Consider the following 115,343-nt stretch of genomic DNA (forward strand, 5'->3'; position numbering starts at 1 on the left):
CTTGTTGTCGCGCGCGTTCAGGTCGGCCTGGAAGTCGGGCTTGGAGTCGCCCGTGCACTTCACACCGGTGGCGTTGGTGATGGAGTTGCAGACCGCCTCCACCCACTCCTTGTGGCCGCCGTCCGCGTTGTACTGGATGGAGATGGCGTTGCCCGGAACGCCACCGCCCTCCTTGATGAGCGCCTTGGCCTTGGCCGGGTCGTACTTGGTGACGTCGCCGGCGGCGTTCGGCTGGTAGCCGAGGACACCCTTGGCGACCCAGCCGGTGGCGGGCTCACGCGTGCCCTGGAGCACGGTCTTAGTGATGGTGTCGCGGTCGATCGCCATCGACAGGCCCTGGATGACCTTGGGGTCGATGTTCTTCCACTGCTTGGTGTAGTAGGCGACACCGAGGGTCTGGATCGCCGAGTACGCCTGGTCCACCGCGCGGTCGCCAAGGTCCTGCTTGTAGACCGGCAGGTCCTTCGGCGCGATCTGACGGAGCACGTCGACGTTGCCGGACTTCAGGTCCTCGTAGGCCGTCTCGAGGTTGCTGTAGTTCTTGAAGACCACACCGCCGTTCTTGGCGGCGTTCGGGCCCTTGTAGTCGTCGTACTTGGCAACCTCGATCTGCTTCTTGTGCTGCCAGCTGACGAACTTGTACGGGCCGTTGCCGATCGGGTGCTCGCCCGCGGCCTGCGGGTCCTTGTAGAAGGACTCCGGCAGCGGGTCGAAGACCTCGTAGCCGAGCTTGTACACGTAGTACGGGATCGGCTTGCTCAGCGTGATCGTGAAGGTGCTGTCGTCCACGATCTTCAGACCGGACATCTTGTCGGCCTTGGGCTTGCCCTTGGCCGGGGCGACGTCGTCGTAGCCCTTGATGTCGGAGAACCAGAAGCTGTTGGTCTGCTTGTTCGCCGGGTTCGCCGCCCAGTTCCAGGCGTTCACGTAGGACGCCGCGGTCACCGGGGTGCCGTCGTGGAACTTCCAGTCGGGCTTCAGCTTGACCGTGAAGGTCTTGTTGTCCTTGGAGTCGATCGACTCGGCATTGACGTAGACGGTCTTGCCGCTCTGGTCGTAGTCGACGAGCCCGGAGAAGAGCGACTTGATGACAATGCTGCCGTTGGACTCCATGGTGTTCGCCGGCTGCAGCGGGTTCTGCGGCTCACCCACCTCGACCGAGAACTTGCCGCTCGGGTCGACCGCGGCCTTGCTGTCGCTGCCCTTGTCGCTGCCACCGCCGCTGCCGCCACAGGCCGTCGCGCCCAGCGCCACAACCGCGGCTATCGCAACCCACTTGGCGCTCTTGGCACCACGCATGGGGCTCCTCCTCATGAGTCCATTGGTTCACCGCATGGAGGGACACCTGACGCATCACCGTCACCGGTGCCTGAAATCGTCGGGTGGCCCTCCGCGCTCGTGAGTCGTCGCCGGCTGCAGCGCATGACATCCGAGCTCTACGCGCCTAACTATCTGCCATCCGAACGGGAACGAACCACACCTTCAAGGTTTCGGTTCGATCACACCTGCCGCGTACTTCTCCCAAAATCCGGACAAAGGGTTTCGTGAAAGATCGCAGCGAAACGGACTTGTTACACAACTATCGGGCCCCGTTGTCCGCATAGCGGACAACGGGAGAGGGAAAACCGGTTGCGCCGACCGGCGGGTGAGCCCATGGCGAAGCCGCCGGTGCCGTCTCACGGGCCGCGCGAGAGCGGCCCGGGCCGGGCGTTCCGGCCACCACGGCAACGGCGAAGCTCCCACAGGGGCGACCCCGAGGCCAGAACTGACGCCCCGTTATAGGGAAAACCCTGTACGGGCCCGTCGGTCGCCGACCGGCGGGAAACCGGGCGCCCACCCGCGTACTGCCGGGTGGGCGCACTGGAGCCGAGGGCAGGCCGGCGAGTCCCCGGCCGTCACTCAGCCGTGCTTGGCGCGGCTGGCGGCGCGGGCACGCTCACGCTGGTCGAGGGCGACCTTGCGGATGCGGACCGCCTCCGGGGTCACCTCGACGCACTCGTCGTCGCGGCAGAACTCCAGGGACTGCTCCAGGGAGAGCTTGCGCGGCGGGACGATCGCCTCGAACGAGTCGGCCGACGACGACCGCATGTTGGTGAGCTTCTTCTCCTTGGTGATGTTGACGTCCATGTCGTCGGAGCGGGAGTTCTCACCGACGATCATGCCCTCGTACACCTCGGTGCCCGGATCCACGAAGAGCACGCCGCGCTCCTGGAGGTTGGTCATCGCGAAGGCGGTGACGGCGCCGGAGCGGTCGGCGACCAGGGAGCCGTTGTTGCGGGTCTGGAGCGTGCCGAACCAGGGCTCGAAGCCCTCGTGGATGGAGTGGCCGATGCCCGTGCCGCGGGTCTGGGTCAGGAACTCGGTGCGGAAACCGATCAGGCCCCGGGAGGGCACCACGAACTCCATGCGGACCCAGCCGGAGCCGTGGTTGGACATGTTGTCCATCCGGCCCTTGCGCACGCCCATGAGCTGGGTGACGGCGCCCATGTGCTCCTCGGGCACGTCGACCGTCATGCGCTCGACCGGCTCGTACGTCTTGCCGTCGATCTCCTTGGTGACCACCTGCGGCTTGCCGATGGTCAGCTCGAAGCCCTCGCGGCGCATCTGCTCGACCAGGATGGCCAGCGCCAGCTCGCCGCGGCCCTGCACCTCCCAGGCGTCCGGGCGCTCGGTGTCCAGCACGCGCAGCGACACGTTGCCGATCAGCTCGCGGTCCAGGCGGTCCTTGACCTGGCGGGCGGTCACCTTGCGGTCCTTGACGGCCGCCTTCGCGTCGGCGCCCTTGCCGGTGCCGCCGCGGCCTACCAGCGGGGAGGTGTTGGTGCCGATGGTCATGGAGATCGCGGGCTCGTCGACCGTGATCAGCGGCAGCGCGACGGGGTTCTCGGTGTCGGCCAGCGTCTCGCCGATCATGATGTCCGGGATGCCCGCGACGGCGCAGATGTCACCGGGACCGGCCTTCTCGGCGGGCTTGCGGGTGAGCGCCTCGGTCATCATCAGCTCGGAGATCCGCACGTTCTGCACGGAGCCGTCGCGCTTGATCCACGCGACCGTCTGCCCCTTGCGCAGCTCGCCCTGCTCCACGCGCAGCAGCGCGATACGGCCGAGGAAGTTGTCCGCGTCGAGGTTGGTGACGTGCGCCTGGAGCGGGGCGTCCTCCTCGTACGTGGGGGCCGGGATGTGCTGGAGGATCGTGGAGAAGAACGGCTCCAGGCTGGTGGAGTCGGCGGGAACCGTCCCGTCCTCGGGCTTGGTGAGCGAGGCGATGCCGTCCCGGCCGCAGGCGTAGACGATCGGGAACTCGATCTGGTCCTCGTCGGCGTCCAGGTCCAGGAACAGGTCGTAGGCCTCGTTGACGACCTCGTCGATCCGGGAGTCGGGCCGGTCCGTCTTGTTGATGCAGAGGATCACGGGCAGACGGGCCTGGAGCGCCTTGCGCAGCACGAAGCGGGTCTGCGGCAGCGGGCCCTCGGAGGAGTCGACGAGCAGGACGACACCGTCGACCATCGACAGTCCCCGCTCGACCTCGCCGCCGAAGTCGGCGTGGCCGGGGGTGTCGATGATGTTGATCGTGATGGGGTCCCCACCCTCCTTGGGGTGGTACTTCACCGCCGTGTTCTTGGCGAGGATCGTGATGCCCTTCTCACGCTCCAGGTCGTTCGAGTCCATCATGCGGTCGTCGACCTGGTCGAGCTGGTGCGCGGCGAAGGCGCCGGCCTGCTTCAGCATGCCGTCGACGATGGTGGTCTTGCCGTGGTCGACGTGGGCGACGATGGCGACGTTGCGGATGTCGTGACGCGTAATAGACGCGGCCATATGAGGCGTACTCCCGAAGTGTGCGGACGACCTGCGCATACGTCGGTGTTACGCGGGCCCTGCCGGGCGGGACACGCCACGGCCTCAGTCCATGGTACGGGCCCTTCGGGGGCGGTCGATAAAAAGGGGCGGCCGAGCGAGCGCGAGAACGCGGAGCGTGTCCGCGTGATCACAAGTCGGTCTTGTCGCACAAAGGGCGGCGACCCCCTGGGCGAGGGGCCCTGGGGGTCGCCCGGCCGTGGTCCGCGGCCGTGGATTCCCGTTCTCAGCCCTTCGGCGACGCGCCGCCCGCCGCCCCTGCTCCCTTCTTCAGGAAGCCCATGTCCTGGTAGACGGGGGTCTCGAAGCCGAAGGCCCCGACGTTCGCGAGGTTCTTGCGGACAACCGTCAGCTGAGGGCGCTGGTAGAGGGGGATCGAGCCGGCCGCCGCCCAGATGCGGGCGTCGGCCTTGCGCAGCAGGCCGGTCTGCTCGTCCTCGTCCAGGGTGGCGACGGCCTGGTCGAAGAGCTGGTCGACCTGGTCGGTGCCGATGCGGGTGTAGTTCTGCTGGACGTTCAGGGAGCCGTCGGCGGCCGGCAGGGGCTTGGCGTAGATGGGGCGGGCGTCGGTGGCCGGCCAGGCGGAGGCGGGCCAGGAGTACAGCGCGAGGTCGAACTGCCCGGAGGCGATGTGGTCCCGGAAGTAGCTCTCGTCGGACACCTTGGTGATCTCCGTGCCGATGCCGACCTTCTTGAGCATGGCGGTCACCCGGTCGGCCACCTTGCGCAGCGTGTCCGAGCCGGGGCCCGAGGGAACCACGAAGCGCAGTGTGAGCGGCTTGCCGTTCTTGGCCAGCGGCCCCGCGGCGGCGCCGGGTGCCGGCGCGGCGGTGCCCTTGGGGGCGTAGGCGCCGGGCGGACCGCCCCGCGTGAAGTGGTCGTCGGCGTACTGCCGGCCGTCCGAGGCGAGCTGCCTGCCGCCGGGGCCGCCCTCCGCCAGGCCCGGCCCGCGCTGCTCCTGGTGGTCCCCATCGTGCTCTCCGGGTCCGGGTGCCTTGTCGTCGGCCCCGTGGTCGTCCTGGCCGCCGGTGTCCGTGCCGTCGCCGCCCCCGGCGGAGTTCTGCGAACCCTGGCCCTGACCGCCGGCCGCCTTGTCCCCCGTCTTGGGCTGCTCGGACTTCGCGGGCTTCTCGGCCGTCTTCTGCTCCTTGACCGGACCGGCCACCCAGCCGGCGTCCGCCAGCAGGTCGCGCGCCTGGGCGGCGTCCTGGTCGCCGAGGGCGTCGCTGTTGTCGGCGTAGGCCTCCTGCCCGGACAGGGCGAGGTGGCTGCCGACCGGGACCGCGGGCAGGCCGAGCGGCTTCAGGACGATCTCGGCGAGTTCCTTGCGGTTCAGCGCGTGCGCCACCGCCCGCCGGACGCGCTCGTCGGCCAGGGGGCCCTCGGAGCCGTTCAGGGCGAGCTGGGTGTACGCGGGCTCCAGCGACTTGCGCACCTGGAAGTCACGCAGCGACGCCTGCTGCCGCAGGTAGGTGCTGAGCGAGTCGCGCTGCTGCTGCAGCGCGAGGCGCTCGCGCTCGGCCGCCTGCTGGTCGGAGCCGTGCAGCACCGCCCAGGAGAGCAGCGCCCTGGCGGCGGTGCCGCTGCCGGACGAACCCGGGAAGGGGCTGCCGCCCCGGGCGCCGGAGGCCGTGATCCGCGGGACGTCGGCGGGGTCCACGTCGGCCACGTCCACGGACCCCTCGGTGAGGGCGGCGGCCCGCTTGTCGGGCGCCACCTCGTGCAGCACGAGCTCGGACAGCTTGGCCGGTCGGCCCCACCAGCGCGAGTTGCGGCCGAGGACGACGTCCTTGGCCTGGATGTCGATCTTCTGCACGGCGAACGGTCCGGCGCTGACCGCCAGCTTTCTGCGGGCGCCGTCGTTGAAGGCGTTCGCGGTGCCCATGACGTCCTTGGGGTACAGCGGCGAGAACAGCGAACGCCAGTCTGCGTAGGGGCGGGCGAAGGTGACCTTGACCTCGCGGTCGTCGGCGCCGCGCTCGACCTTCTGGATCCGGTCGTACCCGGCGTTGCGGGCGGTCCAGTACGCCGAGTCCTTGCCGGACAGAGCGCGCCACTGGGCGTCGAAGTCGGCGGCGCCGATCGCGCGGCCGTTGCTCCAGACGGCCTTCTTGTTGAGCCGGTAGAGGACGACCTGCTTGGGCTCGGTCTCGGCCACCCGGGCGGACTCCAGGTAGTCGGGATCGGCCTGCGGGTGGCCGTTCGCGTCGAGCCGGAACATGGCGGGCAGCACCGCCTGGGCGATGCGGGTGGTCCCCGCGTCGGCGTCCGCCTGGAAGGTGTTGAGCGTCTGCGGCATCGCGTCCACGGCCCAGCGCAGCCTGCCTCCGTCGGCGATCTGGTTGCGGGCGGCGGGCGCGATGTCCTGGGCGGCCAGCGGTTTGCTGCCCTCGTCGTCCGAGCCGCAGCCGGCGAGCAGGGGGACCGCGAGTGCGCCCGCGGTCAGAAAGGCGGCCGAGCGCATGACCGCGCGCGGGCCGACACCGTCGTAGGACATCTGTGCTACCTCCGTGGAGCCGCTCCCGCCGGTGGCACGGGTGGGGGTTGATCCCATTTGGCGGTATTTTGGTGTTCATCAGATCTACGGCCCACTGAAAAGGAAAGGGGTCGTCAGCCGGAGGCGACACGGCGGCGCGGGCCCGCAAGGCCACTCGTTCGGCGCAGACAGCCTCCGGCGCACTCGGAGCGCGTGCGGGCGTGCGCGTGGGGTGTGCGTTCCGCCAATCGCGGCACATCCCTTCCCACCGGCAGGTGTGACGCGCAACACTCGCAGGCGCATGAACGTTGCCGCCCAGGGCTGTACGCCCGTGGAAGCGAGGTCATGGCATGTCCGTGCACGACGACCTGACGTCGGTCCAACGCGCCCTCGACGATCTGCTGCGGTCGGTGAGCCGGCTCGAGCAGCAACTCGGCGACGGTCTTGAGATACGCCGCGTGCGCATCGACGCCGACCACCTGCGCGAGAGCGTCGCCCTGATGCGCGAGGTCTCCCGGGACCAGGCCGCCCCACAGCAGCCTCCGCTCGTCACCATCTCCGACGCGCCCTACGACATCTCCCTGTGGACGGACTCGGACGACGAGGGACTCGGCGCCCGCGACCGCCACGCCCCCTGAACCGGCTCAGGGTCTTCCGTTTGGATCAGGCCGGATCAGGGAGCGGGGTCTGGTGCCGTACATCGCAAGGCGGACGAGGACGGCAGGGCGGAGCCCTGCCAACCGACGACAACGCGGCTGGGGGTACCCCCTGCTCGAAGAGCTTGGGGGAGCGGTGCCAGACCCCGCGAGCCCGGCATGATCCAAACGGAAGGCCCTAGCCCGCGAGTGACCCGAAGGGGCTCGTCACCGGCTCCAGCAGCCCGGAGACGAGCCTGACAGGAAGGTGCGTCCCGCATTGGCCACAAGTACGGAACCCCCCGGCACACCACCCCATCCGCTCGGCGGCGGTGTCCGCTCCCCCGAGCGGGCCAGGATCGCCGCCCGGCATCTGCGGACCGACCGCTGGTGGCTGGCGCCCGCCGCCACCGCGGCCGGGCTGCTCGCGTTCGTCGTGTACTCGACCTGGCGGGCCTTCGCGAACGCGCACTACTACGCGGCGCCGTACGTCTCGCCGTTCTACTCGCCGTGCCTGGCGCAGAACTGCCGGACCATGCACGCAGGACCCAACGCCGACCTGTTCGGCAGCTGGTGGGCGATCTCCCCGGCGATCATCATCCTGATCTTCCCGCTGGGCTTCCGGCTGACCTGCTACTACTACCGCAAGGCCTACTACCGGGGCTTCTGGGCGTCCCCGCCGGCCTGCGCGGTCGCCGAGCCGCACCGCAAGTACACCGGCGAGACCCGCTTCCCGCTGATCCTGCAGAACATCCACCGGTACTTCTTCTACGCGGCGATCCTGGTCGCCGGCGTCCTGACCTACGACACCGTGCTGGCCTTCCGCGACCAGCACTACCGCTGGGGCCACATGGGCCTCGGCACCGTCGTCTTCCTCGCCAACATCGCGCTGATCTGGGCGTACACGGTCTCCTGCCACTCCTGCCGGCACATCGTGGGCGGAAAGCTCAAGCACTTCTCGAAGCATCCGGTGCGCTACCGCCTCTGGCAGTTCGTGAGCCGGCTGAACGCCCGCCACATGCAGCTGGCCTGGGCCTCCCTGTTCAGCGTGGCGCTCGCCGACTTCTACGTGTTCCTGGTCGCCTCCGGCGCCTTCGACGATCCGCGGTTCTTCTGATGAGTCCGACGAGTGAGGCCTTGTGATGTCCGTGGTGGACCGGCAGGAATGGGACGTCGTCGTGGTCGGCGCGGGCGGCGCCGGGCTGCGCGCCGCGATCGAGGCGCGCGAGCGCGGGGCGCGTACCGCGGTGATCTGCAAGTCGCTGTTCGGCAAGGCGCACACGGTGATGGCCGAGGGCGGCATCGCGGCGGCCATGGCCAACGCCAACGAGCACGACACCTGGCAGGTCCACTTCCGCGACACCCTGCGCGGTGGCAAGTTCCTCAACCAGTGGCGGATGGCCGAGCTGCACGCGCAGGAGGCGCCGCAGCGGGTGTGGGAGCTGGAGACCTGGGGCGCGCTGTTCGACCGTACGAAGGACGGCCGGATCTCACAGCGCAACTTCGGCGGGCACGAGTACCCGCGCCTCGCGCACGTCGGCGACCGTACGGGCCTGGAGCTGATCCGCACGCTCCAGCAGAAGATCGTCTCGTTGCAGCAGGAGGACCACCGGGAGACCGGGGACTACGAGTCCCGGCTGAAGGTGTTCCAGGAGTGCACCGTCACCCGGGTCCTGAAGGACGAGGAGGCCGGGAAGGACGGGGAGAGGGTCTCCGGGGTCTTCGCCTACGAGCGGGAGAGCGGCCGCTTCTTCGTGCTTCAGGCGCCCGCGGTCGTCATCGCGACCGGCGGCATCGGCAAGTCGTTCAAGGTGACGTCGAACTCGTGGGAGTACACCGGCGACGGGCACGCGCTCGCGCTGCTCGCCGGGGCGCCGCTGCTGAACATGGAGTTCGTGCAGTTCCATCCGACGGGCATGGTCTGGCCGCCGTCGGTGAAGGGCATCCTCGTCACCGAGTCGGTCCGCGGCGACGGCGGGGTGCTGCGCAACTCCGAGGACAAGCGGTTCATGTTCGACTACGTCCCCGACGTCTTCAAGGAGAAGTACGCCGAGTCGGAGGAGGAGGCGGACCGCTGGTACGAGGACCCGGACAACAACCGGCGCCCGCCGGAGCTGCTGCCCCGTGACGAGGTCGCCCGCGCGATCAACGCCGAGGTCAAGGCCGGCCGCGGCTCGCCGCACGGCGGGGTGTTCCTCGACGTCTCGACGCGGATGCCGGCCGAGGTCGTCCGGCGCCGGCTGCCCTCGATGTACCACCAGTTCAAGGAGCTGGCCGACGTCGACATCACGGCGGAGCCGATGGAGGTCGGGCCGACCTGCCACTACGTCATGGGCGGCGTCGCGGTCGACTCCGACACGGCGGCGGCCCGCGGGGTGCCGGGGCTGTTCGCGGCCGGGGAGGTCGCGGGCGGTATGCACGGCTCCAACCGGCTCGGCGGCAACTCGCTGTCCGACCTGCTGGTGTTCGGGCGCCGGGCCGGGTGGCACGCCGCCGAGTACGCACAGCGGGCGGCGCCCGGACGCCCGGCCGTGGACGACACCCAGGTGGACGCGGCGGCCGCGGAGGCGCTGCGGCCGTTCTCGGCGGAGGGCGAGCGGGGCGGGGAACCGGCGGACGGGCCGCCGGAGAACCCGTACACCCTGCACCAGGAGCTCCAGCAGACCATGAACGACCTGGTCGGCATCATCCGCCGCGAGGGCGAGATGGAGCAGGCGCTGAGGAAGCTCGCCGAGCTGCGGGTGCGGGCGCGGCGGGCCGGCGTCGAAGGGCACCGGCAGTTCAACCCCGGCTGGCACCTCGCACTCGACCTGCGGAACATGCTGCTGGTCAGCGAGTGCGTGGCACGGGCCGCGCTGGAGCGCACGGAGTCGCGCGGCGGGCACACCCGCGAGGACTGCCCGGCGATGGAGCGCGACTGGCGCCGGATCAACCTGCTGTGCCGGCTCACCGACCCGACGGGCGGGCTGGCGGCGACGGACCCCGTGCGCGGCCAGATCACCCTCTCCCGGGAGACCACCGAACCCATTCGCCCCGACCTGCTCGCCCTCTTCGAGAAGGAGGAGCTGGTCAAGTACCTCGCCGAAGAGGAGCTGTACGAGTGAGCAGCTATGAGGCCCGCTTCAAGGTGTGGCGGGGTGACGCCCGGGGCGGCGGCCTGGAGGACTTCGCGGTCGAGGTCAACGACGGCGAGGTGGTCCTCGACATCGTCCACCGGATCCAGGCCACCCAGGCACCGGATCTCGCCGTGCGCTGGAACTGCAAGGCGGGCAAGTGCGGTTCGTGCTCCGCGGAGATCAACGGGCGGCCCCGGCTGATGTGCATGACCCGCATGTCGGTCTTCGACCGCGAGGAGACGGTCACCGTCACCCCGCTGCGGACCTTCCCGGTCGTCCGTGACCTGGTGACGGACGTCGGCTACAACTACGCCAAGGCGCGCGAGGTTCCGGCGTTCGTCCCACCGGCCGGTCTCGGTCCCGGCGAGTACCGCATGTTCCAGGAGGACGTGGACCGGCCGCAGGAGTTCCGCAAGTGCATCGAGTGCTTCCTGTGCCAGGACGTGTGCCATGTCGTGCGCGACCACGAGGACAACAAGCGGGCGTACGCGGGCCCGCGCTTCCTGATGCGCGTCGCCGAACTCGACATGCACCCGCTGGACGCCGCCGCGGACACCGGCCTGGACCGCAGGCGCGCGGCCCAGGACGACCACGGGCTCGGCTACTGCAACATCACCAAGTGCTGCACGGAGGTCTGCCCCGAGGGCATCAAAATCACCGACAACGCGCTGATCCCCCTGAAGGAACGGGCGGTGGACCGCAAGTACGACCCGCTGGTGTGGCTGGGGTCGAAGATCGGGCGGCGGTCGTCGTAGGCCCTGCTCCCGGGGCGGTTCACGACCGGTGCGCCCAGCCTTCCCGGTACGCGGTCCAGTCGTCCTCCGTGGCGGCGAAGTCGACGTACAGGGCGACACCGAAGCGCTCGCGGCCCGCGTCCGTACGGGTCAGGCCGAGGCGGACGCCGCGGACGGCGGCGGGGACCGTCTCGGCGGCGGCGCGGTGGCCGAAGCGGTTGTCGTGGAAGAACGGCAGGCCCATCAGCAGGTCGGTCGTGGGCGGGGTGACCTCCAGGGCGAGGGAGGTCTGCTGGGCGACGTAGCCGCCGTACAGGCTCGGCAGCGGCTGCATGGTGTCGTACGACATCACGGCGATCTGGTCGACGCGGCGGGCGACCTGGGCGAAGTACGCCTGCGACCACCACTTGGGGTGGTTGGTGAGCGTCCCCCACAGGGAGTGGAAGGCGGGCAGCGGGTCGATCTGGTGGGCGGCGACGGACAGGGGGACGCCGTGGGCGCGGGTGACGGCGCGCAGGTCGTCGAGGAGGCCGAGGTAGTGGCGGTCGCCGGAGTGCAGCGGCTCCAGGTCGAAGTGGGCGCCGTCGAAACCGGCCGCCAGGATCTCGCGGGTGGAGGTGACCACGGCCGCACGCGTCCGGGCCCGTTCCAGTCGCATCCCGTCCGGGCTCTCGGTGGCCAGCTCGTCGCCGAGCCAGGCCTGCACGCGGACGCCGGGCAGCGCGCGGTGCACGGCGGGTATCAGCCAACCGGCCCGGGGATACGACGACTTGGGCAGGGTGCCGTCGTGTTCGAGTGGACCCGCGTGCACATACAGGTCGCGGATGCCGGTTCCGCGCAGCCGGCGGGCGAGGGCGGTGACGTCGGCGTCCTTCTTCCGGCCGTCCACCCAGGCATGGCCCAGCCAGATCGCGTCCTGGCCCCTGGTGTACGTCCCGTCGGCGGGGTCGCCCGAGTAGTTCACCCTCAGGGCGGTCTCGGCGGCGAGCAGCGGCAGAACCAGGAGCAGAACGAGGCCGAGGGCGATCCGGCGGACCCAGCGCAGAGCCCGCCGGGTCCGCCGGGCCGGACTCACGGCAGTGGACGCCACGTCCGCCGCGCGTCGCGCTCCGACGCCCTCGTGCCCGACGTCGGCCCCGCCCGCCGCGCCACCGACACCACGCACACCAGCCACACCCTCCGCACCCTCCGCACCCTCCACACCGGGGGCCTCCGGCCCGCCGGCGGAGTCGTCAGCGTCGGCGGTCTCCAGCCCACCAACGGAGCCCGCGCCGGACGCGCCCTCCCCACCGGCAGCCTCCCGCCCACCAGCGGAGTCGTCCGCACCTGACGTGCTCCTCGTGCCGGTGGCAGCGGCCCGGCCGGGTGTGCTCTGCGCGGCGGGCGTGCTCTGCGGTCCGTCGGGGTCTTGTCCGGCGGGTCTGTTCTTCATGCTGGTGTTCCCTCCCGTGGTGCCGTGTCCCGTGCGCACCACCAGTGCCGCAGCCCCGGTCGCGTGCCCGCTCGGGCGGTCATACGCTCCCGATGTGACGGCATCGGCGTTCCGGGCGGCCCGGCCGCGGTGCGCGGCCCGCCGCTGGTCGGGGCGGGTGGCGCGCACCGTGCTGGGCGGCGTGGCGGGCCTCGTGTGGCTGGTGCTTCCGGGGATGACGATCAACAGCGCTACCGCGGTTGCGCTGCCCGGGACAGCCCCGGTGACCGCCACCGCCGCACCGCGGCAGGACCAGACGTCGCCGGGCTATCTCGCCCTGCCGCTCGTGGTGCTGGGCACGGCGGGGGTGCTCGCCGGGTACGCGTACGTCCGGCGGACCCGGCGAGCCAGGACCCGTACGACCCCCGGTGGCGGTCCCGCCCCGCCGTCCGCGCCACGGCGTTCGCCGCCACCGCCACCGTCCGATGAACTCGACGCGCGGTCCGCAGAGTTGATCGTCCTCGCGGACGACTGGGTGCGTACCAGCCGGGAGGAACTCGGCTTCGCCGAGGCGCGATTCGACGCGTCGGCCGTCGAGCCGTTCGCGCGGGCGGTGCGGGAGGCGGAGGCGGAGCTCGCCGCCGCCTGCCGGATGCGGGAACGCTACGACCACGGTGTCCCCGAGGACGCGGCCGCCCGGCGGCAGGCGCTGGCCGGCGTGGTCGGGCGCTGCGAGGAGGCGGGACGGCTGCTGGACGCGGAGGCCGCCGCGTTCGACGAACTGCGCGGCCTGGAGCGGGGGGTGGCCGAGGCGCTGGAGGTCGCGGAGGCGCGGTTCCGGGAGCTGGCGGGGCGTGCGGGGGTCGCCGCGTCGACCGTCGCCGGGCTGCGCGAACGGTACGGGCCGGCGGCTGTCGCCTCCGTCACGGGCCAGGTGGAGCAGGCCAAGGACCGGCTGGTGCTGGCCACCTCCCGGCTGAACCGGGCCCATCAGTCGGCCGACGCGGGGAACCCCCGGGCGGCCGCCTGTCACCTGCGCGTGGCCGAGGGCGCGATCGCCCAGACCGCGGTGTTCGTGCACGGCGTCGAGCGGCTGGCCGAGGAGCTGTCGGTCGCCGAGCGCCTCGTACCGGCGGCACTCAGCGGCGCGGAGGCGGATCTGGAGGCGATCCGGCGAGCGTCCGAGTCCGCCGCGGCGCAGCTGGCCGGCGGGCCGGACCGCACGGCCGCGCCGAGCCAGGACGCCGCCGGCCCCGCGAGGCCTGCCGAGCCCCCGGAGCCGCCGCGGCCGGCACCCCGCGCGCAACCGGAGGCGGCCGCCGCCTCCGACACGGCACCCGTCCTCGTGCCGGGCGCGTCCTCGGCGGTCGTCCCGGTCGACGTCGCCGTCGGTGAGCTGCGCGCCCGTGTCACGCACGCCGATCTGGAGCTGGCCCGGGTACGCGCCGAGCCGGGCACGGGACCGTACGACCCGCTGGACGCGCTGCGGCGGATCGTCCGGGCGACCGCGCCGGTCGGTACCCGGCGGGCCGGCGTCCTGTCGGCCGCCGAGGAACTCGTCGCCCGCAGCGCCGTCGCCGCCGCCGACGACTTCGCCGGCACGCACCGGGGCGCGGTCGGCGCCACGGCCCGCATCCGGCTGGCGGAAGCGCTGCGCCTCCTCCCGACCGACCCGCAGACCGCCGACACCCTGGCCCGCCGGGCCCGCGCCCTCGCCGAACAGGACGTACGCCTGCACGGCAACCCGTGCGCCGCCACCACCGACCCGTCCGCCGGCGCCACCGCTGCGGTGCTCGGCGGCATCCTCCTGGCCGAGGACCCCGACGGGGGCCCGCCCGCCTGCTACGGCGGCCCGCGGACGCGGAGGCGCCGCCGCCCGGGACCGGCGTAGGCGGTGGCCGGGCCGGGCGGTCAGAACAGGCTCAACAGCGCCTCCGCCGGGTCGGTCAGGACGTTCTCCCCGTCGGGCAGGGGAAGTTCGAACCAGACCGTCTTGCCGCGAGGCGTGCGGCGGGATCCCCACGCGGCGCTGAGCAGGCCCACGAGCTGGAGGCCGCGGCCGCCCTCGTCGGTGTCGCGGGCGCGGCGGCGGCGCGGCTGGACGAGGCCGGAGTCCCACACCTCGCAGACCAGGGTGCGGTCGAGCAGGAGGCGGAGCCTGATCTCGCCCTCGCCGTAGCGCAGGGCGTTGGTGACCAGTTCGCTGACGAGGAGTTCGGTGGTGTCGACCAGCGGTTCGAGGCCCCAGGCGGTCAGCTGGGCGCGGGCGTACTCGCGGGCGCGGCCGACGCTGCGGGGTTCGCGCGGCAGGGCCCAGTCGCCGACGGACTCGGCGGGCAGGCCCTGCACACGCGCCATCAGCAGCGCGATGTCGTCCTCGCCGTGGTGGGAGCCGAGCGTGTTGAGGATGTGGTCGCAGACGTCCTCCAGGGGGCGCGAGGGGTCCGTGAGGGCTCCGACGAAGGCCTGGAGGCCCTCGTCCAGGGGGTGGTCGCGCGACTCGACCAGGCCGTCCGTGTAGAGCGCCAGCAGGGCGCCCTCGGGGAGTTCGACCTCCACCTCCTCGAAGGGCTCGCCGCCGACGCCGAGCGGCATGCCGGGCGGCACGTCCAGCATCAGCGCGGACTCCCCCGGTTCGACGAGCACCGGGGGCAGATGGCCCGCGTTGGCGAAGGTGCACCGTCGGGTGACCGCGTCGTAGACGGCGTAGATGCAGGTCGCCAGGTACACCTCGGAGAGGTCGGCCTCGCGGGGACGGCGAGCGGCCCGGGTGGCCTGCTGGACTCCGCCGGGCGCGCCGAGGCCGCGGGCGATCTCGTCCAACTGGGAGAGCACCTCGGCCGGTTCCAGGTCGAGCAGGGCCAGCGTGCGGACGGCCGTGCGCAGTTCGCCCATGGCGACGGCGGCGCGCAGCCCGCGGCCCATGACGTCGCCGACGACCAGCGCGGTGCGGTGGCCGGGGAGTTCGATGACGTCGAACCAGTCGCCGCCGACCTCGCTGGGCCGGCCGGTGGCGGCGCTGCCGGGCAGGTAGCGGCAGGCGATGTCGAGGCCGGAGGCCTCCGGGTCGCCGGGCGGCAGCAGCGACCGCTGCAGGATCAGCGCGCGTTCGTGCTCGCGCCGGTACAGGCGGGCGTTGTCGATGCAGACCGCGGCGCGCGCGGCGAGGTCGACGGCGAGGTCGCGGTCGCGTTGGCCGAACGGCTCGCTGCCCTTGGTGCGGGCGAACTGCGCGAGCCCCACCACCGTGTCGTGGGCGACCATCGGCACCGCCAGCGTGGTCTGCACGAGACCGCCGTCCTCGCCGGGCACGGTCGTGGGGCGGGCGGTGCGCAGGGCGTCCGCGCGGGGCGAGTTGAACGGGTAGTGGTGGACGGCGCCGAGTTCGACGTGGGCGCCGGTGCCGCCGAACGGCGCGCCGGAGACCGCGCTGGCGAAGGCGACGCGGCGCAGTTCGGCGCTGCCGTCGGCGAGCCCGGGCGGGGTCTCGTCACCGGCCAGCAGGCCCTGGTAGAGGTCGACGGTCGCCAGGTCGCAGAAGCCGGGGACCACGACGTCGAGGAGTTCGCGCGCGGTGGTCTCCAGGTCGAGGGAGTTGCCGATGCGGGCGGCGGCCTCGTTGAGGAGGGCGAGGTTGCGCCGCGCGGCGGCGGCCTCGCGGGCCGCGTCGCGGCGGGCGGTGACGTCGGTCCCGAGCCAGGCGACGCCGATGGGCCGGCCGCTGCCGCTGTGCACGCGGTAGAGGTTGACGGACCAGTGGCGGCGCTCGTCGGTTCCCGGTACGAAGCCGGAGACGTGCATGTCCGTGATGGACCGGCCGTCCTCCAGCACCCGGCGCAGGGTGGCGGTGACCCGCTCGGCCTCGCCGCGCGGCAGGTAGTCGCGCACCCCCTTGCCGCGATGGTCGTCGGGCGTGCCGCCGAAGACGGAGGCGAACCGCTCGTTGGCGCGGCGGACCTTGAGGTCGGTGTCGATCAGCAGGAAACCGAACGGGGATTGACCGAAAATCGCCTGCGAGGCGGCGAGGTCGGTCTCGATGCGCCGCAGGGTGCGGACGTCGACGACGGTGCACACGGCGGCCCTGTCGCCCTCCGCCGTGGTGGTCGGCATCACGTAGACCTCGGCGAGCCCTTCCTCACCGCGCCGGCCGTCCTCGTCGTCCGGGATCCGGAAGGGGACCACGCCGGTCCACTCCCGCCCGTCGAGGATCTCGGCCATCTTGCGCTGGCCGTGCTCGCGCAGGTCGGGATCGACGAACGCCTCGATGGGGTCCGTCCCCACGGCGCGTTCGGCGGAGATGCCGAAGAGCCGCTCGGCGCGCAGGCTCCACTGGTCGACGTGTCCGTCGGGGCCGATCGAGAAGGAGGCCACCTTGATGTAGTCGTACATCGAGCCGGGCGGGCTGCTCTGCCACATCGCGTCAGCGGACGGCGCCCCGTCGGCGGCACCGCCGCCCGCAAAGCCCGTCCTCGCGCCGTCCGACGGGTCCTCGGACTCCGTGGCCTTCGCTGGTATCTCGCTCACGCGAACCGTCCCCTCCAGCTCACCGCGCCCGGCACCGGTCACCGGGGGCGGCTGCCCGCAGTATCCAGCACTACGGCGCCGCACAACACGGTGTTCACGATCACAGGACCATCCCGATGCTTTCCGGTCCGGCCTGCGACAACACCATCAGTCTTCTAACCAGGCGGGACCCGGTCGAACCCCGCTCGCGGACAACCGACGCCCGCTCGCCCGGTCACCCGCTCACCCGGGAACAGCAAGTTCGAACCAGACCGTCTTGCCGGCGTCGTGCGGCCGGGTGCCCCAGCGACGGGAGGAGGAGGCGACCAGTTGCAGACCGCGGCCGGACTCGTCGTCCGGGCGGGCCGGGCGTTTACGGGGCGGTTCGGGCAGCGGGTCGGAGACCTCGACGAGGAGCACCTTGGGCAGGTCCGGGGGGCGCAGCAGCCGAACGCCGACGGGACCGGCGGCGTGCCGCAGGGAGTTGGTGAACAGTTCGCTCACCAGCAGGGCGGCGGTGTCACCCAGGGCGTCCAGGTCCCAGTCGCGCAGCGTGCCCCGGACGGCGGCGCGGGCCGAGCGCACCGCGCCGGGATCCGCGGGAAAGGTCCACTCGGCGATGTCACCATCGGTGTCGATCACACCGTTCACTTCCCTGGCACGCCGATCACTTCGCAGGCCGGTAAGACCATCCATGCCCGGTTTCACGGGACTAAAGGGCACATACCCGGTATCCAGGGGGCGGTACCGCGTACGACGGCGCGGTGTGACACGAACGGCGTACCCGGAGTGCGTCCCGCGTCTGCCCTGCCCCCCGGGTCCTGGCGGAGCGCACGGTGACGCTCACGCCCCCGGGGCGCCGTCGGCCGGGCCGGTGCCGAGGTGGGTGAGGGTCTGCCGCACCGCGGGCACGTCCTGGTCCAGCCAGGGGACGCTCCAGATCGCGGCCGGGGTGAGCCAGCGCAGGTCGTCGTGGTCCTGGAGGGGCTTGGGGTCGGCGGAACCGGGGCGCAGGCGCGCGGTCCACACCCGAAGTTCGTACGGCGGTCGCAGGGGCCAGCTGCCCGGCACCCGCTCGACCACCTCGGCCTCGACGCCGAGTTCCTCGCGCAGCTCGCGCACGAGGGCGGCCTCGGGACGCTCACCGGGCTCGACCTTGCCGCCGGGCAGTTCCCAGCGGCCGGCCAGCTCGGCGGGCGCGCTGCGGCGCGCGGCGAGCAGGCGGCCGCCGTCGAGCAGGGCGGCACCGACCACCACGATCCGTTCGCTCATGCGCCGGAGCCTACGGGAGCGGGCGGGCGCAGGGCGACGGGGTCAGCCGTCGCCGCCCGCGCCCTGCCCGATCCGCTCGACCCAGTACAGCCGGGTGTCCGGGCCGTCGAGGCTTTCCGCGATCTTCTGGGCCTCGGCGCGGGTGGCGTACCTGCCCACGCTGTACCGATTGCCGTTGTCGTCCTTGCGGACGACGAGCCAGGGGAGGGTGATCGTGCCGTCGTTCATCGCGCCCCACTGCTCCTTCCCACCCCGGTGTGTCCGGCTCCCGGCCCCCGCCGCGTCCCGCCCGTTGAGGAAACCGCACTCCGCATATGCCTGAGCCTACGCCCTACCTTCACGGAGCGAACACGGCTTTTCACAAAGAGGTGGGCAACCGGCCAGCGGGGGAATCGGCCGCCCGGGGCGCACGGAGACGAACGCGCCGTGCGAGGACCCCTGGACATCCGCTCGGGGGCGTGCGGCAGCCGCGGTGGCGACCTGCGAGAACGGCCGGAATACGGCACCCGGGCGGTGCGGCCCGGCGAACGGCGGGCGGGGCGGGGGCCCAGGGGGCGCGCACCACCCCCTGCGACATCACCACTCGCGGGCCGACGTCCGCCCCGCCGCGACCCCTACCGCTCCGTCACGCCGCCCGCGTCTCCCACTTCACCGGTCTCCCACTTCACGGTCTCCTACTTCACCGGCAGGTGGTACGCCACCCGGTAGCGGTCGGCGGGGATCACGACGTCCGCCGTCTCCACGGGGCGGCCGGAGGCGTAGAAGGTGCGCTGGACGACGACCACGACATGGCCGGGGACGCCGCCGAGGGCGTGCAGTTCCTCGGCGAGGCCCGGGCGGGCGCCGACCTCCTCGGTGACGTTGTCGACGATGACGTCGATGGCGCGCATCCGCTCCACCACGCCCATGCCGCCGAGCGGGCCCTCCTCGGGGAGCATGACCGGGGTGCGCCCGGTGAGCGCGAGCGGCTCCCAGGAGGTGGAGAGCATCATCGCCTCACCGGCGTCCCGGAACACGTACTTGGTGCGCATCACGCGGTCGCCCGGCTTGATGCCGAGCCGCTCGGCGATGGCGCCGCTCGCCTCGGCCTGGGTGCTGTTCGACTCCCAGGTGCCGCGCACCTCGGCGTCGGCCTGCTCCTGCCGGAACGGCGTGGCGCCGACGGCCAGGCGGAAGCCGGAACGAGCGACCCGGCGCGGCACGGGCCGCTCGCGCACATACGTCCCCGAACCGGAGCGACCCTCGACCAGCCCCTCGGCCATCAGCACCTTGCGGGCCTCGAGCGCGACCGTGTCCGAGACGCCGTACTCCTCGCGGATTCTGGCCTGTGAGGGCAGCCGGGTGTGCGGGGGCAGCAGACCGTCGACGATCTTCTTGCGGAGATCATCCGCGACGCGCAGATACGCCGGCTGCTCACCGAAAGTCACTGGCCGCTCCCATCAAGCTGTACAGACAGCAACAGCGTGGCAACCGCGGGTTGTACTTGCAAGCAAGGGCCAGAGAATCACTCGAAGTGATGACTTGCCGTGCGCGACGGCATGCCCAGCCGCTTTCTCCCCCCTACGGACACCGTCACACCTCCACGGGACGAAAAGCGGAGGCGACCCGGGCGGGACGGCCAGGCGGAACGCAACAGACAGGCCGGGCCGGAGTCATGACGGCGCGTCGGCGGACCGCGCCCTTAACCTGCGTACATGACACCTCTGCCGGACCGCTACTGCCCCACCGACGGCGTCCGCGTGCCCGGCGACTCCCTCGCCTGGCGCTGCCCGACCTGCCACGGCCCGCTCGATCTCGACTTCTCCCCCACCCCCGCGTCCCTGAAGTCCCTCACCGGACGGGTGAACTCGCTGTGGCGGTACGCGCAGACGCTGCCGATGGCGACGTCCGCGCTGTCCCTCGGCGAGGGCCGCACCCCTGTGGTGCCGCTGACGGACGAGGTCTCGGCGAAGCTGGACTTCCTGATGCCGACACTGTCGTTCAAGGACCGGGGCGCGGTGCTGCTGGCCGAACTGGCGCTGCGCGTGGGCCCGCGCCAGGTGGTCGCCGACAGCAGCGGCAACGCGGGCACGGCGATCGCCGCGTACTGCGCCCGGGCGCGGCTGCCGTGCACGGTGTACGTCCCGCTCGGCACGTCGGCGAAGAAGCTGGAGCAGATCGAGGCCCACGGGGCCCGGGTGGAGCTGGTCGACGGCGGCCGCGACGCGGCCGGCCGGGCGGCGCAGCGGGCGGCGGACGAGCCGGACACCTTCTACGCCTCGCACGTCTTCAACCCGTACTTCCTGCACGGCACCAAGACCTACGTCCACGAGCTGTGGGAGGACCTCGGCGGGCGCCTGCCGGACGTCCTGGTCCTGCCGGTGGGCAACGGCACCCTGCTGCTGGGCGCCGCGCTGGCGATCGCCGAGCTGTTCGGGGCCGGTCTGCTGGACCGGCGCCCCGCGCTGTGGGCGGTGCAGGCCCAGGCGGTGGCCCCGCTCGCCCGCGCCTGGGCGGAGGGAGCGGAGGAACTCACCGGCACGACCCCGCAGGCCCCCACCCACGCCGAGGGCATCGCCATCCCCCGCCCGCCCCGGGCCCGCCAGATCCTGCGCGCGGTACGGGACTCGGGCGGCACCTTCCTGACCGTGACGGAGGACCGCATCCGCCACGCCCAGCTGGACCTGGCCTCCCGCGGCCTGTACGTCGAGTCGACGAGCGCGGTCTGCTGGGCGGCGGTCCGCGACGGCGCCCTCGGCGGGAAGTCGGCGGTGGTCCCCCTGTGCGGCGCGGGCCTGAAGTCGGGCCTGGCCCGGCCGTAGCACGCGGCCGCGACCCGCCCCGCTCGGTCAGGCCGCGCGGTCGGCCCGCTCAGTCAGCCCGTTCCGGCCTCCGCGTGCTCGGCGAGGCGCTGCTGTTCCTCCTCGACGATGCGGCGGGCGAGGCCGACGTCGGAGATGTCGACGGCGTCCGGGGTGGCGTCGGCCAGGTCGCTGCGCCGGGCGAAGGCGTCGAACAGGCGCTCCTTGCGCGCCAGGATGCGCAGCAGCCGGTCGTCGACGCTGTCGGCGGCCAGGAGCCGGTGGACCCGGACGGCCCGTATCTGGCCCATGCGGTGGACGCGGGCCACGGCCTGGTGCTCCACGGTCGGCTTGACCTGCGGTTCGCAGAGGATCACCACGGAGGCGGCCTGGAGGTTGAGGCCGACGCCGCCCGCCTCGATCTGGGAGAGCAGCACGGCGTGTCCGGGCATCGCGGCGAAGTCGTCGGCCAGTCGCTGCCGGCGGGCCGCCGGGACGCTTCCGGAGATGGGCCCGAGCGTGCCCTCCCCCAGGGCCGCGCGGACGCTGTCGAGCACGTCCCTGAAGTAGGAGAACACCACCACCTTCAGTCCGTTCACGGCGGCCTCGGCGACCAGTTCCCGCAGCCGCTGGAGTTTCGCGGACGTCTCCGGGCCCGTGTACGCGGCCCGGCGCATCGCCATGAAGTTCCCCTCGGCGACCGCCTCCTGGTAGGCGGCCCGGTCGGCGGGGCGGAGCTCCACCCACTCGTCGGTGTGCACCAGCGCGGGCAGTTCGGTGAGCACGTCCTCCTGGTTGCGGCGCAGGTAGGCCGGGGCCACCGAGCGGCGGAAGGCGTGCGGTCCCGCGGCGGCGTCGGTGTCGCTGACCACGGGCACGAGGTCGGGGCGGAGGTGGCGCAGCAGGGCGCGGAACTCCTCGACCCGGTTCTCCATCGGCGTACCGGTCAGGAACAGCACCCGCTCGCAGCGTTCGGTCCACGCGGCGACCGAGCGGGACCTGCGGGTGTCCGGGTTCTTGACGTAGTGGGCCTCGTCGACGACGAGCATGCCCGGCGGCGTGCCGTCCGGGACGGGCAGGGTGTGCAGGACGTCGAAGGTGGTGACGGCGACGCCGCCGCGCTCGTGCCACTCCGCCTGGGCGTCGTGCCGCTCCGGGCCGTGCACGGTGAAGGCGCGCAGGGTGCTGCGGGCGCGTATCTCCCGGGTCCAGTTGATGAGGACGCTGGCCGGGCAGACCACCAGGAAGTGGGTGTGGCCCTCGGCCGCGAGGTGGGCCAGCGCCGCGATGGCCTGGACGGTCTTGCCCAGGCCCATCTCGTCGCCGAGCACCACCCGTTGCTGGACGAGCGCGAAGCGGGCGCCGAACTCCTGGTAGCCGCGCAGGGAGACCCTGCGGTGGGTGTCGTCGAGCCGCTGGGCGTGGACCCGTTCGGCCACCTCCGACGGGACGAACCCCTCGCTCGCCGCGGCGTCCGGACGCTGCTCGGAGACCTCGGTGAGCCGGCCGTAGTACTCCGCGGGGCGCAGCTCGAAGTCGACCCAGGCCTCCAGGTCGGGGACGGCCGGGCGGAGCAGGTCGGTGGAGGCCTGGGCGAGCAGCAGGCGTACGTCGGTGGCGGCCGCGTCGGCGAGCAGTTCACCGAGTTCCGCGGCCGCGGCGAGGGCACGCTCGCGGCGCTCGCGGCCGCCCAGCGCGAGCCGCAGCCGTCCGCCGGCGGGGCGGGCCGCGGGCAGCAACTCGCCCAGCCGGGTGTCCAGCCGCTCGGCGGCGTCCAGGGCGCGGGACAGCTCGGGGCCGGCCTCGACGAGCCGGTGCAGGGCGACCACCAGGGCCGTGGTGCGGGGCTCGGGGTGGTCGACGTCGACGCGCACGGTGACGGTGCCGGCCACGGCCCGCGCGATCTGCCGGGCGGCGGCCAGCGCCCGGTCGGCGGTCTGCTCGCCCACACCGGGCACCTGCCGCAGCGCGTACCGGCTCGCCTCGTGCACCGCGCGCACGGAACCGAAGCCGGCCTCCTCCATGGCGCCCAGGCGCAGACGTCCGTCGGTGGCGTCCTTGAGCCGCGCCACGGGGATGGACTCCAGCTCGCGGCCGACGAGTTCGGCCTGCAGGGTCTCGTAGGCCGCGCGGACGGCGGCCACGGCGCCGGCGTGGTCCGTGCGCAGGCTCCGCGCCGCCTCGTGCAGCCCCGCACCCTGCTCGCACCACTCACGAATCCCGCGCCCGGCCCGCGGCGGAACCTCCCCCTGCATGCCACCCCCGTCTCCTCCTGCCGCACAGGCCTCCCCGTCGTGCGGTGCGGGTCCATCGTGGCACGCGGCACGGTCACCGGCCCCGGGCGGCCCGGCCCGGCCCGCCCGGCAGGGCGCGTCGGCGGCGGCGGAGGCGGCTCCCCTGTCAGCGGTCTCCTGACGACCCACGGCGGGGAGGGCGGGCACCTCTTCGGGCCCGCCCTCCCCGCCGTGCGCCGGTTCAGTCGCCGGATCGCTGCTCGCGCCGTGGGCCCACGAGCCGTTCCGGGTCGCCGAGCAGGGCGAGCAGGGTCCCGTCGTCGAGCAGGTTCCGGGCGCGGATCTCCTCGACCACACCGGTTCCGTTGCGCAGCGCCGCCTGCGCCACCTCGGTCGCCCGGTGGTACCCCAGGTGCGGCACGAGCGCGGTCACCAGCCCGATCGAGCGCTCGACCTCCGCCCGCAGCCGGTCCCGGTCGGCGGTGATGCCGTGCACGCACCTGGTCGCCAGCAGGCGGCAGGCCGCGGTCAGTTCGGTCAGGCCCTGGAACAGGCAGCGGGCGACGACCGGTTCGAAGGCGTTCAGCTGGAGCTGCCCCGCCTCGGCGGCCATCGACACCGTGACGTCGTTGCCCACCACGCAGAACGCGACCTGGTTCACCATCTCCGCGATCACCGGGTTCACCTTGCCCGGCATGATGCTCGACCCCGCCTGCACCGCGGGCAGCCGGATCTCGGCCAGGCCGGCCCGCGGCCCCGAGGACAGCAGCCGCAGGTCGCTGGCCACCTTGGACAGGGTGACCGCCGTGCGTTTGAGCATCCCCGAGAACTGCACGAGCGCGCCCACGTCCTGCGTGGCCGCCACCAGATCCGCGGCGGAGACGAACGGCCGGCCGGTGAGCACCGCCAGGTGCCGGGTGGCCAGCCGGGCGTAGCCGTCAGGGGCGTTCAGCCCGGTGCCGATCGCCGTGCCGCCCAGGTTGACCTCGAGGAGCAGGTCCCGGGCCTCGCGCAGCCGCTGCTGGTCCTCGGCCACCATGACGGCGAACGCGCCGAACTCCTGTCCCAGGGTCATCGGCACCGCGTCCTGCAACTGGGTCCGGCCCATCTTGAGGAAGTCCGCGAACTCCGCCGCCTTGGCCCGGAACGCGTCCTCGAGCAACGCCAGCGCGGCGAGCAGGTCGTCGGCCGCCTCGCAGAGCCCCACCCGCAGTGCCGTGGGGTAGGCGTCGTTGGTGCTCTGGCCGAGGTTGACGTGAGCGTGCGGGTCGAGATGCCCGTAGTCGCCCCGGGGGCGGCCCAGGATCTCCAGGGCCCGGTTGGCGATCACCTCGTTGGCGTTCATGTTGGTCGAGGTGCCGGCCCCGCCCTGCACGACGTCGACCACGAACTCCTCGTGCAGGTCCCCCTTCCGGATCTGCTCGCAGGCCTCGACGACGGCGCCCGCCCGGGACGCGTCGAGGAGACCGAGGTCCCGGTTGGCGAGCGCGGCCGCCTGCTTGACCGTGGCGAGCGCGCTCACCAGGTGGGGGTACGACGAGATCGGCGTGCCCGACACCGGAAAGTTCTCCAGGGCGCGGGCGGTGTGGACGCCCCAGCGCACGCCGTCCGGCACGTCGAGACGGCCGATCAGGTCCCGCTCGGTGCGCAACGAGGTCGTCATGCCGCCCCGCCTTTCTGTTCGGTCATAGGGCGGCCTTCCTGCCGTCGAGCAGCCGTCCGCGCAGGTCGTCGAGGGTGGCCAGGTCGAGACAGGTCCAGGCCATGGCGAGGGCGCCGTCGAGGACCGCCCGGTCGGCGGCCGGGCCGGCGCAGTGCGCGGCGAACTCCTTCTGGTGGTTGACCGCCGGGAGCGAGTCGATGCCCAGGTACGGGTGGATGGCCGGCACCCGGTGCGAGACGTTGCCCATGTCCGTGGACGCCCGGTTCATCCGGGAGTCCGCGCTCGGTTCGGGGAACGCGCGGCCCAGCGCGCTGGCGTTGCCGACGTAGAGCGCGAGCAGGTCCTCGTCGTTGACGAAGTCGGCGTAGGGCGGGCTCTCCGGCTCGATCTCCAGCCGGCAGTCCGTCGCGAGGGCCCCGGCCTCGAAGCACCGGTGCACCCGGGTCTCAAGTTCCGCGAGGTCGGCCAGGTTCTCCGCGCGGACGTACCAGCGGCCCTCGGTCAGCTCGGGAATCGCGTTCGGGGCCTCCCCGCCGCGGGTGACGATGCCGTGCACCCGGGTCCCCGCGCCGAGCTGCTGGCGCAGCAGCCCGATCGCCGTCTGGGCGACGGTGAACGCGTCCGCGGCGTTACGCCCGTACTCGGGGTAGGCCGCCGCGTGGGAGGCCCGCCCGTGGTAGCGGATCCTGTGGTGCGCGACGGCGAACGGCTCGGCCCGGGCGACGTCGAGCGGGCCGGGGTGGATCATCATGGCGGCGTGCACGCCGTCGAACCCGCCCCGGTCCAGCATCAGGATCTTCCCGCCGCCGCCCTCCTCGGCCGGGGTGCCGAGCACGGTGACGGTCAGCCCGGCCTCGTCCGCGAGGTCGGCCAGCAGCCCGGCGGCACCCACCGCCGAGGCGGCGATGACGTTGTGCCCGCAGGCGTGTCCGAGGCCGGGCAGCGCGTCGTACTCGGCGCAGACCGCGACGTTGAGCGGGCCGCTGCCGATCCGGGCCCGGAACGCGGTCGGCAGCCCGCAGAACTCCGGCTCGACGGTGTAGCCGAGGCCCTCGAGCTCCTCGGCGACCCACCGCGCCGCACGGTGCTCCTCCCAGGCGACCTCGGGATGGGCGTGCAGGCGGTGGGACAGGCGCAGCAGCCGGTCGGACAGACCGGGCAGCCGCGCCGCCGCCCGGTCCTTGAGCGTGCTCACAGGTCACCCGGTACGCCGTAGCTCGGCGCCTCGGTGGGGTTCAGTGCCCGGGACAGGTAGTCCCGCTTCTCCTTCGCCCACCGCCGCCACAGCTGTTCGAGCTCGCCCATCGGGTCGTCGTCCGCCCAGTCCACCCGCAGGTCGGTGACCGGCCAGCTCACCTCGTGCACGACGACGAGGCCCGCCGAGTGCTCCGGGCCCTCCTCGCCTCCGGCGTCCCGGCCGGCGAGCAGTCCGGCCAGCAGCCGCTCCTCGAACTCGGCGCCGGCGGCCCGCTCGTAGGCGGCCAGCATGGCGTCCACCACGCCGGGGTCCGAGAGCAGGTTGCCGGCCGCGACCACGCCGTCGCCCTCGACGGCGCGGTGGGTGCCCAGCGTGCCCTCGCCGGAGAACGCGGCGGTCCGCCCCCGCGCGTCCACCACCGCCAGTTGCCGGTAGCCGCTGTGCTCGTCCGAGGCGACGGCGGACGCGACCGCGTGCCCGGGGTCCACGCCCTCCGCCAGCAGCCCCAGCAGCCGCGGCCCGAGCGCCGGGTTGGTGACGTTCTGCGAGGCGGCGGCTCCGACACCGCTGCGGAGGTGAGCGCACCGCGCGGCGACCGCGGGGCTCGAAGAGGTGACGACGACACCGAACGCGCCGGTGGTCGCGTCACGGGCGATGAGGGAAAACGTCATGGGTGATCCTCCCTGTGCGGGCGCGCGGCGCGGTCAGCGCGACGCGTCGACCTTGTCGGACAGCTCGGCCGCCGCCTTGACCAGGTCCAGCGGGCCGTTGAAGTCGAAGTTGCGGTACACCGCGCCGAGTTGGGCGAACGGCGGCGACTGCGCGAACAGCTGGAACGTCAGCCGGTGCCCGGCGTAGTCGCTGTTGAGCAGGTCGCGGGCGAAGGCCAGCAGCCGGCGCCGGTCCTCGGCCACCCAGTTCTCGTTGACCGTGTAGTACTTCTCCAGCCACGGGGCGACCTCGGGGTCCGCGAACGTCGCCGCGTCCGGGGTGATGCAGATCTGGCCGCCGCACAGCTCGCGGGCGGTGTGCATCATGACCGGGAGCTGGGACAGCGCGACCACACGCCCGGTGTAGAGGAGGGACTGGTTCGGCATCAGCAGGCCGCCCGGGCTCGGCTCGGCCATCGCGATCGCGGCCGTCAGGTGCGCGTTGACGCTCTCCCGGTAGCAGGCCAGCTGGGCCAGCTTCTCCTGCACGGCGGGCTGCTTCTCCAGGCCCGTCTGCTTCACGTTCCACAGGGCGGCGCCGATCATCAGGTCCGCCAGGTGCAGGGTGCGCTGCACGAACGGGAAGGCGCTGTAGCGGTGCAGCGTGGCGCGGATGAAGGAGGCGGCGCGGGTGTGCTGGTAGAACAGCACGTCCTCCCAGGGGATCTCGACGTCGTCGAAGATCACCAGCGACTCGACCTCGTCGACCCGGTTCGCCAGCGGGTAGTCGCTCGCCGGGGCGCGGCCCGCGAACCCGTTGCGGCAGACGAACTTCAGGCCCGGCGCGCCCATGTCCAGCACGAATCCGACGGCGTAGTCGGACATCGCGTCGTTGCCCCAGTTGGCGATCGTCGGCTTGGTGAAGGCCTGGTTGGCGTAGGCCGCGGCGGTCTCGTACTTGGCGCCGCGGACCACGATCCCGTTGTCGGTCTCCCGCACCACGTGCAGCAGCATGTCCGGGTCCTGGTCCTTGGGTGCCTTGGACCGGTCGCCCTTGGGGTCGGTGTTGGCCGAGACGTGGAACGGGTCGGCGGTGACGGCCCGGGCGATGTGCCGCCGGATGTTCTCGGAGAAGCGCGGGTCGACCTCGTTGAGCACGTCCTGGCCGTCGTAGAGGGACCACATCTCGCCGACGGTCTCGTCGCCGACGCGGGTGGCGACCCCGCCCGCGGCACGCTGCACCAGTTCGACCGCGGTCCGCTTGTCGTGCCAGTCCTGCCGGGTGCGGGGCAGCTTGTTCGCGACCGCGTTGAGCTCACCGGTCTCGGCGTCCTGGTAGGTCATCCGGGCCTGGGTCGCCTCTTCGTGCGCCAGGTCGTGGATCCGGGCCCGGACGTCGACGATCGGCTTGAACATCGGGTGCCGGGTGACGTCGTCGACCTTCTCCCCGTCCACCCAGACCTGCCGGCCGTCCCTGATGGACTCGCGGTACTCGTCGCCTGTACGGATCATCGTGTCGTCCTTCGCTGCTGGTGGTGGACCGGACCGGACCCGGGGAAGTCCGGGAACGTCGACGGCGGGAAGGTCTCGGGCCGCGCGTACCGCCGGCCGCTGTAGACGAGCGGGGTGCCGCCGGCGGCGGTGACGTCGCGGATCACCCCGACGTAGACGTGGTGGGTGCCGACGGTGAGCACGGTGTGCAGCTCGCAGTCGAAGGACGCGACGGCGTCCGCGAGCCGCGGCGCGCCCGACGCCGTCCGCTCCCATTCGCCGCAGGTGAAGTCCCACTTCTCCTTGCCCGGCCAGGGGCGGCCGGCGAACGTGTCCGCGACGTGGTCGTGCTGCCGACCCAGGACGCTGACCGCGAACGATCCGTGGGCCTGGATCGCCTCGTTCATCGGGCTCCGCCGGTTGACGCACACCAGGAGACTCGGGGGGTCCTCGGACACCGAACACATCGCGCTCACCGTCTGCGCGAACCGGCCCGACGGGCCGTCCGTGGCGACCACGGTGACGCCGGTGGCCGCGGCGCCCATGGCGGCCCGGAACCGGTCGGCCGGGACCGACGTGATCGTGGCCGTCTGCACATCTGCCTCAGGACTTGGCACGACTTCGCCTCCTTCGGGGAAAGTGCCGTGCTGACTTGCCGAGAAGTATGTGAGCGCGCTCTGCCATAGGACCAACAGAAGTTTTTGTGGACAGCCTTCGATTCCACTTATACGTTCGGGGCGGCAGAAAGGACCGCGTGGCCATGCACGAGATCAGTTTTCGACAGCTCGAATACTTCGTCGCCGCCGCCGAGACGGGCAGCGTCACCGCCGCCGCCGCGAAGGTGCACCTGACCCAGTCGGCGGTCTCCACCTCGCTGGCCGAGCTGGAGGAGAACCTCGGCGTGCAGCTGTTCCTGCGGCACGCCCGCGGACTGAAGCTGACCACCCCGGGGCGGCAGGCGCTGGCGGACGCGCGGCGGCTGCTGTCCGGCGTGGACGAGCTGCGGGACTCGGCGCGCTCGGTGACGTCGTCCCTGTCGGGCAGCCTGGTCGTGGGCTGCTACAGCACGCTGGCGGCCGTGCTGCTGCCCCGCGTCATCGCCGACTTCGTGGCGAAGTACCCGGACGTGGACCTCAGCTTCATCGAGGGCTCCGACCAGTACCTCGTGGGCCAGCTGCGCGGGGTGAGCTGCGACATCGCCCTGATGTACGAGGCGGACGAGTTCAGGCTGGCCAAGGACCTGCGGATGACGGCGCTGTACACCGCCGAGCCCTACGTCCTGCTGCCGGCCCACCACCCCCTGGCGGCCCGGGACGAGGTCGGTGTGGCGGACCTGGCCACCGAACCGATGATCCTGTTCGACCTCCCGCCGGGCGCCACCTACTTCCTGTCCCTGTTCAAGGACGAGGGCCTGATGCCGAACGTGCGCTACCGGGCGACCAACTTCGAGATGGTCCGCTCGCTGGTCGCCCACGGCCTCGGCTACTCGGTGCTGACCCAGCGCCCGGGCATCCCGATCAGCTACGACGGCCTGGAGATCGTCAGCAGGCCGCTGACCCCGCGACCGCCCGGACTGAACGTCGGCATCGTGCGCCTCTCCGATCTCGCGCCCAGCCGCCGTGCCGTGGCGTTCGCCGCGCAATGCGCCGAGACGCTGAGCGGAACCATCGATTCCTTCGATGACTGACTTCAAATAATTCTGTTTGTTCTAACTCCGCGTTTGCTGGCTGAATGACCTGCACTCCAGCTCAACCACTCAGCCGGACGGAGACGCAAGTCCATGTCGAACCGCGATCTCGACCTTCTCCTTCAGACATTGGCGATCGATTCCACCTGGGGCCGGGAGAAGGAACTCGCAGAGTTCATCGCCGACCAGCTCCGGCAGTGGGGCGCGGACGAGGTGGGCCTGGTCGAGTCGATGCCGGGCCGGCCCAGCGTGGGGGCCCGGATCAGGGGAACGGGCGGCGGCAGGTCGCTGATCCTCAACGGCCACCTGGACACCTACGAGGTCTCCGGGGACTGGGACACCGACCCGTTCGCCCCCCACGTCGCCGACGGAAAGATCTACGGTTCGGGGATCGCCGACATGAAGGCCGCGACCACGGCGTCGCTCGCGGTGATGCGCCGGGTCCTGGAATCGGGCACCCGCCCGCGCGGCGACCTGGTCTTCCAGGGGGTGTCCTGCCACTTCGAGGGCGGGGTCGGCACCCGTTCCCTGATCGACGCCGGCTTCACCGCCGACGCGGCCGTCTGCGGCGAACCGACGGACAACACCATCGGCGCGGTGCACCGCGGCGCGGCCTATCTGGAGGTCACGACCTACGGCAAGCAGGCGCACACCGCGGGCAAGCACCTGGGGCTCAACGCGATCGAGACGATGGAGCCGATCCTGGCCGCCCTGCGCGAGCTGGAGGGCACCCTGCCCTACGAGCCCCACCCGGAGCTGCCCGGCGGCCCGATCCTCAACATCGGCACCATCCGGGGCGGCACCAAGCACAACCAGGTCCCCGACCGGTGCACGATCTCGCTGGACCTGCGGCTGCTGCCCTCCCAGGACCCCTACGCGGTCCGGCAGCAGGTCATCGCCATGATCGACAAGATGAGCGCCGACGACCCCCGGATCAGGGCGACGGTCGAGTTCAGCCCCCACTGGCTCAGCGGTCCGCGCCTGCCGTACGAGATCGGCACCGAGGAGCCCATCGCCCGCACCGTGGCCGACGCGGTCCGCACCGCCGGCGGCGACCCGGTCTTCCGCGGCATCCAGTTCTGGACCGACATGGTCCCCCTCAAGCAGGCCGGTATCGACGCGGTCAACATCGGCCCGGGCACGCCCCCTTACAACTGGGCGAACGAATGGGTCGAGACGAGCAAGTACCTCGAGATCGTCGAGATCTACGCGGCCGCCGCCCACGCGTGGTGCGCCTGACCCGTGGTGCGCGCGACACGGGGTGCTCCTGACCGGAGCACCTCCCGGGACGGCTCCGGCTTACCCCTTCCCCTCGTCGTATCAGAAGAAGAACGAGGTCCACCGTGGCAACGACCAGTGATCGACCCGTTTCGACCGTTCTCCACGAAGAACCCACCGCCCCCGGCGGCGGACTCAAGAGATCCCTGAAGAACCGGCATCTGACGATGATCGCGCTCGGCGGCATCATCGGCGCCGGGCTGTTCGTCGGCTCGGGTGCGGTGATCAACCAGACCGGTCCCGCGGCCGTGTTGAGCTACGCCGTCAGCGGCGTACTGATGATCTTCGTCATGCGGGCCATCGGCGAGATGGCCGTGCTGCGGCCGTCGGCGGGCTCGGTGGCCAACTTCGCCCGGCACGGGCTCGGCAACTGGGCCGGGTTCACCATCGGCTGGCTCTACTGGTACTTCTGGGTCGTCGTGGCGGCCATCGAGGCCGTCGCCGGGGCCGGCATCCTGGGCGGCTATCTGCCCTCGGTGCCCACCTGGGCCCTGTGCCTGGGCCTGATGCTGGTGATGACCGCCGTCAACCTGCTGTCGGTGAAGGCCTACGGCGAGTCGGAGTTCTGGCTCGCCTCCGTCAAGATCGCGGCGATCATCTTCTTCGCCTGCGTCGCGGTGGTCTTCCTGTTCGGCGGCACCGGCAAGTCCAGTCCGGGCCTGAGCCACCTGTTCGGCTCCGGCGGCTTCTTCCCGATGGGCGTCACGGCCGCGGTGATCGGCAGCGTGACGGTGCTGTTCTCCATGGGCGGCGCGGAGATCGCCACGATCGCGGCCGCCGAGTCCGAGAAGCCCGCCGAGTACGCCGCCAAGGCGACGAAGCAGGTGATGTACCGGGTCTTCACCTTCTATGTGCTGTCGGTGCTGCTGATCGTGTGCATCGTGCCGTGGGACTTCTCGTTCTCCGGCAAGATCATCAAGAGCCCGTTCGCGGTCGCCCTGGACGCCGCGGGCATCCCCTACACCTCGGTCATGATGCAGGTGGTCGTGCTGACGGCGGTGCTCAGCTCGCTCAACTCCTGCCTGTACATCACCTCGCGCATGCTGCTCACCCTGGCCGAGCAGGGCGAGGCGCCGAAGTTCCTCGCCAGGGTCAACTCCCGCGGCGTGCCGGTCCGGGCGATCCTCGCCGGGACGTCGATGGGCTACCTCGCCGTGGTCGCCAACTACTTCTTCCCCGAACAGGTCTTCATCTTCCTCATCAACTCCTCCGGCGCCATCCAGCTCATCTACTACATCGTGCTGGTGGCGGCGCAGATCCGGCAGCGCAGGCGGATCGAGCGCGACGGCAGCGAGCCGATCCAGCTGAAGATGTGGCTCTTCCCGTACCTGTCCTACGTGACCATCGCGTGGATGGCGGGGGTGCTCGCGGTCATGGTCGTCATGCCGGAGACACGGCCGCAGGTGGGGCTGAGCTTCCTCAGCCTGGCCGTGGTGCTGGCCGCCTACGGGTACCGGGTCCGTGCCCGGCGGAGGGCAGTACAGACCGTCTGAGGCGACGGCGGTCCGCAGCCCACCTCGGCCGCCCGACACTCCTGTGTCGGGCGGCCGAGGTGGGCTGCGGGGTGCGGACCGCGCACCGCGGGCTTGCGGGCTTGCGGGCTTGCGGGCTTGCGGGCTTGCGGGCTTGCCGCCCCATACAGACCGCCCCCCTTATGGGTTCCGCGCACATGCCCTCCCGCCGTATGCCGCGCCTAAGGTGGGCCGCCGCAGGGGGACGGAGCCGTGCAAGCGCGCAGGAAAGGGCGGGGACATGCGGGACAGACGAAGCCGTACGGGCCGGTGGCGGACGCTGCTCGCCCTGCTGACGGCGGTGGCGGCCGGACCGGTGGCCGGCGCCGGCGCAGCGTCGGCCACCGAACCGCCGCCTTCCTACCTCACCCTCGAGGCGAGCTACGGGGCCGGCACCGTCACCAACGGCTGGGAGGGCGTGGAGCGCTACCTCGACACCACCCCCGGCTTCCGCACCGAGGGCTACCCGTCCGACGGCCGCGGCGACCAGGACGGAAAGCGCGTCACCTACTTCGGCGGGGTCTCCCGCCCCTCCTCCAGCCGCTTCCTGCTCTACTCGGCCCCCGGCTGGAACACCGGCAGCCGCACCACACCGGTCCTGCTCGTGCACGGCGCCAACGACACCGCGGACCGCGCCTGGGCCAACCCGGGCGAGGCGGGCGGCTACGGCTGCGGCGCGCTGTCCTGCCCGTCCACCGGTCTGATGCAGTACCTGTCCGCGCGCGGCCACCGCGTCTTCGCCGTCGGCTTCGCGCACAAGCAGGGCGACAACCTGATGCAGGCGCAGATCGTCGGCGACGCCGTCGCCGTCATCAAGGCGAAGCTGGGCGTCGACAAGGTCGACCTCGTCGGCTGGAGCAAGGGCGAGATGTCGACCCGCGCGTACGTGTCGTCGCTGAAGCCGAGCTGGGGGCGGGCGTACGCCGGTGACGTGCGCAAGCTGATCACCGTGGGCGGTCCGAACGGCGGCTACGACTACCCGTACGCGCACGGCTGGGCGCACGACTTCTCCATCTGGCCCGAGTGCGGCGGCACGGTCAACGCGCCCTCCCCGCACACGCGGATGACCTGCTACGGCCTGTACACCGCGCACCCCGAATTCTCGATGACGCCCTCCGGCGGCTACGACAACTACCCCGGCCAGCGGCAGATGCTGGCCCGCTGGGACGGCAAGTACGGAGTCGACGGCGCCGCGCAGGACTGGTACACGACGTACTACGGCGGCCAGGGCTTCTACACCGCGGGCAGCGGCATCCAGGCCGCCATCGACGCCGGTTCGCTGATCAAGCCCCTGCACGACGCCGGCGTACCCGCCTCCGTCACCACCTACCTGCTGGCCGGCGGGTCCCCCACCGTCGTCGGCATCTTCAACGAGAACCGCGGGCCGAGCGACGGTGTCGTCTTCATCGCCAGCGCGCTCGACACCACCGGCGTCCCCACGGTCGGCGGCACCGCCACCATCGCCGGCGCCAACCACCTGGAGCTGGGCTGGAACGGCTCGGCCGCCGCCCAGATCGCCACTTGGCTCTCGTAACGGACCGAAGGACCAGATGACGATGACCACGAGCAGCATCCGCACCCGCCGGGTACCCACCGACCGCCTGACCGTCCAGGTCACCGACCTCCGGGACGAGGGCGAACCGGTCGTCTTCGTACACGGCAACGTCTCCTCCTCCACCTTCTGGCACACCACCATGGCGCTGCTGCCGGACCGCTACCGCCCGATCGCGCTGGACCTGCGCGGCTTCGGCGGCACCGATCCGCTGCCCATCGACGCCACCCGCGGCCTGCGCGACCACGCCGACGACCTCGCCGCGCTGCTGACGGCCCTCGGCATCGACCGGGCGCACCTGGTGGGCTGGTCCATGGGCGGGGGCGTGATCATGCAGTACCTGTCCGACCACCCGGCCGCGGTGCGCTCCCTGACCCTGGTCAACCCGGTCTCCCCGTACGGCTTCGGCGGCACCCACGGAGTGGACGGGACCCTCAACTCCGAGGACGGTGCGGGCTCGGGCGGCGGCACCGCCAATGCGGAGTTCGTCGCGCTGCTGGCCAAGGGCGAGCGCGGCGAGGACTCCCCGGTCACGCCCCGCTCCGTCCTGGCGACCTGCTACGTCAAGCCGCCGTGGCGCCCCGAGGGCGAGCACGAGGACGCGTACGTGGACTCGATGCTCACCACGCGCATCGGCGACGACCACTACCCGGGCGACAGCGTGGCGTCCACGGCCTGGCCGGGCGTGGCCCCCGGCACCCGGGGTGTCCTCAACTGCCTTTCCCCGCTGTACTTCCGCCTCGACGAGCTGCCCCTGATCGACCCCAAGCCGCCGGTGCTGTGGATCCGCGGCGAGGACGACGTGATCGTCTCGGACACCTCGATGTTCGACCTGGCGCACCTGGGCGCGATCGGCGCGGTGCCCGGCTGGGACGGGACCCCCGCCCAGCCGATGGTGGCGCAGACCCGCCACGTCCTGGACCGCTACGCGGCGCACGGCGGCACGGTCCGCGAGGTCGCCGTCCCGGACGCCGGGCACGCGGTGCACCTGGAACGTCCCGAGGAGTTCGGCGCGGCCCTGCTGGGGATCCTCACCGCATGACCTCACGCACCACGGTATGCACGACCGAGCAGGGCGCCGTCCGCGGCGGTGTTTCCGTCGCCGCGGACGGCGGTGTGGCGTCCTTCCTGGGCGTGCCGTACGCCGCCCCGCCCTTCGGCCCGCGCCGCTTCCTGGCGCCGGACCCGCCCGAGCCCTGGACGGGTGTACGCGACGCGACGGCGTACGGCCCGACGGCTCCGCACGCGCCCTACGCGCCGCCGTTCGACACCCTCATCCCGGAGAACGAGATCCCCGGCGAGGACTGCCTGAACCTCAACATCTGGACGCCCGCCCCGGAGCCGGGGGCCGGCCTGCCGGTGATGGTGTGGCTGCACGGCGGGGCGTTCACGAACGGATCCGGCTCGGCGTCGGGGTACGACGGCAGCGCGTTCGCCCGCGGCGGGGTCGTCTGCGTCACCCTCAACTACCGCCTGGGGTCGGACGGTTTCCTCCACCTGCCCGGTGTCCCGGACAACCGCGGACTGCTGGACCAGGTGGCCGCCCTGCGCTGGATCCGCGCCAACATCGCCTCCTTCGGCGGCGACCCCGACCGGGTGACGGTCTTCGGCGAGTCGGCGGGCGCGATGAGCATCGGCGCCCTGCTGTCCACCGGCCTGGCCCGCGGCCTGTTCCACCGGGCGATCCTGCAGAGCGGCGCCTGCCACCACTTCCTGCGCCCGTCCTCGGCGGCGCTGATCACAGCCCGCCTGGCGGAGAAGCTCGGCATCGAACCGACCGTGGAGTCCTTCGCCGAGGTCCCCCTGACCGACCTCCTGCCCGCCCAGGCCGAACTCCGCGCGGAGGTGGGCGCCCGCCCGGACCCGGCCCTGTGGGGCGAGGCGGTGCTCAACATGATGCCGTTCGAACCGGTGACGTCCGGCCTGTCCCTGCCCGGCCCCGACTGCGGAGTCGACCTCCTGATCGGCAGCAACCGCGAGGAGTACCGCCTGTTCCTGGCCCCCACGGGTCTCCTGGACAGGATCCCCGAAGCCGGCCTTCACGCCGCGGCAACGGCATACGGCCTGGACCCGGACCAAGCCCTCCCGGTCTACCGGGCGACCCACCCCGACGCCACCCCGGGCGAACTCCTCTCCGCGGTGGCGACGGACTGGTTCTACCGCATCCCCGCCCTCCGCCTGGCCGAGTCCGTCCCGGGCTCCCACGTCTACGAATTCGCCTGGCGCTCCCCCCGGTTCGAAGGCCACCTGGGCGCCTGCCACGCCCTGGACCTCCCCTTCGTCTTCAACCGCCTCCAGGACCCGTCGTACGCCCCCCTGCTGGGCCCCCACGCACCCCAGCCCCTGGCGGACGCAATGCACACGGCCTGGCTCACCTTCGCCAAGACGGGCGACCCGGGCTGGCCGGCCTACGACACGGCCACCCGCACGACGATGGTCTTCACGGAAGACCCCACCCTGGAATCCGACCCACGCAGTCGGGAACGCCTGTTGTGGGAAGGCGTGCGCTAGTACTCCAGCAGGGCTTTGCTGTCTGACCTGGGGTTTCGCTGGGCGGCTGGAGTGTAGCGAGCCGCGGAGTGGTCAGGGGTGGCCTTCGGCGTTACTCGCCCCGGTGGCCCGAAAGAACAGCTGGCAACTGGCCGAGCAGGCAGGCCGCGCTACCCCTGACGGCCTGCAGCACTTGCTCGCCGGAGCAAACTGGAACCCCCAGGTCGCCGGTAGCCGGATCTCCCGATGTGAGATTTTTCCGGGGCGACCCGACTACCGGTGGGGTCTCTCACATTCCGCCTCGGCCGCAGAAAGAACCGGCCAATCAACTCCCCACCTACTAAAAAGGCGGCTCGTCAACTGATCCCCGATTTTCCTGCGAGTTATGAACCCTCCCATACTCCCCGGAGGAGAGCGGATCAGTAGACGATTCAATCAACATGCGCCCTTGCCCCCAAGCATTCAATGCCTCGGAGGCCAAACTTCTATGCGGAAACCGCATGGACCGCCAGGCTTTGAAACCATCAGCCGACCAACCAAACCCTCACTCCCGGATCCCGACTGTTTAGCCAGAATCCTCATTTATCCCTTAATCCAAAGGTACCCACCGGTAGCAACGTCCGGTCTGCTGGAATATGCGGAATTCTCCGATGCTCTGGCATGCGCCCGTTCATCCGCAATGGTGCAGTTGTGAACGAGTACTGAAGTCCCTCCAGCTACCACATAGTACGTGTGCTACGCGAAGCCCTCGACCTGCTTTTTGGCTGGTCAAGCGCGGTTTGCTGGTCCGGTGAAGTGCGTGGGTGTCCGTGGTTGTGTGGGGTTGTTGCCGTCAGCTACTGCCGTCAGCCGGTTCAGCCCAGGTAGGGCTTCTCGCGCTGTTCCAGGAAGTGCTGGAGCCTGAGTCGTTGGGTGTGGTGCATTGGCAGCTGCTCGATCTCTTCGGGCGGCACGAACCGGAGCTCGGTGGACTCGTCGGAGATGGTCAGTTGGCCGCCGGTGATGTGGGCGGCGAAGCAGACGTTGAACTGGCGGCGGACCTCGCCGTCGGTGTAGGCGATGATGTGTTTCGGGTCGGTGTAGGTGCCGACCAGGCCGGTGATCTCGACGTCGAAGCCGGTCTCTTCCCTGACTTCGCGGACGGCTGTGCCGGGCAGGGAGTCGGTGAGGTCCATGCCGCCACCGGGCAAGGCCCACAGGTCGTTGTCGCGGCGGCGCTGGAGGAGGATGCGGCCGTGGTCGTCGGTGACGACGGCGGACGCGGCGACGACCATGCTGTTCGGCTTGGGCGCGCTCGGGTCGTCGTAGTACTCGGTGCGGGCCACGGTCAGCCTTCCTCTCGTACGGGCGTCGCCGTCGCCCACACGGCGTCGAAGCTCTCGGCGTAGGTGTCGAACATGCCGCCTGTCTCGTGTCGGCGAAGATGCCACACGGGGGCGGCGTAGGCGTTGACGCCCCAGACGTGGGCGTTGACGAGTTGCTGGTCGTCGGCGCGGTAGAGGGAGTTGTAGAGCGTGGTTTCGTGGGTGCGGACTTCGATGCCGGGGGTGGCGGCGAGTGGCCTGTAGTGCATGAGGGCGAGGCGGCAGCGGGATTCGATGCCGTGACCGAACCGCTCCTCCTGACCGCGGGCTTGGACGTTGTCGCTGTCGGCATCCCCGATCGCGACGCGGACCGCGCAACCTTCGGCGGCGCGTTCGGTGAGGAGTTCGTTCAGCCGCGGGTACGCCTCGTGGAGGAAGACAGCCGCGTATACAAGGATGTCGATCCGTTCCCGGGCCTGGGCCATCAGGTCGGTGAACGCCGAGATGGGGATGTCGGCCCGCTGCTTGTAGAGCGCCACCAGCTCAGGGCTGATGGCGCGGGCGGGGCGAGCCTGGCGGAGCGCCGGCCAGAGTGCGTGCACATCTTCTCCCAGGGCCTTGGCCGCCTGGAGGGCGGTGGCACGACGTGGGATACGCCCGAGGTTCACCCAGCGCTCGACCGACTTGGGGTCAACCTCAACCTGCTGAGCGAGTGCGGCGTACGTCCAGCCTCCCGCCGCCATGACGGCTCGTAGTCTCTCGTTCGGCACGAGTCTCCCTCTTCGTCTCAGGACGACACCAGGGACGTTCTACACGGTGCAGGACGTCCCGAAGTGGGGTTTGGCGGAGGTTCCTTCGTCCCGGTGACCGGCGTGAGGATCGGTGACGACCCTGCGGCACCAACAGGCCCAGGGGTACGCATCAACGCCGCCGAGGAGCGTCACCGTGCGAATGAGCGCCACCCCATGTGTTCCCGCCCTGCGACTGGACGCCCGGTCGCGCGCCACCTCGCCAGGGTGGTCACGATGACGGCCCCCACCCCTGATGCCGACGGGCACACCGTCTCGCCCGAAGCCGGCGCCCTGGTGGTCGACCGGCGGAGCGGCAAGGTGGGCGTGGTGATGGGCCATGTGGGGTCGTACGTGCAGCTTCGACCGCCGCGCGGTGGCCGGGAGTGGGACGTGCCGCCCGAGGACGTACGTAGGCCGACTCCGACGGAGGAGTTGAGCGCGAAGGTGGCCGCGGCCAACCGGAGGTGGGGACGGTGACCCCTCGCTCGGTCCTGCGCTACGAGACCTGGACGCTCCAGCCCGACCGCGAGCCGAACGCGGAGCCGGTCCTGTACGCGATGCAGTGCGCCGTGGACGGAGAGACGTCCCCGACAAGCAAGGACTTCGCCGAACCGCAGACCTGGGTGCTGCGGCACTGCGGCCAGAATCCATCCCACCACACCTACCGGGAGATCATCACCCGGCCCTGGCGAGCCTGGCGGCAGACGTGAACCGTCCCGCTCGCCCAGGCGCCGCACCGCGCCGACCTACCCATCTCCCGTCCCTGCCAGGCACGGCCGATCGAGGCTCCCCGTCCTCGTCAGCCCTGGCAGGGACGGGCCCTCACATGCGTGCCCCGCGCAGCGTCGCCCGCAACGTCCGCACCGGCACCCCACGGCCCCGGCGCTTCGAACCCCTCGCCGCCGACGAAGCCCGCCAGCTCCTCGCGGCCACGCGCGGACACCGGTTGCACGCGCTGTTCGAACTCGCCCTCCACACCGGACTCCGCAAAGGAGAACTCCTCGGCCTGGGCTGGGAGGACCTCGACCTCGACGCGGGCACCGCCGCCATCCGCCGCACACTCCAGCGCACCAGCACCGGCGGGCTCACCACGCTGCCCACCAAAACGCGCGCCTCCGAGCGCCGCATCGCCCTTCCCGCCCGCTGCGTCCAGTCGCTGAAGCTCCACCACGAGCAGCAGGAGCGCGAGCGTGAGGCCGCGGGCACCACGTGGCAGCACGACGCGCACGTGTTCACCACAGTGCAGGGCAGACCGATCGACCCGACCAACCTCACCCGCACCTTCACCACGCTCCTCCGCAAGGCCAGCCTCCGCCGCATCCGCTTCCACGACCTCAGGCACTCCACCGCCACCCTGCTCCTGGAGCAAGGCGTCGAACTCGTCGTGATCAAGGAACTCCTCGGCCACGCCCACATCGGCGTCACCGCCACCGTCTACGCCCACGTCCGACTCCGCCTCCAGCGAGACGCCATCGACACCCTCAGCACCGCCCTCGGCAGCCCGGAGAACACCAAGGCGACATGCTCCGACGGCGATGAACCGCCGCCCTGCGCCGTCTTCGTCCGCTGACGTTGCCGTCAACTACTGCCGTCAGCCCATGCAGAAGCCCCGCCAGGACGCACCTGACGGGGCTTCATGTTTGCTGGTGAAATCTCAGGGGACTCGAAGTTCGACTCTGGGCGCGCCCATTACGGGAGCAGACTCGAAACGAGTGAACCCTCTAGAACCGTGAACCCAGACCAAGTATTCAACTTAATCCGGGGAAGAATGGCTACACCGAGTTCCCTACTCCCTGGAGAGCCGCACAGATCGCCCACCCCACAGTCTGGACATTCTCGCTGTAGAAGCCGTACCTGTTATGAAACGCCTCTTCCGACGAGCGATTCAAGAAGGCGAACGCCAGGGCTCCATACAACACCCGAAGGTCAGAGTGACTCAATGCCACCTCAATGTTCGAGCGCGACTGGAAGTCCACCTCTCGACCCCTCAGTTCGAGGAGTTCCGCCGAAGCGTCACCAGCCACGACGGCCACCACCTCTGAAGAGTGACTGCCGCCATAAAGATCCACAAGCACCCTTCTGACCAGTTCGAATTGGGCCGGAGTGAGGCTGAGTACGTAGCTTTCACCCGAACGCCTGAGGCGAACCCTCCGATACATGCGACCTCACCCCAGCGAATTGAAGATGCTGTTGAACTCGTCCAACGACTGATGATAAGCGTGAACCATGTAGGAGTTTTGGACGATCGTCACACCCCTACCACTTGAATCCACCCTACTCTCATCACGTCTGGCAGTTGTTCCTGGCTTCCTCCGATCGACATGAGTCATGCCCAAGTCGCGCTGACCAGCCAGGTATCGACCCAATTCGTCTACGTCGCCGCCGATTCCATTGATGGTGTGGTCCGCCGCATCACTGGCCGAGTTGCAGGCCGTACACATGCGCTGGACGTTGTAGTCAACCCCATCAGCAATATCGGTCCCATGGCGATCCTGAATTGCCGCGTGCGCGTCGTCGTCGAGTCCTCCGCAGTTGTGAACGAGGACCGGGGTGGCGCCTGCGAGTACATAGTACGTGTGGAGGTCGCTGACGGTGAGGTTGTAAACCGCTGCCGTCTGGGCCGTCCAGCGCTCGATCGCGGTGATCTGGACGTAGGTGCCCGCGCTGGTCTGGAGCCACTGGCCGGCGTGGAGGTCGGTGGCCTTGATCCATTCGCCGAGTTCAGGGACCCAGAAGGGGTGGCCGTCGGTCGCGGTGACCTGAGCCGTCTTCGTGCCCTTCTTGCCACCGGTGGCGATGGTGACCTTGACCAGGTGCTTCAGGCCCTGGCCCTTGATCTCGGCGGTGACCGTCTCGATCCGCTTCTCGCCGGTCTTGGGGTCGGTGGCGACGACCTTGTCGCCGGTCTTGACCTCCTCGATCGGCTTGGTGGAGCCGTCGGCCATCAGGACCCTGGTACCGGGAGCGAAGCTGTTGCACCCGGGACGACTCTCACCATTGCTGGACCCGCCGCTCCCGGCCTTGCCCGAGCCGCCGCTCCCGCTGGAGCCGCCGCTGCTTCGGGAGGAGCCGCCGGAGCTGCCACCGGGCTTGGTGAGGTTGACCTTGCTGCCACCACCGGACTTGGTCACGCTGGACACCGACGACGACCTCGGAGCCGCCTTCGCCTGGGCCTGCTTCTGGACGCCGTTGCCTGTTTTCTTGGTTTGGGCCAGCGCCTTGTCGGCGGTTCTCTTCGCTTGCTCGGCGGCCTTCTTCTTGGCCCGTTGCGCGGCTTCCTTCTTGGCCTTCTCGATGGCCAGTTTCTTCGCCTTCAGCGCGGCCGACTCGGCCGCCTTCGCGGCCTTCAGGACGAACTCGGCCGCCTTCTTCGCCGCGCGGAAGGACTCGATGGCCTTGATCGTGCGGTTGACGGCCTTCATCACCGCCGGGATCTTGCCGAGCTTGGCCCACGGGATCGCCTGGATGATCAGGCTGCCGCAGGACCACATGTCGCCGCCGAAGCAGGCGAGGGCGTCGTTGATGCCGATGAAGTCCTTCAGCGTCTCCCACGCCACGGACAAAATCACCGAGGTCAGCGACTTGCCCATGGTGGACTGCGCCTGGGCGACCTGCGCCGCCGACAGGCCCGCGCCCGCCAGGGCCGCGGCCTTCTCGGAGGCGGACAGCGAGATGGCCAGACCCGTCGGGTCGGACATCGTCACCGGGTTGTTGTGCGCGTAGGAGTAGCCGTTGGACTGAAGGACGTCGTTCAGGTCGAGCACCGGGTCGGCGGACAGGAAGCGTCCGACCACCGGGTCGTACAGGCGGGCGCCCAGCGGCTGGTAGCCGGAGGCGTCGTCGCGGGTGGCGCCCAGGAAGCCGGTGTGGGTCTGCAGGTTGGCGCCGGCCGTGCTCGCCGCGCGCTCGTTGCCGAACGGGTCCTGCTTGCGGATCCGGACCGGCATCCCGCCGTTCAGAGCCACCTCGGCGTAGGTGCTGCCCTGGTGGTCGCCGGCGAGGGCGACCAGGGTCTCGCCCCCCGTGCCGTTCGCGTAGCGCATGACCGCGCCGCCCGGAGCTGCGTAGGTGCGCTGGGTGTGGACCAGGACACCGCCCTGCCGCACGGTGACCTCGGCCTCACCCAGGTACAGGGTGGCCTGCTTGCCCTTGATCATCAGCAGGCGGGAGCCGTCGGGGCCGTAGATGTGACGGGTGTCGTTCTGCGGCGCCCACAACTGCGCGGACTTCGTGGCGTCGCAGGCGGTCAGCTCGATCGGCGTCGAGTTCGCCGCGTTGGCGTCCTTGACCGCCAGGCACAGACCCGACGCGATGTGGGTGAGCTGACCGGACGTGTTCCGCTTGAGCTCCTGCCCCGCGGAGCCGTCGCACTTCTGCAACTGCACCGCCGACCCGGCCGTGTTCCCGGCCGGCTGCGCGCACCAGGTGTCGTAGATGGTCAGCGCGCCCCGGTCGGGGTCGGCCTGCGTCGCCCCGGGAGTGACGGCGAAGCGCCAGCTCTGCGCCGGGGAGGTGTTGCAGTCGTACAGCTGGACCGGCTGCCCGGGGGTCGCCGTCCCGCCCTTCAGGTCCAGGCACTTGTCCGCCAGGCCCACGTAGGGCGCGCGGCCGCCCGCACCCTGGCCCTTGATCCGGTCGACCTGGCCGTCGTACGTCCAGGTCAGGTCCTGCTTGTCGCCGTTCTGGACGGAGGTGACGGACTTGGTCTCGCCCGTCAGCTCGTACAGCCGCTCCGCCTCGGCCTTGACCTGCGCGCCCTGCGGCGTGGTGTAGGTCTTCGACACCCGGGTCAGCGTGTGCGGCTGGGTGCCGTCGGCCTTGCCGTAGGAGTAGCTGGTCGTGGCGTCCTTGGCGGTGTCGCCGGTGAGGTCCTTCTCGGTGAGCTTCTTGCGGTTGCCGACCAGGTCGTACTCGTACTCCTGCCAGTAGCCGGAGTTGTCCTTGCCCGCCGCCACGTTCAGCGTGCCGTCGCTGTTCTTCGGCGCGGCGCACCCGGTCTGGTCCTTGGAGGTCCAGGCCGACTTCAGCTGACCCAGCGGGTCGTAGCTGAAGCACTGCCGCTCCGCGATCCCGTCCGAGTGCTCCCGGATCGAGGTGACGTTGCCCGACGGGTCGTAGGTGTACGACCGGTTGGAGACGAGGTTCCCGCCGACCAGGGTCTTGTCGTCGGTCTTCTCGCGGTAGACCGACTGGTCCTGGAGCTCACCGCTCGACTCGTCGAACGAGTTCTGCGTCCACACCCGGTACGGCTGCGCGCCCAGGGTCGAGCGCAGCACCTGGCCGTATGGGGAGTAGACCGTCTCGGAGCCGTACCAGTCCTTGCCGGAGATCGACAGGGGCTGGCCGTCCTTGTTGTAGCGGACGACGAGCTTCTCGGCGGCGAACTTTCCGACCGCCGGCAGCGAGGCCTCCTCCAGCATGCCCGTGTCGCTGTACGTGTAGCCGTACGTGTAGGAGGTCGCGAGCCCCCACGTGGCGGCCAGCGTCGACGGCAGGGTCAGCGTGGTCGAGGTCGGCTGGTAGTCCTTGGTGTAGCCGTTGACCTTCTGGGTGTACGCCAGGCCGTCGGTGTAGCGGGTGGCGGTGGCGGGCATGCCCTTGCCGCCGCTGACGGTGTCGTAGGTGTACTCGGCCAGCAGGGTGCCGCTCGAGTCCTTCAGGCGCTGCTGGGTCGGCCGCGACAGCTCGTCGTAGCCGTTCCAGACGGTGGTGCCCCGGGCGTCGGTGGTGGTCAGCGGCCGGTCGAAGTGGTCGTACTTGGTCGTCGTGGTGCCCGTGTCCGGGTCAGTGGCGGTCTCCATCCGGCCGCGGTGGTCGTAGGTCCACGTCCACGGGTGCGTCTTGTCGGCGGAGTTGGTCGCCGTCACGAGCTGGCCGTGGTGGTCGTACGCGTACCGCATCGACGTGAGGCCGTCGGGCGCGGCCGGGTTGAACGTGTCCACCCGGGAGGTGCGGCCGAGGGCGTCGGTGTAGACGCGGTAGGAGGAGGCTCCCTCCGGGTTGACGACCTTCGACCAGTCCTCGCCGTACTCGTAGCGGGTGGCCCGCGCCGTGACCGGCTGGGACGTGGCCTCCTTGGTCAGCGGGTCCATGACCTTGAGGACCGGCATCTCCTCGACCACCCGGCCGAGGCCGTCGTAGCTGTAGCGGGTGATGTTGGGGACGGCCGTGTCGGCGAGCGGGGTGAACAGCTCACCGAACTTGGCGTCGTGGGTCAGGTAGGCGTTGTTCGTCTGCCAGACCTCACCGGAGCTGTTGTAGAGCGTGTCGGTGATCAGGTGACCGCCGCCGTCCGCCTGCTCCTGCGTCTGCCGCTCGCGGCCGAGGCCGTCGTAGAGGGTGACGGAGGTCTCGACGCGGTCCTCGTGTCCGCGCGTGTAGGTGGTGACGTACGGGGGCTTGCGGTCCGGGTTCTCCGGGTCGTAGGCCGGGATCGTGTAGACGGCCCTGAAGTCCGGCACGGACGAGGCCGACGGGGTGCGGCCCGGGGCCCAGGCTTCGTCGAGTCGGCCCAGCGGGTCGAACTTCGCCTCGCTCACCCGGCCGTTTGCGTCGGTCGTCCTGAGCGCGGTCGAACGGCCCGGCTCCAGCTCCTGCTTCTGGGAGTGGCCGAGGGAGTTGGTCTCGGTAACCTCGAAGACCTGCCCCGAGGACGGGGTGTACGTGATCGTGGCGGACTTGCCGTCCGGGTCGGTCTGCCTGACCACGCGGCCGACGGCGTCGAAACCGGTGGTCCCGTCGGTCTGGAAGCCGGTGCCGGTGCCGTTCAGCGACCAGGACTCGGTGGCCAGGCCGCGCGTGGTGTCGGCGAGCGCGGCCCCGTAGCCCTGGCCGTCGTACGCGGTGCGGGTGGCGCCGCTCAGGGTGGTCAGGTCGGCGAAGTCGGCGTTGGCGCAGGTGGTCGGCGAGACCAGCACCTGCTTGGTCAGGCCGATGAGGTTCTTGCCGGTGTGGTGGACGTACTCCAGCTTGGTGCAGGACTCGTCCCCGGTCTTACCGGTGTCGCCGAGGGACTCGACCAGGGTGGGCAGACCGTGGGTCGCCTCGTAGGTGGTCTCGGTCCTGACGATCCGCTCGCGGCGGGTGTCGTCACCGGTGCCGGAGGACCTGGTGTACGCGATCTCCACGGGCTCCGTGACACGCCAGGCGCGCAGCGGGCTCAGTCCGTCGTCGCGGTCGCGCTTGGCCAGCTCGGTGACGGCCGGGACGGTGACGCTGCGGGACAGCCAGTCGGTGTCCGCGTCGCCCGCCTTCGCGTAGCTGAGTTCCTCGGCGATCCGGCCGGCGAAGGCCTCGGAGTCCTTGGCGATCTCGGTGCCGGTGATGTCCTTCACCGAGACGTTGTCGCCCATGCCGCGGAAGTAGCGGGTGACGGACTTGGACTTCTTGCTGCCGATCGACGGCTCGTCCTCGCCCGTGATCACCGTGGTCTGCTCGAAACCGGCGAACTGCGAGTAGGTGCGCGTGGACTTCTTGGTGAACTCCGCCTCGGCGAGCTTCCAGCCGGCGTTCTTGTACGAGTACGCCGTCTTGGTGCTGAACGCACCGTCGACGTTGGGGAGTTCCTCAATGGAGTCCACCACGTACTTGTGGAACCAGTCGATGTCCTCGACTTCGGGGTCCGGGTGCCAGAACGACGGGTAGCACAGGCGGGAGTTGGACTTCAGCGCCGCCGTGTCCTTCTTGCCGGGCAGGTTGGCGCCGGTGGCGCAGTCACCGGCGGCCGGCTTGTAGGTGACGACGGTCTCGCCGCCGTACTCGTTGATGACACGGGCGACGCGCAGCCGGGAGAAGCCGGGACGCGGGTCCTTGGGCCGCATGACCCGGTTGGGCATGTCCTCCGCGTTGGACTCGAAGCGCACCGGGTTGAGGGTGACGCTCTTGTCCGTGCTGCCGAGGCGGGCGTATCCGGTCCGCTGGATCGACTCCAGCCACAGTGCCGTGTTCGGGCCGGTCTTCAGGACCGGGAAGCTCTGGGTGAGCGTGTACTTGTCCACCACCTGGCGCGCGGTGGTGTCGGTGCGCCGCTGCGCCGAGGTGGTGATCGAGACCAGGCGCTTGCGGGACCAGAACGACGGGCCGGCGTTCCAGCACTTCTTGCCGGAGTCGCACCGCAGGTCGGCCGGGGTGTCGTACCAGATGCGGTACTTGCCCGGGTCCTTGTCGGTGAAGTTGGCCTCGGTGCAGTTCAGCGAGCCCTCGCCCAGGCAGCGCTCGTCGACCTGGAAGCCGATGCGGGCCGGGGCCTCCTTGGAGAAGAGGCTGTCGGCGCGCTGCCCGTAGTCGATGTGGGCCAGGTAGCCGTCGCGGTCGTAGACGACCGGCGCCTTGAAGTTGAAATTGCGGGCGTAGTAGTTCTTGTCGCGCTTCCACCACAGCGACATGGCGTTGCCGTGGACGTCCTCGACGTAGTCGAGCCCCCAGCGCCAGGCCTGGGTGCACCACGAACCGGCCCAGTCGCCGGCCTTGTAGCAGGGCTCGTCGGCGTGGTTTCCGTACACCGGCACGGTCAGGACCGAGTTGGTGACCGGGTCGCCGGTGTTCCACTTCGGCAGCTTGTGCATGCCGAAGTGGTAGCGGGTGCCGTCACGGGTGGTGACGACCCAGTACTCGCCGTCCTTGGCGCCGTTGCCGCTCTGCCGGTCCTTGGTGTCCTTGATCTGCTCGATTTTGGAGCCGTCGCCGCTGGCGGTGAACCACTTGCCCTTGTCCTTGTCCCACACCAGCTCGGTCGTCATGCCGCCGAGCGACAGGGTGGCGTTGTTCGAGCCCCAGCACAGGTCGGCCGTGCGGTGGGTGGCGTTGTTCGACCCGGACTTCTTCGAGTCCTCGCGGCAGTTGGCGTAGGTGCGGGTGATGGAGCCCGGGTTGTAGTCCCAGCCGTCACCGATCCAGGAGGCCTGGTTGTTGGTCGAGGAGGTGCGCCCGTCGACCGACTGCGAGGAATAGCTCAGCGCCACCCTGGGGTTGAGTCCGCCGGCGGTCTCCGGAACCTGCACCTGGTAGGCGTAGGTGAAGGCGCCGGAGGAGGCACCGGCCGACCACGAGCCCGAGGACAGCAGCGGCGTCGCGGTGAAGTCGCCGGAGGCCGACGCGCCGGTGTCCAGGGCGCCGACGACCTGCGGGCCGGAGGCGTCCACCGCCTGGAGGGCGGCGGTGCGCACGGAGGCGCCGGTCGTCTTCGAGGCCGCCTCGCCGCCGAGCAGGCCGGCGACCGGCACCGAACCGGTCAGGATCTTGCGGGTGGGCGCGTCCTTCGCGGCGGTGGAGTCGGTGGGCGCGTCCTTCGCGGGCACCACCTCCACGGTGCTGCGCAGCTGTTCGGCCTTGCCGTCCGCCCGGCCCGACATGGTCTGCACGCCGCCCTCGGCGGCGCAGTCGCCGCTGTCGGGGGAGGTCAGCACGCATTCGGGCAGCAGCACGAGGCCGAAGCGGTCCGCGGCCTGGGGGCCGTAGAGGTCGGCGAAGCCGGTGGTGTCGACGGTGAGCGCGACCTGGGCGTCCGGTTCGGCGGTGGCCGGCGGGGTGACCTGCATGATCAGGCCGGAGACGCCGGCCTCCTGGGACGCGGCCGGCGCGGCCAGGTCGACCTTCCACTCGCCCGCGATGGCGGCCGGGTCGGTGTCCTCGGGCACGCCGAGCGCGACCGGCAGGCCGTTGGAGACCGGGACGGTGGTGCCGGGTTCGGCCTCGGCGGTCAGCGTCGCGGTGCCGCTGTTCTCCGTCCAGGGAGTGACGGCGGTCGGCGCGTAGGGGTCGACGGGGACCTCGGGTGCGGTCGTGAGGCTCTTCTCGGCCTCCTCGTCGCCTTCGATCGAGGTGCTCTCCGGGAGATCGGGCAGATGGACCTGCGCGATCGAGTCCTCACGGCTCATGCCGGGGCCGGGTATCGCCCACGCCTCCGCGCTCAGGCTCGTCACCATCAGCGTCGAGGACAACAAGAGGACGGTCGCCACGCGGCCATGCCGGCGGCGCCGTCGTTGTGACTCCGTCATGGCCAGGCGCTTTTGCCCCAGCCATGACAGTGGACCTTGAGCACGCATACGCGTCGACTCCCACCCGGGCGATGCAGACAACTACGAGGTGTGGACACACCAAAGGGCACGCTCCCGTTGCCGGGCGCGTGCGTGCCCGCACTCTCTGTCATGGACGCCGCACACTTCAAGATCACTGCGAGGCGGACAGAAAGCGCTGCCGTGATCTGCGTCACAGGCGATGTCGCACGGAACCGCTACCTCTGCCCACCAAGGGGGCGTTCACCGAAATCCCCCGCCTGATCGGAATATGACGGGGTGTCAAATACGACAGTTGCGACACCACCCCGGCATCACCAAGAAACCTCCATCCCTCCGTCACAGATTTATAAAATCTTCATATGTAGACCACATGTGCAGAACATGTGATCGTGTGCGCGCCCATGCCCCACGGCCTGCCGTCCGGGGCTTTCCGTGCTGCCCAATCCGCCCGGCCCACCTGGGAGTAGACCGCCGCCGTGTCCGCGCCGCCTCGTTATCTCAGCCCTTTCGTGCGCACGCGCACCCGGCTGACGCTCACGCTCGGCCTCGTCCTGGCCGCCCTGACCGCCGCTCTCCTGCCCTGGTGGCAGCCCGAGGAGCCCTCAGCACCGCAGGCCCGCAGCGCGACCGGCGCGAAACAGGCGTCGACCGCTCCTCATGACGAGGCCGCCGCCGTGGTCGAGGCCCGACGCACCGGCAAGGAGGTGCTCGTCGACACGGCGACCACCGCCACCTCGCTGACCTGGGCGCGGCCGGACGGGCAGATGCACACCCGGACCACCGCCCTGCCCCAGCGGGCGAAGAACGCCGAGGGGAGGTGGGCGCCGGTCGACAACCGGCTGCGGCGGACGAAGGACGCCGGCGGCCTCGGTGTCCGCCCGGTCAACCCGCCGATGCCGGTGCGCTTCTCCAGTGGTACGCCGGGCGGGGCCGCGCGCGCCGACCGCTCCTACGTCCGGCTGCCGCTGGCCGAGGGACCGGCCGCGAAGGAGACGGTGCTGGCCGAGGTGGACATCGACGGGCACACCGTCGCCTACACCTGGCCGGGCCCCCTGCCCGAGCCGGTGCTCGACGGCCCCCGGGCCCTCTACCCGGAGGTGCTGCCCGGCGTCGACCTGCTGCTCGTCGCCCGCGAGGACGGCGGCTTCGGGCAGCTGCTGATCGTCAAGACCCCGCAGGCCGCCCGGGACAAGGCGCTGGCGACGGTGTCGTACGGGCTGCGTTCGAAGACGGCCGTGTTCCACCGCGACCAGGACGTCGAGCGCATCCTGATCCTGGACGAGGACGGCAAGGAGATCGGCTCCGTCCCGACTCCCTTCGCGTGGGACTCCAACGGCCGTGACCCCGAGCTCCCGAAGGACCGGTCCGCGCCCCGTACCTCGGTCGCGACGACCGCCGACGTGCTGAAGCTGTCCGGGCTGAGCGGCATCGAACCCGGGGCGCACCAGGCCCCCCTGCCGATGCGCCTGGCGGGCGACGGGACCGGAGCGGCCCGGCTCGACCTGCGGGTCGGCGAGACCGGTCTGTTCACCGACGAGGACGTCCGCTTCCCGGTGTTCGTCGACCCGACGCTCAACAGCGGCTGGCAGGCGTGGACGACGGCGTACAAGCCGTACCCGAACACCAGCTACTGGAACGGCACCAACTTCGGCTCCGGCACCGCCGACGCCCGCGTCGGCCACGAGTCCGACACCGGCGGCACCGGCCGCTCGTTCTGGCGGTTGGGCTACAGCACCGCTCTGAAGGGCGCGACGGTCACTTCCGCGACCTTCAAGGTGCTCAACAACCACTCGTGGTCCTGCACCACACGTGAGTTCCAGTTCTGGCTGACGGGGGCGATCTCCTCCGGCACCACGTGGAACAAGCAGCCCAGCTGGACCAAGGAGTTGCAGCGCAAGTCGTTCGCGCACGGCTGGTCCTCCAGCTCCTGCCCCGACGCCTACGAGGCGTTCAACGTCAAGGCCGCCGCCCAGGAGGGCGCGGACAAGGGCTGGTCGAACATCACCTTCGGCATGCGCGCCACCACCGAGTCGGACACGCAGACCTGGCGCAAGTTCAAGGCGACCTCCGCGACGCTGGAGGTGGTCTACAACCGTCCGCCGAACGAGCCGACCAACGGCACCTCCACTCCCGGTGGCGCCTGCGTGCCGGCCCCCGGCAAGGTGACGATCGGCAAGACCAACATCGTGCTGTCGGCGACCGGAAAGGACCCCGACGGCAACCTCAGCAAGCTGCGCTTCCGCTTCTGGAAGACCGGCGGCACCGTCCCGGCCGGCACCCTGGTCACCCCGAACGCCAGTGGAACCGCCACGCTGACCATCCCCGCCACGTTCCCTCTGGAGGACAAGGCCACCTACTCGTGGGACGTGCGCTCCGAGGACTCGGGCGGCCTGGTCTCCACGTACTTCCCGCCGGGAAGCGAGCCCTGCCGGATCGCCATCGACGCGACCGCTCCGCCGCAGCCCACCGTCGAGAGCACCGACTTCCCGCAGGCCACCTCCGACGGCCTGACCTGGGCGAAGGTCAAGTTCGGCGGGACCGGCTCGATGACGTTCACCTCGCAGGGCGCGACGAAGTTCCAGTGGGCCTTCGAGGGCCTGAGCTACAAGGACGCGGCGGCCACCAACGGCAAGGCCACTATCACCAACCTGAAGCCGCCGCACGCCGGTCCGACCTGGGTGAACGTCTATGCCCTCGACCAGTACGGCAACAAGAGCGCACGCTCGGACTACGCCTTCTACGTCCCGCCGCGTGACATCGAGGACGCGCCCGGTGACACGAACGGCGACGGCATTCCCGACCTGCTGATCGTCGACGCCGACGGCAAACTGATGAACTGCGTCGGAAACGAGGGCGGCGAGCTGTACGGATGCCTGGGCGCCTCGTACACCTCGGACAACAAGCTGCACCCGAAGAACCACTGGTACGACCCGGCCACCGGCAAGGCCGCGCTGATCACCCACTACGCGGACGCGTACCCGGGTGACGGCATCACCGACCTGTTCGCGGTCACCCCGGACGGCAAGTTCTGGCTGTACCCCGGTGACGGCTACGGCAGCTTCAACGTCGACAAGCGGATCAGGATCCGCCTGCCCTCGAACGCCCCGGCGCCCTCGACCTGGACGCAGATCAAGGCCGTCGGCGACATCACCGGCGACAAGCTGCCCGACCTGGTGCTGCGGGCCGGTCCCGAGTTCTGGGCGCTGTCCGGCTACACCGGTGCGACCTTCCAGACGGCGACGCTGATGAACGTCGACGCCTGGGCCCGCCGCGACATCGTCAACGTCGCCGACATCAACGGGGACGGCACCCCCGACCTGCTGTGGCGCAACCTCGACAACGGCAACATGTACGTCCGCCACGGCAAGCCGGGTCCCACCAGCGGCAGCGTCGACCTCGAGTCGCTCAAGGTCGCCGTCAACTCCCTCAACGGAGACGTCTCGTACGGCACCAGCTGGCAGGAGACCAACGTCCGCATCGCGCTCGGCATCCCGGACGTCAACGGCGACAAGATCCCGGACATCTGGGCCGTCTTCGCCACTGACGGCCAGACGCGGATCTACTATCCGTCCCGGACGAACACGAACCCGGCCGCGAAGATCGTCCTGACCGTGGACTGGAAAGCGATCAAGTCCTTCGGCTGACCGCCTGGTCCCGTTCCCCGGGGTGGGCCCCGGCGCCACGCGCGTCGGGGCCCACCCCTTTCCCGTCGTGTGGCCGAGTGACGGAGGTGGTGGAAGCCGATGACCGGTGACGGACGCGAGGACCGCAACACACTGCGCGAGGCGCTCACAGCCGAGCTGGACCGCCTCGCGCCGGAGCCGGGCCCGGCGGGCGCCGGCATGACGCCGCCGTCCCGCCGGTAGTGGCGCCGAGCCGCCGCACAGCGGAGGCTTGATGTGCGCGAGGGCGGACGGGCGGCTGCGGGGGACACCCGTGAGGGTCTTCCGAGGAGGTCCGATGAGCCTGGTCATTCCGGTCGACGAGTACACCACCGATGAGTGGTACCCGGGGTTCACGCCGGCCTTCGGGCACTCGCCGTTCGTCGTCGAGCCGTTCCGGACGTTCTCCAAGCAGGACGAGAAGCGCTTCTGGTTCCTCGACTTCCACTGCCCGCGCGGGCTCACCCCGCTCGGGACGACCTGGCTGGAGGACAGCTACTCCTGGGGCACGCAACTCGCCGCCGAGCAGATGCCGCTGCCGCGCAGCCGTGGCATCACGCAGCGGATCGCCGGCACCCACGTCTACTCCGCGGCGATCTCGGTGGAGAGCCGGTACGAGATCGAGGCGCGGACCGTGCGGTCGCGGAGCCACCTGCCGGGGTTCCTGCGCACCTTCGACGCGCTGTGGAACCGGCGGGTGGCCGAGATCGAAGCGGGCTGGCGGCACTTCCAGCGCATCGACGTCGAACGGTCCTCGCTGAGCGAGCTGGGCGCCATGCTCACCGAGGCACGCCGCTACGCCCAGCGGGCGTTCGAGATCCACTTCGAGATGATGTACCCGCTGCTGGCCAACCACCTCGGGTTCGCCGGGATGTGCGCGGAGCTGGGGATGGACCCCCGCGAGGTCGGCACGTTCCTACAGGGCTACGACACCAAGATCATGGAGACCGACCGCGAGCTGGGCAGGCTCGCCGCGGCGGCCCGTGACGCGGGGCTGGAGTCGCTCTTCGCCACCACCGAGCCGGAGCGGCTGGCGGGCACGCTGGCCGCCGAGGGCGGTTCGGCGACGGCCTGGCTGAGCCGGCTCGGCGACTTCCTCGAGGTGTACGGCCACCGCATCGAGGGCATCTGCGACGTGGCGCTGCCGAGCTGGGCCGAGGAACCCGCACCCGTGCTCGGGATGGTCAGGGCCCTCCTGCGGGAGGGCGCCGAGCACGACTTCGGGGCCGCGCTGCGCCAGGCGCAGGCCGAACGTGAGACCGCGATCGACGCGGCACGCTCGCGGCTGACCAGGCACGAACAGGAGGCGTTCGACGCCGGCCTCGCCTCGGTGCAGGCCGCGAACTTCCTCCGGTGGCAGGACGACCACAGCCACCACATCGACCTGCGGGTCTCGCTGCCGATGCGCCGGGCCGCCCTGGGCATCGCTCAGAAGGCCGGCGCCGACCGTCCCGACGACACGCTCTTCCTGTTCTGTCCGGAGCTGAGCGCCGTCGCCTCGGGTGAGCGTTCGTACGACGAGTTCCGCTCGATCGTCGAGGTACGCCGCCAGTACTTCGCCCACTGGCACGAACGGCGCGCGAGCATGCCCAAGGTGCTCGGCACCGTCCCCGAAACCGTCGACGACCCGATCCTGACCGAGATCTTCGGCCTCGACGAGCGCTTCCTGCGCGTGGTCACGGCCACCGGCCGGGCAGGGGCCGGGACCACGCTCACCGGCGTGCCCGCGGCGAAGGGACGGGCGATGGGCGTTGCCCGCGTGCTCACCGACCCCGACGCTCTGCATCGCCTGCGGCCGGGCGAGGTGCTGGTGTGCGAGTCGACCTCGCCCAACTGGACGCCGGCGTTCGCCGCGATCGCGGCCTGCGTCTGCGACAGCGGGGGCATGCTGTCGCACGCCGCGATCGTCGGCCGCGAGTACGGCGTGCCGACGGTCACCGCCTGCGGCCTGGCGACCGTGCTGGTCAAGGACGGCGACGAGGTCGAGGTGGACGGCGAACGGGGCACCGTCACCGTCGTCCGGATGGGAGCGCCGGCAGGTGGGAGCGGCAGGTGACGACCGACCTGGTCACCTGGCTGGACACGGCCGAGCCCGACGCCGTGACGGCCGCCGCGGGGCCGAAGATGGGATCCCTGGCCGAACTCGGCCGCGCCGGGTTCGGCGTGCCGCGCGGCTTCGCCGTCACCACCGCCGCCTACGCGTTGCACGTCGGTGCGTCCGGCCTGGACCTGCTGGCCGACCGGGTGCTGGCCGGCGTCCGCGATCCACATCGGCAGGAGGCCGTGGAGGCCGCTTCGGCCCGGATCCGAGAGGCGTTCGAGGAGGTCGACGTCATCGAACCGGTCGCCGCGGCGGTCGTCGAGTGCTACGGCGAACTGTGCGACCGCTCGTCGCGCCCGCAGGTGCCGGTCGCGGTCCGCTCGTCGGCGACGGGTGAGGACTCCGCAAGCGCGAGCTTCGCAGGCGTCTTCGACAGCCACCTCGGTGTGTCGGGCTCCGGACGGGTGGTCGAGGCGGTGCGTTCCTGCTGGGCGAGCCTGTTCACCGGGCGGGCGATCCGCTACCGGCTCGAGCACGGCCTGAGCCATCGCCGGACCCCGATGGGCGTCGGCGTCGTCGAGTTGGTGAACGCACGCTCGTCCGGCGTCGCCTTCTCGGTGCACCCGGTCACCGGCAAGCGCGACCGGATGGTGATCGAAGCCAACTGGGGGTGGGGCGAAGCCGTCGTCCGGGGGCTGGTCACGCCCGACCGCGTCGAGGTGGGCAAGGACGACCGCCGTGTCCTGCGCCACGAGGTCGCGGCCAAGGAGTTCCTCTCGGTCCTCGACGGTCGGGCCGGTCGCGTGGCCGAGGTGCCGATGCCCGAGCGGCTGCGGGAGCGGGCCGTGCTCGACGAGGAGGAGGTCGGGTGCGTCGTGGACGCCGTACTCGCGATCGAACGGCACTACGGCCATCCCGTCGATGTCGAATGGGTGATCGACAGGGACCGGGTTCCCGGCGGACAGGTCACCGTCGTCCAGGCGCGGCCGATCACCGTCCAACCGCGGAGCGGGAGCGTCGCCGCCTGGGATCCGGTCGCCTATGCGGCCAAGTACGCCTTCGGCTCAGGGGCCGGCCGACCCTGCGGATGACGCCGGAAGATGTCCCGGTCCGGCCCGTCGTCTTCTTCTCGGCCGCGCGCGGAGCAGGCCGCGCCGTACACCGGCGGCGCGGATACCCTGACGTTGATGAGCACGTTGTACGGCGTGCCGGAGCAGACGGCGAATCCGCCCCGAGGCGGACCGGACCCTCGCCGAGGGTTCTCGGCGCGTTCGGCGCCATCACCGAGCGGGCCGTGTTCATCGACGCCGTGCCCCACGACGTCTGCGGCACCCGGGCCGGGGGAACTCGCACCGTCCCTGTGGACGTCCGGGATCCGGTCGCCGGCTTCGACCGGCTCGCCCGCATCGCCAGTCCGCGCCGAGCCCCCGCTCGCCTGCCCCCGACCAGGTGTGCCCGGTGGTGCGCGTCACGGCCCGCTCCCGACCGGATGTGCCCGGTGGTACTCCCGCCCTGAGCGGGGAGAATCCCATGGGGAGCGAGATGAGCCGAGATGAGCCGAGATGACGCGACACCGCCGCGACGAGGACACCGAGTCGGCGGAACAGGGGTTCGTCCAGCTCCCCTGCGCCGCGGCGGTCTTCGACGCCGACCTGCGGGTGGTACGCGCCAACGCCGAGATGCAGCGCGCGACCGCCCTCCCGGAGGAACGGATGCGCGGACTGCGGCTGCCCGAGGTCCTGTCGCACGCCGCCGGTGAGGAGACCGAGCAGGTCATGCGCGAGGTCCTGGAGACCGGTGAACGGCGGCGCGTGGAGAGCCACCTACGGGTCCCGGGCGAGACCCGTGAGCACGCCTGGTCGGTGTCCCTCGCCCCGCTGAGGGACCGGACCGGCCGGGTGCGCGGCGTCTGCCTCGCCGCACACGACATGACCGAGCACGACCACGCCCGGGAACGGCTCCTCCTGATCAACGAGGCCGGCGGCCGCATCGGCAGCACGCTGGACATCACGCGCACCGCTCAGGAGCTGGTCGACACGGCCGTACCGTGGTTCGCCGACTACGCGGCCGTCGATCTGCTCACCTTCATCGACCACGGCGACGAACCGCCCCCCGGCCCGTTGACCGGCTCGGTCACCATGCGGCGAACGGCAGCGGGGTACTCCGGCGGTGCGTGGACGGGCAGCCTCCAGCCGGGCGACCTGGCCGACTATCCGGCGTCCTCTCCGGCGGCCCTGCCCCTGGCGACCGGCCTGACCGGGATGTACGAGACGACGGACTCCGCCATCGACGGGTGGGCGGTCCACGACCCCGCCCGAGCGGCCCGGATCCGCCTGTCGGGAACCCACTCGGTGCTGGTGGTACCGCTGCGCGCCCGAGGCGTCACCCTCGGCGTGGCCCGCTTCGCCCGCAGCCATCGCCCGGAGCCGTACGAACAGGACGACATCCTCCTGGCCGAGGAGATCACCTCTCGGGCAGCCGTCTGCGTCGACAACGCCCGCCGCTACACCCGCGAACGGGTCACCGCGGAGACCCTGCAACGCACCCTGCTGCCGCTGAGGCTGCCCGACCAGACCGCGCTCGAGGTCGCCTCCCGCTACCTGCCCGCCACCACTCGCGTCGGCGTGGGCGGCGACTGGTTCGACGTGATCCCGCTCTCCGGCGCGCGGGTGGCCCTGGTGGTCGGCGACGTCGTGGGGCACGGCGTCCAGGCCGCGGCCACCATGGGCCGGCTGCGCACGGCCATACGCGCCCTGGCCGACATCGACCTGCCGCCCGACGAACTGCTCACCCACCTCGACGACCTCATCATCCGTACCTCCGCCGAAATCGAGGGCGCCGCGGGCACCGACGCCACGGCGGATGCCGCCGCCGAGGCCGCCGGCGGGCTCGGGGCCACCTGTCTGTACGCGGTCTACGACCCCGTCTCCCTGCGCTGCTCCCTCGCCCGGGCCGGCCATCCGCCGCCCGCGATCGTGGGACCGGACGGCACCGCCGACCTCCTCGACCTGCCGGCCGGTCTCCCCCTGGGCCTGGGCGGCCTGCCCTTCGAGGCCGCCGAGATCGAACTTCCCGAGGGCAGCCTTCTCGCCCTCTACACCAAGGGCCTGATCGAAGCCCGCGACCGCGACGTCGACGAAGGGCTCACGAGGCTGCGCCAGGCACTCAGCCGGCCCGCCCTGTCCCTGGACGCCGTCTGCGACGCCGTGCTCACAGCGACCCGCCCGGAGGAGACCCGCCCCGACCAAACCGGCGCCGACATCGCCCTGCTCGTGGCCCGCACCCGCGCCATCGGCGAGTCCGATGTCTCCACCTGGAGCCTTCCCTTCGACCCCGAGGTCGTCGCGCAGGCCCGCGCCCAGACCACCGAACAGCTGGCGGCCTGGGGACTGGACCAGGCCACCTTCACCTCCGAGTTGGTGGTCAGCGAACTGGTCACCAACGCCATACGCTACGGTCGGCCGCCCGTCGAGCTGCGTCTCATCCACGACCGCGACCTCATCTGCGAGGTCTCCGACGCCGGGAGCTCCTCCCCGCACCTGCGCCGCGCCCGGGTCTACGACGAGGGCGGACGCGGCCTGATGCTCGTCGCTCAGCTCTCCCAGCAGTGGGGCACCCGCCACACCCCGCAGGGCAAGACCATCTGGGCCGACATCTCCCTCACACCGGCCTGACCACCCGACCACCGGGGCCTGAACCGGCGAACGGAGGTCGGCTCCGGGGCCTGTCCGGCGGATCTTGCCGGCCAGGCCCCGGCCCCTGGTCCCGAGGAGCCCTCAGCGCTTGAGCGTGAAGGTGAAGTCGCCGGAGAGCTTGCCGCCCAGCCGGACCGCCGAAACGAGGTTCCCCTCCGTGATCAGTCTCTCGACCTCGGCCCGCGAGAGACCGCACCCTTCGGCGACCAGTCGCACCGGCCGGACGGGGATCCGCGCCGCGAAGCGGACCGAGACGTCGATCACCTCGCGGTCCAGGTGATCCGATCCGCCGGTGTCGAGGCGCCAGGCGCCGTCCCAGTCGAGGGCGATGCGATTACGGCGCCGCAGGACCGGATCCTGGAGCAACTCGGCTGTCAGGCCGGGGTCGTTGTCATGCAGCCGGTCGAGCAGCTCAGGTCGTACGGAGCGCACGTTCATCCGCTCCAGGACCGTGAGCTTCGCAGTCGCTCCGCAAGCGGTGCAGAGCACGAGAAGCCAGGCGTCGATGAGCTTGTGGTTGGCGTTGACGCGAAATTTACCGCTTGCCCGGAAACGCCCGCACGCGCACGCGTGGCAACGGCGGAGAACGAGCGGCAGGCAGGTGGGCACGACCACCCAGTTTTTGAGCACAGAAGTACACCGGTTCCAGTGAGAAGTCCGCAGCAAAAAGCAGCGCGGCGCAGATGCGCGACGCGCGACAGATCAGCGCTTGGGAGGTCTCACAGGGTGTACAACGGCATGTCCTTGACCAGACGACTCGGTTCGGCAGCACGGTAACGGCGCACAGCGCCGCCGCTCCACTGGTTTTCGAGGGGGCTGGAACCGGCAACGGCCAGGGGCCCGACCCCGAAAGGTCGGACCCCTCTTGACCTGCAAGTTCGCCAGGTCAGCGACATGGTGGCGCAGCGCCCGCTACACGTTGAAGCGGAACTCCACCACGTCCCCGTCGCGCATCACGTAGTCCTTGCCCTCCATGCGGGCCTTGCCCTTGGCGCGGGCGTCGGCGACCGAGCCGGCCTCCAGGAGGTCCTCGAAGGAGATGACCTCCGCCTTGATGAAGCCCTTCTGGAAGTCGGTGTGGATGACACCGGCGGCCTCGGGGGCGGTGGCGCCCTTCTTGATGGTCCAGGCGCGGGACTCCTTGGGGCCGGCCGTCAGGTAGGTCTGCAGGCCGAGGGTGTTGAAGCCGACGCGGGCGAGCGTCGCCAGGCCGGGCTCGTTCTGGCCGACGGACTGGAGGAGCTCCAGGGCCTCGTCCTCGTCCAGCTCGGCGAGGTCCGCCTCCAGCTTGGCGTTGAGGAAGATCGCCTCGGCGGGGGCCACCAGAGCGCGCTGCTCGTTCTTGAAGTCCTCGTCGACCAGTTCGTCCTCGTCGACGTTGAAGACGTAGAGGAAGGGCTTGGTGGTGAGGAGGTGCAGGTCGTGCAGGAGCTCGTTGCGCTCGGTGCCCTGGACGATGCCGTGCGCGAAGAGCGTGTCGCCCTTCTCCAGGATCTCCTTGGCCTCCTCGACGGCCTTGACCTTGGGAGCGACGTCCTTCTTGATCCGCGACTCCTTCTGGAGCCGGGGCAGGACCTTCTCGATGGTCTGGAGGTCGGCGAGGATCAGCTCGGTGTTGATCGTCTCGATGTCGTCCTTCGGCGAGACCTTGCCGTCGACGTGGACGACGTTCTCGTCCTTGAAGGCGCGGATGACCTGGCAGATCGCGTCCGACTCACGGATGTTCGCGAGGAACTTGTTGCCCAGGCCCTCACCCTCGCTTGCGCCGCGCACGATGCCGGCGATGTCGACGAAGTCGACGGTGGCCGGCAGGATCCGCTCCGACCCGAAGATCGAGGCGAGCTGGGCGAGACGACCGTCCGGCACCCCGACGACACCGACGTTCGGCTCGATCGTGGCGAACGGGTAGTTGGCCGCGAGCACGTCGTTCTTGGTCAGGGCGTTGAACAGGGTCGACTTGCCGACGTTCGGCAGACCGACGATTCCGATCGTGAGCGACACGTTGCGACTTCCCGTACGTGAGGAGACTGGAGGCCAGGCGGCCGATCCACCAGTCTACGGCGTGTCGCGACCGGCCCCCTCGACGGTTCGAACGCTTGGCCAGGCGGCCGCGCACGGCGTGTCAGGTGGGCTATTCGCCACATAAGCAGACCTAGGTTGGTCCAGTGGAGCAGCACAGGACGCGACCTCAGCAGCACGGACCGCGACGAGGCAGGCCGCCGGTACCCCCGGCGCGGCGCCCTCCCGCGGCACGCCCTCCCGCGGCACGCCCTCCCGCGGCACGGCGTCCTGCCGCACGCCCTCCCGCGGCACGGCGACCCTGCACTCCGGCGGCCGTTCCGGCGCCCGAGCCGCGGCGGCCGTCCGGTCCCCGGCTGACGGGTCTGGGCGCCGGGATGTTCTGCGCGGCCGCCATGTTCGTGCTGGGCGGTCTCGACCTGCTGCTCCTCGGCGGGGGCTCCACCGCGTACGGGGTGCTGTTCCTGCCGGTGTGCGCGCTGACCGCGCTGTGGGTGCGCAAGGGCGACCTGCTGACGGCGCCCATCGTGGTGCCGATCGGGTTCGCCGTGGGCCTGCTGCCCGTGATCAACGGGGACGTGGGGTTCCTCGGCAAGCTGATGAGCCTGGTGACCGCGCTCGCCACCGAGGCGCCCTGGCTGTACGCGGGGACGCTGATCGCGGGTGGGACGGCGCTGGCGCGGCGGGTGGCACTGGCGGCGCGGCGGCGGGCGGTGCGCAGGCGCTTGGCGGGCTGAGGCGCCGGGTGTACGTCGTCGGCGCCCCGCCCGGACCCGTCGGGCCCTACGGCGGCCACAACGGCCCCAACCGCCTCAGCCGTGCTCCGCCGCGTGCATCGCCGCACCGACGATCCCCGCGTTGTTCTGCAACCGAGCGGGAACGATCTCCGCCTTGAGGTCCTCGATGAGGGGCAGGAACTTCTCCGACTTGCGGCTGACGCCGCCGCCGACGATGAACAGCTCCGGGCTGAAGAGCATCTCGACATGGGCGAGGTACTTCTGCACCCGGCGGGCCCAGCGCTCCCAGCTGAGGTCGTGGTCGTCCTTGGCCTTGCTGGACGCCCGCTTCTCCGCCTCGTGGCCGTTCAGCTCCAGATGCCCGAGCTCGGTGTTGGGGACGAGGACGCCGTCGACGAAGACGGCGCTGCCGATGCCGGTGCCGAAGGTCAGCAGCACCACCGTGCCCTTGCGGTCGCGCCCGGCGCCGAAGTGCATCTCGGCGACGCCCGCCGCGTCCGCGTCGTTGACCACCGTCACCGGCAGACCGCCCAGCCGGCCGCCGAACAACGCGCGCGCGTCGGTGTCGACCCAGCTCGTGTCGACGTTGGCCGCCGTACGGACCATGGCGCCGCCGGTGACGACGCCCGGGAACGTCAGCCCGACCGGTCCGGTCCAGCCGAAGTGGTCGACCACCTCTTTGACCCCGTCGGCGACGGTGTCGGGGGTCGCCGGGTGCGGGGTCAGCACCTTGTGCCGCTCCTGGGTCAGCTCTCCCCTGTCCAAGTCCACAGGGGCGCCTTTGATGCCGGACCCGCCGATGTCCACGCCGAAGATCTGCATGGCTCCACGTTACGACGTACGACGGACCGTCACTGCTGCGTCGTGCCGGACCCTCCGCGCTCGGCGACCAGCGCGGCCGCCTCGTCGCGCAGGTCCCGGCGGAGTTCCTTGGGCAGGGAGAAGATGATGGACTCCTCGGCCGCCTTGACGATCTCCACGTCCTCGAAGCCGCGCTGCGACAGCCATTCGAGCACCTGCTCGACCAGCACCTCCGGCACGGAGGCACCCGAGGTCAGGCCGACCGTGGAGACGCCCTCCAGCCAGCCCTCGTCGATCTCGTCGGCGAAGTCCACGAGGTAGGCCTGGTCCGCGCCCGCGAGCTTGGCGACCTCCACCAGCCGCTTGGAGTTGGAGGAGTTGCGCGAGCCGACGACGATCACCAGGTCGGCCTCGGCGCCCATCTGCTTCACGGCGAGCTGACGGTTCTGCGTGGCGTAGCAGATGTCGTCGCTGGGCGGGGAGAGGAGCTGCGGGAACTTGTCCTTGAGCGCGTCGACCGTCTCCATGGTCTCGTCGACCGACAGCGTGGTCTGCGACAGCCACACGACCCGGGAGGGGTCGCGGACCTCGACGTTCGCGACGTCCTCGGGGCCGTCGACGAGCTGGATGTGGTCGGGGGCCTCGCCGGTGGTGCCGATGACCTCCTCGTGGCCCTCGTGCCCGATCAGGAGGATGTCGTAGTCGTCGTTGGCGAACCGGACGGCCTCCTTGTGCACCTTGGTCACCAGGGGGCAGGTGGCGTCGATGGTGGCCAGCCGACCCCGCTCGGCCTCCTCGTGGACGGTGGGGGCCACACCGTGCGCCGAGAACATCACGATGTTCCCCGGCGGCACCTCCTCCGTTCGCTCGACGAAGACGGCGCCCTTCTTCTCCAGGGTCTGCACGACGTACTTGTTGTGGACGATCTCGTGCCGGACATAGACGGGAGCCCCGTACTGCTCCAGGGCTTTCTCGACGGCGATCACGGCGCGGTCCACACCCGCGCAGTAGCCCCGGGGGGCGGCGAGCAGGACACGGCGGCCAGACGAAGCAGTCATGTCCCCATCGTAAGGCCGCCCCCGCGGCCCGAAGATCGCCCCACGGCCGCCCGGCGGACGCGCGGAGCGGGCCGCCGGGCGAGGGGGTGGGGGTTGTCGGTGGGGGCGGTTACTCTCGCGGGCATGGCTGTCTCCACGTCTCCGGAAGCTCCCCTGCCCGTCGGTGAGGTGTCGCGGCTGATCGGGAGGTGGATCGAGCGGCTCGGCGCGGTGTGGGTCGAGGGGCAGATCACGCAGTTGTCGCGGCGCCCGGGTGCGGGCGTGGTGTTCCTGACGCTGCGCGATCCGTCGTACGACATCTCCGTCAGCGTGACCTGCTACCGCCAGGTGTTCGACGCGATCGCCGACGTGGTCGCCGAGGGCGCGCGGGTCGTGGTGCACGCCAAACCGGAGTGGTACGCGCCGCGCGGGCAGCTGTCGCTGCGGGCCGTCGAGATCAGGCCGGTGGGCGTCGGTGAGCTGCTGGCGCGGCTGGAGCAGCTGAAGAAGACGCTCGCGGCGGAGGGACTGTTCGCGACCGAGCGGAAGAAGCCCCTGCCCTTCCTGCCCCAGCTCGTCGGGCTGGTCTGCGGCCGGGCGTCCGCCGCGGAGCGGGACGTGCTGGAGAACGCCCGGCACCGCTGGCCCGCGGTCCGCTTCGAGGTGCGCAACGTCGCCGTGCAGGGCGTCCACGCCGTCCCGCAGGTCGTGCAGGCCGTGAAGGAGCTGGACGAGACCGAGGACGTGGACGTGATCATCGTGGCGCGCGGCGGCGGCAGCGTGGAGGACCTGCTGCCGTTCTCCGACGAGCAGCTGGTGCGCGCGGTCGCCTCCTGCCGTACGCCCGTGGTGTCCGCGATCGGGCACGAGCCGGACACGCCCCTGCTCGACTACGTCGCGGACCTGCGCGCCTCCACCCCGACCGACGCCGCGAAGAAGGTCGTGCCGGACGTCGGCGAGGAGTACGAGCGGGTACGGCAGCTGCGGGACCGGGCCCGCAGATGCGTGCGGGCGCTCGTCGAACGGGAGGAGCGAGGGCTCGCCCACGCGCTCGCCCGGCCCTGCATGGAGGACCCGCACCGCATGCTCGACGAGCGCGCGGACCAGATCGCGTCGGTCCTGGACCGCGGCCGGCGCACCCTGCGGCACCTGCTGGACCGCGCGGACTCGGAGCTGACGCACACGCACGCGCGGGTGGTGGCCCTCTCCCCCGCCGCGACCCTGCGGCGCGGGTACGCCGTGCTCCAGAAGGCGGACGGGCACGTGGTCCGCGACCCGGGAGAGGTGACGGCGGACGAGGCCCTGCGGGCCCGGGTCGCCGAGGGCGAGTTCACGGTTCGTGTCGACGCATAGGGTGGGCGGATGACAAGCAAGGCGGATGAGGCGCTCGGCTACGAGCAGGCACGGGACGAGCTGATCGAGGTCGTCCGGCGCCTGGAGGCGGGCGGTACGAGCCTGGAGGAGTCCCTCGCGCTGTGGGAGCGCGGCGAGGAACTGGCCAAGGTGTGCCGCCGATGGCTGGAGGGCGCTCGCGCACGCCTGGACGCGGCCCTCGCCGAGGAGGCACAAGAAGCCGAGACGAAGCCCTCGGAGTAGACCGGACCCGCGAGGGAGCAGGCCGAACCCACGAGCCAGGCCGAGGCTTCGCCAGTGCCAGGGAGACCCCCGGTCGGGGCCAGGGCCCGCTGCCAGTGCCAGGGAGACCCCCGGTCGGGGCCAAGGCCCGCTGTCAGAGCCAGGGAGACCGCCGGTCGGGGCCAAGGCCCCCTGCCAGGGCCTCGCGGGGGGGGCGGGCCGGGGGCAGGCCCGGCGTCAGGGGTGGACGTGGGGGGTCAGGAGGTCTTCAGGGCCCGGGCCATCGTCGTCAGCTGGTCGAAGGACGCCGTGCCCGCCACCACCGTCGTGGAGCCCTCGGTGCCCTCCAGCACCAGCGCGTCGTAGCGGCCGCCGGTGTAGCGCGTCCACGTGCGGCCGTCGATCTGCTCGGTGACCTTCGTGGCGTGCCCGCCCAGGCTGGCCGCGTCGATGAAGTCCTTGCGCTTCTGTGCGGACTGCTCGACCGCCACGTACTGACCGTCGGGATCCTGGAAGCCCAGGTGCCAGTGGTCCTTCTCCTGGGCCCGGAAGCGGACCGAGGTGGCCTTCCAGGTGTCGGGCAGGCCCTCGGGCGCCGCCACCGGGTACGACGCCGCCCGGCGTGCGGTGGTCACCTCGATGCGGTAGTCGACCCGCTGGACGTCGGGAGCCTTGCTGTCGTGCGGGACGAAGAGGTAGATGACCGCCGCCGCGACCCCGATGAGGCCCAGGGAGAGAATCATGTCCCGGACCGTCTTCTGCTTGCCGTTCGAACCTGCCACGCCTCCTATCGTCGCAGGTGCCCGGTCCGCTCATCCGTGGGGTCCCCTGCTCATTCTGTCCGTCCGGAGATAGAGTCGAGGCCAACACCCTCATCCGGCCGTCGTCGTATCAGAAAGGTGCGCTCCGATGACCGAGCATCATCATCTGCCCTCAGAGCTCGAGGTGCCCTCAGAGGCGCCCGACCGCAACATCGCCCTGGAACTCGTCCGGGTGACCGAGGCCGCGGCCATGGCCGCGGGTCGCTGGGTCGGGCGCGGTGACAAGAACGGCGCCGACGGCGCCGCCGTACGCGCCATGCGCTCCCTCGTCTCCACCGTGTCGATGAACGGCGTCGTCGTCATCGGCGAGGGCGAGAAGGACGAGGCCCCGATGCTCTTCAACGGCGAACGCGTCGGCGACGGCACCGGGCCGGAGGTCGACATCGCCGTCGACCCGATCGACGGCACCACCCTGACCGCCAAGGGCATGCCGAACGCGATCGCGGTCCTCGCCGCCGCCGAGCGCGGCGCGATGTTCGACCCGTCCGCCGTGTTCTACATGGACAAGCTGGTCACCGGCCCGGAGGCGGCCGACTTCGTCGACATCGACGCCCCGGTGTCGGTGAACATCAAGCGCGTGGCCAAGGCCAAGCGGTCCACGCCCGAGGACGTCACGGTGGTCATCCTGGACCGGCCGCGGCACGAGGGCATCATCAGGGAGATCCGGGAGACGGGCGCCCGCATCAAGCTGATCTCCGACGGCGACGTGGCCGGCTCGATCCTGGCGCTGCGCGACGGCACCGGCATCGACCTGCTCCTCGGCATCGGCGGCACACCCGAGGGCATCATCTCGGCCTGCGCCGTGAAGTGCCTGGGCGGCACGATCCAGGGCAAGCTGTGGCCGAAGGACGACGAGGAGCGGCAGCGGGCCCTCGACGCGGGGCACGACCTGGACCGCGTGCTGACCACGGACGACCTGGTCTCCGGTGAGAACGTCTTCTTCGTCGCCACCGGCATCACCGACGGCGAGCTGCTGCGCGGTGTGCGCTACCGCGCAGAGACGGCGACGACCGACTCGATCGTGATGCGCTCCAAGTCCGGCACGGTCCGCCGGATCGACTCCGAACACCGGCTGAGCAAGCTGCGGGCGTACAGCGCGATCGACTTCGACCGCGCGAAGTAGCCGCCGGTCCACGGGCCCGCCAGGGCGAGGCGATGGGGGCGCTCCCGGTGCGGAGGGGCGCCCCTTCCGCGTAAGAGCGCCGGCGGGTGGGCCCTATCCCGCCGCCGCTATGCGTCCCGTGGTGCGGGCCGCCTTCTTCAGCTCCAGGTCGCGGCGGCGCCGCCGGGCCAGGACGACACGGCGCTCGGCGGCGGTCAGGCCGCCCCAGACGCCGTACGGCTCCGGCTGGAGCAGCGCGTGCTCGCGGCACTCGACCATGACCGGGCAGCGTGCGCAGACCCGCTTGGCCGCCGCCTCGCGGGACAGCCGCGCGGCGGTGGGTTCCTTGGAGGGTGCGAAGAACAGGCCCGCCTCGTCACGCCGGCACACCGCCTCGGTGTGCCAGGGCGCGTCCTGGTCCCTGTCACGCCCCGGCGCCCGCCGGGCCGGAACGGCAGCTACCTGCAGCGACGAATGCGGCGGTTGCAGCACGGTCTTCTCCTGACGACGGCTTCGCGAGCGGGAGGGTCCAAGAGACGATGCAGCAAGGCCTACCCGCTGTGCGCGCGCCTATGCACTGAGTTCCCAACCGCCCGACCGTGACCGCCGGCGTCCGCGAACGACCACTGTTGTCACGTGTGCTTGCGCAGATGTCTGTCCACCTTGCGCTGGACCCGGTCGAGGATGTCCGCGACGAGCTTGCCCCGCTTCGGCCGCGCCTCGACGTTGCCCAGGACGGCCCAGCCGTCGACGTAGACGGCCGGAGCCTCGGGCTCCGGCGAGTCCAGGTGCACCACCTCGAAGTTGCCGAGGACGCCGCCGCCGGTGCCGCGCAGCGACACGTTCTCCGGGACGCGGACCTGCACGTCGCCGAAGACTGAGACGGCCTTGATCACGACCTGCTGGTACTCGAAGACCGCCTCGCTGAGGTCGATCTCCACGCTGCCGAAGATCGCGTACGCGTGCACCCGGCGCCCGGGGCGCCAGCGGCCGCGGCGGGTGGCCTGGCTGAACACCGCCACCACGTTCTCGTCGGCGACGGGGGGTATCGCGCCGGCCGCCGGCCGGTTCGACGCCGGGGCGTACGCGGCGGCCGCACGGCCCTGGTGGGCGGCGGGCAGGTCCTGGATGAAGACCTCCAGCTCTCCGACCGTCTTGGCGTTCAGCACCCCCTCGACGCGCTCGGCGTGCTCGTCCGCGTTCAGACGGCCCTCCGCGAGGGCCTCGCGCAGGATGTCGGCGATACGGTCACGGTCGGCGTCCGAGGCGCGCAGTTCGGCGACGGGGGCGGCGGCCGTCCGCGGTTCGGTCTGCTTCTGAAGGTCCACGGCAGCAGCGTACCGAAACGCGATAGATCGCGACTAGGGGTGGGGGGTGACGGGCGCGTCGTGCATTGCTCCCGACCGGGGCTGAGCGGGACCTCACAGGTTCGCTGTCGGCGCCAGGTTCTACGCTGGTGGTCGCCCGCCGGTGTCGGCGGGCAGCAGTCTGCCGAGTAAGGAATGGGCCAGATGCCGCACAGTTCCCCCGCCGCCCGCCCTGCGTTCGCGTACACCGATCTGCTCCCCCAGGGTGAGGACACCACCCCGTACCGGCTGGTGACGGCCGAGGGCGTCTCCACCGTCGAGGGGCCCGACGGGCGTACGTTCCTCAAGGTCGAGCCGGAGGCGCTGCGCAAGCTGGCCGAGGAGGCCGTCCACGACATCCAGCACTACCTGCGTCCGGACCACCTCGCCCAGCTGCGCCGCATCATCGACGACCCGGAGGCCTCGGCGAACGACAAGTTCGTCGCCCTGGACCTGCTCAAGAACGCGAACATCGCGGCGGCCGGCGTGCTGCCCATGTGCCAGGACACGGGCACGGCGATCGTCATGGGCAAGCGCGGCCAGAACGTGCTGACGGCTGGCGAGGACGAGAAGGCCCTCTCCCAGGGCATCTTCGACGCCTACACCAAGCTGAACCTGCGCTACTCGCAGATGGCTCCGCTCACCATGTGGGAGGAGAAGAACACCGGCTCCAACCTGCCCGCGCAGATCGAGCTGTACGCGACGGACGGCGGCGCGTACAAGTTCCTGTTCATGGCCAAGGGCGGCGGCTCGGCCAACAAGTCCTTCCTGTACCAGGAGACGAAGGCCGTCCTGAACGAGGCCTCCATGATGAAGTTCCTGGAGGAGAAGATCCGTTCGCTGGGCACGGCCGCGTGCCCGCCGTACCACCTGGCGATCGTGGTCGGCGGCACGAGCGCCGAGTACGCCCTGAAGACGGCGAAGTACGCCTCCGCGCACTACCTGGACAACCTGCCCACCGAGGGCTCGCCGCTCGGGAACGGCTTCCGGGACGAGGAGCTGGAGGAGAAGGTCTTCGAGCTGACGCAGAAGATCGGGATCGGCGCGCAGTTCGGCGGCAAGTACTTCTGCCACGACGTGCGCGTGGTCCGGCTGCCGCGGCACGGCGCGTCCTGCCCGGTGGCCATCGCCGTGTCCTGCTCGGCCGACCGCCAGGCACTCGCGAAGATCACCCCCGAGGGCGTCTTCCTGGAGCAGCTGGAGAAGGACCCGGCGCGGTTCCTGCCGGAGACCACGGACGAGCACCTGGACGAGTCGTCGGACGTGGTCCGCATCGACCTCAACCAGCCGATGGAGTCGATCCTCGCCGAGCTGACCAAGTACCCGGTCAAGACCCGCCTGTCGCTGACCGGCCCGCTGGTCGTGGCCCGGGACATCGCCCACGCGAAGATCAAGGAGCGGCTCGACGCGGGCGAGGAGATGCCGCAGTACCTCAAGGACCACCCGGTGTACTACGCGGGCCCGGCCAAGACCCCCGAGGGGTACGCGTCCGGCTCCTTCGGCCCGACCACGGCCGGTCGCATGGACTCCTACGTCGAGCAGTTCCAGGCGGCGGGCGGCTCCAAGGTGATGCTGGCCAAGGGCAACCGCAGCCAGCAGGTCACGGACGCCTGCGACAGCCACGGCGGCTTCTACCTCGGCTCGATCGGCGGTCCGGCGGCCCGCCTGGCCCAGGACTGCATCAAGAAGGTCGAGGTCCTGGAGTACGAGGAGCTCGGCATGGAGGCCGTCTGGAAGATCGAGGTCGAGGACTTCCCGGCGTTCATCGTCGTGGACGACAAGGGCAACGACTTCTTCCAGGACCCGGCACCCCAGCCGACGTTCACGACGATCCCGGTCCGGGGCCCCGGCCTGGCCTGACGGGCTGCCCCACGGCTCTCCACGCGCCCCCGCCGGCTTCGGCCGGCGGGGGCGTCGCGCTCCTCCTGGGCCTCCGTGACGCCCCCCGGGACCAATCCGCTCCTTCGCGATGTCAACGAGGTGGCAGTGGCTCGACGCTGATGCCCTGCCACCTGGGAGGGTGACGTGGAGCTTCTCGACGAGCTGGGCCGACTGGACGAACAGCTGCGGGCACGTTGACGGGCCGCCCCGGGAACATCACGTGCCCCGGCGATGCTGATCCCCATGGAGGTGTCCCCAATGGCAGACGGCCAGCACGACGCAGTCGGTTACCGCACCGAGCACGACTCCATGGGCGAAGTCCAGGTCCCCGTCCACGCCAAGTGGCGTGCCCAGACGCAGCGGGCGGTGGAGAACTTCCCCGTCTCCGGTCAGCGGCTCGAGCGCGCGCACATCGAGGCGCTGGCGCGGATCAAGGGCGCCGCGGCCAAGGTGAACGCGCGGCTGGGGGTGCTCGACGAGGACGTCGCCGAGGCGATCCAGGAAGCGGCGGCCGAGGTCGCCGCGGGCAGGTGGGACGAGCACTTCCCGGTCGACGTGTTCCAGACGGGGTCCGGGACCTCGTCCAACATGAACACCAACGAGGTCATCGCCACCCTCGCCGGCGAGCGGCTGGGCCGGGACGTGCACCCCAACGACCACGTCAACGCGTCGCAGTCCTCCAACGACGTCTTCCCGTCGTCGATCCACATCGCCGCCACCGCCGCCGTCACCCGCGACCTGGTCCCCGCCCTGGACCACCTCGCGAGCACGCTGACCCGCAAGGCCGAGGAGTTCGCCGACGTCGTGAAGTCCGGGCGGACGCACCTGATGGACGCCACACCCGTGACCCTCGGTCAGGAGTTCGCCGGATACGCGGCGCAGGTACGGTACGGCGTCGAACGTCTGAACGCCTCCCTGCCCCGGCTGGCCGAGCTGCCCCTCGGCGGTACGGCGGTCGGCACGGGCATCAACACCCCGCCCGGCTTCTCCGCGGCCGTGATCGAGGAGGTCGCCCGCGCCACCGGGCTGCCGCTCACCGAGGCCCGCGACCACTTCGAGGCGCAGGGGGCCAGGGACGGCATCGTCGAGACCAGCGGCCAGCTGCGGACCGTCGCCGTGGGACTGACGAAGATCGCCAACGATCTGCGGTGGATGGCCTCCGGGCCCAGGACCGGGCTCGCCGAGATCTCCCTGCCCGACCTCCAGCCCGGCTCCTCGATCATGCCCGGCAAGGTCAACCCGGTCGTTCCCGAGGCCGTGCTCATGGTCTGCGCGCAGGTCGTCGGCAACGACGCCACCGTCGCCACCGCCGGCGCCTCCGGCAACTTCGAGCTCAACGTGATGCTCCCAGTCATCGCCAGGAACGTGCTGGAGTCGATCCGGCTGCTCGCCAACGTGTCCCGGCTGCTCGCCGACCGGACCGTGGACGGGATCGTCGCCCACCGCGCGCGGGCCCGCGAGTACGCCGAGTCCTCGCCGTCCGTGGTCACCCCGCTCAACAGGTACCTCGGCTACGAGGAGGCGGCGAAGGTCGCCAAGAGGGCGCTCGCCGAGCAGAAGACGATCCGTCAGGTCGTCGTCGAGGGCGGCTACGTCGAGCGCGGTCTGCTCACGGCCCAGCAGCTCGACCGGGCACTGGACGTCCTGCGGATGACACACCCGTAACCACGTGGGAACCGGGCGTGAACCATGCCGTCCCGCGCCGCGGAGGATGCCCGGGGCACCTAATATTTGCGCATGGCACACGACGGAGCGACCGCACACGCGACGACGGGCGGTGTGACGGAGCCCTGGACCCCCGGCAGCCAGATCCTGTGGCGCTACCGGGAGAACGGCGGCGCGCGCTTCCACATCGTGCGGCCCGTGACCGTCGTACAGGACGACCCGGGCCTGCTCGCCGTGTGGATGGCACCCGGCACCGAGTGCGTCAGACCCGTGCTCGCCGACGGCACGCCCGTGCACCAGGAACCGCTCGCGTCGCGCTACACCAAGCCGCGCACCGTGCGGCGCGACCGCTGGTTCGGCACGGGCGTGCTGAAGCTGGCCCGACCCGGTGCGCCCTGGTCGGTGTGGCTGTTCTGGGAGTCGGGCTGGCGGTTCAAGAACTGGTACGTCAACCTGGAGGAGCCGCTGGCCCGCTGGGCGGGCGGAGTCGACTCCGAGGACCACTTTCTGGACATCTCCGTTCACCCGGACCGCAGTTGGCGCTGGCTGGACGAGGACGAGTTCGCGCAGGCGCAGCGCGACGGGCTGGTGGACGCCTCACTCGCCGAACGGATCCGGGCCGCGGGCCGGGAGGCGGTGGAGACCATCCGCGCCTGGCGGGCGCCGTTCTGCGAGTCCTGGCAGCAGTGGCGCCCCGACCCGGCCTGGGAGGTACCGTCACTGCCGGACGACTGGGACCGCGCCCCCACGCGCGTGGCCTCATGAGACCCTTGATGCGCCCCCGGGCGGGAAACGTAGGATCGTCCTCCGCAGCAGGCGAAGGGCCGGTACCAACTCCCGGATCACCCACCGGGTCTGATCGAACGTCACCGAGGGGCGGCAGGACGTGAGCGAGGGGTACGAGGGCAACACCCGTGCGGGCCGCGGTCGGTCCGCCGGCACAGCAACAGCCTCTGACCACGCCGGAAATCCGTTCCTGGGGCATGTATTCCGGGTATCGGGTCTTCGGCGGGACGAACTGCGCGCCCGGCGCGCAGCCCCGGACGGATGGATTCGACACGCGTGACGGAGCAGCCGACCTCCTTCGAACGCCCCCAGCCGGGCGCCGACCCCACGGACGCCCATGGGGCGCTTCTGCGTACCCCCGCCGCCCCGGGGGCCGCGGCGTTACCTCTGCAGTCCGGCCCGGCCGACGACGTCCCGCGTCCGGTCGGCGCGGCCGGGCCCGAGCACTCCCAGCCGGCGTCCGCCGAGCCCGACGCGCACCGTCCGCGCCCCGCCCCGGAAGGCATTCCCGCCCAGCCGGACGCGGCGGCCAGGGTCGCCGGGCCCCCCGACGGCACCGAGCCGGGGCAGCAGGGCACCGAGGCGTCCCGCACGGCGGGCGCGCCCGGTGGTCAGGAGCGCCGGGCCGGGCGTGGCGCTGCTCCCGGAGGCCAGGAGCGACGTACCGGGCAGGGCATGCCGCCCGGGCGGACGCTGCCGATGCGGCGGGACGGGGACCGGTTGCGGTTCGTGGGGGCCGCCACCCGGCGCATCGCCCGCGGCATGGACCTGGACGAGATCGTCCTGGGGCTGTGCCGGGCCACCGTGCCGACCTTCTCCGACGCCATCCTCGTGTATCTGCGCGAGCCGCTGCCGGTGGGCGACGAGCGGCCCGCGGGCCCGCTCGTGCTGCGGCTGCGCCGCACCGACCGGATACCGGCGGAGCGCGACACCGAGCTGGGGTTCATGCCCGCGCCGGTGCCGGAGCAGCCGGCCGAGCTGTCGGCGGTGACCAACGAGCTGTGCGAGGTACGGCCCGGCTCCGCGCTGGGCGAGGTGCTGCGCGGCGTGCGTCCGGTGTTCACGGACACGGAGTCCGCCCACGCCGCGCTGGCGGAACTCCTCGGCGAGGACTCCGAGCTGGTCGTGCCCGACGGGCAGCGCACCATTCTCGCCCCGCTGCGCGGCCGGCGCCGGGTCATCGGCGCGGCGCTGTTCCTGCGCCGTCCGGAGCGCCACGCGTTCCAGCCCGACGACCTGCTCGTCGCCGCCCAGCTCGCCACGCACAGCGCGCTGGGCATCGACAAGGCGGTGCTGTACGGCCGTGAGGCGTACATCGCCGACGAGTTGCAGCGCACCATGCTGCCGGAGACACTGCCCCGCCCCACCGGCGTACGGCTGGCCTCCCGCTATCTGCCCGCCGCGGAGACCGCGCGGGTCGGCGGGGACTGGTACGACGCCATCCCGCTGCCCGGCAGCCGGGTCGCCCTCGTCGTCGGCGACGTCATGGGCCACTCCATGACCTCGGCAGCGATCATGGGCCAGCTGCGCACCACCGCGCAGACCCTGGCCGGGCTCGACCTGCCGCCGCAGGAGGTGCTGCACCACCTCGACGAGCAGGCGCAGCGCCTGGGCTCGGACCGCATGGCGACCTGCCTGTACGCGGTCTACGACCCGGTCGCGCACCGCATCACCATCGCCAACGCCGGTCACCCGCCGCCGGTCCTGCTGCATCTGGGCGGCCATGCCGAGGTGCTGCGGGTGCCGCCGGGCGCGCCGATCGGTGTCGGCGGCGTCGACTTCGAGGCGGTCGAGCTGGACGCCCCGGCGGGCGCGACCCTGCTGCTGTACACCGACGGCCTGGTCGAGTCACGGCTGCGGGACGTGTGGACGGGTATAGAGCAGCTGCGCGAGAAGCTCTCGGTGACCGCGCAGCTCACCGGCCCCGACCATCCGCCGCCGCTGGAGGCGCTGTGCGACGAGGTGCTGGACATGCTCGGCCCGGGCGACCGGGACGACGACATCGCGCTCCTCGCCGCCCGGTTCGACGGCATCGCGCCGAGCGACGTGGCGTACTGGACCCTGGACCCGGAGGACGCCGCTCCCGGCCAGGCCCGCCGCCTGGCCCGCCGGGCGCTGTCCCGCTGGGGCCTGGAGGAGCTCACCGACTCCGTGGAGCTGCTGATCAGCGAGGTCGTCACCAACGCCGTGCGCTACGCCTCCCGCCCGGTCACCCTGCGCCTGCTGCGCACCGATGTGCTGCGCTGCGAGGTCGGTGACGACGTGCCGCAGTTGCCGCGTCTGCGGCAGGCCCGCGCCACGGACGAGGGCGGACGCGGACTGTACCTGGTCAACCGGCTGGCCAGGCGCTGGGGCGCGACCCGGCTGAGCACCGGCAAGGTGGTCTGGTTCGAGCTGAACCAGGGCTGAACCGGGGCTGCGTCGGAACACACGGGCATGCGAAGGGGCGCCCGGCCAAACCGGGCGCCCCTTCGCACTGCTCACCGCGTGCCGCTCACTGATCGTTGGGGAAGAGCGGCTGCTCGCTGGCGCTGTCCGTGGGTTCCTTGCTCGTCGACGGGTCGCTCGGCGACTGCGAGGGTGTCTCGCTCGGCGACTGCGACGGCGACTCGCTCGGCGTGTCACTGGGCGACTCGGACACCGGCGGCTCACTGGTGGTGGGCGACTCCGACGGGGTCTCGCTCGGCGACTCGCTGACCGTGGGGCTCTCCGAGGGCTGGACCGCGGCACCCTGCTGGGTGTCCAGGTCGAACTTGCTGACCTCGCCCATCACGTTGAAGGTGTACTCGGCCCAGATCAGCGCGGGGAAGCCACCGCCGTTGACGCGCGGCACGCCGAGCGTCCCGTACAGCGGGACGTGCTTGCCGTTCTTGGTCGGGTCCTCGCCGAACAGGCCGACCGAGGTGATCAGGTCCGGCGTGTAGCCGGTGAACCAGGCCGACCGGTTCTTGTCGGACGTGCCCGTCTTGCCCGCCACCTGCTGGCCGTCGCGCAGCGGGTTGTCCCGCACCGACACCTTCGCCGTACCGTCGTCGACCACGCCGGTCAGCACGGAGGTGACCGTGTCGGCGGCCTCGCGGCTGATGACCTGGTCGCCGATCGGGTCGGGCATCTTGACCGTACGGTCCTTCTGCTCGGCCGACTTGACGATGGTCGGGGTGACCTTCTGGCCGTGGTTGTCGAGGGTGGCGTAGATCCCGGCCATCTCCAGGGGGCTGGCGCCCATGGAGCCCAGCGTCTGGGCCGGTACGGCCTGCATGCCCTTGGTGTTCATGCCGAGCTTGCCGGCGACCTCCATCACCTTGTCCATGCCCACGTCGACGCCCATCTGCGCGAAGACGGAGTTGACGGACTTGTTCATGGCCGTCTGGACCGTGATGTCGCCGTAGTTCTGGTCGTCCTCGTTGGGCGGCCCGAAGCCGACCTTGGTGCCGTGGTCCAGGACCTGGCGGCCGCTGGTGCCGTCGTAGACGGTGTTCGCCGTGATCGGCCGGCCGTCCTGGGTCCTGGACTCCTCGTCCAGCGCCGCGGCCAGGATCACCGGCTTGAAGGTGGAGGCCGGCTGGAAGTCCTGCCGGGTCGCGTTGCTGTAGTAGTGCTTCAGGTAGTCCTCGCCGCCGTACAGGGCGACGATGTGTCCGGTCTTCGCGTCGACGGAGACGGCACCGGCCTGGACGTGCCCGTCCACCGTCCGCGCCTTCTTGTCCAGCTTGCCGGTGAGCTGGTCCTTGACCGCCTCCTCCAGCGCGGACTGCTTCTTCTTGTCGATGTTCAGGGTGATGTTCCAGCCCTGACCTTCGACCGCCTGCTCCGCCTGGCCCTGGGTCAGGCCCTGGTCCTTCATCAGCTGCTGTTCGAGCTGCTGGTTGGCGAGCGCGATCAGATAGCCCTTCTGGCCCTCCCGCCCGGGAGCGGGCCGGGGCTCCTTGGGGACGGGGAACTTCATGGCCTGCCGCTTGCCGGCGTCCAGCCAGTGCTGCTTGACCATGTTGTCCAGCACGTAGTTCCAGCGCTGCTGCGCGAGCCGTTTGCCGGTGTCGCTCGCGACGGCCCAGTCGTACTGGCTCGGGGCCTGCATCAGGGCGGCGAGGTACGCGCCCTGCTGGACGCTGAGCTTCTCGGCGTCGACGTGGTAGTAGGCCTGCGCGGCGGCCTGGATGCCGTAGGCGCCCCGGCCGTAGTAGCTGGTGTTGATGTACCCGGCGAGGATGTCGTCCTTCGTCATCCGCTGGTCCACCTTCAACGAGATGACCAGTTCCTTCAGCTTGCGCGTGACGGTCTGGTCCTGGTTGAGGTAGAAGTTCTTGACGTACTGCTGGGTGATCGTCGAACCGCCCTGCGCGCCCTTGCCGGACAGCGTGTTGAGCAGACCGCGGGCGGTGCCCTTCAGGTCGACACCGGAGTCGGTGTAGAAGGTCTTGTTCTCGGCGGCGACGAAGCAGTGCTGGACTTCCTTGGGCACCTTGGCCAGGTCCACCACCTCGCGGTTGACCTCGCCGGTACGGGCCAGGACCGTGCCGTCGCTGTACTTGTAGACATTGCTCTGGAGCTGCGCGTCGGCGTTGCCCTCGGGTATGTCCACGACCAGGTACAGCACGATGAAGGCGCCCATGCCCAGCAGGCAGACGCCGAGGAAGGTGCCGAGGATCTTCTTCCAGGTGAACAGGCGGCGTATGCCGCCCCTCCCCTTGCCCGGCCGGGCGGCCCTGCGCGCCGCGGCCCTGCCGCCGCCCGCGGGTCCTATGCCCTCCGCCGGCATCCCGGACGAGCCCTGGGGCGCCGCGCGGCGGCCACCGCGCTGTCGCGCTCGTCTCTCTTCCGCTCGTCCCATGGGTCCGTACGCTCCGCTTCCGTCTCGGCTGTCACTCAGGTGCGTGGTCCGGGTCAGCTCAGAAAACTAACACCGCTGTCTATGACAAAGGCCCCCTGATCCGCCCCGTCACGGACGTGACAATCAGCACCCGCTCCCAGTGGAACCGACGTTCCACAAGCACCAAGGGTTGCCATGACGCGGTAAAGTGATATCAGTTAGATAGACAGCACCCGGGTCCGCGGCACGGAAGAGAAGCGGCGGGCCCACGACGACCAGGGGGATCCGCCATGCCCACACAGCCACCGCGCGACGCCGCACACGACCTCGCGCAGGACTCCGCGCCCGCCACGGAGCTGCCGGAGATTCCCGAGATGCCCCAGCCGCGCGTGCGGGAGTTCCCGGCGCACAGCATCGGAGGCGGGCTCGCCCTGCTCCTCGGCCTCCTCGGAGTGCTGGTCGCCGTGGCCCTGCTCGCGGCCGGTGCGAGCGCCTCGGCCACCGGCGCCAAGGCCGCGTTGATCGTCGTCGCCGTCGTGGTCGGCGTCGGCGCGCTGCTCGGGATGTGCGGGCTGAACATGGTCGCGCCGGGCGAGGCCCGGGTCGTCCAGCTCTTCGGACGCTACCGGGGCACGATCCGCGAGGACGGGCTGCGCTGGGTGAACCCCTTCACCTCGCGGACGAAGATCTCCACCCGGGTCCGCAACCACGAGACCGCCGTGCTCAAGGTCAACGACGCCTACGGCAACCCCATCGAACTCGCCGCGGTCGTCGTGTGGAAGGTGCGGGACACCGCGCAGGCCACCTTCGAGGTGGACGACTTCCTGGAGTTCGTCTCCGTCCAGACCGAGGCGGCCGTACGGCACATCGCCATCGAGTACCCCTACGACGCCCACGACGAGGACGGGCTGTCCCTGCGCGGGAACGCCGAGGAGATCACCGAGAAGCTCGCCGCCGAACTGCACGCGCGCGTGGAGCCGGCCGGAGTGCGGATCGTCGAGTCCCGCTTCACGCATCTGGCCTACGCCCCCGAGATCGCCTCGGCAATGCTCCAGCGGCAGCAGGCCGGGGCGGTCGTCGCGGCCCGCCGGGAGATCGTGGACGGCGCGGTCGGCATGGTCGAGGCCGCGCTCGCCCGGATCTCCGAGCAGGGGATCGTGGAACTGGACGAGGAGCGGAAGGCGGCGATGGTGTCGAACCTGATGGTGGTGCTGTGCGGGGACCGGGCACCGCAGCCCGTGCTGAACACCGGGACGCTCTACCAGTGACCGCCACCGAGGAAGGGCCCTCGCCCGGTCGCCGGCCGCGGCAGCGCAAGCAGGTGCTGCTGCGGCTGGACCCGTCGGTGCACGACGCGCTCGCCCGCTGGGCCTCGGACGAACTCCGCTCGGCCAACGCGCAGATCGAGTTCCTCCTGCGCCGCGCGCTCACGGAGGCGGGCCGGCTGCCGGGCGAGGCCGGCCCCCTCCCCCGCAGGGGCCGGCCTCCGCGCACCCCGCGACCGCCCGAGGAACCCCCGTAGCAGAATCGTGACAAACGCCTCCGACCTGCGGAGTCACCCCTCCCGCAGCTCTCCATGACCCCGTGGGCACGGTGTGTATACATGGCGCGTATACACACTGTGTAGAGTCATCCGCATGTCCATCGGTCACACCCTCCTGGGGCTCCTGGAGTCCGGCCCGCGCCACGGCTACGACCTGAAGCGCACCTTCGACGCGAAGTTCGGCCACGACCGGCCGCTGCACTACGGCCAGGTCTACTCGACGATGTCCCGACTGCTGAAGAACGGGCTCGTCGAGGTCGACGGGATAGAAGCGGGCGACGGCCCCGAGCGCAAGCGGTACGCGATCACCGAGGCCGGCGTCACCGACGTGGAGCGGTGGCTCGCCACGCCGGAGAAGCCGGAGCTGTACCTCCAGTCGACGCTCTACACCAAGGTCGTCCTCGCGCTGCTCACCCACCGCGACGCCGCCGAGATCCTCGACACCCAGCGCGCCGAGCACCTGCGCAGCATGCGGATCCTGACCGAGCGCAAGCGCAAGGGGGACCTCGCCGACCAGCTCGTCTGCGACCACGCCCTGTTCCACCTCGAGGCCGACCTGCGCTGGCTGGAGCTGACCGCGGCCCGCCTCGACAAGCTCCGTGAGGCGGTGGCCCGATGACCCCTCCCGCCGGCTCCCTGCTGACCGCCGAGAACCTGCACAAGGACTACGGCCCGACCACCGCCCTGGACGGCGCCGGGTTCTCCATCCACGCCGGCGAGGTCGTCGCCGTGATGGGCCCCTCCGGCTCCGGCAAGTCCACGCTGCTGCACTGCCTCGCCGGGATCGTCACCCCCGACTCGGGGTCGATCACGTACGACGGCCGTGAGCTGTCGACCATGACCGACGCCCAGCGCAGTGCGCTCAGGCGCTCGGAGTTCGGCTTCGTCTTCCAGTTCGGCCAGTTGGTGCCCGAGCTGACCTGCGTGGAGAACGTGGCCCTGCCGCTCAGGCTGAACGGCACCTCCCGCAAGGCCGCCGAGCGGACGGCGCTCTCCTGGATGGAGCGGCTGGAGGTCGACGACCTGCGCAAGAAGCGCCCCGGCGAGGTCTCCGGCGGTCAGGGTCAGCGCGTCGCGGTCGCGCGGGCGCTGGTCACCGACCCGCGCGTGCTGTTCGCCGACGAGCCGACCGGCGCACTGGACTCGCTCAACGGCGAGCGGGTGATGGAACTGCTCACCGACGCCGCCCGGTCGTCCAACGCGGCGGTCGTCCTCGTCACCCACGAGGCACGGGTCGCCGCGTACTCCGACCGCGAGATCGTCGTACGCGACGGCAAGTCCCGGGACATGGAGCGCGTCGTATGAGCGTCGTGCGTCAGTGGGCCCGCGACCTGAGCATGGGGGCCAGGTTCGCGTTCACGGGAGGACGCGAGGGATGGCTCCGGGTCGTGCTCACGGCGGTCGGCGTCGGGCTCGGCGTGGCACTGCTGCTGCTCACGACCGCGATACCGAGCGCGCTGTCGGTACGGCACGAGCGGAGCGAGGCCCGCGAGGACTACACCTACAGCCAGCACCCCCCGGCGCAGGCCGACGACACCCTGGTGATCGCGGACGTCGACACGACGTACCGCGACAAGGAGGTGCGCGGACGGCTGGTTGCGCCCGACGGGCCGCGGGCTCCGCTCCCACCGGGGGTGAGCGCCTACCCGGGACCGGGCGAGATGGTGGTCTCCCCCGCGTTGGGGGACCTGCTCGACTCCGACTCCGGACGGTTGCTGCGGGAGCGGCTGCCGTACCGCGTGGCCGGCACGATCGCCGAGAGCGGACTCATCGGCTCCCGCGAACTGGCCTACTACGCGGGTGTGAAGGACCTGGCGCCGCGCATCAACGGCTGGCAGGTGGCCCGGATCGCCGAGTTCGGCAGTCCGCAGCGGACGGAGCGCTCGGACCCGGTGCTGCTACTGCTCGTGATGGTCACCTTCGTGGCGCTGCTGATGCCGGTCGCCGTGTTCATCGCCGCGGCGGTGCGGTTCGGCGGCGAGCAGCGCGACCGCAGGCTCGCCGCGCTCCGCCTGGTCGGTTCCGACAGTCGGATGACCCGCCGGATCGCGGCCGGCGAGGCGATGGGCGGCTCGTTGCTCGGACTGGTCCTCGGCACCGTCTTCTTCCTGATGGGCCGCCAGTTCGCCGGGTCCGTCGAGGTCGTCGGCATCAGCGTCTTCCCCAGCTACCTCAACCCCTCCTTCTGGCTGGCCGCGCTGGTCGCGGTCGCGGTGCCGGCCGCGGCGGTGCTGGTCACCCTGCTGGCGCTGCGCGGAGTGGTCATCGAGCCGCTGGGCGTGGTGCGCACGGCGAAGCCCGCGCGGCGACGGCTGTGGTGGCGGCTGCTGCTTCCCGTTGTGGGACTGGGAATGCTCGCCCCTATGTTCGGCCAGGGCCGCGGCAACGGGGACTTCAACCAGTACCTGGTGATCGGCGGCGTGACCCTGCTGCTGATCGGGGTGACCGTGCTGCTGCCGTGGGTCGTGGAGACGGTCGTCGCCCGGCTCGGCGGGGGCGGGGTGGCCTGGCAACTGGCCGTGCGGCGACTTCAGTTGAGCAGCGGTACGGCGGCACGGCTGGTGAGCGGCATCGCGGTCGCGGTGGCCGGGGCGATCGCGCTCCAGATGCTCTTCGCCGGAATCCAGGGCGACTACACCAAGTACTCCGGGAAGAACCTCTTCCGGGCCCAGATGGAGGTGAGCGCGCCGCGGGGCGCCGCGCTCACCGGGACCGCCGGGAAGTTCGCTGCCACGAAGGGCGTGCGGAAGGCCACCGTGCTGTCCCAGGGGTCGATCGGTGACCGGTCCTGGGCGAGCGAGGAGGGACCGAGCCTCTCGGCCACGGTGACGGTCGGCGACTGCGCCTCCCTGCGCGAGGTGGCGCGCATGTCCTCCTGCCGCGACGGGGACGTCTTCGCCCTCAACGGCGGCCAGTTCGACGCCGAGACCGTGAAACTGGTCAGGCCCGGCCGCGAGGTGCACTTCGACATCTCCACGGGTATGGAGCAGGACTCGGACGCCCCGTGGACCGTCCCGGCCACCCTGAAGTCCGCCCGCGCGGTCGAGGACCCGAGGGGAGAAAGGCGCAGCGGCCTGCTGATGACGCCGGCCGCGGTGCCCGCGCGGGTGGCCGCGGCGATCGGAGGTTCGGTCTATCTGTCGATCGACCGGTCGGTACCGAACGTGCACGAGTACGTGCGCAACACGGCGGCGGCGATCGACCCGATGACGGACACCTATGTGTGGGTGGCCACCGAGGAGTCGAAGCGGTTCGCCTCCATCCGCACCGGCCTGTTCGTCGGCGCGACCTGTGTGCTGCTGCTGATCGGGGCGAGCCTGCTGGTGTCGCAGCTGGAGCAGCTGCGGGAACGGAAGAAGCTGCTGTCGGCGCTGGTCGCGTTCGGCACCCGGCGGCGCACGCTGAGTCTGTCGGTGCTGTGGCAGACGGCGGTCCCGGTCGCACTGGGCCTGCTGCTGGCCGCGGCGGTGGGGATGACGCTGGGTGCGGTGCTGCTCAAGATGACGGGCACGACGGTGGGCGTGCACTGGCCGAGCGTGCTGGCGATGACCGGCATGGGCGCGGGAGTCGTCCTCGCGGTCACCCTGCTCAGCCTTCCGCCGCTGCTGCGCCTGATGCGCCCCGAAGGCCTGCGTACGGAGTGATCACCTGGGAGTGATCACCCGGGAGTGATCACCCGGAACCGGTCGCCCAGGACTGGTCACCCGGGACTGGGCCCTCGCACCCGGGGGCCCAGTCCCGGCCGCCGTCGTCCAGCACCCGTACCGGCAGGGGGCGCAGGTCCGCGCGCAGGGCGGCGGCCAGTTGCCGGTACTCGGCGGCGCGGGCCGCGCCGGTACGCATGGCCAGGGCGATGCGGCGGGAGGGGGCCGGCTCGGCGAAGTAGCCGGTGAGGAGCTGATGGGTGCGGGAGGTCTCGACCCTGAGGGCGGTGCGGGGCAGCAGGGTGCAGCCGAGGCCGCCGGCGACGAGCTGGACCAGGGTGGACAGTCCCGCGGCGGTGGTCGTCACCGGGGCGTTCTCGCGACCGGCCTCGCGGCAGATGTCGAGCGCCTGGTCGCGCAGGCAGTGTCCCTCGTCGAGCAGCAGCAGACGGAGCTCCTTCAGGGCCTCGCGGGGTATGCCCTGCCGGCCGCCGAGCCGGTGGCCGAGCGGGGTCACCAGAACGAAGTCCTCGTCGAACAGGGGGAGTTCGACGGTGCCTGGCATGCCGAGGGGGACGGCGAGGAGCAACAGGTCGAGGCGGCCGCCGGCGAGCCCGTCCAGCAGGCTGGCGGTCTGCTCCTCGTGGACCTGGAGGTCGAGGTCGGGGTAGCGGTCGTGGACGAGCCGCAGCACGGTGGGCAGCAGATAGGGCGCGACGGTGGGGATGACACCGAGCCGCAGTACGCCGGTGAAGGGCGCCCGGACCGCCTCGGCCTCCTCCAGCAGGGCGCCGACCTCCCCCAGCACGGCCTTGGCCCGGACGGCGAGCCGCTCACCGGCGGGCGAGAGCAGCACCTTGCGCGTCGTACGCTCCAGCAGCGTGACACCGAGTGCCTCCTCCAGCGAGGCGACGGCGCCGGAGAGGGCCGGCTGGCTCATCCCGATCGCCGCGGCGGCGTCCCGGAAGTGCAGATGGTCCGCGACGGCGGCGAAGGCGCGCAGCTGGGACAGGCTAGGCTGCCTGCGCCTTCCGAGATTACCGACGGTCACTGATAACCACCTCCGATCAACCGGACCGAGTGTAGCTATTTCTGTAATCAATGCACCGTGTGCCACCATCAGCATCGTCCAACCCATGGGAAACGCCAGCGCGACCGGTGTTTCCTCGCTGCAAGGAGAGCACGTGCTCACTGTCGGTGACAAGTTCCCCGCGTTCGAACTGACTGCCTGCGTCTCGCTGGAGAAGGGCAAGGAGTTCGAGACGATCGACCACAAGACCTACGAGGGCAAGTGGAAGGTCGTCTTCGCCTGGCCCAAGGACTTCACCTTCGTGTGCCCGACCGAGATCGCCGCCTTCGGCAAGCTGAACGACGAGTTCGCCGACCGCGACGCCCAGGTGCTCGGCTTCTCCGGCGACTCCGAGTTCGTCCACCACGCCTGGCGCAAGGACCACGACGACCTGCGTGACCTGCCGTTCCCGATGATGGCGGACTCCAAGCACGAGCTGATGCGCGACCTCGGCATCGAGGGCGAGGACGGCTTCGCCAAGCGCGCGGTCTTCATCGTCGACCAGAACAACGAGATCCAGTTCTCCATGGTGACGGCGGGCTCGGTCGGCCGTAACCCCAAGGAGGTCCTGCGGGTCCTGGACGCCCTCCAGACGGACGAGCTGTGCCCCTGCAACTGGACCAAGGGCGACGAGACCCTCGACCCGGTGGCCCTGCTGGCGGGTGAGTGACCTCATGTCCCTGGACTCCCTGAAGTCCGCCGTCCCGGACTACGCCAAGGACCTGAAGCTCAACCTGGGCTCGGTCATCGGCAACAGCGACCTGCCCGCGCAGCAGCTGTGGGGCACGGTGCTGGCCACGGCGATCGCCTCGCGCTCGCCGATCGTCCTGCGTGAGCTGGAGCCGGAGGCGAAGGCGAACCTGTCGGCGGAGGCGTACACCGCGGCGAAGGCCGCGGCGGCCGTCATGGCCATGAACAACGTCTTCTACCGCACCCGCCACCTCCTGTCCGACCAGGAGTACGGCACCCTGCGGGCCGGTCTGCGGATGAACGTCATCGGCAACCCCGGCGTCGACAAGGTCGACTTCGAGCTGTGGTCCTTCGCCGTCTCCGCCATCAACGGCTGCGGGATGTGCCTCGACTCCCACGAGCAGGTCCTGCGCAAGGCCGGCGTGGACCGCGAGGTCGTCCAGGAGGCGTTCAAGATCGCCGCAGTGGTCCAGGCCGTCGCGACGACCCTGGACGCGGAAGCGGCCCTCGCGCAGTAACGCGCACCGTACGGCAGAACCCCGTCCACCCCTGAGGGTGGACGGGGTTCTGCCGTTTCAGCTCGATCCGGGACTTCCCGAGCCAGCGCTTCCCGAGCCTGAACCTCCCGGGCCGGGACTCCCCGGGCCGGAGGGCACGGTGGCCGGCTCGGGCACAGCCGTCTCGGGCACAGCCGTCTCGGGCACCGGCATCTGCCGCCGCTCCTGCTCGCGCGCATAGGCCCGCAGGTACCCGACCGCCGTGTTCATCACCGCCACCAGCGGCACCGCCACCACCGCGCCGCCGATCCCCGCGATCAGCCCGCCCGCGGCGACCGACAGGACCACGGCCAGCGGGTGCACCCGCACGGCGCGGCCCAGGATGAACGGTTGCAGCACATGGCCCTCGATCTGCTGCACCGCCAGCACCACCACCAGGACCATCACCGCGGTGAAGACTCCCTGGGTGACCAGCGCCACGACGACCGCCAGCGCGCCCGACATCACCGCGCCCACCAGCGGGATGAAGGCGAACAGGAAGATGAAGACGGCCAGCGGCACCGCCATCGGCACATTGAGGAAGTAGATCCCAAGCCCGATGAAGATCGCGTCGATCAGCGCCACGATCACCGTGCCGCGCACGTACGCCGTCAGCGTGCGCCAGGCCTGCGGACCGGCACCGGCCACGCCCGGACGCGCCGCCGCCGGCACCAGCTTCAGCGTCCACTCCCAGATGCGCCGGCCGTCGTAGAGCAGGAACAGCGTGGAGAAGACCGTCAGCAGAATCCCGGTCAGCGCCTCCACGATCACCGTCACGCCCTGGAGGCCGGCCGAGGTGATCTGGTCGGTGTTGGCGCCGATCGCGTCCCGCAGGTTCTTCGCTATCTGGTTGATCTGCTTGTCGGTGACATGGAAGGGGCTGTCAAGCAGCCACTTGCGCAGCTGGTCGATGCCGTCCTGGATCTGGCTGGAGAGCGTGTCGATGTTCTCCATGACCTGCCAGGTCACGAACCACCCGATCAGCCCCATGATGACGAAGCCCAGGACCGCGGTGAGCGCGGTGGCCGGCCCGCGCGGCAGCCCGTACCGCCTCAGCCACGCCACCGTCGGCTGGAGCAGGGCCGTGATGAGCAGCGCGGTCACGAACGCCAGCACCACCAGCTGGATGGCGCTGATGGCGCGCATCAGCACCCACACGGTGCCCGCGAGCACCAGCACCCGCCACCCTGCCTCCGCCGCCACCCGTACGCCCCAGGGCACGGCCTGGACGGGGTCCGGGCGGGCGGGACCGGGGCCGGCGAGGCCGGCGGTCGCCTCCGGCAGGGGCTGGGCAGCCACCACGTCGGGCTCCGGCGGCCCGGCGTGGACGGTGTGGTCCTTCTCCACCTCGGCGCGGCGCTCGTCCAACCGCTCACCCATTTCGGTGAGTCCGGCGCCGAGCCGGCCGAGCCACCCTGGCACTCGCGACATGATCCGTCCTCTTCCCCCGTCTTTCCCCACCACTCCCCCCTGGAGTCGTCCGGTTCGACCGTACAGGGCAACAGCCCCTCCCCCTAAGACGGGGAGGGGCTGCGCGGAGGTTGAGTGCGGCGGAGGTCCGGCTCAGTACCAGTGGTTGGCCTGCCAGAAGTTCCACGCGTCGCAGGGGCTGCCGTAGCGGCTGTCCATGTAGTTCAGGCCCCACTTGATCTGGGTGGCCGGGTTGGTCTGCCAGTCGGCACCCACGGAGGACATCTTGGAGCCGGGCAGCGCCTGGAACAGGCCGTACGCGCCGGAGGAGGGGTTGACCGCCCGGTAGTTCCAGCTGGACTCGTGGTTCACGATGTTGCTGAAGCACTGGAACTGGCCGGCGGGCACCATCGAGCGGGCCATCGCCTGGATCTGCGCGACGGTGTACGAGCTCTGCACCGCGAAGCTGGTGGCCTCGCGGGCCGCGGAACGGCTGGCCGCCGCCTCCTTCTCGGCACGCTCCTTGGCTTCCTTGGCCGCCTGCTCGGCGCGCTCGGCCTCCGCCTTCTTGGCGATCGCCGTCTGGGCGGCGGCCTTGCGTGCGGCCTGCTCGGCCTCCTTCTTGGCGCTCGCGTCCGCGGCGATGGCCTGTGCGTCGGCCTGTTGCGTCAGGGACGCGGTCTGCACCTGGGCCTGCTGACCAACGGGTATGTCCGCGAGAAGCGTCGCGTCGGCTGCCATCGCCTCGGCGTCGTTGTTCTGCGCGGTGCTGCCCGTGGCAACGCCGACGACGCTTCCGACAGCGGTGACCGCGGTGGCAGAGGCCACTGCGAATCCCCGGACCGAGATCCGGCTCACACGGTTTCCTTCCAGCATCGCCCGCTTCGGTGACCCTGGCGGACGCAATCGTGCCCCTGGCACTGGCCTCCCAACTGCGGGGTCACGGGAGGCTCGGGCCCGGTGGGCAACTCCCTCGAGGGAAGCGCCGCGTGGTGCTCGGGCGGCATACGACGACGCTATGGAGTTGGAGCGCTGCTCAAGTGCCGCCGTACCGCTGGCGGTACGGATGTGTCGTATGCGGGGCCTGACAGGAGTGAGACTCTGCCGTAATCCAACGCCGCAAGGCAATTCCGAGTTGCGTGTGAAAGCTCACACCCCGTTCGGCCCAGCGAATTTCCCCGAACTCCCACAAACGCGGACGCCGCCCGGCTAGGCTCAGGCCCTTTGCCGGACGGCGCCAACTCCCGCACCACCCCTTCAAGGTGTGCGCATTCGATCAGATGTGCCCGTCCTCCAGCATTTCGGTCACAAGCGCCGCGATCTGGGACCTCTCGGACCGGGTCAGCGTCACGTGCGCGAAGAGCGGATGACCCTTCAGCTTCTCCACGACGGCGACGACACCGTCGTAGCGACCGACCCGCAGATTGTCCCGCTGCGCCACGTCATGGGTCAGAACCACCCGCGAGTTGGCCCCGATCCGGGACAGAACGGTCAGCAGGACGTTCCGCTCCAGCGACTGGGCCTCGTCCACGATCACGAACGCGTCGTGCAGCGACCGGCCGCGGATGTGGGTGAGCGGCAGCACCTCCAGCATCCCGCGTGCGGTGACCTCCTCGATGACCTCCCGGGACGTCACCGCCGACAGCGTGTCGAAGACCGCCTGCGCCCAGGGGTTCATCTTCTCCGCCTCGGTGCCCGGCAGATAGCCGAGCTCCTGCCCGCCGACGGCGTACAGCGGACGGAAGACCATCACCTTCTGGTGCTGACGGCGCTCCAGGACCGCCTCCAGGCCCGCGCACAGCGCCAGCGCCGACTTGCCGGTGCCGGCCCGGCCGCCCATCGACACGATCCCGACGTCCGGGTCGAGCAGCAGGTCAAGGGCGATCCGCTGCTCCGCGCTGCGCCCCTTGATGCCGAACGCCTCCCGGTCGCCGCGCACCAGGCGGACGCCGCCCTCGGGCGTGACGCGGCCCAGGGCCCTGCCCCGCTCGGACTGGATCGTCAGTCCGGTGTGCACGGGCAGTTCGGACGCCTCCGGGACGTGGAGGTGCCCCTCCTCGAAGAGGATGTCCACCTGTTCACCCGGCAGAGTGAGTTCGGACATCCCGGTCCAGCCGGAGGAGTCGGTGATGGCGAGTTCCGCGCGGTACTCCTCGGCCAGCAGGCCGACGGAGGACGCCTTGATGCGCAGCGGCAGGTCCTTCGACACGACGGTGACGTCGTAGCCCTCCGCCTGGAGATTGCGGGCGACCGCGAGGATGCGCGAGTCGTTGTCCCCCAGGCGGTAGCCGGTGGGCAGCACGCTGGGGTCCGAGTGGTTCAGCTCGACCCGGACCGTTCCGCCGAGGTCCCCGATCGGGATGGGGGCGTCGAGGCGGCCGTGCCGGACCCGGTAGTCGTCCAGCAGGCGCAGTGCCTGCCGGGCGAAGTAGCCGAGTTCGGGATGGTGCCGCTTGGCCTCCAGTTCCGTGACCACGACGATGGGGAGCACGACCTCGTGCTCGTCGAAGCGGGTCAGGGCGCTCGGGTCCGCCAGCAGGACGCTGGTGTCGAGAACGTAGGTGCGCCGGTCTGGCTTGTGGCGCTTTGTGCTGGTCACCACGGAAGGACGTACCCCCTCGGATGAGGTCGGGGAGCGACGAGATGGAGGCCGGGCTGCGCGGGCGGGAGCAAGCCGGCCGGTCGACGGCCCCCGCACACGGCGGGCCGAGAACCGGCCACCCACGTCTTCGTCCGTGCTGAGACCGCACGGTCGGGCTCGTACAAAGGGCCTCCCGGGCGGACGACCCGGGGCCGCCCGCTGAGATCCGACGCCCGTGGTTCGGGTGTCGACCTGTTTGCCTTATGCCCTCGAAGATGCGCCGCCATGCAAATAAGCGGAACGACGCACGAATGAACTCATCGTGAAGAGGTGGCACCCGGGTGGCGGAAGGGGTATGTGCTCAGCCGCCGAAGCGGCGGCCCCGGGCCGCGTAGTCGCGCAGCGCGCGCAGGAAGTCGACCTTGCGGAAGGCCGGCCAGAAGACGTCGCAGAAGTAGTACTCGGAGTGAGCCGTCTGCCAGATCATGAATCCGGACAGCCGCTGCTCCCCGCTGGTGCGGATGACCAGGTCCGGGTCGGGCTGGGCCTTGGTGTACAGGTGGCGGCCGATCATGTCGATGTCGACGGACTCGGCGAGGTCCTCCATGGAGGTGCCGTTGTCGTGGGCGTCGAGGAGCATGGAGCGCACGGCGTCGGCGATCTCCTGCCGGCCGCCGTAGCCGATGGCGACGTTGACGACTATTCCGTCGACGTGGGCGGTGCCCTCCTCGGCCTCCTTGAGGGTGGCCTGCATCGCCGGCGGTAGCAGGTCCATGGTGCCGACGTGGTGGACGCGCCAGCGGCCGTCGGTGGCCAGGGAGCGCACGACGTCCTCGATGATGCCGAGGAGCGGGACGAGCTCCTCCTGGGGCCGGTCGAAGTTGTCCGTGGACAGCAGCCAGAGGGTGACGACCTTGACGTCCGTCTCGGTGCACCAGCCGAGGAACTCCTCGATCTTGTCCGCGCCGGCCCGGTGGCCCTGGGCGGTGGTGGAACCGGCGGCCTTCGCCCAGCGCCGGTTCCCGTCCATGATGACGCCGATGTGCTTGGGCACCTGAGCGGGGTCCAGGTGGCCCTCCACCCGGCGTGCGTACAGCCTGACCAGCAGGCCACGCAGCTTGTCGCGCAGGTTCACGTGTTCGTCAGCCCCTCCGTATGGATCGGACAGGCGCGGCCGGGGGCGTTCCCTGTCCGTGCGGCGGCCTGGCCCGTATGAGCGGTCCCCGGGGGCGAAGCCTACCCCCGGCAATCCAAGCGTCCCTCAACAGGGCGCGGTGCGCGCCCTGATGCGTCAGCGCGGCTCTCGCGGGTGTGCCAGGCACGACCCCCCAGGGGTGTATCAGACGCACCCCCCGCGGCTCCCAAAGAAAACGGGCCGGTCCGTGGGGGGGAGACGGACCGGCCCGAGGGGGGGTTCCCACCATAACCCTTCGTAAGGGCTACTGTGTGCCCAGACGCGACAAAATTACTCTCCGAAGTCACCCGGCGACGTATGGAGAGCGTAGGGGAGCGTCGGAATCCGCCATTCCGCACCTGGTCACGGCCGGATCGTGACGGAATCGCCGGCACAGCGGACAGCGTCCGGCGAGAAGCGAAGAGGCTCGGCCCTTCAGGGGGCGCGCGGCGTGTTGCCCCCGCGTCCCTCCCAGGGGCGACCGGGGCGCGAACGCCCGCTTGACGCCGGCGGCACCGCCCCGCACCAGTCCTCCGGGCCGGGCGGATACCGCCATCAGGGCCACGGCGCCGCGCAGCCCCCTCCACCACGCGGCACCGACCGCGCGGCTTTGCTCACGCGAATTCCCTTGGTCTGAACTTTACGGGCGGGGGAAAGGGTGACGCGAGGGGCAGGCGGTAACGATGTGGGAACGGGCGGCCCCGACGCGCGTGTTCACCTCGCCCTGCGTGCCTCGAAGAGGTGGCGCGTGCTGTACGCCACGAACGGGCCGTACGCCTCGATCCGTTCGTGCAGCGCCCGCAGCCGGGGCTCGTACGCCTCGACGGTGAACCCGGGGACCATCCAGACCACCTTGCGCAGGAAGTGCACGACGGCGGCGATGTCGTGGAACTCGATGCGCAGGCGTTCGGCGCGCAGGTCGACGACCTCCAGACCGGCCGCCCGCGCGTCCTCGCGCTCGCGGTCGGGGTGGCGGGCGGTGCGCGTCTCCTCCGGCTGCGGCCCGAGGAAGTACTCGACGAGTTCGAAGACGCTGCCGGGCCCGACGTGCTGCGCGAAGTACGTCCCGCCGGGCTCCAGAACGCGGGCGATCTCCGCCCAGTGCGGGCGTACGGGGTGTCGGCTGACGACGAGGTCGAAGGCGCCGTCGCCGAACGGCAGCGGCGCGTCCTGCGGGGAGTCGACGACCACGACGCCACGCGGGCCGAGCAGTGCGGTGGCCCTGGCCACGTTCGGCGGCCAGTCCTCGGTGGCGGCGAGCAGCGCGGGCCTGTGCGCGGCCCGGCCGAGCGCGAAGTCGAGGACCTCCCCGCCGCCGGTCTGCACGTCGAGCACGGCGCGGGCCCCGGCCAGCCGGGCGGCCATCGAGACGGCGTACCCCCAGGAGGGCCGCGCCTCGGTGGCCCGGCCCGCGAACCACGAGAAGTCCCACCCCTCGGTGGGAACGGCGGCTCCCTCGGCGACGAGATCCTCGAAGGAGCGTGCGGAACGGCGCTGACGGTCTGCCATGCGGGTGATCGTCCCTCATGGCGGCCTCCCGCCGCCTCCGATATACGGGCACACGGGCGATCGCCTCCTCGGCCGTGGAGCGGACGAAGCTCTCGGGGCCGGCCGCGTCAGCACTCGGGGTCGGCCGCTCGTCCCCGGCCGGCCGGAGGATCACCGTGTCGGCCCCGACCGCTGGGCGGGGGGCGATCCCGCGTGCAACCGCTCACGCCACCGCGAACGCCCCCAGCAACAGGCCCGTCAGGGCCCCGGCGAGCATGAACGGCCCCAGCGCGACGGCCGACTTGCGGGCCGCCCGGCGCAGCACCACCAGGCCCAGGCCGTAGCAGGCGCCGTAGAGCAGTCCGGCGAAGGCGCCGAGGACGAGCACCGGCCAGCCGTACCAGCCGAGGGCCGCGCCGAGCGCCAGGGCGAGTTTGACGTCGCCGAAGCCCATGCCGGCCGGGTTGACGAGGAACAGCACGAAGTACGCGGCGCCGAGGGCGAGTCCGCCGAGCAGCGCGGTGGGCCAGGAGCCCGCGGCGGCGGGCAGTGCGGCGGCGACGGCGAGCAGGGCGGCGGTCGCGGCGGCCAGCGGCAGCGTCAGCACGTCCGGGAGCCGGTGCACACGGTGGTCGACGAGCGCCAGCAGCACGCCGACCGGCGCGGCGAGCAGCCAGACCGCCGCCTCGGGGCGGGGCCCGGTGGCGGCGGCGAGCGCGGCGCAGACGAGCGCGGTCATGGCGGCCACGCCCCGGGGGCTCGGCCCGTACGGTCCGCACCCGGCCGCCGCGTCCGTGCAGCGGGCCCGGCCCACCCAGCCCCCGAACGCGCCGGTGATCGGATGCCCGCCCGGGCACCGGGCGCTCCACGCCTTGCCGGCGCCGACCGAGAACCGGTGGGCGGCCCGGGGCAGCAGCAGCCCGGTCCCCGCACCCCACAACACCGCCACGACGGTCACCAGTACGCGCACGCCCGGACCCTAGCCGCGGGGTGCGCGAGGGGCATGGGCCCGTGGACCCATGCGGGACCCACCGCCCCGCCGCTACGGTCGGTCGTCAGGACACAGGACGCACAGGACGCACAGAACGCACGGGATTCAGCGGGAGGGCGGCTCGGCATGGGACGACGCTGGCGCGACGGGCGGGGCAGGCTGATCGTGCACGGCGCGGCGCCGGTGGCGGTCCCCTTGGAACTGGCGACCTCCTACCGGGCCCGCACCAAGGGCCTGCTGGGCCGTGACGCGGTCGACGGCGCGATCCTGCTCTCTCCCGCGGGCAGCGTGCACACCTTCCGCATGCGCATCCCGATCGATGTCGCCTACCTCGACCGCGACCTGCGCGTCCTCACCGTCGTCACCATGCACCCGAACCGCCTCGGCCTGCCCCGCCCGCGCTCCCGCCACGTACTGGAGGCGGAGGCCGGGGCGATGGCGGGCTGGGGGCTGCGGGCGGGGGTGCTGGTGACGGTGGAGGCCGAGCAGGAGCATCGAGCGCCCCTGCCAACCTGACCAACAGCTCCTCCCGGAACTCACGAGTGAGGCGGCGCTTCACCTCGCCGACCGGTTTCCCGGATGCCGTCACCGATCCGTGTAGCCGCCTACCAGGTACGCGCGGGCGCCCTCCCGTGGCAGCACCGCCCACGTCCGCGTGCCCCCGCCGGGCTCGCGGGCGTCGCCGAAGCCCCAGTCGCCGCCGCACACCCGGACCACGCAGGCCGACAGGCGCAGGGCCGAGCGGCGGCGGGCGTCGCAGGCGGCGGCGAGGCGGGGGTGCTGGTGGCGGGGGTGCGCGTCGTACAGGACCACGCGCAGGGCGTCGTCCCGGTAGCGGAGGCAGACGTACACCTCGGGCGAGGGGGTGAAACGGCAGGCACAGTCAGCAAGTTCGCTCGTCACCTGGACGGCGGCGTCGGTCATGTCGGCGAGGCCGTGCGCGTCGAGGATCGTGCGGATCGTGGCCCTGACGATCGCCCGGGTCTGCGGTGCGGCAGGAAGCGTGAGGCTGTAGGTGAGGGATTCGGGGTTGGGGGGCGCGGGCGGCAGGTCGGTGGGGGTGTAGGGCAGGCAGGCGGAGGTTGTGGCGACAGGCATGACAACTCCCGGGATCAGTGGCGTGATTGTTCTTCGATTCGCGCACGGTGGCCTGTCACCCCGGGCCTGACATGGCATGGGTGATGCACTTCCGCGCGGCGGCGGAGGGTCGTGGTCGACCTGTCACAGACCGTAGGACATCACGGAGTACACGTACTACCAACTAGCCGAAACCTGCCCCCATCGAGTGGACCCGCCGCCGACCCCGGAGGCAGACTGACTCCCACCAAACAATGGGGCAGGAGGGGAGCATGGCGCCCAGAAGCGCACCAACGGCGCGTCAGCGGCGTCTGGGCCTGGAGCTTCGCAAGATGCGGGTCGCGGCCGGGATGACGACCGAGTACGCCGCCGGATTGCTGCGCGTCCCACGAACAAACGTGCCCAATATGGAGTCCGGGCGCTCGGGCATCAGCCCTGAACGTGTGCGCACGTTGGCAAGCAACTACGGGTGTTCGGATCAACCCCTTGTCGAGGCCTTGGCCACCATGGCCGCCGATCGCGACAAAGGATGGTGGGATTCCTACCGCGGTCAACTGCCCGAAGCCTTCCTCGACATCGCCGAGATGGAGTGGCACGCCGTACGCGTACGCATGTCAGTGAGCGTGCACCTGCCTGGACTGCTACAGACCGAGGAACACGCCCGCGCCGTCTTCCAAGCGGTGATCCCCGCCTTGTCAACGGCGGATGTCGAGGTCCGCATCTCGCAGCGCCTGGACCGACAGCAGGTGCTCGACCGCCCGACGCCACCCGACCTTGACGTCATCCTCCACGAAGCGGCCCTGCGCATGGAGTTCGGCGGATCCGCAGTAGCCCGGCGGCAACTGGTGCACCTGCTGACCATGTCCGAGCGCGAGGCCGTCATACTGCGGGTCATTCCCTTCAAAGCGGGCGGCTTCCCCGGAGCAGGCCAGTCGGTCCTGTACGTCGAGTCGTCCGTGCCGCAACTCGACACCGTCGAACTCGACAGCACTCACGGGCCGGAGTTCATCGACTCGGAGAACCAGCTCGCCAAGTACCGGGCCATGCTCGCCGCGGCAGAGGCAGTGGCACTTGCCCCCGACGCGTCACGCGACTTCATCCGCGGCCTCACCGCCGACCTTTGAGGAGCCACCACCATGCCGGCCATCACCTGGGAAGACCCCTTCTGCGGAGAGGGCGCCAACTGCTTCCGCATAGGAACCGACCCCGACGGCAACGCCTACATCGCCGTCGCCGGGCAGGAAGACCACCCCCTGACCGATAGCCGCGACGCCCTCCGCGCCCTCATCCTGGAGATCAAGGCGGGGAGGGCCGATCACCTGCTGTAGGGATCAGCACCTCGGAGCCGCGATCGTCAACGATTCAGGTCCATGACCCCGACCCCGAGCCCGCCGTAGGCCTCCGGCGCGACGGTGGCCACCAGCGCGCCGTCGGGGAGCATCGGGTTCGGCCGCGCCACATGCACCGCTGCCGCGACACCGAAGGCGACACCGTCGCGGAGCAGCTCGGCGACGGTCAGGGCCAGCCCGTAGTCGTCCTCGATGACGCTGAGTACGTCCATCAGCACACCCACGTGGGCAACAACGCCCTGGCGCTCACGCTCAGCCTCCAGGAGGCAGAGGACGGGCACCCACAGGCGCACGTCACCACTGGACGCCGCGGCGTGGATGAGACCGGAAACCTGCTTGTTGCCGCCCATCGCCAGCAGCGTGGGGCTGTCGAATACGTAGTGTTCGATCACCTGGCTCAACCGGACGACTCCGTCCCGGCGAGAGCAGCCCGGTGAGCGGCGGCGGCTTCACGCATCTTGCGCCGCATTTCGGCGGATTCCTCATCCGTCACGTAATGCCCGAACCGCTCGGCGAGCAGGGCGCGGGTACGCTCGGCCCGGTCCTTGATCTGCTCCGGAGTCAGCATTTGAGCAGCTATTTCCTGCATGAGGCGACGCAGACTGGTCCCCCGCGCCTCAGCCACGGCAGCCAGCTGGTCACGGACTTCGGCGGGCACGCGAATCATGACATCGGACATGCCGCGAGTATACGTCGCGTATACGTCACCTACGGCGCCGCCAGCAGTCACGCAGCCGCGCATCGCTACTGCTTTTGATGTTCTCCGCCTCACGGCCGGATCTTCAAGATCAGTCCCAACGTGCTGGCAGATCCTCCGCGGGCTGGTCGTGGCTCGAGAGTCAGGCCTTGCGGCCGCGGAGACGGAGCTGGACGGCCGACGAGGCGGACCACATTTTGCAGTCGGCCAAGAGCCTCTTCGTTCATGCCACGGTGTACTCGGTGTCGCCGAAGTCGGCGACGACCCGGAGCCTGCCGCCGAGCGCTTCCACGTAGGACCGGAGGGTCGCAACCTCGGTACGGTCGACCTCACCGTGCTCGATCGAGGAAACGCGCGGCGCCGAGACCCCCATTACCGCAGCAACATCACGCTGCGTGAGCGCCTGGTCGCGCCGCACCTCGGCCAGCTGATACGCCCGCACCTCGGCGGCCAGCTGGTCCATGGCCGCCTGCTTCTCCTCGGCCGTACGCACGGGCAGGCCCGCCGCGATACGACGCTCCCGCGCCTTGCGCCTGGTCTCCTCCCAGCTGACGCTGCTCATTCGTACTCCCTGGAGTCGAGTTCGGCGAGATGCCTTTGATAGCGCTTTTCGGCCAGCGGGATATTGGCGTCGTACCAGCCCTGCCAGTCGCCGGCCTTGTCACCAGCCACGAGAAGCACCGCGCGGCGAATCGGGTCGAAGGCAAAGAGGATGCGGATCTCCCCACTCTCGGACGACCCGGGCCGCAGCTCCTTCATATGGTGCTGTTCGGCACCCTTGATCCGATCGACCAAAGGCCGCCCGAGTGTCGGCCCGGTCGCAGCCAGCACGTCGATCGCATCCTCCACCTGTTCCGCACTGTCCCAGTCCTCGTCGACCAGCGCGTCGTACCACGTGGCGACCTCGGCTACCAGAATCACTTCCCATTGAGCCACGACTGCGAAGTTAACGCAAGCATTAACTTCGGGGAGCGGGATCAGGACAGCTCACGCCTTCGGGTGAACCTGTGCGGCATCCAGCGAGTTTTGAGGCCCGGAATCAGTGCAAAATCTCGCGCTCGCATCATAGAGCACAGCTCTGACCAGCGGGTTTCTGAGCCGGCCCAGCCCGTTTCCAGGTGCCCGTGTCTCAGCTCCGCGGCTCTTTCTCAGAACCGTCATCGGCAGCCGTCCGTTCCGCCCACTCACGCACGGTCATCGCATGCTCTATGCGGCTGACGATGTCCTTCTTGGACTCCGCGTCCAAGGTCTCCGGGATCTTGTCGTGCGGAGCTTCGGTCGCTGCGTCCGGGGCCGCGGAAGCCGCTCGGTCGGCGCTCAGCGCTGCCAGCCGTCGGCGGTGCGCAGTCCGTATCCGAGCGCCCGATCCGAGGCGATGTGCAGCAGCCAGGCGAGTCCGAAGGTGAAGAGCCCGACGTTGGCACCGGGCCCGTCGCCCGGCAGGAAGGGGACGACGACGAGCCCCAGAACTGGGCCGATCGGCCGGTGGACGAGGTTGTAGGCGGGCACCTTGCCGCGTGGGAGCTGCCCGGGTTCGTGCGGCCCCGCCGGCCCGACGAACAGCGTCAGGTCGGGAGCGATGAAGCCCACAATGCCCAGGGGAATCGTCCCGCCGCCATGGTTGACCATCTCGAGCGCAGTCCAGGCCAGCAGAAACACGGCGAGCAGGGCCCAGGCACCACGGACCAGGCCCGATGCCGAACTCCGGGTGGCCTTGTGGCGCGTCAGGGATGTCATGCGTTCACTCCTTGCGAGGAGACGGTGGCCGAGATCCAGCTTGGGGCGGGGCGCTGAACGGTTGGGGCGTAGCTCTCCTGGTCCGTACGCTGGACCGTCTCGAACAGCGCGCCGGTTGTGTCCGGTGACGATGGATCAGCTCCCGATATTGCGACCAGTTCCAGGGCCAGTTGCACGAAGGCGAGCGCCGCCGGGACCATCGCGGCCCATCCGGCCGGACGAGCCGCCACGCTGCCTCTGCGGCTTGTGAGCGGAACGCTTGGCGATGGTCGTCACAGGGCATCGCCGCCAGTCTTGTTCTGGAGTACGTCGGCGAACGCCTCGCAGCCGGTGCGCCATGCGGCGTCCAGGTCCGCGCCGGGCGGGAATCGGCCGTCGAGTTCGAGTACCACCATGCCGTGGGCGAACGCCCAGAACGACCGCGCGATATCGATGTCGCCATGCACCGCGCGGGCCAGGGCCATCGCCGCGCGGTCTTCGAGTCCTTCGGGGAGCGCGGTGCGGGCGAGCGGCCGAGTGTGGGTAAGGCGGTAGAGATGCGGACCGGCGAGCGCATGCCGCCGATAGGCGCTCGCGAGCACCAGCAGGGGCGGATCGTCGCCGATCTCGGCCTCAGCGGCCTCCATGTCCTGCGCCAGGCGAACCATCCCCTGCGCTTGAAGCCCGGCCTCGACAGCGGCCTTGTCAGGAAAGTGCTTGTACAAGGAAGGCGCCCGGATACCGACGCGCTCGGCAATGCGTCGCATCGACAACGCCTCCGGCCCTTCAGCGTCGAGCAACTCCCGGGCAGCGGCCATGATCTGCCGCGCACGGTCGGCCATGGCGGGCCGCCCGGATTCGTCTACGGGAGTGCTCACTGCAGCCCTTTCGTGTCGCGAATGATCAACATGGCTAACGCCGTTAGCCATGGAACGTCAAGTTACGGCTACGGGCGTTAGCCGTCAAGGGCGGCAGGGATGAACTCGGGCCCTACCGCAGTGAATCGCGGCAGGGCGGCACCAAGACGGCGCATCACGTCCCGTACGAGATTTGAGATCCCACAAGTGCCGCAGGTCTGCGGCGTGGGCCGTCAGCTCTGTGTGCGGGGGAACGAGACCTCCACTCGGCGGTTCTTCTTGCGGCCGTCCTCCGTGGAGTTGTCCGCGATGGGGTACTGCTCGGCGTAACCGCGTACGTCGAAGGTGATGTTCGGGTCGTTCAGCTCCTGGGAGAGGACGTCCTGGACGGCGTTGGCGCGCTGCTTGGACAGGACCACGCCGTGCGCGTGGGTGCCGAGGTTGTCCGTGAAGCCGAAGACGCGGACCTGGCTCGCCTTCTGCTTCTTGACCTCCTGCGCGATCGTGTCGATCCGGGCCTTCGCCTGGTCGCTCAGCTTCGCGCTGTCCTTGGCGAACAGCACCTCGGCCTGGAGGGCGAACGTCACGTCCGTGTTGGTGTCCTCACGGCGTTCCTCACCGCCCTGTTCCTCGACCACCGACTTGATGTCCAGCACCTTGGGGTCGGCGAGGGTGGCCCCCTCGGGCAGTTTGAGGTCGGGGTCGCTCGGGTCGACCTTCACGGGGGCGGAGGCGGAGGGCTCGGTGCCCGGGGGCACGCTGGGGCCACTGTCGGCGCGGGCGGCCACGGCACCGTAGAGGTTCGCGACGGTCATGACGCCGGCGGCGGTGAGGGCGACGGTGAGGCGGGTGGGGGTCATCGGGGCCTCACCCTGAGATCTTGATCGTGGCTTCGGCGAACGTCGGGAGCTGGAAGCTAACCTCGTCCGTGCTCGCGGGCGGCGCCGGGAATTGCAAGAAAACAGGGATGGAGTCGCCGGACTTGATCGTCTGTACACCGGTCGTGGTGAGCGGTCGCCCATCGGTGTCCCGCAACACGTAGTAGCGCTTCTTCTCCTTGGAGTCCACGAGAGTGGCACCGCCGAAGGACCTACCGTTCTTCATGATCTCGGTCTCGTTGCCCGTGAGCTGGGATGAGAGAACGGCCGTCTTGCTCCCGTCATTCTTGAGATCGGCGTTGATCGTGACGAACCCCCCAGAGTCACGTTTGGCAGCTGTGATCTTCAAGGTCAGACCGCTTGGTCCCCTGAGTTCGGCAAGGGGTGCGTCGTCCTGTCCTTCCTGAGCACTCGGCTTGGATCCACCACCCTTGGAGGCGGATGCCGAGGCATCCGGCTTCTTGTCGTCGCCGCCGCAACCGGCCGCACCGAGGGCCAACCCAGCGGCCACGGTCAACGCGACCAACCCCCTGCGGGCCTTCGCAGTGAACCGAATGCTCATCACTCTGCTTCCTTCATCACTCGTCGTTCGCTTGTCAGTCGGCCAGATGGACGTCGAAGAGGTCCTCGGGTCGCGGCAGGTCCGTGAGGTGGTGCGGATCGAGGTCCCAGTACCTGTTGTTCTTGCAGGTGAGTCGCGGGAGTAGGTCCTTGTCCTCGGAGCCCTCGACAGGGGGGACGAACGTGCACAGCGGCGCGATGACGGCGCTGGCATGCGCCTTGGAGCGCTTGTTCTCCGTGCCAGGAACAATGGAGCGCCCGACCGTCTTGTCGGTCAGGACATACACCGTGTACCTGAGCAACTGCGGCTGACAGGCTTCCACGTGCGCTTCATTCTGCTGCGCGAGCTGGTACGCGCGCCAGCAGCCATTCATCTGCGCCGCGTTGCCGTCCAGGAGGTCCTGCCACTTGGTTGGATCGAGCACGGTGTCGAGCCACTTGCCCGCGAGTTGGTCCCGGGTGTCCTGCGCGGCTGCCAATGCCGCCGCGTCTGCCGCCGTCTGCGCCCCGTTTCGGTTGGCCGCCGCCTGTCCGACCGCCAGGTATGCGAACGCAAGAAAGAGCAGGCCCCCCACCACCGTGATGTAGATGGGGAAGGCCTGCCCTGCGTCGCCGTACCTGCGCGGCCGCGTCACCCGCCGGTGACCTCGGAGATCTTGGTCGTGATCGCGTCGAAAATGGACTTTCCGATGTCCGTCCCCGTGATCGCCAGCACGATCGCCACCACCACCGCGATGATCCCCAGGTACTCGACCGCGGTCTGCCCCCTGTCGCCGGCGCGGCGCTGCATCGCTTCGACCGTCGTGTTCTTCCAGCCGTTCACGCGGGTCTTGGCCGACACCGCGGTCTTCAGCATCAGGTCGCTCATGGTGTTCCCCTCCGGATTTGGTCTCGGTGCCGCTTGCGACACCGGAAACGTATGCCGGAACACCCCGTCCGCCGGAGGGTCCCCGGACCCAATCCCGGGCCCAAAGGGAGACCCGGCCCCGCTTCCCCCGTACCGTCGCCACCACGGGTCACCCCAGTCCTCGTGTGGAACCCGGGGCCGTGCCCAGCCACTTGGCGGCGGCCTCGGAGCGGCTGGTGCTGTGCAGCTTGGCGAAGATGCGGTTGATGTGGTTCTTGACGGTCTTCTCGCTGATGAAGCAGGTGGCGGCGATCTGCTGGTTGGTCATGCCGGTCGCGATGAGGTCCATGATCTCCGCCTCCCTCGCGCTGAGTTGGAACCTCGACCTGTCGACGGCGGCCAGACGGCCGCCGCCTGTCCATCCAGACGAAGACTGTCCCACACGTGGTTGCAATCGCGAAAGATGATTGGCAGAAGTGGCCGGTTCAGGGGGCGTTGGGAAGGGGTGGTCGTGTGCAATCGCACCCGTCGGCGGCTGGTCCTGGCGTACCCGGGCCACCAGGGCGCCCGCCGCCGTGGGAGTGAAGTGGGCCCTGCCCTCCTTGATGTCGCGGACGGCGGTGACGAGTTCGTCGGCCGTGAACTCGCCGTGCACGAGGTAGCCGCCCGCGCCCAGGCGCAGCGCCTCCTGGACGATCTCCGACTCGTTGCTGTAGGTCAGCATCATCACCGGGGCGATCCGGACCAGGTAAGGCAGCGCGGACAGGCCGTCCACGCCGGGCATGCGGACGTCGAGCAGGACGACGTCGGGGCGGTGCTGCTGGGCGGCCTCCCAGGCGGCGCGGCCGTCGGCAGCCTCGGCCACCACCGTGATGTCCGCGCGGCCGGAGAGCAGGGCCGTCAGGCCGGCGCGGACCACGGGGTTGTCGTCGGCCACGACGACGCGCAGGGGCGCGGCCGGTGCGGGCGGTGGGAAGCCCTCGAAGGGGTTGGGAGTCGTCTGGTCCGGCACGGCGGCGGCCTCCTCTCTGGGTCGTGGAGCAGGGATGGGTGGTCGTACGGTCATGCGGTCGGTGTCGTCAGGGCTCCCAGGGGCAGTTCGAGGCGGACCTCCGTTCCCTTGGGGTGGGTGCCGCGGCCGATACGGATACGGGCGCCGACCGAGGCGGCCCGCTCGACCATGCCGACCAGGCCGAAGTGGCCCGCGCGGCGCAGTTGTTCGAGGCTGGTGCCGGGCGGCAGGCCACGGCCGTCGTCGTAGACGCTGATCCGCAGCAGGTCGCCGTGCACGCCCGCGCGCACCTCGACGCGGGTGGGTTCCGCGTGGCGGTGGGCGTTCTCCATCGCCTCCGAGGCGATGGTCAGGAGCTGGCGTGCCACGGCGGGCGGCACCGGCGGCACGCCGGGCTCGCCGGTCGGGCGGTAGGTGGCGGGCAGGCCGGTTCGGGAAGCGAAGTCGCCGGTGCGAGCGGTGAGTTCGGTGAGTACGTCGGTGCCGTGTTCCGGGTCGTTCTCGCGGCGCAGGTCGGTCAGCAGTTCGCGTCCCTCGGCGGCCGCCCGGCGGGCCGAACGGGCCACCAGTTCCGCCTGCTGCTTCACCAGGGCCGGATCCATGCGGTCGGCGCCCGCCGAGCCCGCCAGGCCGTCGGCGGCCATGGCCAAGCCGTGCAGCGTCTTCGCCACCGAGTCGTGCATCTCGCGGGCCAGCCGGGCCCGTTCGGCGCCGACCGCCTCGGTGACGGCGAGGCGGGCCTGGACCGTGGTCAGGGCCCGGGTGGCGGCGCCGAAGCGGAGCAGCAGGTTGCGCAGGGTGACCCCGGCCGCTCCCGCGATGACGCACAGGCCGGGCAGGAGGGTGGCCTGGGCCAGGTCCGGGGACAGTTCCCTGGAACTGGTGGAGGCGAGGAGCAGGATCAGCGACTGGAACGCGGCGAACAGGCCCGCCCCGCGCCAGCCGTAGACGAGGCCGGCCAGGAGGGGGGTGCAGACGCTGACGTAGGCCAGCGTGCTGTCCGGGCCCGCCGCGATCAGGAGGAGGGCGCCGAAGAGCATGTCCAGGGCGAGGAGCGTGGGGTGCCGCAGGAGCAGGGGGCCGAAGCGTTCCCAGTCCCTGAACAGGACGTAGGAGCCCATGAAGGTGACGACGACCGCGGCGCTGACCAGGCGGGCGGCCAGGCCGGGCGCGGCGTTGAGAAGGGCGACGGGGGCGGCGAGGGCAATCATCGCGAGGCGGAAGGCGAAGACGTGGCGGCACATCGCCTGCAGCGCGCTGATCTGCAGTCTCTCCGGCTCGGGTGCCGGCGGCTCCGTGGGTTGCGTGGTGGGCACCCGGCCTTCGGCCGGGCTCGGGCTCCCGTCCGCGGCATCCGTGCGCGCCTCGTCGCCGGGTGCGGGTGACACCGGTGGAGGGTCCTCGCCGGGTGCGGGTGGCCCCGGTGAGGGGCCTTCGCCGTCGGCGGCGGACCGTCCACTCGGTGGCTCCGCCGGCTCCCACCCCGGCGGCAGCGCCGGCGTCACCGACGTCACCGGGATGTCCGGGGCGCCCGTGCGGACGTGGGCCGGGAGGACCGTGCCCGCCGGTGGGGTGGTGATCTCGGGGATCCTCGGACGCCGGCGCAGCAGCCCGGTGCGTTCCTCCGTCGTCGCCATGGCCGTCGTCGCCCTCCCCTACTTGCTCGCGCCGGTGAGGGAGCCGAAGTCCACGCCCGAGCCGAGGATCAGGCCCGCGCCGAGGAGGATCATCGTGGCCGGGACCATGAACGTGGTGATCATCATGGTGGCCTTGGGGACCGCGCGGGCGGCCTTGCGGCGGGCGTTCTGCGCGTCGGTGCGGCGCATGTCCTTGGCGAGGGCCACGAGGGTGTCGACGATCGGGGCGCCCAGTTCCTCGCCCTGCTGGAGGGCGGTGACGAACATGGCGACCTGTTCGGAGTCGTTGCGGCGGCGCAGTTCCGCGAAGGCCTGGCGGCGGCTCATGCCGAGGTCCATCTGGCGCAGGGTGATGCGCAGTTCGTCCGCCCAGGGGCCCTCGTACTTGTCGGCGACGCGGTCCAGGGCCTGGCGGAAGCCGAGGCCCGCGCTCACCACGACGGCGAGCACGTCGAGGAAGTCCGGCAGCGTCCGCTCGATCACGTCCTTGCGGATGCGGATGGCCGACCAGATGCCGACCTCGGTCCAGAAGGCGCCGAAGGCGAGCAGGAGCAGGGCCACGAAGAGCTGTCCCCGCAGGAGGAACACGAGTCCGCCGAGTCCCCCGAGGAAGCCGTAGACCGCGCGCCGGGCCGCGTACCGGTCGATCGTGAGGCCGCCCGGGTTGCCCGCAAGGTCGATCTTGCGGCGGTACTTCGCCACCCTCTTGGGGCCCATCAGCCGCAGCACGGCGGGGGCGTAGCGCATGCCGAGGCGGTCGACGAGGGAGTCCACCGCGCCGGTGCGGGTGGAGCCCACCTCCAGGGCCAGGGCCAGGTCGCCGGGCAGGCGGGCGTCGGCGCGGTACATGCGGATGCCGGCGAAGACGCCCCAGACGCCGAGGCCCATCACGAGTGCGAGCAGCAGTGCCATCCCTCTTCCCCCCTTCCGGGAACCGGGCTAGACGTCGATGCGGGACATGCGGCGGATGAGGACGAAGCCGACGGCGTAGAGCGCGAAGGCGACGATCACCGCGCCCTGGCCGATCGGGGAGGCGGTCATGCGGTCCAGGGCTCCGGCCTTGACGCCGTTCATGAGGAACAGCGCGCCGATGCCCAGCACGGGGACCGCGTAGGAGGTCATGTTGACCTGGGAGAGCTGGGTGCGGACCTCGCGGCGGGTCTCCTTGCGCTCCTCCAGGGTCTCGGTGAGGTTGCGCAGGGCGCTCACCACCTGGCCGCCGGCCCGGTTGGACAGGACCAGCGTGGTGACCAGGACGACCAGCTCCCGTGAGGGCAGCCGGTCCGTGAGCTCCGCGAGCGCGTCGTCCATCGATGCGCCGAGCGCCAACTGGTGGGCCACCTTGGCGAGTTCCTCGCCCGCCGGGGCCTCCAGCTCCTCCGCCGCCATGCCGACCGCGGTGCGCAGGGCCAGGCCCGCCTGCGTGGCGTTGGCGAGGATGCGGGCCAGTTCGGGGAGCTGGTTGATGAACTTCTCGATCCGTTTCTGGCGCTGCCAGTTGAGGAACTGCAGTGCCGCCCAGATGCCGAGCAGGCCGGCCAGCGGGCCGAAGAAGGGGGCGAGCGAGGCCTGGCCGATCAGCCAGAGGGCGGCCACGGTGGCGAGCATGTAGACGAAGAACTCGCCCGGGGTGACGTCCAGACCGGTCGCGGCGAGCCTCAGCTCCAGCCTGCGGCCGAGTCTCGTACGGCGCAGGCGGCGGTCCAGGGCGGGGAAGCGGCGCCGCCGGCCGACCGGGACCTGACCGGTCTGGGAGAGCCGGTCGACGAGGGCCGCCCGCTGGGCCTTGCCGGAGGTGTAGGCGTGCAGGCCCGCGACGGCCAGGACGCAGGTCAGCAGGGTGACGCCGGTGGTGAGGGGGACGAGGGTGCTCAGATCCATGGGGTCGGTTCCTACCTGGCTTCTCGGGTGGCCAGCTGGTCTGCGGACTGGGCGACGCCGAAGGCCTGGGGGATGGGCTGGCTCGCCATGTAGAGGCGGTCGGCGGTGCGGCGCGGCAGCGGGTGGTACTCGAAGGCGCCGTAGATCCGGCCGTCTGCCGCCATGGGCTGTGCGGCGAAGCGGGCCACGGTGGCCAGCCGGTACGGCTCGCTGCCGTGGCTGTCGAGCAGGGCGATCTCGGTGACGCGGCGGGCGCCGTCGGCGAAACGGGTGAGCTGGACGATCACGTCGACGGCGCTGTTGATCTGGTCGTGCAGGGCGACGAAGGGGATCTCCACGTCGGACATGGAGGCGAGGGTCTGCAGGCGCATCAGCGCGTCCTCGGCGCTGTTGGCGTGCACGGTGGCGAGCGAGCCGTCGTGGCCGGTCGACATCGCCTGGAGCATGTCGAGCGACTCACCGCCGCGGACCTCACCGACGACGATGCGGTCGGGGCGCATGCGCAGCGAGTTGCGGACCAGGTCGCGGATGGTGACCCGGCCGCGGCCCTCCACGTTCGGCGGCCTGGACTCCAGCCGGATCACGTGCGCCTGCTGGAGCTGGAGTTCGGCGGAGTCCTCGATGGTGATGATGCGCTCGCCCCCGGGGATCAGACCGGACAGGGCGTTGAGGAGGGTCGTCTTGCCGGTGCCGGTGGCTCCCGAGACGATGACGTTGAACCGCGCCTGCACCAGGCCCGCCAGCAGGTACAGCATGTGCTCGTCGAGCGAGCCGAAGCCGATCAGCTCCTGGAGCGTGAAGGAGCGCGGGAAGCGACGGATGGTGAGCGTGGGGCCGGTGAGGGAGAGCGGCGGAATGATGACGTTGACGCGCTCGCCGGAGGGCAGGCGGGCGTCGACCATCGGATTCGACTCGTCCACACGGCGGTTGACCGTCGAGACGATCCGCTCGATGGTCTGCATCAACTGGTCGTCGGAGGCGAAGCGGAGGGGCAGTTGCTCGACCCGGCCGCCGCGCTCGACGAAGATCGCGTCGGGCCCGTTCACCATGATCTCGGTGATGGAGGCGTCCTCCAGGAGGGGTTCGAGGATGCCCAGGCCCAGGGCCTCGTCGACGACCCGGCGGATCAGCTGCGAGCGCTCCACGGTCGACAGGACCGGGCCTTCCCGGCTGATGATGTGCCCGAGCACCCGCTCGAGGCGCACCCGGCGCTCGGCGGCGGCCAGCGAGCTCATCTCCGCGAGGTCGATCTCCTCGAGGAGCTTGGCCCGGTAGGAGGCGACGAGATGGCCGTCCTCTCCCCGGCTGCCTTTCTCCTCGGGGGAGTTGATGCGTGCGCGGAGGCTCATGGTTCCCGTGCTCCTCGCTCCTGGTCGGTGGTCGAGCGGTTTCAGTGGTCGAGCGGCATCGTGGCGGTCTTGTGGGCCCGGCCGAAGTTCCAGCCGGGGACGACCGAGGGGATGTCGACACCGGCGGTCACGGTGACCTCCTTGCCGCTGTACGAGGCCGGGCAGCTGGTGCCGCCCGCCAGCCAGTCGCTGACCGCGTTCGCGCAGGCCTGCTCGGCTCCCTGCCGGAGCGAGGCCGCGCGCGCCCCCGCGCGGGCCGCCGTGCCGGCCTGCTGGGCGGTGTAGGCGATCAGGCCGATCTGGATGACGGCCAGGGCGAGCAGCATCAGGATCGGGATGAACCCCAGGTATTCGATGGCCACTTGGCCCCGGTCGGGGCGGCGGCGGTCGCGGCGTGCGCGCTCGTACGGCATGTCAGTTCGTCGCCTCCTCTACGGCGCCGGCGTGACCCGTGACCGTGAAGGGGAAGTCGATCGTGCCGGGGAAGAGGACGGGCACCTTGAGGCCGACGTGCGCCCGTACGTAGCCGTTGCTCGTCTCGCAGCCCACCTCGGCCCCCCTTCGCCACGCTGCCGACAGCTTGTCCAGACCGGCCTGGCGGCAGGCGGCGTCCCTAATGCCGCGATCGGCCGCCGTGCCCGCCCGTACCGCTTCGTCGGCAGCATTCCCCGCAAGCGTGTACGTGTACCCCAGGAGCACGCACTGCCACAGCAGCACCAGCGTGATGAGGATCGTGGGGGTCATGCCGAGCAACTCGACGGCGACCTGCCCGCTGTCCGAACGCGGCCGCCCGGTCGGCGACTGTGAGCGCAGCCGCCCGGCCCGCGACTTCGGGCACGGTCCCCGGCCCGGCGACCCCGAGCGCGGCCGCCGGCCCCCCGGCGGCCTCTTCCCTGTGCCTGCCCGCACGTTCATCCCCCTGCCTCCCTGCGGCGCCGGAAACTCACCGACCCCCGGTCGCCCCGCAGCCGCCCGCCCTTGCGGTCGGCCTCGGGCGCCTTGACGATCCCCAGTTCGCCGGCGAGCCCCCACAGCGCCTGTTTGACCGTGCTCTTGCTGTCCAGTTCGTGGACGCGGCCCGCGTCGACCGCGCCCTGGAGTTCCTTGAAGCCCGCGGGGATCGCCGTGGCCGCCACCGGCGTGCCGGTGATCTTCTGGATGAGCGGCGGCTGGATCTCGGTCCCCCGGGTGTGGCGGTTGACGACGACGGTCGTCTCCTCGGCCTTGCGGATCTGCAGCCGGTCCCACATCCGCACGGTCCGCTTGGCCGCGCGTACCGCGACCACGTCCGGGGTGGTCACCAGCAGGGCGGTGTCGGCCATCTCGACGGCCGCCGCGCTCGCCCCGCTCAGCTGGGCGCCGCAGTCCAGGACGACGATCTCGTAGCGGGAGCGCAGCGCGCTGACGATCTGCCGGGCGGCCCGGTCGGTGACCTCCTCGCCGCGTTCGCCCTCGCCGGGGGCGAGCAGCAGCGCGAGGCCGCTGTCGTGGCGGAAGACGGCGTCGGCCAGGACGCGCGGCGAGATGTCGGTGATGGAGGCGAGGTCGACGACCGAGCGGCGGAACTGGACGTCCAGGAAGGAGGCGACGTCACCGGCCTGGAGGTCCATGTCGACCAGGGCCGTGCCGCGGCCGGACGCCTGGGCGGCGAGGGCGAGTTGTATCGCCGTGAGGGTGGCGCCCACGCCGCCCTTGGCGCCGCTGACCGCCACCACCCGGCCGCCGGCCCCGGTGAACACGTCGCCGCCGTGGCCCAGGTGCCGCCGTACGCCCACCGACCACTGGGCCACCGCCTGTACGCGGCTGACCAGTTCCTCGTAGCTCAGCGGGAGGGCGACCAGTCCCCGCGCGCCCGAGTCCATCGCGGCCGAGAACAGGCCGGGGCTGGCGTCGGAGGTGATGAGGATGACGCCGACCGCCGGGAAGCGCAGGGCCACTTCGCGGATGAGCTCCAGGGCCGGGACCGGGCCGATCCGCTCGTGCACCACCACGATCTCGGGCAGTTCGTCGACGGACTCGGCGGCCAGGCGCGCCAGGGTGTCGATGAGCTGGGTGGAGTCGACGACCGGGGCCACCGGCTCGGCGTCGGGGAGCTGGCTGAGCAGGGTGGTGATGGAGCGGGCCGCGTCGGCGTCGCCGACGGCCGGGAGGATCCTGGTGGTCATGCCTGCCGGCCTCTCACTTGTCGTTCGCGAGTTCGTAGGTCCGGTCCTTGGCCGGGACGCTGGTGTCGCTGCCGGGAGCGACCAGCGCGAGCCGGACCCGCTGGGCGAACGACTCGGCGTAGGTGATGCGCTGGGCGTCGATGGTGGACAGCGCGAAGGTGATGGGGACGGCGTCGGTGGGCTGCTGGGCCCTGTTGTCGGCGTTCGGCTGGAGCGCCGTGATCCGGCCGACGTCGAGGACCTTGGCGTTGGTCACGATGATCTTGGACTGGGCGGGATCGCCCTGCCGCTGTCCGCCGAAGGTGGCGTAGACGTTGACGGTGGCGCCCGGTGTGATCTTGCCGGCCACGCCGGTCGCCGCGTCGATCATGATGGCGACCTCCTGCTGGCCCGGTTGCAGGGCGGGCTGGTTCACGATCATGTCGCTCTGGAGCAGGGAGCCCTTGCGCAGTGTGGTGACCGCGATCTTGCCCTGGATCTGCGCGAGATCGGTGACGGCGTTCGGCGACAGCCATCGTTTGGGCATCGTGACCTTCTCGAACTGCCCCGTGCTCAACGTCGTGTACGGCGCCACGTCGGTGCGCAGCTGGTAGGCGGCGACCTCGGGGCCGACCTTGGACTTGACGTCGCTGATGACGGAGAGCACGCCCGCGAACGCGCCGAGGGCGCAGATGACGGACAGGATCAGGAGTATCACGCCGCGGCGCTGACGGGAGTTCATGAACCGTGCAACCTCATTGGGATATCGGTCGGCGAAGTCGAGCGGAATCGAATGACGGTGGTGCCGGTGGTTCAGGGACTCACCCGGTGGGTGTCCGGTTCTCGGGGGACGGGTGGGGTGGCCGAGCAGAAGACGCAGCGGTCTCCGATGACGTCGATGCCGCACCAGTGGCACACGCCCTGGCGCACGGAGGTGACCAGCTGGTAGAGCACCGGCAGATCGGCCAGGTAGGTGCAGAACTCGATCAGCTTGCCGGTGCCCCACCAGGTGGCGGACTCGGCCGGCAGGTCGGCCTCGCGCAGCCCCAGCGCGTTCCACGCGGGGGCCAGGGTGGAGCCGACCCAGTCGGACTGGAGCTGGCCCTTGGCGAGCAGCATCCAGCTGCCGAAGTCCGGTCCGGACAGGGTGGCGTCGGGGCCGATCCGGACGAGCTGCGGCTCGGGGTGGGCGATCACGCCGAACTGGCTGCCCGGCACCCACGACCTGGCGTGCGCCTTGAGACCGACGGGGACGCGGTCGAGGCGGGCGACCGAGGCCAGCACGGCACCCGAGTGGATGTAGTGGGTGAGCAGCCGCCCGGCCGAGGCGAGCACGCCGGGGCTGAGGTCGCAGGAGGCGAGCTGGCGCAACTGGCGGGCGAGGACCGCGAGTCCGAGCGGCGGCAGGCCGGGCCGGAACAGGGCGATGCGGTCGCTCTCCAGCAGCGAGCGGACGGTGTGCAGCCGCCGTTCCACACCGCTGGGGACGGCGTCCGAGCACACCACCACGACGTGCCCGTGGTGGTCGATCAGGTTCTTCATCGCGTCGAGCGTCTGCTCCAGCGGCTGCCGGTCCAGGTCCTTCAGGACGACGGCGGGCACGGTCCGCTCGTCCTGCGCGGGCAGCGCCATGTCGGCGCTTGTCACAGCAATGGCAGTGGACACGCGCGGCTCCCCGATAGACGCCTGTCGGCCCGCCGGTGGTCTTCCGGCACACCGAGTTGACTTCACTGCGTGACTACCTCAGCACTGTATCCACGCCTCAGGGGAGGGAGAACAGCGATTCCGTACCAGGTCGGCGAGTTTTTGTCCCACAAGTTGCGGCAAACCGGGTCAGGTTGAGCATCCCGAGGCGACCCGAAAGCGTGGGCCGCGGACAACCCGTTGACGATGGGCCCGGGTTTGGGCCCGCGGACCCACGCCGCCCGGCCCCGTGCGCACCTACGCTCGCCGACCTACGAGGCGCGTGCGCGGGGCGAGGGGGAATGCCGTATGGCTCGCGGGGGTGGCGGGCGGATACGCCGGAGGGTGGACGGACACGACGGCGACCTGGGCGCGACCGCCACCGAGTACCTCGGGATGATCGTGGTCGTCGCCGCGCTGGTGCTCGGCATCTCCGCCACCGGCATCGGCCGGACCGTCTACGAGAAGATCTCCGCAGAGATCTGCAAGGTCACCGGCGGCGGCGACTGCGGCCCGGGCAGCGGCCGGCCGGACGACCAGGCGCTGACCGACGCCGACTTCGAGCCCTCGCTCTGCCAGGTCTCGACGGTCAGCGACAAGGCGGGTTCCAAGGCGAAGATCCTGTTCTGGGAGATCGGCAAGGAGTACGGCTTCCAGGAGCAGCACGTCAAGGCCCACACGGACGTCAACCACGACGGCACGGTCGACGACCGGGACGAGCTGGTCTACCTCACCTTCACGGACGCGGCCTCGGTCGGCGTGCAGAAGGAGTTCACGCCCGGGGTGAAGGTGGGCAACCTCGGCACGGGCACGGTGGAGCTGGGCGCCGGGATCACCGTGACCAACGGCGACACCTGGGTGTTCGAGAGCCCCGAGGAGGCGCGGAGGTTCCGCGAGGACGTCGAGAAGCTGCAGATGTACCAGATGCGGCGCCAGTCGCCGGGCGGCGCGGAGGCGAGCATCGGCGACAGCCTCCTCTACCTCTTCGGCACCGGCCCGCTCAAGGACGAGGAGAACACCGAGAAGCGGGTTCGGGAGGCGCTGGGCGACAACCGGAGGATCACCTACGGCACGGTGAGCCTGGAGGCCTCCGCGGCGGCCGGCCTGAAGCTCTCGGCGGGCGACGAGGACCGGCTGAGCGCCGAACTCGGCGGCAGCTTCAGATACTCCCCCGAGGTCACCTGGACCGACGACGCCTACGACAACACCAAGTCGTACACGTACGCGTCGTCCATCCAGTACGGCGGCACCGCGAGCGCCGAGGCCGGCCCGGTCAGCGGGAACGCCTCGGTCTCCCGGACGCAGACCGGCACCATCACCGTCACCTACGACAAGACCACCGGCAAGCTGACCGGCATCACCATGACCCGCACCGTGGAGCAGAGCGGCGGCGTGAGCGGCGGCGTGGGAGTCTCCGGGGACAACGGCCACTCGGGCGCGGACCGGCGCGGCGGCGGTGTGAGCGGGGAGGGCACCGCCGGCGGCACCGGCATCCAGGTCGTCACCAGCTCCCTGAGCTTCGATCCGGGGCTGGCCGGCGACCACGACCGGGCCGTCGCCGAGGAGTGGCTGAGCAGCACCGACGAACAGCTGGTGACGCCGTTCCAGTACATGTTCGACGACCACGCGCCGACCCGGCGGCCGGGCGACGACGACCCCTTCGGACAGCTGATGTTCGACCGGGGAACGTCCAGCAGCATGACGTACACCGGCGAGGTGAACGCCGCCGAGTACGGCTTCGAGCTGAACCTCGGGCTGAGTCTCGGCCTGTCGGTCAGCACCGAGCAGAAGGCGGAGACGCTGACGGACGCCCGCTTCCTCGGCGCCCCGGACGGAGACCGCCGGTCCTACGTCCCCTACAGCTACTGTGCCGAGTGAGCGCGCCGACAGGAGGGCTGGTACGCCGATGAGGACACGACTGCCGATCGCGGCCCTGCTCGCCGCCGCGGCCGCCCTCACGGGCTGCGGCAAGGGCGACTCGGGCTCCGCCTCCGTGCCGGACGGCTGGGACACGCTGAACACGAAGGGTGTCTCCGTGTCGTATCCCGCGGGCCCCCGGGGATACGTCGAGCAGAGCGCGGCCGAGCGCAGCAGGTACAACGCGGCGGCGGCCGTACGCGAGGAGTCCGGGCGGACGGTCTCGATCATCACCGTGCAACTGGACTTCACCCGGGCCGACTCCGCCGAGCAGGCCGCCATCGCCGCGGAGGCCGGCCTCGGGCTTGGCGCGAAGGTGGCGGGCGAGAAGGACGTGAAGCTGGCGGGCACGGACCGGGCCAAGCGGATCGACTTCACCTTCGACTCGACCGGCGAGGACGGCAACCCGCCCAAGGGCACGCCGATCCGGGGCGTGATCCTGACCGGCCTGGACCCGGCCGGCCGGACGTTCGCGATCCGGATCGACGCGGCGCGGGGCGCGCTGTCGTCCGCCGACCTGCGCGGGATCGTCGGCTCGGTACGGGTGCACCAGCGGTGATGCCGCTGGTGCGGTCCTTGGCGGTGGGCGTGGTGGTGCTCGTCGTCACCGAGTACGTCCAGATGACGCTGCTGTACGGGAATCTGGTCGGCCCGCGGGGCGTGGGCTCGTTCAGTGCGGCGCTGGCGCTGATCCACCTGCCGAACCTGGTGTGCGTGGCACTGGCGACCTGGGCGGCGGCGCGGGCGCATCCGGCGCCGTGGCGGGAGCTGCCGACGCGGCACGCGGTGGCGGCGTGCGCGGTGCCGGTGGCGGCCCAGTTGCTGACGGTGTCGCTGCGCTGGGAGCGGGCGGGACTGTCGTCACTGGCGCTCGGGATGTCGACGGGGGTGCTGCTGGCGGGGTGCGCGCTGGGCCTGCTCCTTGAACGGTGGCGGGAGGGGGCCCAGCCGTAACAGGAGTGCGGCACAGGGGCGTTGCCCCGGAGGCGACTTTGGTCTGGACCTCTTGACAAGTCAAATGGTCTGGACCAACTTGTACGACCAAGCGGTGGCCACCGTCCGTCCTGCCCCTCCCCCTCCTCCCCCCTACTCCCCCACCGGAGGCCCCAGTGGACCGCGTACCAGGCATGCCCAGACCCGGAGGACGACGACTGCGCCTGTGGTCGGGAGCCGTCACCGCCGCCCTCGCCCTCTGCCTGACCGGCACCGGGCAGGCGTCGGCGGCCGACGTCGACAACGTCAGGAACGGCGGCTTCGAGTCGGGCCTGAGTGGCTGGTCCTGCTCGGCCGGCAGCGGTACGACCGTCTCCTCCCCCGCGCACAGCGGCTCCGCCGCGCTGAAGGCCACACCGGACGGGCTGGACAACGCCGAGTGCTCCCAGGCGGTGGCGGTCAGCCCGAACGCGACCTACACGCTGAGCGCCTGGGTGCAGGGTGGCTACACCTACCTGGGCGCCACCGGCACGGGCACGACGGACGTGTCGACGTGGACGCCGGACACGACGGGCTGGACGCGGCTGTCGACCACCTTCACCACCGGCTCCTCGACGAACTCGGTGACGGTGTACCTGCACGGCTGGTACGGGCAGGCGGCGTACTACGCCGACGACGTCTCGCTCTTCGGCCCCGACGGGGGCGGCGGCGGTGACCAGGGCGGCCAGACGGCCCCTGCGGCACCGGGCGGACTGGGGGTGACGGGCACCACATCGTCGTCGGTGTCGCTGTCCTGGAACTCCGTCTCCGACGCGACGAGCTACAACGTCTACCGCGACGGCACGAAGGTCACCGGGGTGTCCGGCACCTCGGCGACGGTGACCGGCCTCGCGGCCTCCTCCTCGTACTCCTTCCAGGTGACGGCGACGAACGCGGCGGGTGAGTCGCCGAAGTCGGCGGCCGTGACGGGCACGACGACCTCGTCCGGCGGAAACGGCGGCGGGAACGGTGCCGGCCTGCCGAAGCACGCGGTGACCGGCTACTGGCAGAACTTCAACAACGGCGCCGCGGTCCAGAAGATCTCGGACGTGCCGTCGCAGTACGACATCATCGCCGTCGCCTTCGCCGACGCCACCGGCACGCCGGGCGCGGTGAGCTTCACCCTCGACTCGGCCGGCCTGAACGGCTACGCCGTCGACCAGTTCAAGGCCGACATCAAGGCCAAGCAGGCCGCCGGCAAGAAGGTCATCATCTCGGTGGGCGGTGAGACCGGCACGGTGTCGGTGAGCGACTCGGCCTCCGCGACCAACTTCGCCGACTCCGTCCACTCCCTGATGCAGACCTACGGCTTCGACGGCGTCGACATCGACCTGGAGAACGGCCTGAACGCCACGTACATGACGCAGGCGCTGCGCGCCCTGTCGGCCAAGGCGGGCCCGTCGCTGATCATCACCATGGCCCCGCAGACCCTCGACATGCAGTCCACGTCGAGCGGGTACTTCCAGACGGCGCTGAACGTCAAGGACATCCTCACGGTCGTCAACACCCAGTACTACAACAGCGGTTCCATGCTGGGCTGCGACGGCAAGGTCTACAGCCAGGGCACGGTGGACTTCCTCACCGCCCTCGCCTGCATCCAGCTGGAGGGGGGCCTGGCCCCGTCCCAGGTCGGCCTGGGCGTCCCCGCCTCCACGCGCGGCGCCGGCAGCGGCTACGTCGACCCCTCCGTGGTGAACAACGCCCTGGACTGCCTGGCCAAGGCCACCAACTGCGGCTCCTTCACGCCGTCGAAGACCTACCCGGACCTGCGTGGCGCCATGACCTGGTCCACCAACTGGGACGCGACGGCGGGCAACGCCTGGTCCAACGCGGTGGGCCCGCACGTGCACGCGCTGCCGTAGCCCCGCGGGATCCGCCCACGGCTGCCGTCACGCCCTCCGGGAGGGCATGACGGCAGCCTTTGTGCGTTCCCACCCGACCGCGCCGAACTCCCGTGAAACATTCCGGCGGGTCCACCGCATCAATGAGGTGGGGGGTGCCCCGGGGAACCGGGGCGTGGGCACCACGGGAGGGCACATGGGTCAGGGCCGGAGCGAGCGAGCCGAGGCGTACCACGAGTTCGCGGCGGCGCGCGCCGGGCACCTGTACCGGTCGGCCTGCCTCCTCACCGGCGGTGACACCCATCTCGCCGAGGACCTCGTCCAGGAGACCCTCGGCCGGGTGTACCTCCGCTGGGGCCGCGTCTCCCGCGTCGACAACCCGGCCGCGTACGCCCAGACCGTCCTCACCCGCGCGTTCCTCGCCCACCGGCGCCGCCACAGCAGCCACAGGGAACGCGCCACCGATGTCCTGCCCGAGGTCCCCGAGCCGCGGACGGGCGGCGACACGCCGCTGCGGCTGACCCTTCTGGAAGCGCTCGGGCAGCTGTCCGCCAAGGACCGCGCGGTGGTCGTCCTGCGCTACTGGGAGGACCGCAGCATCGAGGAGACGGCCACCGCGTTGGACGCCAGCTCGGCCGCCGTCCGGACCCGCTGCGTCCGTGCCCTCGCGCGGCTGCGCGCGCTGCTCGGCGACTCGCTCGCCGAGTACGCGAGCCCCTGACCTGTTCCCATCCACGACCGGATCAACGACTTTCGCGGAAACGGAGGTTCGCCATGCCTGATGCAGACCACGACCCCTTCGAGGAACGCCTCTCCAACGTCCTGCGGGACACCGGCACCGCGTTCGGAACCGACCAGCAGACGCTGGCAGCGCGCGGCGAGGCACACGGACGGCGGCTGCGCGCGCGGCGGCGCGCCGCCGCCGTCGTGGGCGGTGCCGCCGCGGTGGCACTCGTCGGGCTGGGCGGGCCCCTGCTCCTTCCCGGCGGCCAGGGCGACGGCGTACGGCAGCGGTCCGCGGCCGGCAGCCCGTCGGCACGGGCCACCGCCCCCGCCACCGCCCCCGCCGCCGCCGCGACCGTCATGTCCGGCGACGAGCTTCTCCGCATCCTCGAAAAGCTGCTTCCCGAGGGACGGATCAGCGGCAAGGACGGAGGCAGCAGGGACCACGAGT

The 115,343-nt window shown here is 71.0% G+C and carries 98 protein-coding genes and 1 pseudogene (1 of these 99 running past the window's edge); 45 read left to right on the forward strand and 54 right to left on the reverse strand.

Features of this window, described 5'->3' with window-relative positions; translation table 11 throughout:
* The 3 genes from ACTYVM_RS18390 to ACTYVM_RS18400 all read right to left on the reverse strand — a co-directional run.
* Nucleotides 1-1,299 (reverse strand): peptide ABC transporter substrate-binding protein (locus tag ACTYVM_RS18390; protein WP_445526926.1); only part of this gene is annotated, 1,299 nt, incomplete at its 3' end.
* 600 nt (nt 1,300-1,899) lie between these two features.
* Nucleotides 1,900-3,816, reverse strand: a complete 1,917-nt coding sequence (typA, locus tag ACTYVM_RS18395) for a translational GTPase TypA (RefSeq protein ID WP_445526927.1) — start codon at nt 3,814-3,816, stop codon at nt 1,900-1,902.
* Nucleotides 3,817-4,081: 265 nt separating this feature from the next.
* The gene (locus ACTYVM_RS18400) at nt 4,082-6,352 is read right to left on the reverse strand and encodes an ABC transporter family substrate-binding protein (protein WP_445527012.1); all 2,271 of its coding nucleotides are present in this window, start codon (nt 6,350-6,352) and stop codon (nt 4,082-4,084) included.
* Nucleotides 6,353-6,681: 329 nt separating this feature from the next.
* On the opposite strand from ACTYVM_RS18400, the gene ACTYVM_RS18405 reads away from it, so the two are divergent.
* The 4 genes from ACTYVM_RS18405 to ACTYVM_RS18420 all read left to right on the forward strand — a co-directional run bounded on the left by ACTYVM_RS18405 (nt 6,682) and on the right by ACTYVM_RS18420 (nt 10,837).
* Nucleotides 6,682-6,969, forward strand: a complete 288-nt coding sequence (locus ACTYVM_RS18405) for an Rv0250c family protein (RefSeq protein ID WP_445526928.1) — start codon at nt 6,682-6,684, stop codon at nt 6,967-6,969.
* A 277-nt stretch (nt 6,970-7,246) separates the two neighbouring features.
* The gene (sdhC, locus tag ACTYVM_RS18410; protein WP_445526929.1) at nt 7,247-8,083 is read left to right on the forward strand and encodes a succinate dehydrogenase subunit SdhC; all 837 of its coding nucleotides are present in this window, start codon (nt 7,247-7,249) and stop codon (nt 8,081-8,083) included.
* Nucleotides 8,084-8,108: 25 nt separating this feature from the next.
* Complete coding sequence (locus tag ACTYVM_RS18415) at nt 8,109-10,070, forward strand: fumarate reductase/succinate dehydrogenase flavoprotein subunit (protein ID WP_445526930.1); 1,962 nt, start codon at nt 8,109-8,111, stop codon at nt 10,068-10,070.
* Nucleotides 10,067-10,837 (forward strand): succinate dehydrogenase/fumarate reductase iron-sulfur subunit, encoded by a 771-nt coding sequence (locus ACTYVM_RS18420; protein ID WP_445526931.1) that lies wholly within the window; start codon nt 10,067-10,069, stop codon nt 10,835-10,837. Before ACTYVM_RS18415 ends, ACTYVM_RS18420 begins: the two co-directional genes overlap by 4 nt.
* A gap of 19 nt (nt 10,838-10,856) precedes the next feature.
* On the opposite strand, the gene ACTYVM_RS18425 is transcribed toward ACTYVM_RS18420, so the two are convergent.
* Nucleotides 10,857-11,906 carry a glycoside hydrolase family 18 protein gene (locus ACTYVM_RS18425; RefSeq protein WP_445526932.1) on the reverse strand — a complete coding sequence of 350 codons (1,050 nt, stop codon included), beginning with the start codon at nt 11,904-11,906 and terminating at the stop codon, nt 10,857-10,859.
* A 30-nt stretch (nt 11,907-11,936) separates the two neighbouring features.
* Between ACTYVM_RS18425 and ACTYVM_RS18430 the strand changes: the two genes are divergently transcribed.
* Together ACTYVM_RS18430 and ACTYVM_RS18435 are read left to right on the forward strand one after the other, a co-directional pair.
* A complete protein-coding gene (locus ACTYVM_RS18430) occupies nt 11,937-12,146 on the forward strand; it encodes a hypothetical protein (RefSeq protein WP_445526933.1) in 210 nt (69 codons plus the stop codon).
* A gap of 196 nt (nt 12,147-12,342) precedes the next feature.
* A complete protein-coding gene (locus tag ACTYVM_RS18435) occupies nt 12,343-14,118 on the forward strand; it encodes a hypothetical protein (protein WP_445526934.1) in 1,776 nt (591 codons plus the stop codon).
* Nucleotides 14,119-14,138: 20 nt separating this feature from the next.
* Here ACTYVM_RS18435 and ACTYVM_RS18440 read toward each other — a convergent pair whose 3' ends face one another.
* From ACTYVM_RS18440 to ACTYVM_RS18460, 5 genes are all read right to left on the reverse strand, one after another.
* Nucleotides 14,139-16,751, reverse strand: coding sequence for a SpoIIE family protein phosphatase (locus ACTYVM_RS18440; RefSeq protein WP_445526935.1), 2,613 nt, complete (start codon nt 16,749-16,751; stop codon nt 14,139-14,141).
* Between the two features lie 222 nt (nt 16,752-16,973).
* Nucleotides 16,974-17,426 carry an ATP-binding protein gene (locus tag ACTYVM_RS18445; protein WP_445526936.1) on the reverse strand — a complete coding sequence of 151 codons (453 nt, stop codon included), beginning with the start codon at nt 17,424-17,426 and terminating at the stop codon, nt 16,974-16,976.
* Between the two features lie 147 nt (nt 17,427-17,573).
* Nucleotides 17,574-18,002, reverse strand: a complete 429-nt coding sequence (locus tag ACTYVM_RS18450) for a (deoxy)nucleoside triphosphate pyrophosphohydrolase (protein WP_445526937.1) — start codon at nt 18,000-18,002, stop codon at nt 17,574-17,576.
* A 42-nt stretch (nt 18,003-18,044) separates the two neighbouring features.
* The gene (locus ACTYVM_RS18455; RefSeq protein WP_400028922.1) at nt 18,045-18,230 is read right to left on the reverse strand and encodes an SPOR domain-containing protein; all 186 of its coding nucleotides are present in this window, start codon (nt 18,228-18,230) and stop codon (nt 18,045-18,047) included.
* Between the two features lie 446 nt (nt 18,231-18,676).
* Nucleotides 18,677-19,429: a GntR family transcriptional regulator gene (locus tag ACTYVM_RS18460; protein ID WP_445526938.1), complete on the reverse strand. Its 753-nt coding sequence runs from the start codon at nt 19,427-19,429 to the stop codon at nt 18,677-18,679.
* Nucleotides 19,430-19,696: 267 nt separating this feature from the next.
* Between ACTYVM_RS18460 and ACTYVM_RS18465 the strand changes: the two genes are divergently transcribed.
* A complete protein-coding gene (locus ACTYVM_RS18465; RefSeq protein WP_445526939.1) occupies nt 19,697-20,803 on the forward strand; it encodes a threonine synthase in 1,107 nt (368 codons plus the stop codon).
* Between the two features lie 53 nt (nt 20,804-20,856).
* On the opposite strand, the gene ACTYVM_RS18470 is transcribed toward ACTYVM_RS18465, so the two are convergent.
* From ACTYVM_RS18470 to ACTYVM_RS18495, 6 genes are all read right to left on the reverse strand, one after another.
* On the reverse strand, nt 20,857-23,037 hold the full coding sequence (locus ACTYVM_RS18470) for a DEAD/DEAH box helicase (RefSeq protein WP_445526940.1): 2,181 nt from the start codon (nt 23,035-23,037) through the stop codon (nt 20,857-20,859).
* A gap of 220 nt (nt 23,038-23,257) precedes the next feature.
* Nucleotides 23,258-24,679 carry an aspartate ammonia-lyase gene (locus ACTYVM_RS18475; RefSeq protein WP_445526941.1) on the reverse strand — a complete coding sequence of 474 codons (1,422 nt, stop codon included), beginning with the start codon at nt 24,677-24,679 and terminating at the stop codon, nt 23,258-23,260.
* A gap of 22 nt (nt 24,680-24,701) precedes the next feature.
* A complete protein-coding gene (locus tag ACTYVM_RS18480) occupies nt 24,702-25,874 on the reverse strand; it encodes a M20 family metallopeptidase (protein WP_445526942.1) in 1,173 nt (390 codons plus the stop codon).
* A complete protein-coding gene (locus ACTYVM_RS18485; RefSeq protein WP_445526943.1) occupies nt 25,871-26,548 on the reverse strand; it encodes a DUF1028 domain-containing protein in 678 nt (225 codons plus the stop codon). Before ACTYVM_RS18485 ends, ACTYVM_RS18480 begins: the two co-directional genes overlap by 4 nt.
* A 33-nt stretch (nt 26,549-26,581) precedes the next feature.
* The gene (locus ACTYVM_RS18490) at nt 26,582-28,039 is read right to left on the reverse strand and encodes a 4-hydroxyphenylacetate 3-hydroxylase family protein (protein ID WP_445526944.1); all 1,458 of its coding nucleotides are present in this window, start codon (nt 28,037-28,039) and stop codon (nt 26,582-26,584) included.
* Nucleotides 28,036-28,635, reverse strand: a complete 600-nt coding sequence (locus tag ACTYVM_RS18495; RefSeq protein ID WP_445526945.1) for a flavin reductase family protein — start codon at nt 28,633-28,635, stop codon at nt 28,036-28,038. Before ACTYVM_RS18495 ends, ACTYVM_RS18490 begins: the two co-directional genes overlap by 4 nt.
* A 143-nt stretch (nt 28,636-28,778) precedes the next feature.
* Here ACTYVM_RS18495 and ACTYVM_RS18500 point away from each other — a divergent pair, with 143 nt between their 5' ends.
* From ACTYVM_RS18500 to ACTYVM_RS18525, 6 genes are all read left to right on the forward strand, one after another.
* The gene (locus tag ACTYVM_RS18500; protein WP_445526946.1) at nt 28,779-29,705 is read left to right on the forward strand and encodes a LysR family transcriptional regulator; all 927 of its coding nucleotides are present in this window, start codon (nt 28,779-28,781) and stop codon (nt 29,703-29,705) included.
* A gap of 93 nt (nt 29,706-29,798) precedes the next feature.
* On the forward strand, nt 29,799-30,944 hold the full coding sequence (locus ACTYVM_RS18505) for a M20 family metallopeptidase (protein ID WP_445526947.1): 1,146 nt from the start codon (nt 29,799-29,801) through the stop codon (nt 30,942-30,944).
* Nucleotides 30,945-31,048: 104 nt separating this feature from the next.
* Nucleotides 31,049-32,476 carry an amino acid permease gene (locus tag ACTYVM_RS18510; protein WP_445526948.1) on the forward strand — a complete coding sequence of 476 codons (1,428 nt, stop codon included), beginning with the start codon at nt 31,049-31,051 and terminating at the stop codon, nt 32,474-32,476.
* A gap of 259 nt (nt 32,477-32,735) precedes the next feature.
* Complete coding sequence (locus ACTYVM_RS18515) at nt 32,736-34,028, forward strand: esterase/lipase family protein (protein ID WP_445526949.1); 1,293 nt, start codon at nt 32,736-32,738, stop codon at nt 34,026-34,028.
* Nucleotides 34,029-34,050: 22 nt separating this feature from the next.
* Nucleotides 34,051-35,088 (forward strand): alpha/beta fold hydrolase, encoded by a 1,038-nt coding sequence (locus ACTYVM_RS18520; protein ID WP_445526950.1) that lies wholly within the window; start codon nt 34,051-34,053, stop codon nt 35,086-35,088.
* On the forward strand, nt 35,085-36,557 hold the full coding sequence (locus ACTYVM_RS18525; RefSeq protein WP_445526951.1) for a carboxylesterase/lipase family protein: 1,473 nt from the start codon (nt 35,085-35,087) through the stop codon (nt 36,555-36,557). Before ACTYVM_RS18520 ends, ACTYVM_RS18525 begins: the two co-directional genes overlap by 4 nt.
* Before the next feature lie 833 nt (nt 36,558-37,390).
* On the opposite strand, the gene ACTYVM_RS18530 is transcribed toward ACTYVM_RS18525, so the two are convergent.
* Together ACTYVM_RS18530 and ACTYVM_RS18535 are read right to left on the reverse strand one after the other, a co-directional pair.
* Nucleotides 37,391-37,861 (reverse strand): NUDIX hydrolase, encoded by a 471-nt coding sequence (locus ACTYVM_RS18530; RefSeq protein ID WP_445526952.1) that lies wholly within the window; start codon nt 37,859-37,861, stop codon nt 37,391-37,393.
* A gap of 2 nt (nt 37,862-37,863) precedes the next feature.
* Nucleotides 37,864-38,583 carry an XRE family transcriptional regulator gene (locus tag ACTYVM_RS18535; RefSeq protein WP_445527013.1) on the reverse strand — a complete coding sequence of 240 codons (720 nt, stop codon included), beginning with the start codon at nt 38,581-38,583 and terminating at the stop codon, nt 37,864-37,866.
* Nucleotides 38,584-38,856: 273 nt separating this feature from the next.
* Between ACTYVM_RS18535 and ACTYVM_RS18540 the strand changes: the two genes are divergently transcribed.
* From ACTYVM_RS18540 to ACTYVM_RS18550, 3 genes and pseudogenes are all read left to right on the forward strand, one after another.
* On the forward strand, nt 38,857-39,108 hold the full coding sequence (locus ACTYVM_RS18540) for a hypothetical protein (protein WP_445527014.1): 252 nt from the start codon (nt 38,857-38,859) through the stop codon (nt 39,106-39,108).
* Nucleotides 39,096-39,341: a DUF7848 domain-containing protein gene (locus tag ACTYVM_RS18545; protein WP_445526953.1), complete on the forward strand. Its 246-nt coding sequence runs from the start codon at nt 39,096-39,098 to the stop codon at nt 39,339-39,341. The genes ACTYVM_RS18540 and ACTYVM_RS18545 overlap by 13 nt, the downstream gene beginning before the upstream one ends.
* Nucleotides 39,342-39,466: 125 nt before the next feature.
* Nucleotides 39,467-40,201 (forward strand): annotated as a pseudogene (locus ACTYVM_RS18550) (site-specific integrase); the annotation flags it as partial.
* A gap of 595 nt (nt 40,202-40,796) precedes the next feature.
* On the opposite strand, the gene ACTYVM_RS18555 reads toward ACTYVM_RS18550, so the two are convergent.
* Nucleotides 40,797-48,587, reverse strand: coding sequence for a ricin-type beta-trefoil lectin domain protein (locus ACTYVM_RS18555; RefSeq protein ID WP_445526954.1), 7,791 nt, complete (start codon nt 48,585-48,587; stop codon nt 40,797-40,799).
* 536 nt (nt 48,588-49,123) lie between these two features.
* Between ACTYVM_RS18555 and ACTYVM_RS18560 the strand changes: the two genes are divergently transcribed.
* The 5 genes from ACTYVM_RS18560 to ACTYVM_RS18580 all read left to right on the forward strand — a co-directional run bounded on the left by ACTYVM_RS18560 (nt 49,124) and on the right by ACTYVM_RS18580 (nt 58,024).
* A complete protein-coding gene (locus ACTYVM_RS18560; RefSeq protein ID WP_445526955.1) occupies nt 49,124-52,291 on the forward strand; it encodes a DNRLRE domain-containing protein in 3,168 nt (1,055 codons plus the stop codon).
* 99 nt (nt 52,292-52,390) lie between these two features.
* Nucleotides 52,391-52,513: a hypothetical protein gene (locus ACTYVM_RS18565; protein WP_445526956.1), complete on the forward strand. Its 123-nt coding sequence runs from the start codon at nt 52,391-52,393 to the stop codon at nt 52,511-52,513.
* Nucleotides 52,514-52,607: 94 nt separating this feature from the next.
* Nucleotides 52,608-54,365 (forward strand): PEP-utilizing enzyme, encoded by a 1,758-nt coding sequence (locus ACTYVM_RS18570; protein ID WP_445526957.1) that lies wholly within the window; start codon nt 52,608-52,610, stop codon nt 54,363-54,365.
* Entirely contained in the window at nt 54,362-55,441 is a 1,080-nt protein-coding gene (locus tag ACTYVM_RS18575; RefSeq protein WP_445526958.1) for a PEP/pyruvate-binding domain-containing protein, read from the forward strand. Before ACTYVM_RS18570 ends, ACTYVM_RS18575 begins: the two co-directional genes overlap by 4 nt.
* Nucleotides 55,442-55,912: 471 nt before the next feature.
* The gene (locus tag ACTYVM_RS18580) at nt 55,913-58,024 is read left to right on the forward strand and encodes a SpoIIE family protein phosphatase (RefSeq protein ID WP_445526959.1); all 2,112 of its coding nucleotides are present in this window, start codon (nt 55,913-55,915) and stop codon (nt 58,022-58,024) included.
* A 102-nt stretch (nt 58,025-58,126) separates the two neighbouring features.
* On the opposite strand, the gene ACTYVM_RS18585 is transcribed toward ACTYVM_RS18580, so the two are convergent.
* Both ACTYVM_RS18585 and ychF read right to left on the reverse strand, forming a co-directional pair.
* Nucleotides 58,127-58,675, reverse strand: a complete 549-nt coding sequence (locus tag ACTYVM_RS18585) for a DUF1062 domain-containing protein (RefSeq protein ID WP_445526960.1) — start codon at nt 58,673-58,675, stop codon at nt 58,127-58,129.
* A 282-nt stretch (nt 58,676-58,957) separates the two neighbouring features.
* Nucleotides 58,958-60,046, reverse strand: coding sequence for a redox-regulated ATPase YchF (gene ychF, locus ACTYVM_RS18590; protein WP_445526961.1), 1,089 nt, complete (start codon nt 60,044-60,046; stop codon nt 58,958-58,960).
* A gap of 395 nt (nt 60,047-60,441) precedes the next feature.
* Between ychF and ACTYVM_RS18595 the strand changes: the two genes are divergently transcribed.
* On the forward strand, nt 60,442-60,801 hold the full coding sequence (locus ACTYVM_RS18595) for a DUF6542 domain-containing protein (protein WP_445526962.1): 360 nt from the start codon (nt 60,442-60,444) through the stop codon (nt 60,799-60,801).
* Nucleotides 60,802-60,876: 75 nt separating this feature from the next.
* Here the strand turns inward: ACTYVM_RS18595 and ppgK are convergent, their stop codons facing one another.
* Nucleotides 60,877-61,623, reverse strand: a complete 747-nt coding sequence (ppgK, locus tag ACTYVM_RS18600; RefSeq protein WP_445526963.1) for a polyphosphate--glucose phosphotransferase — start codon at nt 61,621-61,623, stop codon at nt 60,877-60,879.
* A gap of 29 nt (nt 61,624-61,652) precedes the next feature.
* On the reverse strand, nt 61,653-62,660 hold the full coding sequence (locus ACTYVM_RS18605) for a 4-hydroxy-3-methylbut-2-enyl diphosphate reductase (protein WP_445526964.1): 1,008 nt from the start codon (nt 62,658-62,660) through the stop codon (nt 61,653-61,655).
* A gap of 123 nt (nt 62,661-62,783) precedes the next feature.
* Here ACTYVM_RS18605 and xseA point away from each other — a divergent pair, with 123 nt between their 5' ends.
* Nucleotides 62,784-63,992: an exodeoxyribonuclease VII large subunit gene (gene xseA / locus ACTYVM_RS18610; protein ID WP_445526965.1), complete on the forward strand. Its 1,209-nt coding sequence runs from the start codon at nt 62,784-62,786 to the stop codon at nt 63,990-63,992.
* Between the two features lie 9 nt (nt 63,993-64,001).
* Complete coding sequence (locus ACTYVM_RS18615) at nt 64,002-64,235, forward strand: exodeoxyribonuclease VII small subunit (protein WP_445526966.1); 234 nt, start codon at nt 64,002-64,004, stop codon at nt 64,233-64,235.
* Nucleotides 64,236-64,471: 236 nt separating this feature from the next.
* Here the strand turns inward: ACTYVM_RS18615 and ACTYVM_RS18620 are convergent, their stop codons facing one another.
* Nucleotides 64,472-64,996, reverse strand: coding sequence for a DUF4245 domain-containing protein (locus tag ACTYVM_RS18620; protein WP_445526967.1), 525 nt, complete (start codon nt 64,994-64,996; stop codon nt 64,472-64,474).
* A gap of 127 nt (nt 64,997-65,123) precedes the next feature.
* On the opposite strand from ACTYVM_RS18620, the gene glpX reads away from it, so the two are divergent.
* Nucleotides 65,124-66,158 (forward strand): class II fructose-bisphosphatase, encoded by a 1,035-nt coding sequence (gene glpX, locus ACTYVM_RS18625; protein ID WP_445526968.1) that lies wholly within the window; start codon nt 65,124-65,126, stop codon nt 66,156-66,158.
* Between the two features lie 93 nt (nt 66,159-66,251).
* On the opposite strand, the gene ACTYVM_RS18630 is transcribed toward glpX, so the two are convergent.
* Together ACTYVM_RS18630 and ACTYVM_RS18635 are read right to left on the reverse strand one after the other, a co-directional pair.
* Nucleotides 66,252-66,629, reverse strand: coding sequence for a WhiB family transcriptional regulator (locus ACTYVM_RS18630; RefSeq protein ID WP_445526969.1), 378 nt, complete (start codon nt 66,627-66,629; stop codon nt 66,252-66,254).
* A gap of 140 nt (nt 66,630-66,769) precedes the next feature.
* The gene (locus tag ACTYVM_RS18635; protein ID WP_400028879.1) at nt 66,770-67,465 is read right to left on the reverse strand and encodes a DUF1707 SHOCT-like domain-containing protein; all 696 of its coding nucleotides are present in this window, start codon (nt 67,463-67,465) and stop codon (nt 66,770-66,772) included.
* A 183-nt stretch (nt 67,466-67,648) separates the two neighbouring features.
* Between ACTYVM_RS18635 and ACTYVM_RS18640 the strand changes: the two genes are divergently transcribed.
* The 4 genes from ACTYVM_RS18640 (at nt 67,649) to ACTYVM_RS18655 (ending at nt 74,224) form a co-directional block, all read left to right on the forward strand.
* Nucleotides 67,649-69,343 (forward strand): fumarate hydratase, encoded by a 1,695-nt coding sequence (locus tag ACTYVM_RS18640; RefSeq protein WP_445526970.1) that lies wholly within the window; start codon nt 67,649-67,651, stop codon nt 69,341-69,343.
* A gap of 279 nt (nt 69,344-69,622) precedes the next feature.
* Complete coding sequence (locus ACTYVM_RS18645) at nt 69,623-71,029, forward strand: class II fumarate hydratase (protein WP_445526971.1); 1,407 nt, start codon at nt 69,623-69,625, stop codon at nt 71,027-71,029.
* Nucleotides 71,030-71,101: 72 nt separating this feature from the next.
* The gene (gene fomD, locus ACTYVM_RS18650) at nt 71,102-71,794 is read left to right on the forward strand and encodes a cytidylyl-2-hydroxypropylphosphonate hydrolase (RefSeq protein WP_445526972.1); all 693 of its coding nucleotides are present in this window, start codon (nt 71,102-71,104) and stop codon (nt 71,792-71,794) included.
* A gap of 297 nt (nt 71,795-72,091) precedes the next feature.
* Nucleotides 72,092-74,224, forward strand: a complete 2,133-nt coding sequence (locus tag ACTYVM_RS18655) for a SpoIIE family protein phosphatase (protein ID WP_445526973.1) — start codon at nt 72,092-72,094, stop codon at nt 74,222-74,224.
* Between the two features lie 85 nt (nt 74,225-74,309).
* On the opposite strand, the gene ACTYVM_RS18660 is transcribed toward ACTYVM_RS18655, so the two are convergent.
* Nucleotides 74,310-76,646 carry a transglycosylase domain-containing protein gene (locus ACTYVM_RS18660; protein WP_445526974.1) on the reverse strand — a complete coding sequence of 779 codons (2,337 nt, stop codon included), beginning with the start codon at nt 76,644-76,646 and terminating at the stop codon, nt 74,310-74,312.
* 353 nt (nt 76,647-76,999) lie between these two features.
* Between ACTYVM_RS18660 and ACTYVM_RS18665 the strand changes: the two genes are divergently transcribed.
* From ACTYVM_RS18665 to ACTYVM_RS18685, 5 genes are all read left to right on the forward strand, one after another.
* Nucleotides 77,000-77,893 carry an SPFH domain-containing protein gene (locus tag ACTYVM_RS18665; protein ID WP_445527015.1) on the forward strand — a complete coding sequence of 298 codons (894 nt, stop codon included), beginning with the start codon at nt 77,000-77,002 and terminating at the stop codon, nt 77,891-77,893.
* Nucleotides 77,890-78,147, forward strand: coding sequence for a type II toxin-antitoxin system antitoxin (locus ACTYVM_RS18670; protein WP_445526975.1), 258 nt, complete (start codon nt 77,890-77,892; stop codon nt 78,145-78,147). The genes ACTYVM_RS18665 and ACTYVM_RS18670 overlap by 4 nt, the downstream gene beginning before the upstream one ends.
* 115 nt (nt 78,148-78,262) lie before the next feature.
* Entirely contained in the window at nt 78,263-78,787 is a 525-nt protein-coding gene (locus ACTYVM_RS18675) for a PadR family transcriptional regulator (RefSeq protein ID WP_445526976.1), read from the forward strand.
* Nucleotides 78,784-79,473 carry an ABC transporter ATP-binding protein gene (locus tag ACTYVM_RS18680; RefSeq protein WP_445526977.1) on the forward strand — a complete coding sequence of 230 codons (690 nt, stop codon included), beginning with the start codon at nt 78,784-78,786 and terminating at the stop codon, nt 79,471-79,473. Before ACTYVM_RS18675 ends, ACTYVM_RS18680 begins: the two co-directional genes overlap by 4 nt.
* Nucleotides 79,470-81,812, forward strand: a complete 2,343-nt coding sequence (locus ACTYVM_RS18685) for an FtsX-like permease family protein (RefSeq protein WP_445526978.1) — start codon at nt 79,470-79,472, stop codon at nt 81,810-81,812. Before ACTYVM_RS18680 ends, ACTYVM_RS18685 begins: the two co-directional genes overlap by 4 nt.
* Before the next feature lie 28 nt (nt 81,813-81,840).
* Here ACTYVM_RS18685 and ACTYVM_RS18690 read toward each other — a convergent pair whose 3' ends face one another.
* Nucleotides 81,841-82,863, reverse strand: coding sequence for a hydrogen peroxide-inducible genes activator (locus ACTYVM_RS18690; RefSeq protein WP_445526979.1), 1,023 nt, complete (start codon nt 82,861-82,863; stop codon nt 81,841-81,843).
* Between the two features lie 133 nt (nt 82,864-82,996).
* Between ACTYVM_RS18690 and ACTYVM_RS18695 the strand changes: the two genes are divergently transcribed.
* Nucleotides 82,997-83,551: a peroxiredoxin gene (locus ACTYVM_RS18695; protein ID WP_141366301.1), complete on the forward strand. Its 555-nt coding sequence runs from the start codon at nt 82,997-82,999 to the stop codon at nt 83,549-83,551.
* Between the two features lie 4 nt (nt 83,552-83,555).
* Nucleotides 83,556-84,089, forward strand: a complete 534-nt coding sequence (locus ACTYVM_RS18700) for an alkyl hydroperoxide reductase (protein WP_400028866.1) — start codon at nt 83,556-83,558, stop codon at nt 84,087-84,089.
* A gap of 57 nt (nt 84,090-84,146) precedes the next feature.
* Here the strand turns inward: ACTYVM_RS18700 and ACTYVM_RS18705 are convergent, their stop codons facing one another.
* The 6 genes from ACTYVM_RS18705 to ACTYVM_RS18730 all read right to left on the reverse strand — a co-directional run bounded on the left by ACTYVM_RS18705 (nt 84,147) and on the right by ACTYVM_RS18730 (nt 91,730).
* Nucleotides 84,147-85,538, reverse strand: a complete 1,392-nt coding sequence (locus tag ACTYVM_RS18705) for an AI-2E family transporter (protein ID WP_445526980.1) — start codon at nt 85,536-85,538, stop codon at nt 84,147-84,149.
* A gap of 132 nt (nt 85,539-85,670) precedes the next feature.
* Nucleotides 85,671-86,393 carry an aggregation-promoting factor C-terminal-like domain-containing protein gene (locus ACTYVM_RS18710; protein ID WP_445526981.1) on the reverse strand — a complete coding sequence of 241 codons (723 nt, stop codon included), beginning with the start codon at nt 86,391-86,393 and terminating at the stop codon, nt 85,671-85,673.
* Between the two features lie 400 nt (nt 86,394-86,793).
* Nucleotides 86,794-88,119 (reverse strand): RNA 5'-3' helicase PhoH2, encoded by a 1,326-nt coding sequence (phoH2, locus tag ACTYVM_RS18715; protein ID WP_400028863.1) that lies wholly within the window; start codon nt 88,117-88,119, stop codon nt 86,794-86,796.
* Nucleotides 88,120-88,459: 340 nt separating this feature from the next.
* Nucleotides 88,460-89,233: an isoprenyl transferase gene (locus tag ACTYVM_RS18720; protein WP_445526982.1), complete on the reverse strand. Its 774-nt coding sequence runs from the start codon at nt 89,231-89,233 to the stop codon at nt 88,460-88,462.
* A 753-nt stretch (nt 89,234-89,986) separates the two neighbouring features.
* Complete coding sequence (locus ACTYVM_RS18725) at nt 89,987-90,781, reverse strand: methyltransferase domain-containing protein (protein ID WP_445526983.1); 795 nt, start codon at nt 90,779-90,781, stop codon at nt 89,987-89,989.
* Nucleotides 90,782-90,983: 202 nt separating this feature from the next.
* Complete coding sequence (locus ACTYVM_RS18730) at nt 90,984-91,730, reverse strand: prepilin peptidase (RefSeq protein WP_445526984.1); 747 nt, start codon at nt 91,728-91,730, stop codon at nt 90,984-90,986.
* 147 nt (nt 91,731-91,877) lie between these two features.
* Here ACTYVM_RS18730 and ACTYVM_RS18735 point away from each other — a divergent pair, with 147 nt between their 5' ends.
* Nucleotides 91,878-92,267, forward strand: coding sequence for a DUF192 domain-containing protein (locus ACTYVM_RS18735; protein WP_445526985.1), 390 nt, complete (start codon nt 91,878-91,880; stop codon nt 92,265-92,267).
* A 69-nt stretch (nt 92,268-92,336) separates the two neighbouring features.
* Here the strand turns inward: ACTYVM_RS18735 and ACTYVM_RS18740 are convergent, their stop codons facing one another.
* Entirely contained in the window at nt 92,337-92,849 is a 513-nt protein-coding gene (locus tag ACTYVM_RS18740; protein WP_445526986.1) for an ATP-binding protein, read from the reverse strand.
* A gap of 251 nt (nt 92,850-93,100) precedes the next feature.
* Between ACTYVM_RS18740 and ACTYVM_RS18745 the strand changes: the two genes are divergently transcribed.
* Together ACTYVM_RS18745 and ACTYVM_RS18750 are read left to right on the forward strand one after the other, a co-directional pair.
* Nucleotides 93,101-93,952 (forward strand): helix-turn-helix domain-containing protein, encoded by an 852-nt coding sequence (locus tag ACTYVM_RS18745; protein ID WP_445526987.1) that lies wholly within the window; start codon nt 93,101-93,103, stop codon nt 93,950-93,952.
* Nucleotides 93,953-93,964: 12 nt separating this feature from the next.
* The gene (locus ACTYVM_RS18750) at nt 93,965-94,156 is read left to right on the forward strand and encodes a hypothetical protein (RefSeq protein ID WP_445526988.1); all 192 of its coding nucleotides are present in this window, start codon (nt 93,965-93,967) and stop codon (nt 94,154-94,156) included.
* Nucleotides 94,157-94,182: 26 nt separating this feature from the next.
* Here the strand turns inward: ACTYVM_RS18750 and ACTYVM_RS18755 are convergent, their stop codons facing one another.
* The 20 genes from ACTYVM_RS18755 to ACTYVM_RS18850 all read right to left on the reverse strand — a co-directional run bounded on the left by ACTYVM_RS18755 (nt 94,183) and on the right by ACTYVM_RS18850 (nt 109,388).
* A complete protein-coding gene (locus ACTYVM_RS18755) occupies nt 94,183-94,569 on the reverse strand; it encodes a PIN domain-containing protein (RefSeq protein WP_445527016.1) in 387 nt (128 codons plus the stop codon).
* Between the two features lie 5 nt (nt 94,570-94,574).
* The gene (locus tag ACTYVM_RS18760; protein WP_445526989.1) at nt 94,575-94,856 is read right to left on the reverse strand and encodes an Arc family DNA-binding protein; all 282 of its coding nucleotides are present in this window, start codon (nt 94,854-94,856) and stop codon (nt 94,575-94,577) included.
* A gap of 241 nt (nt 94,857-95,097) precedes the next feature.
* Nucleotides 95,098-95,436, reverse strand: coding sequence for an XRE family transcriptional regulator (locus ACTYVM_RS18765; RefSeq protein ID WP_445526990.1), 339 nt, complete (start codon nt 95,434-95,436; stop codon nt 95,098-95,100).
* Nucleotides 95,433-95,810 carry a type II toxin-antitoxin system RelE/ParE family toxin gene (locus ACTYVM_RS18770; protein WP_445526991.1) on the reverse strand — a complete coding sequence of 126 codons (378 nt, stop codon included), beginning with the start codon at nt 95,808-95,810 and terminating at the stop codon, nt 95,433-95,435. The genes ACTYVM_RS18765 and ACTYVM_RS18770 overlap by 4 nt, the downstream gene beginning before the upstream one ends.
* Before the next feature lie 381 nt (nt 95,811-96,191).
* Nucleotides 96,192-96,611 (reverse strand): DUF4260 family protein, encoded by a 420-nt coding sequence (locus ACTYVM_RS18775; protein WP_445526992.1) that lies wholly within the window; start codon nt 96,609-96,611, stop codon nt 96,192-96,194.
* Between the two features lie 272 nt (nt 96,612-96,883).
* Nucleotides 96,884-97,432, reverse strand: a complete 549-nt coding sequence (locus ACTYVM_RS18780) for a TetR/AcrR family transcriptional regulator (RefSeq protein ID WP_445526993.1) — start codon at nt 97,430-97,432, stop codon at nt 96,884-96,886.
* A 248-nt stretch (nt 97,433-97,680) separates the two neighbouring features.
* Complete coding sequence (locus ACTYVM_RS18785) at nt 97,681-98,307, reverse strand: OmpA family protein (RefSeq protein ID WP_445526994.1); 627 nt, start codon at nt 98,305-98,307, stop codon at nt 97,681-97,683.
* Between the two features lie 7 nt (nt 98,308-98,314).
* Nucleotides 98,315-98,887, reverse strand: a complete 573-nt coding sequence (locus ACTYVM_RS18790; protein ID WP_445526995.1) for a hypothetical protein — start codon at nt 98,885-98,887, stop codon at nt 98,315-98,317.
* Between the two features lie 34 nt (nt 98,888-98,921).
* Nucleotides 98,922-99,521: a pilus assembly protein TadG-related protein gene (locus ACTYVM_RS18795; RefSeq protein ID WP_445526996.1), complete on the reverse strand. Its 600-nt coding sequence runs from the start codon at nt 99,519-99,521 to the stop codon at nt 98,922-98,924.
* Nucleotides 99,518-99,754: a Flp family type IVb pilin gene (locus ACTYVM_RS18800; protein WP_445526997.1), complete on the reverse strand. Its 237-nt coding sequence runs from the start codon at nt 99,752-99,754 to the stop codon at nt 99,518-99,520. Before ACTYVM_RS18800 ends, ACTYVM_RS18795 begins: the two co-directional genes overlap by 4 nt.
* 148 nt (nt 99,755-99,902) lie before the next feature.
* A complete protein-coding gene (locus ACTYVM_RS18805; RefSeq protein ID WP_445526998.1) occupies nt 99,903-100,745 on the reverse strand; it encodes a response regulator in 843 nt (280 codons plus the stop codon).
* A 50-nt stretch (nt 100,746-100,795) separates the two neighbouring features.
* The gene (locus tag ACTYVM_RS18810) at nt 100,796-102,382 is read right to left on the reverse strand and encodes a sensor histidine kinase (RefSeq protein WP_445526999.1); all 1,587 of its coding nucleotides are present in this window, start codon (nt 102,380-102,382) and stop codon (nt 100,796-100,798) included.
* Nucleotides 102,383-102,400: 18 nt separating this feature from the next.
* Nucleotides 102,401-103,294 (reverse strand): DUF5936 domain-containing protein, encoded by an 894-nt coding sequence (locus tag ACTYVM_RS18815; RefSeq protein WP_445527000.1) that lies wholly within the window; start codon nt 103,292-103,294, stop codon nt 102,401-102,403.
* Nucleotides 103,295-103,321: 27 nt separating this feature from the next.
* Entirely contained in the window at nt 103,322-104,263 is a 942-nt protein-coding gene (locus ACTYVM_RS18820; protein WP_445527001.1) for a type II secretion system F family protein, read from the reverse strand.
* 11 nt (nt 104,264-104,274) lie between these two features.
* The gene (locus tag ACTYVM_RS18825; protein ID WP_445527002.1) at nt 104,275-105,612 is read right to left on the reverse strand and encodes a TadA family conjugal transfer-associated ATPase; all 1,338 of its coding nucleotides are present in this window, start codon (nt 105,610-105,612) and stop codon (nt 104,275-104,277) included.
* Nucleotides 105,613-105,653: 41 nt separating this feature from the next.
* Entirely contained in the window at nt 105,654-106,025 is a 372-nt protein-coding gene (locus ACTYVM_RS18830; protein ID WP_445527003.1) for a TadE family protein, read from the reverse strand.
* A gap of 1 nt (nt 106,026) precedes the next feature.
* Complete coding sequence (locus tag ACTYVM_RS18835; protein WP_445527004.1) at nt 106,027-106,356, reverse strand: pilus assembly protein; 330 nt, start codon at nt 106,354-106,356, stop codon at nt 106,027-106,029.
* Between the two features lie 167 nt (nt 106,357-106,523).
* Complete coding sequence (locus tag ACTYVM_RS18840) at nt 106,524-107,777, reverse strand: CpaE/TadZ family protein (protein WP_445527005.1); 1,254 nt, start codon at nt 107,775-107,777, stop codon at nt 106,524-106,526.
* A 13-nt stretch (nt 107,778-107,790) separates the two neighbouring features.
* Complete coding sequence (gene cpaB / locus ACTYVM_RS18845; protein WP_445527006.1) at nt 107,791-108,498, reverse strand: Flp pilus assembly protein CpaB; 708 nt, start codon at nt 108,496-108,498, stop codon at nt 107,791-107,793.
* Nucleotides 108,499-108,569: 71 nt separating this feature from the next.
* A complete protein-coding gene (locus ACTYVM_RS18850) occupies nt 108,570-109,388 on the reverse strand; it encodes a hypothetical protein (RefSeq protein WP_445527017.1) in 819 nt (272 codons plus the stop codon).
* A gap of 396 nt (nt 109,389-109,784) precedes the next feature.
* On the opposite strand from ACTYVM_RS18850, the gene ACTYVM_RS18855 reads away from it, so the two are divergent.
* The 6 genes from ACTYVM_RS18855 to ACTYVM_RS18880 form a co-directional block, all read left to right on the forward strand.
* Nucleotides 109,785-111,317: a hypothetical protein gene (locus ACTYVM_RS18855; protein ID WP_445527007.1), complete on the forward strand. Its 1,533-nt coding sequence runs from the start codon at nt 109,785-109,787 to the stop codon at nt 111,315-111,317.
* A gap of 28 nt (nt 111,318-111,345) precedes the next feature.
* Nucleotides 111,346-111,915 carry a hypothetical protein gene (locus ACTYVM_RS18860; protein WP_445527008.1) on the forward strand — a complete coding sequence of 190 codons (570 nt, stop codon included), beginning with the start codon at nt 111,346-111,348 and terminating at the stop codon, nt 111,913-111,915.
* Nucleotides 111,915-112,310: a hypothetical protein gene (locus ACTYVM_RS18865; protein ID WP_445527009.1), complete on the forward strand. Its 396-nt coding sequence runs from the start codon at nt 111,915-111,917 to the stop codon at nt 112,308-112,310. Before ACTYVM_RS18860 ends, ACTYVM_RS18865 begins: the two co-directional genes overlap by 1 nt.
* A gap of 173 nt (nt 112,311-112,483) precedes the next feature.
* Nucleotides 112,484-114,190: a chitinase gene (locus tag ACTYVM_RS18870; RefSeq protein WP_445527010.1), complete on the forward strand. Its 1,707-nt coding sequence runs from the start codon at nt 112,484-112,486 to the stop codon at nt 114,188-114,190.
* Nucleotides 114,191-114,365: 175 nt separating this feature from the next.
* Nucleotides 114,366-114,890 carry a SigE family RNA polymerase sigma factor gene (locus ACTYVM_RS18875; protein WP_445527018.1) on the forward strand — a complete coding sequence of 175 codons (525 nt, stop codon included), beginning with the start codon at nt 114,366-114,368 and terminating at the stop codon, nt 114,888-114,890.
* 53 nt (nt 114,891-114,943) lie between these two features.
* Nucleotides 114,944-115,343, forward strand: the beginning of a protein-coding gene (locus tag ACTYVM_RS18880) for a hypothetical protein (RefSeq protein WP_445527011.1). 869 nt of this gene lie beyond the right edge of the window; only the first 400 of its 1,269 coding nucleotides appear in the window; the start codon lies at nt 114,944-114,946; the stop codon falls past the right edge of the window.

The organism is Streptomyces cyslabdanicus (assembly GCF_052663305.1).

Coding starts and splice junctions, on each gene's coding strand:
- typA (WP_445526927.1), bottom strand. CDS start 3,816: ATGGCCGCGTCTATTACGCGTCACGACATCCGCAACGTCGCCATCGTC.
- ACTYVM_RS18400 (WP_445527012.1), bottom strand. CDS start 6,352: ATGTCCTACGACGGTGTCGGCCCGCGCGCGGTCATGCGCTCGGCCGCC.
- ACTYVM_RS18405 (WP_445526928.1), top strand. CDS start 6,682: ATGTCCGTGCACGACGACCTGACGTCGGTCCAACGCGCCCTCGACGAT.
- ACTYVM_RS18415 (WP_445526930.1), top strand. CDS start 8,109: ATGTCCGTGGTGGACCGGCAGGAATGGGACGTCGTCGTGGTCGGCGCG.
- ACTYVM_RS18445 (WP_445526936.1), bottom strand. CDS start 17,426: ATGGATGGTCTTACCGGCCTGCGAAGTGATCGGCGTGCCAGGGAAGTG.
- ACTYVM_RS18450 (WP_445526937.1), bottom strand. CDS start 18,002: ATGAGCGAACGGATCGTGGTGGTCGGTGCCGCCCTGCTCGACGGCGGC.
- ACTYVM_RS18455 (WP_400028922.1), bottom strand. CDS start 18,230: ATGAACGACGGCACGATCACCCTCCCCTGGCTCGTCGTCCGCAAGGAC.
- ACTYVM_RS18465 (WP_445526939.1), top strand. CDS start 19,697: ATGACACCTCTGCCGGACCGCTACTGCCCCACCGACGGCGTCCGCGTG.
- ACTYVM_RS18470 (WP_445526940.1), bottom strand. CDS start 23,037: ATGCAGGGGGAGGTTCCGCCGCGGGCCGGGCGCGGGATTCGTGAGTGG.
- ACTYVM_RS18475 (WP_445526941.1), bottom strand. CDS start 24,679: ATGACGACCTCGTTGCGCACCGAGCGGGACCTGATCGGCCGTCTCGAC.
- ACTYVM_RS18485 (WP_445526943.1), bottom strand. CDS start 26,548: ATGACGTTTTCCCTCATCGCCCGTGACGCGACCACCGGCGCGTTCGGT.
- ACTYVM_RS18490 (WP_445526944.1), bottom strand. CDS start 28,039: ATGATCCGTACAGGCGACGAGTACCGCGAGTCCATCAGGGACGGCCGG.
- ACTYVM_RS18500 (WP_445526946.1), top strand. CDS start 28,779: ATGCACGAGATCAGTTTTCGACAGCTCGAATACTTCGTCGCCGCCGCC.
- ACTYVM_RS18505 (WP_445526947.1), top strand. CDS start 29,799: ATGTCGAACCGCGATCTCGACCTTCTCCTTCAGACATTGGCGATCGAT.
- ACTYVM_RS18515 (WP_445526949.1), top strand. CDS start 32,736: ATGCGGGACAGACGAAGCCGTACGGGCCGGTGGCGGACGCTGCTCGCC.
- ACTYVM_RS18520 (WP_445526950.1), top strand. CDS start 34,051: ATGACCACGAGCAGCATCCGCACCCGCCGGGTACCCACCGACCGCCTG.
- ACTYVM_RS18525 (WP_445526951.1), top strand. CDS start 35,085: ATGACCTCACGCACCACGGTATGCACGACCGAGCAGGGCGCCGTCCGC.
- ACTYVM_RS18535 (WP_445527013.1), bottom strand. CDS start 38,583: ATGGCGGCGGGAGGCTGGACGTACGCCGCACTCGCTCAGCAGGTTGAG.
- ACTYVM_RS18565 (WP_445526956.1), top strand. CDS start 52,391: ATGACCGGTGACGGACGCGAGGACCGCAACACACTGCGCGAGGCGCTC.
- ACTYVM_RS18570 (WP_445526957.1), top strand. CDS start 52,608: ATGAGCCTGGTCATTCCGGTCGACGAGTACACCACCGATGAGTGGTAC.
- ACTYVM_RS18580 (WP_445526959.1), top strand. CDS start 55,913: ATGACGCGACACCGCCGCGACGAGGACACCGAGTCGGCGGAACAGGGG.
- ACTYVM_RS18595 (WP_445526962.1), top strand. CDS start 60,442: ATGTTCTGCGCGGCCGCCATGTTCGTGCTGGGCGGTCTCGACCTGCTG.
- ppgK (WP_445526963.1), bottom strand. CDS start 61,623: ATGCAGATCTTCGGCGTGGACATCGGCGGGTCCGGCATCAAAGGCGCC.
- ACTYVM_RS18605 (WP_445526964.1), bottom strand. CDS start 62,660: ATGACTGCTTCGTCTGGCCGCCGTGTCCTGCTCGCCGCCCCCCGGGGC.
- xseA (WP_445526965.1), top strand. CDS start 62,784: ATGGCTGTCTCCACGTCTCCGGAAGCTCCCCTGCCCGTCGGTGAGGTG.
- ACTYVM_RS18615 (WP_445526966.1), top strand. CDS start 64,002: ATGACAAGCAAGGCGGATGAGGCGCTCGGCTACGAGCAGGCACGGGAC.
- glpX (WP_445526968.1), top strand. CDS start 65,124: ATGACCGAGCATCATCATCTGCCCTCAGAGCTCGAGGTGCCCTCAGAG.
- ACTYVM_RS18640 (WP_445526970.1), top strand. CDS start 67,649: ATGCCGCACAGTTCCCCCGCCGCCCGCCCTGCGTTCGCGTACACCGAT.
- ACTYVM_RS18645 (WP_445526971.1), top strand. CDS start 69,623: ATGGCAGACGGCCAGCACGACGCAGTCGGTTACCGCACCGAGCACGAC.
- fomD (WP_445526972.1), top strand. CDS start 71,102: ATGGCACACGACGGAGCGACCGCACACGCGACGACGGGCGGTGTGACG.
- ACTYVM_RS18660 (WP_445526974.1), bottom strand. CDS start 76,646: ATGGGACGAGCGGAAGAGAGACGAGCGCGACAGCGCGGTGGCCGCCGC.
- ACTYVM_RS18665 (WP_445527015.1), top strand. CDS start 77,000: ATGCCCCAGCCGCGCGTGCGGGAGTTCCCGGCGCACAGCATCGGAGGC.
- ACTYVM_RS18675 (WP_445526976.1), top strand. CDS start 78,263: ATGTCCATCGGTCACACCCTCCTGGGGCTCCTGGAGTCCGGCCCGCGC.
- ACTYVM_RS18680 (WP_445526977.1), top strand. CDS start 78,784: ATGACCCCTCCCGCCGGCTCCCTGCTGACCGCCGAGAACCTGCACAAG.
- ACTYVM_RS18685 (WP_445526978.1), top strand. CDS start 79,470: ATGAGCGTCGTGCGTCAGTGGGCCCGCGACCTGAGCATGGGGGCCAGG.
- ACTYVM_RS18700 (WP_400028866.1), top strand. CDS start 83,556: ATGTCCCTGGACTCCCTGAAGTCCGCCGTCCCGGACTACGCCAAGGAC.
- ACTYVM_RS18705 (WP_445526980.1), bottom strand. CDS start 85,538: ATGTCGCGAGTGCCAGGGTGGCTCGGCCGGCTCGGCGCCGGACTCACC.
- ACTYVM_RS18710 (WP_445526981.1), bottom strand. CDS start 86,393: ATGCTGGAAGGAAACCGTGTGAGCCGGATCTCGGTCCGGGGATTCGCA.
- ACTYVM_RS18725 (WP_445526983.1), bottom strand. CDS start 90,781: ATGGCAGACCGTCAGCGCCGTTCCGCACGCTCCTTCGAGGATCTCGTC.
- ACTYVM_RS18735 (WP_445526985.1), top strand. CDS start 91,878: ATGGGACGACGCTGGCGCGACGGGCGGGGCAGGCTGATCGTGCACGGC.
- ACTYVM_RS18740 (WP_445526986.1), bottom strand. CDS start 92,849: ATGCCTGTCGCCACAACCTCCGCCTGCCTGCCCTACACCCCCACCGAC.
- ACTYVM_RS18745 (WP_445526987.1), top strand. CDS start 93,101: ATGGCGCCCAGAAGCGCACCAACGGCGCGTCAGCGGCGTCTGGGCCTG.
- ACTYVM_RS18750 (WP_445526988.1), top strand. CDS start 93,965: ATGCCGGCCATCACCTGGGAAGACCCCTTCTGCGGAGAGGGCGCCAAC.
- ACTYVM_RS18760 (WP_445526989.1), bottom strand. CDS start 94,856: ATGTCCGATGTCATGATTCGCGTGCCCGCCGAAGTCCGTGACCAGCTG.
- ACTYVM_RS18765 (WP_445526990.1), bottom strand. CDS start 95,436: ATGAGCAGCGTCAGCTGGGAGGAGACCAGGCGCAAGGCGCGGGAGCGT.
- ACTYVM_RS18775 (WP_445526992.1), bottom strand. CDS start 96,611: ATGACATCCCTGACGCGCCACAAGGCCACCCGGAGTTCGGCATCGGGC.
- ACTYVM_RS18780 (WP_445526993.1), bottom strand. CDS start 97,432: ATGGCCGACCGTGCGCGGCAGATCATGGCCGCTGCCCGGGAGTTGCTC.
- ACTYVM_RS18785 (WP_445526994.1), bottom strand. CDS start 98,307: ATGACCCCCACCCGCCTCACCGTCGCCCTCACCGCCGCCGGCGTCATG.
- ACTYVM_RS18790 (WP_445526995.1), bottom strand. CDS start 98,887: ATGAGCATTCGGTTCACTGCGAAGGCCCGCAGGGGGTTGGTCGCGTTG.
- ACTYVM_RS18800 (WP_445526997.1), bottom strand. CDS start 99,754: ATGAGCGACCTGATGCTGAAGACCGCGGTGTCGGCCAAGACCCGCGTG.
- ACTYVM_RS18810 (WP_445526999.1), bottom strand. CDS start 102,382: ATGGCGACGACGGAGGAACGCACCGGGCTGCTGCGCCGGCGTCCGAGG.
- ACTYVM_RS18815 (WP_445527000.1), bottom strand. CDS start 103,294: ATGGCACTGCTGCTCGCACTCGTGATGGGCCTCGGCGTCTGGGGCGTC.
- ACTYVM_RS18820 (WP_445527001.1), bottom strand. CDS start 104,263: ATGGATCTGAGCACCCTCGTCCCCCTCACCACCGGCGTCACCCTGCTG.
- ACTYVM_RS18825 (WP_445527002.1), bottom strand. CDS start 105,612: ATGAGCCTCCGCGCACGCATCAACTCCCCCGAGGAGAAAGGCAGCCGG.
- ACTYVM_RS18830 (WP_445527003.1), bottom strand. CDS start 106,025: ATGCCGTACGAGCGCGCACGCCGCGACCGCCGCCGCCCCGACCGGGGC.
- ACTYVM_RS18835 (WP_445527004.1), bottom strand. CDS start 106,356: ATGACCCCCACGATCCTCATCACGCTGGTGCTGCTGTGGCAGTGCGTG.
- ACTYVM_RS18840 (WP_445527005.1), bottom strand. CDS start 107,777: ATGACCACCAGGATCCTCCCGGCCGTCGGCGACGCCGACGCGGCCCGC.
- cpaB (WP_445527006.1), bottom strand. CDS start 108,498: ATGAACTCCCGTCAGCGCCGCGGCGTGATACTCCTGATCCTGTCCGTC.
- ACTYVM_RS18850 (WP_445527017.1), bottom strand. CDS start 109,388: ATGGCGCTGCCCGCGCAGGACGAGCGGACCGTGCCCGCCGTCGTCCTG.
- ACTYVM_RS18860 (WP_445527008.1), top strand. CDS start 111,346: ATGAGGACACGACTGCCGATCGCGGCCCTGCTCGCCGCCGCGGCCGCC.
- ACTYVM_RS18865 (WP_445527009.1), top strand. CDS start 111,915: ATGCCGCTGGTGCGGTCCTTGGCGGTGGGCGTGGTGGTGCTCGTCGTC.
- ACTYVM_RS18870 (WP_445527010.1), top strand. CDS start 112,484: ATGCCCAGACCCGGAGGACGACGACTGCGCCTGTGGTCGGGAGCCGTC.
- ACTYVM_RS18875 (WP_445527018.1), top strand. CDS start 114,366: ATGGGTCAGGGCCGGAGCGAGCGAGCCGAGGCGTACCACGAGTTCGCG.